At 61.4% G+C, this 115,343-nt stretch carries 105 protein-coding genes, 8 tRNA genes, 1 pseudogene and 1 riboswitch (1 of these 115 running past the window's edge); of the genes and pseudogenes, 38 read left to right on the top strand and 76 right to left on the bottom strand.

What is annotated here, in order from left to right; translation table 11 throughout:
- From AUR_RS20040 to AUR_RS20025, 4 genes are all read left to right on the top strand, one after another.
- Positions 1-1,261: the 3' portion of a sugar ABC transporter ATP-binding protein gene (locus AUR_RS20040; protein WP_062096384.1), read on the top strand. Its footprint begins 344 nt before the window's first position; only the last 1,261 of its 1,605 coding nucleotides appear in the window; its start codon lies off the left edge, out of view; the stop codon is at positions 1,259-1,261.
- Positions 1,258-2,250, top strand: coding sequence for an ABC transporter permease (locus AUR_RS20035; RefSeq protein WP_062096379.1), 993 nt, complete (start codon positions 1,258-1,260; stop codon positions 2,248-2,250). The genes AUR_RS20040 and AUR_RS20035 overlap by 4 nt, the downstream gene beginning before the upstream one ends.
- Complete coding sequence (locus AUR_RS20030) at positions 2,247-3,266, top strand: ABC transporter permease (protein ID WP_062096374.1); 1,020 nt, start codon at positions 2,247-2,249, stop codon at positions 3,264-3,266. Before AUR_RS20035 ends, AUR_RS20030 begins: the two co-directional genes overlap by 4 nt.
- Positions 3,267-3,356: 90 nt before the next feature.
- Entirely contained in the window at positions 3,357-3,809 is a 453-nt protein-coding gene (locus AUR_RS20025) for a carboxymuconolactone decarboxylase family protein (protein WP_062096372.1), read from the top strand.
- A gap of 316 nt (positions 3,810-4,125) precedes the next feature.
- On the opposite strand, the gene AUR_RS20020 is transcribed toward AUR_RS20025, so the two are convergent.
- From AUR_RS20020 to AUR_RS20010, 3 genes are all read right to left on the bottom strand, one after another.
- Positions 4,126-5,289, bottom strand: coding sequence for an iron-containing alcohol dehydrogenase (locus AUR_RS20020; RefSeq protein WP_062096370.1), 1,164 nt, complete (start codon positions 5,287-5,289; stop codon positions 4,126-4,128).
- 123 nt (positions 5,290-5,412) lie between these two features.
- Complete coding sequence (locus tag AUR_RS20015) at positions 5,413-6,972, bottom strand: FAD-binding protein (protein ID WP_062096367.1); 1,560 nt, start codon at positions 6,970-6,972, stop codon at positions 5,413-5,415.
- A gap of 123 nt (positions 6,973-7,095) precedes the next feature.
- Positions 7,096-8,349, bottom strand: a complete 1,254-nt coding sequence (locus AUR_RS20010) for an ABC transporter substrate-binding protein (RefSeq protein WP_062096365.1) — start codon at positions 8,347-8,349, stop codon at positions 7,096-7,098.
- Positions 8,350-8,589: 240 nt separating this feature from the next.
- On the opposite strand from AUR_RS20010, the gene ahlD reads away from it, so the two are divergent.
- Entirely contained in the window at positions 8,590-9,411 is an 822-nt protein-coding gene (ahlD, locus tag AUR_RS20005; RefSeq protein ID WP_062096362.1) for an N-acyl homoserine lactonase AhlD, read from the top strand.
- Positions 9,412-10,075: 664 nt separating this feature from the next.
- Here the strand turns inward: ahlD and AUR_RS20675 are convergent.
- The 7 genes and pseudogenes from AUR_RS20675 to AUR_RS19970 all read right to left on the bottom strand — a co-directional run.
- Positions 10,076-10,463, bottom strand: a pseudogene (locus AUR_RS20675) (IS30 family transposase); the annotation flags it as partial.
- A gap of 944 nt (positions 10,464-11,407) precedes the next feature.
- Complete coding sequence (locus AUR_RS19995) at positions 11,408-12,790, bottom strand: MFS transporter (protein ID WP_062096354.1); 1,383 nt, start codon at positions 12,788-12,790, stop codon at positions 11,408-11,410.
- Between the two features lie 160 nt (positions 12,791-12,950).
- Entirely contained in the window at positions 12,951-13,829 is an 879-nt protein-coding gene (locus AUR_RS19990; protein WP_062096352.1) for an alpha/beta fold hydrolase, read from the bottom strand.
- Positions 13,830-13,833: 4 nt separating this feature from the next.
- Positions 13,834-14,208 carry a hypothetical protein gene (locus AUR_RS19985; RefSeq protein ID WP_128397309.1) on the bottom strand — a complete coding sequence of 125 codons (375 nt, stop codon included), beginning with the start codon at positions 14,206-14,208 and terminating at the stop codon, positions 13,834-13,836.
- The gene (locus AUR_RS19980) at positions 14,201-15,106 is read right to left on the bottom strand and encodes an NAD(P)-dependent oxidoreductase (protein ID WP_062096348.1); all 906 of its coding nucleotides are present in this window, start codon (positions 15,104-15,106) and stop codon (positions 14,201-14,203) included. Before AUR_RS19980 ends, AUR_RS19985 begins: the two co-directional genes overlap by 8 nt.
- The gene (gene pcaC / locus AUR_RS19975; protein WP_062096346.1) at positions 15,094-15,501 is read right to left on the bottom strand and encodes a 4-carboxymuconolactone decarboxylase; all 408 of its coding nucleotides are present in this window, start codon (positions 15,499-15,501) and stop codon (positions 15,094-15,096) included. Before pcaC ends, AUR_RS19980 begins: the two co-directional genes overlap by 13 nt.
- Positions 15,498-16,910, bottom strand: coding sequence for an NAD-dependent succinate-semialdehyde dehydrogenase (locus AUR_RS19970; protein WP_062096344.1), 1,413 nt, complete (start codon positions 16,908-16,910; stop codon positions 15,498-15,500). The genes pcaC and AUR_RS19970 overlap by 4 nt, the downstream gene beginning before the upstream one ends.
- A gap of 237 nt (positions 16,911-17,147) precedes the next feature.
- Between AUR_RS19970 and AUR_RS19965 the strand changes: the two genes are divergently transcribed.
- Entirely contained in the window at positions 17,148-18,041 is an 894-nt protein-coding gene (locus AUR_RS19965; protein ID WP_062096342.1) for a LysR family transcriptional regulator, read from the top strand.
- Positions 18,042-18,072: 31 nt separating this feature from the next.
- On the opposite strand, the gene AUR_RS20380 is transcribed toward AUR_RS19965, so the two are convergent.
- Positions 18,073-18,210, bottom strand: a complete 138-nt coding sequence (locus AUR_RS20380; RefSeq protein ID WP_164888716.1) for a hypothetical protein — start codon at positions 18,208-18,210, stop codon at positions 18,073-18,075.
- Between the two features lie 398 nt (positions 18,211-18,608).
- Positions 18,609-19,382, bottom strand: a complete 774-nt coding sequence (locus tag AUR_RS19960; RefSeq protein WP_062096340.1) for an SDR family NAD(P)-dependent oxidoreductase — start codon at positions 19,380-19,382, stop codon at positions 18,609-18,611.
- A gap of 286 nt (positions 19,383-19,668) precedes the next feature.
- On the opposite strand from AUR_RS19960, the gene AUR_RS19955 reads away from it, so the two are divergent.
- The gene (locus AUR_RS19955) at positions 19,669-20,649 is read left to right on the top strand and encodes an alpha/beta fold hydrolase (protein WP_128397308.1); all 981 of its coding nucleotides are present in this window, start codon (positions 19,669-19,671) and stop codon (positions 20,647-20,649) included.
- Between the two features lie 125 nt (positions 20,650-20,774).
- Entirely contained in the window at positions 20,775-21,632 is an 858-nt protein-coding gene (locus AUR_RS19950; RefSeq protein ID WP_062096336.1) for a helix-turn-helix transcriptional regulator, read from the top strand.
- A gap of 247 nt (positions 21,633-21,879) precedes the next feature.
- Here AUR_RS19950 and AUR_RS19945 read toward each other — a convergent pair whose 3' ends face one another.
- Positions 21,880-22,560, bottom strand: a complete 681-nt coding sequence (locus AUR_RS19945; RefSeq protein ID WP_062096333.1) for a GntR family transcriptional regulator — start codon at positions 22,558-22,560, stop codon at positions 21,880-21,882.
- Positions 22,561-22,876: 316 nt separating this feature from the next.
- On the opposite strand from AUR_RS19945, the gene AUR_RS19940 reads away from it, so the two are divergent.
- From AUR_RS19940 to AUR_RS19925, 4 genes are all read left to right on the top strand, one after another.
- Positions 22,877-23,854, top strand: coding sequence for a YaaC family protein (locus AUR_RS19940; RefSeq protein WP_128397307.1), 978 nt, complete (start codon positions 22,877-22,879; stop codon positions 23,852-23,854).
- A gap of 540 nt (positions 23,855-24,394) precedes the next feature.
- Positions 24,395-24,736: a hypothetical protein gene (locus tag AUR_RS19935; RefSeq protein ID WP_241650988.1), complete on the top strand. Its 342-nt coding sequence runs from the start codon at positions 24,395-24,397 to the stop codon at positions 24,734-24,736.
- Positions 24,733-28,293 carry a MobF family relaxase gene (mobF, locus tag AUR_RS19930; protein ID WP_062096329.1) on the top strand — a complete coding sequence of 1,187 codons (3,561 nt, stop codon included), beginning with the start codon at positions 24,733-24,735 and terminating at the stop codon, positions 28,291-28,293. Before AUR_RS19935 ends, mobF begins: the two co-directional genes overlap by 4 nt.
- Before the next feature lie 278 nt (positions 28,294-28,571).
- Positions 28,572-28,820 (top strand): hypothetical protein, encoded by a 249-nt coding sequence (locus tag AUR_RS19925; RefSeq protein WP_128397306.1) that lies wholly within the window; start codon positions 28,572-28,574, stop codon positions 28,818-28,820.
- Positions 28,821-28,889: 69 nt separating this feature from the next.
- On the opposite strand, the gene AUR_RS19920 is transcribed toward AUR_RS19925, so the two are convergent.
- The 10 genes from AUR_RS19920 to AUR_RS19875 all read right to left on the bottom strand — a co-directional run bounded on the left by AUR_RS19920 (position 28,890) and on the right by AUR_RS19875 (position 39,076).
- Positions 28,890-29,171: a hypothetical protein gene (locus tag AUR_RS19920; RefSeq protein ID WP_062096324.1), complete on the bottom strand. Its 282-nt coding sequence runs from the start codon at positions 29,169-29,171 to the stop codon at positions 28,890-28,892.
- A 102-nt stretch (positions 29,172-29,273) separates the two neighbouring features.
- On the bottom strand, positions 29,274-29,780 hold the full coding sequence (locus AUR_RS19915; protein WP_062096322.1) for a single-stranded DNA-binding protein: 507 nt from the start codon (positions 29,778-29,780) through the stop codon (positions 29,274-29,276).
- 54 nt (positions 29,781-29,834) lie between these two features.
- Entirely contained in the window at positions 29,835-30,980 is a 1,146-nt protein-coding gene (locus AUR_RS19910) for an ArdC-like ssDNA-binding domain-containing protein (protein WP_062096320.1), read from the bottom strand.
- 85 nt (positions 30,981-31,065) lie between these two features.
- Positions 31,066-31,566, bottom strand: a complete 501-nt coding sequence (locus tag AUR_RS19905; protein ID WP_062096318.1) for a hypothetical protein — start codon at positions 31,564-31,566, stop codon at positions 31,066-31,068.
- On the bottom strand, positions 31,563-33,326 hold the full coding sequence (locus tag AUR_RS19900) for a type IV secretory system conjugative DNA transfer family protein (protein WP_062096313.1): 1,764 nt from the start codon (positions 33,324-33,326) through the stop codon (positions 31,563-31,565). The genes AUR_RS19905 and AUR_RS19900 overlap by 4 nt, the downstream gene beginning before the upstream one ends.
- Before the next feature lie 26 nt (positions 33,327-33,352).
- A complete protein-coding gene (locus AUR_RS19895; protein ID WP_062096311.1) occupies positions 33,353-34,813 on the bottom strand; it encodes a hypothetical protein in 1,461 nt (486 codons plus the stop codon).
- Positions 34,810-36,288 (bottom strand): SCO6880 family protein, encoded by a 1,479-nt coding sequence (locus tag AUR_RS19890; protein ID WP_062096309.1) that lies wholly within the window; start codon positions 36,286-36,288, stop codon positions 34,810-34,812. The genes AUR_RS19895 and AUR_RS19890 overlap by 4 nt, the downstream gene beginning before the upstream one ends.
- A complete protein-coding gene (locus AUR_RS19885) occupies positions 36,281-37,687 on the bottom strand; it encodes a type IV secretion system protein (RefSeq protein WP_062096307.1) in 1,407 nt (468 codons plus the stop codon). Before AUR_RS19885 ends, AUR_RS19890 begins: the two co-directional genes overlap by 8 nt.
- Positions 37,688-37,693: 6 nt before the next feature.
- Entirely contained in the window at positions 37,694-38,008 is a 315-nt protein-coding gene (locus AUR_RS19880; RefSeq protein ID WP_062096305.1) for a hypothetical protein, read from the bottom strand.
- 678 nt (positions 38,009-38,686) lie between these two features.
- Entirely contained in the window at positions 38,687-39,076 is a 390-nt protein-coding gene (locus AUR_RS19875) for a heavy metal-responsive transcriptional regulator (RefSeq protein ID WP_128397311.1), read from the bottom strand.
- 166 nt (positions 39,077-39,242) lie between these two features.
- Here AUR_RS19875 and merA point away from each other — a divergent pair, with 166 nt between their 5' ends.
- Positions 39,243-40,685 carry a mercury(II) reductase gene (gene merA, locus AUR_RS19870; RefSeq protein ID WP_062096303.1) on the top strand — a complete coding sequence of 481 codons (1,443 nt, stop codon included), beginning with the start codon at positions 39,243-39,245 and terminating at the stop codon, positions 40,683-40,685.
- 15 nt (positions 40,686-40,700) lie between these two features.
- Here merA and istB read toward each other — a convergent pair whose 3' ends face one another.
- Both istB and istA read right to left on the bottom strand, forming a co-directional pair.
- Complete coding sequence (gene istB, locus AUR_RS19865; RefSeq protein WP_062096301.1) at positions 40,701-41,552, bottom strand: IS21-like element helper ATPase IstB; 852 nt, start codon at positions 41,550-41,552, stop codon at positions 40,701-40,703.
- Complete coding sequence (istA, locus tag AUR_RS19860; protein ID WP_062096294.1) at positions 41,549-43,225, bottom strand: IS21 family transposase; 1,677 nt, start codon at positions 43,223-43,225, stop codon at positions 41,549-41,551. Before istA ends, istB begins: the two co-directional genes overlap by 4 nt.
- A 951-nt stretch (positions 43,226-44,176) precedes the next feature.
- On the opposite strand from istA, the gene AUR_RS20885 reads away from it, so the two are divergent.
- Positions 44,177-44,956 carry a nucleotidyltransferase family protein gene (locus AUR_RS20885; RefSeq protein WP_082694569.1) on the top strand — a complete coding sequence of 260 codons (780 nt, stop codon included), beginning with the start codon at positions 44,177-44,179 and terminating at the stop codon, positions 44,954-44,956.
- Here the strand turns inward: AUR_RS20885 and AUR_RS19850 are convergent.
- The 5 genes from AUR_RS19850 to AUR_RS19830 are packed head-to-tail and all read right to left on the bottom strand — an operon-like array spanning position 44,884 to position 51,825.
- Complete coding sequence (locus tag AUR_RS19850; protein WP_062096292.1) at positions 44,884-48,267, bottom strand: NB-ARC domain-containing protein; 3,384 nt, start codon at positions 48,265-48,267, stop codon at positions 44,884-44,886. The two genes, AUR_RS20885 and AUR_RS19850, sit on opposite strands and share 73 nt — an antisense overlap.
- A gap of 56 nt (positions 48,268-48,323) precedes the next feature.
- A complete protein-coding gene (locus AUR_RS19845; protein ID WP_164888714.1) occupies positions 48,324-48,776 on the bottom strand; it encodes a DUF1345 domain-containing protein in 453 nt (150 codons plus the stop codon).
- A gap of 9 nt (positions 48,777-48,785) precedes the next feature.
- Positions 48,786-49,898 carry a hypothetical protein gene (locus AUR_RS19840; protein WP_128397305.1) on the bottom strand — a complete coding sequence of 371 codons (1,113 nt, stop codon included), beginning with the start codon at positions 49,896-49,898 and terminating at the stop codon, positions 48,786-48,788.
- The gene (locus AUR_RS19835; RefSeq protein ID WP_062096286.1) at positions 49,895-50,815 is read right to left on the bottom strand and encodes an aldo/keto reductase; all 921 of its coding nucleotides are present in this window, start codon (positions 50,813-50,815) and stop codon (positions 49,895-49,897) included. The genes AUR_RS19840 and AUR_RS19835 overlap by 4 nt, the downstream gene beginning before the upstream one ends.
- Positions 50,812-51,825: a hypothetical protein gene (locus AUR_RS19830; protein WP_062096284.1), complete on the bottom strand. Its 1,014-nt coding sequence runs from the start codon at positions 51,823-51,825 to the stop codon at positions 50,812-50,814. Before AUR_RS19830 ends, AUR_RS19835 begins: the two co-directional genes overlap by 4 nt.
- 540 nt (positions 51,826-52,365) lie before the next feature.
- Between AUR_RS19830 and AUR_RS19825 the strand changes: the two genes are divergently transcribed.
- A complete protein-coding gene (locus AUR_RS19825; protein WP_128397304.1) occupies positions 52,366-52,779 on the top strand; it encodes a hypothetical protein in 414 nt (137 codons plus the stop codon).
- A 106-nt stretch (positions 52,780-52,885) separates the two neighbouring features.
- Positions 52,886-53,167: a hypothetical protein gene (locus AUR_RS19820; RefSeq protein WP_062096283.1), complete on the top strand. Its 282-nt coding sequence runs from the start codon at positions 52,886-52,888 to the stop codon at positions 53,165-53,167.
- A gap of 45 nt (positions 53,168-53,212) precedes the next feature.
- Here AUR_RS19820 and AUR_RS19815 read toward each other — a convergent pair whose 3' ends face one another.
- The 4 genes from AUR_RS19815 to AUR_RS19800 form a co-directional block, all read right to left on the bottom strand.
- Entirely contained in the window at positions 53,213-54,109 is an 897-nt protein-coding gene (locus AUR_RS19815) for a hypothetical protein (RefSeq protein ID WP_062096281.1), read from the bottom strand.
- Positions 54,081-56,006 carry a DUF4365 domain-containing protein gene (locus AUR_RS19810; RefSeq protein ID WP_062096279.1) on the bottom strand — a complete coding sequence of 642 codons (1,926 nt, stop codon included), beginning with the start codon at positions 56,004-56,006 and terminating at the stop codon, positions 54,081-54,083. Before AUR_RS19810 ends, AUR_RS19815 begins: the two co-directional genes overlap by 29 nt.
- A 212-nt stretch (positions 56,007-56,218) precedes the next feature.
- Complete coding sequence (locus AUR_RS19805) at positions 56,219-57,490, bottom strand: hypothetical protein (protein WP_062096277.1); 1,272 nt, start codon at positions 57,488-57,490, stop codon at positions 56,219-56,221.
- 6 nt (positions 57,491-57,496) lie between these two features.
- On the bottom strand, positions 57,497-58,432 hold the full coding sequence (locus AUR_RS19800; protein ID WP_062096275.1) for a TIGR02391 family protein: 936 nt from the start codon (positions 58,430-58,432) through the stop codon (positions 57,497-57,499).
- 328 nt (positions 58,433-58,760) lie between these two features.
- On the opposite strand from AUR_RS19800, the gene AUR_RS19795 reads away from it, so the two are divergent.
- The 5 genes from AUR_RS19795 to AUR_RS19775 all read left to right on the top strand — a co-directional run bounded on the left by AUR_RS19795 (position 58,761) and on the right by AUR_RS19775 (position 62,637).
- A complete protein-coding gene (locus AUR_RS19795; protein WP_062096273.1) occupies positions 58,761-59,771 on the top strand; it encodes a restriction endonuclease in 1,011 nt (336 codons plus the stop codon).
- A 235-nt stretch (positions 59,772-60,006) separates the two neighbouring features.
- Complete coding sequence (locus tag AUR_RS19790) at positions 60,007-60,567, top strand: hypothetical protein (protein WP_128397303.1); 561 nt, start codon at positions 60,007-60,009, stop codon at positions 60,565-60,567.
- A 102-nt stretch (positions 60,568-60,669) separates the two neighbouring features.
- Positions 60,670-61,692 (top strand): hypothetical protein, encoded by a 1,023-nt coding sequence (locus AUR_RS19785; RefSeq protein ID WP_128397302.1) that lies wholly within the window; start codon positions 60,670-60,672, stop codon positions 61,690-61,692.
- On the top strand, positions 61,685-62,014 hold the full coding sequence (locus AUR_RS19780; RefSeq protein WP_128397301.1) for a hypothetical protein: 330 nt from the start codon (positions 61,685-61,687) through the stop codon (positions 62,012-62,014). Before AUR_RS19785 ends, AUR_RS19780 begins: the two co-directional genes overlap by 8 nt.
- Positions 62,011-62,637, top strand: coding sequence for a hypothetical protein (locus tag AUR_RS19775; RefSeq protein ID WP_128397300.1), 627 nt, complete (start codon positions 62,011-62,013; stop codon positions 62,635-62,637). Before AUR_RS19780 ends, AUR_RS19775 begins: the two co-directional genes overlap by 4 nt.
- Here the strand turns inward: AUR_RS19775 and AUR_RS19770 are convergent.
- From AUR_RS19770 to AUR_RS19745, 7 genes are all read right to left on the bottom strand, one after another.
- A complete protein-coding gene (locus tag AUR_RS19770) occupies positions 62,576-64,396 on the bottom strand; it encodes an ATP-dependent nuclease (RefSeq protein WP_062096264.1) in 1,821 nt (606 codons plus the stop codon). The two genes, AUR_RS19775 and AUR_RS19770, sit on opposite strands and share 62 nt — an antisense overlap.
- A gap of 293 nt (positions 64,397-64,689) precedes the next feature.
- The gene (locus tag AUR_RS20430; RefSeq protein WP_206616295.1) at positions 64,690-65,361 is read right to left on the bottom strand and encodes a hypothetical protein; all 672 of its coding nucleotides are present in this window, start codon (positions 65,359-65,361) and stop codon (positions 64,690-64,692) included.
- A 500-nt stretch (positions 65,362-65,861) separates the two neighbouring features.
- Positions 65,862-66,032 carry a hypothetical protein gene (locus AUR_RS20375; RefSeq protein WP_164888713.1) on the bottom strand — a complete coding sequence of 57 codons (171 nt, stop codon included), beginning with the start codon at positions 66,030-66,032 and terminating at the stop codon, positions 65,862-65,864.
- A gap of 10 nt (positions 66,033-66,042) precedes the next feature.
- Positions 66,043-66,780 (bottom strand): hypothetical protein, encoded by a 738-nt coding sequence (locus AUR_RS19760; RefSeq protein ID WP_062096262.1) that lies wholly within the window; start codon positions 66,778-66,780, stop codon positions 66,043-66,045.
- Between the two features lie 520 nt (positions 66,781-67,300).
- Positions 67,301-68,374: a C40 family peptidase gene (locus tag AUR_RS20670; protein WP_164888712.1), complete on the bottom strand. Its 1,074-nt coding sequence runs from the start codon at positions 68,372-68,374 to the stop codon at positions 67,301-67,303.
- A 53-nt stretch (positions 68,375-68,427) separates the two neighbouring features.
- Complete coding sequence (locus AUR_RS19750; RefSeq protein ID WP_082694567.1) at positions 68,428-68,925, bottom strand: hypothetical protein; 498 nt, start codon at positions 68,923-68,925, stop codon at positions 68,428-68,430.
- 272 nt (positions 68,926-69,197) lie between these two features.
- Positions 69,198-70,091 carry an RNA polymerase sigma factor gene (locus tag AUR_RS19745; RefSeq protein ID WP_062096258.1) on the bottom strand — a complete coding sequence of 298 codons (894 nt, stop codon included), beginning with the start codon at positions 70,089-70,091 and terminating at the stop codon, positions 69,198-69,200.
- A 180-nt stretch (positions 70,092-70,271) separates the two neighbouring features.
- On the opposite strand from AUR_RS19745, the gene AUR_RS19740 reads away from it, so the two are divergent.
- Entirely contained in the window at positions 70,272-70,595 is a 324-nt protein-coding gene (locus AUR_RS19740) for an ArsR/SmtB family transcription factor (protein ID WP_128397298.1), read from the top strand.
- On the opposite strand, the gene AUR_RS19735 is transcribed toward AUR_RS19740, so the two are convergent.
- Positions 70,549-71,052, bottom strand: coding sequence for a hypothetical protein (locus AUR_RS19735; RefSeq protein WP_062096255.1), 504 nt, complete (start codon positions 71,050-71,052; stop codon positions 70,549-70,551). The two genes, AUR_RS19740 and AUR_RS19735, sit on opposite strands and share 47 nt — an antisense overlap.
- A 181-nt stretch (positions 71,053-71,233) precedes the next feature.
- Between AUR_RS19735 and AUR_RS20880 the strand changes: the two genes are divergently transcribed.
- A complete protein-coding gene (locus tag AUR_RS20880; protein WP_082694566.1) occupies positions 71,234-71,515 on the top strand; it encodes a helix-turn-helix domain-containing protein in 282 nt (93 codons plus the stop codon).
- Here AUR_RS20880 and AUR_RS19725 read toward each other — a convergent pair.
- The 4 genes from AUR_RS19725 to AUR_RS19710 all read right to left on the bottom strand — a co-directional run bounded on the left by AUR_RS19725 (position 71,448) and on the right by AUR_RS19710 (position 74,638).
- Positions 71,448-72,698, bottom strand: coding sequence for an alpha/beta hydrolase family protein (locus tag AUR_RS19725; protein ID WP_062096254.1), 1,251 nt, complete (start codon positions 72,696-72,698; stop codon positions 71,448-71,450). The two genes, AUR_RS20880 and AUR_RS19725, sit on opposite strands and share 68 nt — an antisense overlap.
- 4 nt (positions 72,699-72,702) lie before the next feature.
- Positions 72,703-73,137 carry a hypothetical protein gene (locus AUR_RS19720; protein WP_062096253.1) on the bottom strand — a complete coding sequence of 145 codons (435 nt, stop codon included), beginning with the start codon at positions 73,135-73,137 and terminating at the stop codon, positions 72,703-72,705.
- Positions 73,134-74,063, bottom strand: coding sequence for a hypothetical protein (locus tag AUR_RS19715; RefSeq protein WP_128397297.1), 930 nt, complete (start codon positions 74,061-74,063; stop codon positions 73,134-73,136). The genes AUR_RS19720 and AUR_RS19715 overlap by 4 nt, the downstream gene beginning before the upstream one ends.
- 83 nt (positions 74,064-74,146) lie before the next feature.
- A complete protein-coding gene (locus AUR_RS19710) occupies positions 74,147-74,638 on the bottom strand; it encodes a hypothetical protein (RefSeq protein ID WP_062096249.1) in 492 nt (163 codons plus the stop codon).
- A gap of 746 nt (positions 74,639-75,384) precedes the next feature.
- Between AUR_RS19710 and AUR_RS19705 the strand changes: the two genes are divergently transcribed.
- The 3 genes from AUR_RS19705 (at position 75,385) to AUR_RS19695 (ending at position 79,613) form a co-directional block, all read left to right on the top strand.
- Positions 75,385-75,999, top strand: coding sequence for a hypothetical protein (locus AUR_RS19705; RefSeq protein WP_206616294.1), 615 nt, complete (start codon positions 75,385-75,387; stop codon positions 75,997-75,999).
- A 300-nt stretch (positions 76,000-76,299) separates the two neighbouring features.
- Complete coding sequence (locus AUR_RS19700; protein ID WP_062096245.1) at positions 76,300-78,513, top strand: nSTAND3 domain-containing NTPase; 2,214 nt, start codon at positions 76,300-76,302, stop codon at positions 78,511-78,513.
- Between the two features lie 833 nt (positions 78,514-79,346).
- Complete coding sequence (locus tag AUR_RS19695; protein WP_062096243.1) at positions 79,347-79,613, top strand: hypothetical protein; 267 nt, start codon at positions 79,347-79,349, stop codon at positions 79,611-79,613.
- 15 nt (positions 79,614-79,628) lie between these two features.
- On the opposite strand, the gene AUR_RS19690 is transcribed toward AUR_RS19695, so the two are convergent.
- Together AUR_RS19690 and AUR_RS19685 are read right to left on the bottom strand one after the other, a co-directional pair.
- On the bottom strand, positions 79,629-80,759 hold the full coding sequence (locus tag AUR_RS19690) for a tyrosine-type recombinase/integrase (protein ID WP_062096241.1): 1,131 nt from the start codon (positions 80,757-80,759) through the stop codon (positions 79,629-79,631).
- 87 nt (positions 80,760-80,846) lie between these two features.
- Positions 80,847-80,928, bottom strand: a tRNA-Leu gene (locus tag AUR_RS19685).
- Positions 80,929-81,116: 188 nt separating this feature from the next.
- Here AUR_RS19685 and AUR_RS19680 point away from each other — a divergent pair.
- Positions 81,117-81,722, top strand: a complete 606-nt coding sequence (locus AUR_RS19680; protein WP_021473049.1) for an ANTAR domain-containing response regulator — start codon at positions 81,117-81,119, stop codon at positions 81,720-81,722.
- 168 nt (positions 81,723-81,890) lie between these two features.
- Here AUR_RS19680 and pyk read toward each other — a convergent pair whose 3' ends face one another.
- From pyk to hisI, 11 genes are all read right to left on the bottom strand, one after another.
- A complete protein-coding gene (gene pyk / locus AUR_RS19675) occupies positions 81,891-83,381 on the bottom strand; it encodes a pyruvate kinase (RefSeq protein WP_031216728.1) in 1,491 nt (496 codons plus the stop codon).
- Between the two features lie 55 nt (positions 83,382-83,436).
- The gene (locus AUR_RS19670) at positions 83,437-84,894 is read right to left on the bottom strand and encodes a glutamate synthase subunit beta (protein ID WP_062096239.1); all 1,458 of its coding nucleotides are present in this window, start codon (positions 84,892-84,894) and stop codon (positions 83,437-83,439) included.
- Positions 84,887-89,500 (bottom strand): glutamate synthase large subunit, encoded by a 4,614-nt coding sequence (gene gltB / locus AUR_RS19665; protein WP_062096237.1) that lies wholly within the window; start codon positions 89,498-89,500, stop codon positions 84,887-84,889. The genes AUR_RS19670 and gltB overlap by 8 nt, the downstream gene beginning before the upstream one ends.
- Before the next feature lie 265 nt (positions 89,501-89,765).
- The gene (gene lgt, locus AUR_RS19660) at positions 89,766-90,944 is read right to left on the bottom strand and encodes a prolipoprotein diacylglyceryl transferase (RefSeq protein WP_062096235.1); all 1,179 of its coding nucleotides are present in this window, start codon (positions 90,942-90,944) and stop codon (positions 89,766-89,768) included.
- Between the two features lie 20 nt (positions 90,945-90,964).
- The gene (trpA, locus tag AUR_RS19655) at positions 90,965-91,777 is read right to left on the bottom strand and encodes a tryptophan synthase subunit alpha (RefSeq protein WP_062096233.1); all 813 of its coding nucleotides are present in this window, start codon (positions 91,775-91,777) and stop codon (positions 90,965-90,967) included.
- Positions 91,777-93,153: a tryptophan synthase subunit beta gene (gene trpB / locus AUR_RS19650; protein WP_021473055.1), complete on the bottom strand. Its 1,377-nt coding sequence runs from the start codon at positions 93,151-93,153 to the stop codon at positions 91,777-91,779. Before trpB ends, trpA begins: the two co-directional genes overlap by 1 nt.
- Positions 93,154-93,263: 110 nt before the next feature.
- Positions 93,264-94,082, bottom strand: a complete 819-nt coding sequence (trpC, locus tag AUR_RS19645; protein WP_021473056.1) for an indole-3-glycerol phosphate synthase TrpC — start codon at positions 94,080-94,082, stop codon at positions 93,264-93,266.
- Between the two features lie 2 nt (positions 94,083-94,084).
- Positions 94,085-94,357: an HGxxPAAW family protein gene (locus AUR_RS19640; RefSeq protein WP_062096231.1), complete on the bottom strand. Its 273-nt coding sequence runs from the start codon at positions 94,355-94,357 to the stop codon at positions 94,085-94,087.
- 144 nt (positions 94,358-94,501) lie between these two features.
- Complete coding sequence (locus AUR_RS19635) at positions 94,502-95,107, bottom strand: Trp biosynthesis-associated membrane protein (protein ID WP_062096229.1); 606 nt, start codon at positions 95,105-95,107, stop codon at positions 94,502-94,504.
- Complete coding sequence (locus AUR_RS19630) at positions 95,104-96,687, bottom strand: anthranilate synthase component I (protein WP_062096227.1); 1,584 nt, start codon at positions 96,685-96,687, stop codon at positions 95,104-95,106. The genes AUR_RS19635 and AUR_RS19630 overlap by 4 nt, the downstream gene beginning before the upstream one ends.
- 57 nt (positions 96,688-96,744) lie before the next feature.
- On the bottom strand, positions 96,745-97,161 hold the full coding sequence (gene hisI / locus AUR_RS19625) for a phosphoribosyl-AMP cyclohydrolase (RefSeq protein WP_021473060.1): 417 nt from the start codon (positions 97,159-97,161) through the stop codon (positions 96,745-96,747).
- 89 nt (positions 97,162-97,250) lie between these two features.
- On the opposite strand from hisI, the gene AUR_RS19620 reads away from it, so the two are divergent.
- Positions 97,251-97,895 carry a TIGR03085 family metal-binding protein gene (locus AUR_RS19620; RefSeq protein ID WP_021473061.1) on the top strand — a complete coding sequence of 215 codons (645 nt, stop codon included), beginning with the start codon at positions 97,251-97,253 and terminating at the stop codon, positions 97,893-97,895.
- Positions 97,896-97,976: 81 nt separating this feature from the next.
- Here AUR_RS19620 and hisF read toward each other — a convergent pair whose 3' ends face one another.
- The 15 genes from hisF to AUR_RS19545 form a co-directional block, all read right to left on the bottom strand.
- A complete protein-coding gene (gene hisF, locus AUR_RS19615) occupies positions 97,977-98,753 on the bottom strand; it encodes an imidazole glycerol phosphate synthase subunit HisF (RefSeq protein ID WP_021473062.1) in 777 nt (258 codons plus the stop codon).
- Between the two features lie 43 nt (positions 98,754-98,796).
- Positions 98,797-99,657, bottom strand: coding sequence for an ATP phosphoribosyltransferase (gene hisG, locus AUR_RS19610; RefSeq protein ID WP_021473063.1), 861 nt, complete (start codon positions 99,655-99,657; stop codon positions 98,797-98,799).
- A gap of 96 nt (positions 99,658-99,753) precedes the next feature.
- Positions 99,754-100,017 (bottom strand): phosphoribosyl-ATP diphosphatase, encoded by a 264-nt coding sequence (locus tag AUR_RS19605; RefSeq protein ID WP_018778638.1) that lies wholly within the window; start codon positions 100,015-100,017, stop codon positions 99,754-99,756.
- A 128-nt stretch (positions 100,018-100,145) separates the two neighbouring features.
- Positions 100,146-100,631 carry a 6,7-dimethyl-8-ribityllumazine synthase gene (ribH, locus tag AUR_RS19600; protein WP_062096219.1) on the bottom strand — a complete coding sequence of 162 codons (486 nt, stop codon included), beginning with the start codon at positions 100,629-100,631 and terminating at the stop codon, positions 100,146-100,148.
- Positions 100,632-100,649: 18 nt separating this feature from the next.
- Entirely contained in the window at positions 100,650-101,354 is a 705-nt protein-coding gene (gene ribA / locus AUR_RS19595; RefSeq protein ID WP_021473065.1) for a GTP cyclohydrolase II, read from the bottom strand.
- Positions 101,351-102,061, bottom strand: coding sequence for a 3,4-dihydroxy-2-butanone-4-phosphate synthase (gene ribB, locus AUR_RS19590; RefSeq protein ID WP_069695706.1), 711 nt, complete (start codon positions 102,059-102,061; stop codon positions 101,351-101,353). The genes ribA and ribB overlap by 4 nt, the downstream gene beginning before the upstream one ends.
- Complete coding sequence (locus AUR_RS19585) at positions 102,058-102,753, bottom strand: riboflavin synthase (RefSeq protein ID WP_062096218.1); 696 nt, start codon at positions 102,751-102,753, stop codon at positions 102,058-102,060. Before AUR_RS19585 ends, ribB begins: the two co-directional genes overlap by 4 nt.
- A complete protein-coding gene (ribD, locus tag AUR_RS19580; RefSeq protein ID WP_062096216.1) occupies positions 102,753-103,871 on the bottom strand; it encodes a bifunctional diaminohydroxyphosphoribosylaminopyrimidine deaminase/5-amino-6-(5-phosphoribosylamino)uracil reductase RibD in 1,119 nt (372 codons plus the stop codon). Before ribD ends, AUR_RS19585 begins: the two co-directional genes overlap by 1 nt.
- Positions 103,868-104,560 carry a nicotinamide riboside transporter PnuC gene (pnuC, locus tag AUR_RS19575; RefSeq protein ID WP_062096210.1) on the bottom strand — a complete coding sequence of 231 codons (693 nt, stop codon included), beginning with the start codon at positions 104,558-104,560 and terminating at the stop codon, positions 103,868-103,870. The genes ribD and pnuC overlap by 4 nt, the downstream gene beginning before the upstream one ends.
- 91 nt (positions 104,561-104,651) lie before the next feature.
- A riboswitch (FMN riboswitch) is annotated at positions 104,652-104,805 on the bottom strand.
- A gap of 94 nt (positions 104,806-104,899) precedes the next feature.
- Entirely contained in the window at positions 104,900-105,574 is a 675-nt protein-coding gene (rpe, locus tag AUR_RS19570; RefSeq protein WP_062096208.1) for a ribulose-phosphate 3-epimerase, read from the bottom strand.
- A gap of 45 nt (positions 105,575-105,619) precedes the next feature.
- On the bottom strand, positions 105,620-107,188 hold the full coding sequence (locus AUR_RS19565) for an RsmB/NOP family class I SAM-dependent RNA methyltransferase (protein ID WP_062096206.1): 1,569 nt from the start codon (positions 107,186-107,188) through the stop codon (positions 105,620-105,622).
- The gene (gene fmt, locus AUR_RS19560; protein ID WP_031216732.1) at positions 107,185-108,105 is read right to left on the bottom strand and encodes a methionyl-tRNA formyltransferase; all 921 of its coding nucleotides are present in this window, start codon (positions 108,103-108,105) and stop codon (positions 107,185-107,187) included. Before fmt ends, AUR_RS19565 begins: the two co-directional genes overlap by 4 nt.
- Positions 108,102-108,674: a peptide deformylase gene (gene def, locus AUR_RS19555; protein WP_021473073.1), complete on the bottom strand. Its 573-nt coding sequence runs from the start codon at positions 108,672-108,674 to the stop codon at positions 108,102-108,104. Before def ends, fmt begins: the two co-directional genes overlap by 4 nt.
- A gap of 90 nt (positions 108,675-108,764) precedes the next feature.
- Positions 108,765-109,649, bottom strand: a complete 885-nt coding sequence (locus AUR_RS19550) for a cytochrome P450 (RefSeq protein WP_021473074.1) — start codon at positions 109,647-109,649, stop codon at positions 108,765-108,767.
- A gap of 37 nt (positions 109,650-109,686) precedes the next feature.
- On the bottom strand, positions 109,687-109,911 hold the full coding sequence (locus tag AUR_RS19545; RefSeq protein WP_128397295.1) for a hypothetical protein: 225 nt from the start codon (positions 109,909-109,911) through the stop codon (positions 109,687-109,689).
- Between the two features lie 164 nt (positions 109,912-110,075).
- Between AUR_RS19545 and AUR_RS19540 the strand changes: the two genes are divergently transcribed.
- Entirely contained in the window at positions 110,076-110,303 is a 228-nt protein-coding gene (locus tag AUR_RS19540) for an antitoxin (RefSeq protein WP_021473076.1), read from the top strand.
- 62 nt (positions 110,304-110,365) lie between these two features.
- On the opposite strand, the gene AUR_RS19535 is transcribed toward AUR_RS19540, so the two are convergent.
- Positions 110,366-110,440, bottom strand: a tRNA-Val gene (locus AUR_RS19535).
- 269 nt (positions 110,441-110,709) lie between these two features.
- Between AUR_RS19535 and AUR_RS19530 the strand changes: the two genes are divergently transcribed.
- The 9 genes from AUR_RS19530 (at position 110,710) to AUR_RS19490 (ending at position 114,706) form a co-directional block, all read left to right on the top strand.
- Positions 110,710-110,782, top strand: a tRNA-Gly gene (locus AUR_RS19530).
- Between the two features lie 45 nt (positions 110,783-110,827).
- Positions 110,828-110,898 (top strand) — tRNA-Cys (locus tag AUR_RS19525).
- Positions 110,899-110,934: 36 nt separating this feature from the next.
- A tRNA-Val gene (locus AUR_RS19520) sits at positions 110,935-111,009 on the top strand.
- 57 nt (positions 111,010-111,066) lie between these two features.
- A tRNA-Gly gene (locus AUR_RS19515) sits at positions 111,067-111,139 on the top strand.
- A gap of 24 nt (positions 111,140-111,163) precedes the next feature.
- Positions 111,164-111,238, top strand: a tRNA-Val gene (locus AUR_RS19510).
- Between the two features lie 56 nt (positions 111,239-111,294).
- Positions 111,295-111,370, top strand: a tRNA-Gly gene (locus tag AUR_RS19505).
- 171 nt (positions 111,371-111,541) lie between these two features.
- Complete coding sequence (locus AUR_RS19500; RefSeq protein ID WP_062096204.1) at positions 111,542-112,996, top strand: amino acid permease; 1,455 nt, start codon at positions 111,542-111,544, stop codon at positions 112,994-112,996.
- A gap of 84 nt (positions 112,997-113,080) precedes the next feature.
- On the top strand, positions 113,081-113,314 hold the full coding sequence (locus AUR_RS19495) for an antitoxin (protein WP_021473078.1): 234 nt from the start codon (positions 113,081-113,083) through the stop codon (positions 113,312-113,314).
- Between the two features lie 147 nt (positions 113,315-113,461).
- Positions 113,462-114,706 (top strand): benzoate/H(+) symporter BenE family transporter, encoded by a 1,245-nt coding sequence (locus AUR_RS19490; RefSeq protein WP_021473079.1) that lies wholly within the window; start codon positions 113,462-113,464, stop codon positions 114,704-114,706.
- On the opposite strand, the gene zapE is transcribed toward AUR_RS19490, so the two are convergent.
- Positions 114,663-115,343 (bottom strand): cell division protein ZapE (gene zapE, locus AUR_RS19485; RefSeq protein WP_128397294.1); only part of this gene is annotated, 681 nt, incomplete at its 5' end. The genes AUR_RS19490 and zapE overlap by 44 nt on opposite strands.

Here is a 115,343-nt window from a genome sequence, read left to right as displayed (position 1 = left end):
CAACGTATTCATCGGATCACAGGGCGTATGGCACTCCCGCACGTCCAGGAGCGAGCAGCACCGACGTGCAACCGATGTGCTGGAGCAGCTTATGGGCCATCCCGTCGACGCCTCTGCATTGGTGGAAACCCTGAGTCTGGCAGACCGGCAATGGGTCACCATTGCGCGCGCCCTTGTGCGTTCACCGAGAGTAGTGATCTTCGATGAGTCCACCGCGGCGCTCGACCTTTCGGGGGCTGCACGGCTTTACGCCCAAATGGAGCGCCTCCGCTCCGAAGGCGTCTGCGTTGTGATTGTTACTCACCGTATCGCTGAGCTCACGACTTTCGCCGACAGTGCAACGGTTCTGCGCGACGGAATTGACGTCGGGATCCTCAGAGGCAGCGAGATCACAGAATCCCGTCTTATTGAACTCATGACCGGCGTCAAGGAGCGGAACGGCCAGGCAGCTCCATCGCAAAGGCTCTCCAAGGGCGGAACAGCAGACATCGTCCTTCAAGCCGCCGGGCTCGTGGCAACGCAGGGAGCACGGCCTTCGGACTTTGTGCTGCATAGTGGCGAGATCGTCGGCTTTGCCGGGTTGGACGGTCAAGGTCAGGCCGAGTTCCTCCAAACCCTCACGGGCGTACGACAGGCCATCAACGGCGAAGTTACCGCCATTGCCAGGACCGGCGCAGAGCACCCCATTAGCAACCTGGCAGAAGCTGTAGCAGCGAAAGTCTCCTATATTTCAGGCGATCGACGCAAGGAGGGGATTTTCCCGAATCTCAGCATTTTCGAGAATTTCGGGATGCCGTTGTACCGTCATCACCGCCGTGCCGGCGTCATCGACAGGACAGCCATCTCGGCTCGCTTTAATGACATGTCCAAAACCCTGAAGCTACGGGCAGGCGCATCATCGGATCCCATCACCTCCCTCAGCGGCGGTAACCAACAAAAAGTCCTCATCGGTAGGGAACTGGCTCAAGATCCGCAAGTTGTTGCCCTCAACGATCCCGCACGTGGAGTCGACATCAGCACAAAGCGCGAACTGTATGCCCAGTTGGAACATCTAGCTCTCGAAGGAACCGGAATTATCTATCTCTCTACCGAGATCGATGAACTCATCGGGCTCTGTGACCGTGTGGCCGTTTTCCGCGACGGCGCCCTCCTGGGTTGGGTGACCGGCGACAACATCACCTCCGACCGCGTTCTTGCCGGAATGTTCGGTCACCTTGAAGCAGACTTCGACGTCGAGAAAGCACTGGTGGAGCAGCAATGAAACAACAAAGCCGATTTGGCAGATTCACCAGCAAATCTACCTACGCATTCGCCGCGTGGGGTTTGCTTGCCGTCCTTCTCATCGTGTGCGCAATACGCGCTCCTTACCTCTTCACTGCCAGCGGCATCGGGGGGCTGCTGGTCTCGGCCGTACCTCTGGTCCTGGTGGTGATGGGAATAACTGTCACGGCCCTGGTGGGCAGCGGTGTTGATCTGTCCGCGGGTCCGCTGATGATCTTCGTCAATGTCACCCTCGTCAAAGTCCTCTTCGACCAACAGATAGGGTCACCCGTTGCTGTCATCGCGTGGGCGCTTGGCATTGGTGTCTTGATACAAATCATCCAGGCCATCGTCATTACGGTCGCCCGCATCGAACCGGTGATCGTAACTCTGAGTGCATTCCTGGCATTGTCCGGGATCAACCTGGTTATCCTCGCACAGCCTGGCGGTCAGGCTCCGAGATGGCTCGCTGAGTGGGGATCCGGCAGGTCGATACTCGCCCCAATGACTATTGTTCTGATCTTGGCAATATTGGGTTGGTGGGCGTTCACCAGAACCCAACTGTTCACAAACCTAAGGCTCGTCGGGTCGAACCAGCGCACCGCGTTCGTCAGCGGAGTACCCGTTACTATGATCCGCGTAGTCGCTCACGGTATTTCCGGGTTGCTGATTGGTGCGGGCGGCCTGGCCTACACCGGTCAAATAGCATCGGGAAACCCCACCCAAGGAGGCACCTACACACTCGCAGCGATTACAGCCCTGGTGCTTGGAGGTATCAGCCTTGCGGGTGGGCGCGGCGGCGTATTGGGCTCCATTCCCGGGGCCGTCGCCGTCACGCTTATCTCATTCACTCTGACCACGTTCTCTCTGGGGTCATTGGCCTCATTCGTTGTGCAGCTCTCGTACGGCCTCATCCTGGTTGCAGCACTCCTGATCAGCGTGATCATCCCATCACTGTGGCGCAAGCGCCGGGAGGTAAAAGCATCATGACATCCATCAAAGCGCAACAACGAAACATCCGAGTACCGCTGCTGTCCAAGGCGTCGGGGCAAAAGAACGTCATACTCGGGCTCATTATGCTGGCGGCATTGCTTGCCGTCGGCGCCGCCACAGTACAAGGTTTCCTATCTGGCTCTAATGTTCGCTCCATGCTGCTTCTCGGCGCTTTCCTTGGCCTGGCATCGGTTGGGCAGACTCTCTGCGCGTTGCTCGGCGGGCTTGACCTCTCCATTCCCTACTTGATTGGTTCTGCCAACATCGGGACCCTCTACATGATCAGCTCGGGCGTACCGGCAGGCATGGCGATCGTGATTACTCTTGTTCTCGGCATCGTCGTCGGCACGATAAACGGCCTCATAAGTCTCCATCTTCAGAATCAAGCTCTCATCGTGTCCCTGGGTGTTGGATTCGCCACCGTGGGGGCGACGCAAGTTCTCACGAGCGCGGGCGCCTCGAATGCCGGTGGCACGAGCGGAGTGGTACCTGATTGGCTCGCCAACATTTCCTCGCTGAGTGGAGAAACGCTAGGCGTTCCTGTACCTCCAGTCATCCTCATTTGGCTTGTTCTCGCCGCTGCCCTGATCTTCATCATGCGTTCAACGTGGTTTGGTCGGAGCACGTATGCCTTGGGTGGAAACCGCTCAGCCGCCCGCCTCATGCTCATCTCCGAACCGCGCCGGTGGGTCACTGTCTACGCGCTCAGCGGCCTCTTTTCAGGTGCCACGGGAATACTCCTGCTCGGCTTCACAGGTGGAGCGTTCGTGCGTGTGGGCGATCCCTACCTCTTCCTCACCGTGGCCGCAGTTGCCGTAGGGGGAACCTCCCTGCTCGGCGGCAGGGGAGGATATGGCAGCACACTCGTCGGCGTGCTCGTCCTTATCGCCCTGACCTCGCTCTTGGTGGGCTACGGATTGAACAACAACGCACAACAATTTGTACTCGGCCTCCTGATCGTCCCGCTCGTCGGCTTCTACGCGCGCAATCCCCACATCAGACAGCAAATCTAAGCTCTCGACCTCCATATCAACCCTCTGCCCAGGGGAAACTCCGGCAGTGGCGCCGCAACGCGGGAACGACTGAATACGTGAAGGACCGAAATGACTAATCAGCATGAAGCAGACGAACAGAGCGAACTATGGAATGCCGGAATCAAGGTACGTAGGGAGGTACTCGGGGATGCATACGTCGCTGGTTCCCTCGAGCGCACAGCGGGAACAGAAAGTGAGGCCCTGCAGACCCACATCACTGAAACAGTATGGGGCGCTGTGTGGACCCGACCCGGCCTTGACCGTCGAAGCCGTAGCCTCCTCAATATCGGCATGCTGGTCGCGCTCAACCAGCACCACGAACTTTCCGTGCATGTTCGAGGCGGCCTGAGGAACGGTTTAGAACCAAGTGAGATCGTAGAATCAATCGTGCAGGCCACCGCCTATTGCGGCGCACCCGCGGGGCTCGCAGCGATGCGCGTCGTCCAGGAAACGCTCAATGAAGTTGCTGGCTCCACTGGCGCCGACCCCGACGAGACCAAGGCTATCCAGGCCCCGCGATGACGTGATTGCCGGCGTTCGAAAGTGCGCTTAAGCCCGGCTGGTATCCCCCGCCGGGCTTTTGCGTGCCCGTTGCGCGATGCCCAACGATGGAGTCCTCAATTCGCTCGGGCACTGCGGCGGCGGGTTGTGCCACGGCGGCGGCCACCCAACCGTGCTTCGGTTGTGCAAACCATCCTGTCGACGTTAAGCAGATCGGTCGTCGCGACACCTGCTATTTGGGTGTCGCGACGACCGATCAGGAACCGCTGGTTGCGAGCTGGCATCTGCCGCGTTGCAAGAATGAGAACGACGTATTCTCCGCTATATGTGCGGCTCGCTAGTAGGCTTTCTGTAAGAGCTCCCTTACATCATCGGCTGATACCGGTCGCGGTGCTTGACGAATGACGGCTTCCGCCTCGCCCATCGTCGCGCGAACAACGTTCTCCAACGCCTCCGGGCTCAGGCCGAATTCACGGATTTGCCGCGGTACTCCCAGCTTTTCGAAGAGCAGCTCCAGCTCCTCAGGAGCCGACATGGCGTTCGTTGTTCCTCTTGCCGCTGCCAGCACGGTGGCCATAATGGCCTGTTGGCTTGCGGTCGCTTGAGCGTAGAACCGCATAACGTGCGGCAGCGTGATGCAGGACGTTACGCCGTGGGGAACGCCGGCCGCACCCAACTGGTGGCCGATGGCATGGGATAACCCCACTGGTACGTTGTGCACTCCGACCAGTGACATCCAGGCCGCCTGCTGGCAGCGCAGAGCCGCTTCGTAGTCATGAGGGTCAGACGCCGTCAGGGGAAGATCCTCGGCCAGGGTGCGGAGAGCCGCAGTGCACAGCGCCGTGGTGAAAGGGTGCGCATTCGTTGCATAGGCGATTTCTACTGCATGATCGATCGCCCTGACACCGGTTGTGATCCACAACTTCCTGGGAGTTAAGGCACACAGCTCCGGATCGAGCACCACAATTCTGGGCGTAAGGGCGAGGTACCTGGTCAGTTCCTTGGTGTTTGTCGTGTCGTCAACAAAGGCGGCAACCCCATTCCACTCTGCCGCCGATAAGGTTGTCGGCACGGCCAGGACAGGAAGCGGGGTACCTTGCAGCTCCGGCAACCCATGGGAAATGCTGTAGCCCAGGAAGTCCTGCGCCGATTGAATACCCTCCCCCACTCCCAATGCCGTGAGCTTCGCCGCGTCAACAGCGGAGCCTCCGCCGACACCTATCACGACGTCGGCACGTGCGTTCTGAGCGATCTCCACTAGCTCAGCTAGTCGCTTGACTGGGTTATGGGCCTCGACCCTGCCGTACACCGCGACGGCCCTGGCTCCCAGCACACTGACGAGATCACCGAATTGTCGCGTGGCGCTGATGGACTTGCCTGCTACGAGAAGAGCACGGTTGAGTCCCCGCCGCTCCAGTTCGGCGGGAATTTGTTGGATAGCACCACCGCCCTCAATGACTCGTTCGATACGCGGCATGTCGAAGACACGTGGTTGACTCATACTTTCCTCCAATAGGGAATGGCACGCCCCGTTCCCGAGGCGTGCCAGCTCCTGTTATCTAGTTTTTGCTCCGTATGGGACTTGGCGAGGTAACCTCCGCGGTGAGCCTCTCACCTGCTCCAGCTACCGCCTGCTGCCAGCTGCCTCAGCAGCCTTCGACGCAGCTTCGGACTCCGGGACTGCGGGGATGGCCGAGCCTTGGCTGGCTGTCGCCTCAGCAGCACGGCTGGCGGGTGGAGTCGCCGGCGCCGAAACTGAGGCGTCGCCTGATTCCAGCTCGTTCAGGTAGCCCACAGCGTTAGCTCCTGCGACTCGGCCAAAGGTCATGGAACGAATTGACGACGTCGCCGGCGGGTACTCGTGGTAGAACAATCCCGTGATTTCGCCCGCTGCGTAGAGGCCTGGAATCGGCACTCCACCGCCGGAGATGACCCGCGCCTGGGTGTCTGTTTTGAGCCCACCAAAGGTAAAGGTGATCCTCGCCTCAAGCGGATATCCGTAGTATGGCCCGGATTCGATCCGATTCGCCCAGTTGGACTTTGGTGGGACGAGACCTTCGGTGCTCAACCCGTCAAGGATTTCAGGCTGGAATGGTCCGCCGACCGTGGCCGCGTTGAATTCCTGAACGGTGGCTTCGAGTGCTTCCGGGCTGAGACCCAGCTTGGTTGCCAGTTCAGCCAGCGTCGCGCCCTCCTCCGGCTCCAAATCGGTGGTCTCATAGACCCAGCCCGGGCGCATGCGTTCCATGACTGGCTTATCGGTGATGAAGTAGGCTTTCTGGTTCTGGTTTTTCCAGACTTCGTATGCCAGCAATTCGAAGTGGGCAAAGAGGTAGTCTTCGCCCTCGTCGAAGAACCGCTTTCCCTGTTCGTTGACACAGATTCCGTAGTTGTGGCCCCAAATTACAGAGTCAGGGCGGCTGGTCCGAGAGTCGACGACCTCGGAGTGGAACATGTCGAACTGTCCGGCGGTGTCGGCCCCGATGTCCATGGCCATGCGGATACCGGCGCCCTTGTTGCGGTGCAGCCCTGGAACGATTGGCTTTATGTCGACGGCGTTATTGCCGAGGTACTGCGTCAACATTTCCGGGTTACCTTCGAAACCGCCCGATGCAATGACGACGGCCTTGGAGCTGAGCGTTCGAAGGAGCCCGTCCTTACCGCGGACTACCACGCCGTTGACACGGCCTTCGTCCGAAATGCTCAGCTTTACGGCTTCGGTTTCGTAGAGGATCTCGGAATTATCAAACTTCCTGAAATGCGCGAGGAGGTTGTTGACGATTTGAAGACCACCTCCGACCGGCCATTTGATGCTCTTGTCGGTTTCGTATTCAAGAGCGACATCGTTTTCCCAGTGCTGGTAGAGCTCCACCCCATGGGCTTCCAGGTACTTGATGGTCCCGGGGACTTCACGCTCCAGTGCCAGGCAGTATTCCAAGTCAGCAAGTCCCTTGGACGTTTCCTGAACTCGGTCCTTCCAGGACTCGTCGAGCCTGCCGTCTTCGTAGACGCGAAGCCAGGCCATGGTCCAGCGTGACCCTCCGGAACGTTCGTCTTCTGCTCCAACTTCGACCACTGCTACCCGGCCGGACCGACCTTCGTCGGCTGCTTTCTCGCAGTAGCTCAGGGCGGCAGAGGCCCCAGCAAAACCGCTACCAATTACGACCAGATCGTACTCAGACATTTCTTGTGTTCTCCATCCATCATCTTTGATGTCTGTCAGTGCATCTGACAGCTTCGTGGGTTGATCTTCTGTTTACCGACCGCTTCCGGTGATCATCTATTTCGAGAGCGGGCGGCCCGCCTATTACGGCTTCCAGGCGAACGGATCACTGGGCTTCTCGAAGAAGGCATCAAGCTTGGTACCTGTCAGCCAGCCGTCCTTGGGCTCCAGCCAGCCATCGGCATTGGGGTCACAATTCGGCCCAAGGGCCGCTTTGGCGTCCTCGTAACTAATGGGCGATACGCTGAGGACGATGGACTGAATCTTCGGCCCCTGCTGCTGAAGGATGCGTACCGCAGTCTCGATGCCCAGTTCCATCTCACCCTTTGGCGGCCAGATGTTGTAGCCAGTGTCGGCGAATTCAGGATGATTCACCCAATAGCACGCAGCGCCCGTTTCTCCACCGATATTGATCGGCACAACAGGTCGACCAGACTGCTGAAGCGCCTGCAGAGCGCCCGTAGCCGAAGCAGGTTGCGCGACAATACCATCCAGTTGGCCCGGGTGGGTTGCGAGGAACTTCTGCACCTCAGTCTTAGTCACAGGCGCAGACCACATACCGTTGACAGACCCCACAAGTTTGATGTCGGGGTATTCCTTCAGCGCATCCTGAACCCCGGCCTCGAAATCGATGGCATTGGTGGCTCCCGGAACGCCTTGGACATCCAGAACGTTGCCTTTGCCACCGATCTTGTCGAAGACTGACTTGGCAAAGACGCTTCCAGCCTGACGATAGTTCGTTACTGCGCTGACGGCGTATGGCGAATCCACGTGCCCACTCCATGCAACAAAAGGCACACCTTTTTCATGGGCGTACTCAATTGACTGGTTTAGAGCTGTTTTTGCTGAGCAGCAGGCGATCAAAATGTCTGCGCCCTGGTCAACGAGTTGTCGGATCTGCTGGTTCTGCACCGTGTCGTCGCCACCCGACTGGGCAACGATCACCTCTTTGATCAAGCCAGCCTTCTGGTACCGCGGAACCACATCGTTCATCAGGTGATCCATAGCCGTTGTCTGCCAGGAATTTCCTGCGTACGGACTCGTATAGCCAATAGTCCATGGTGCCGGCCCCTTGGGTTGCCACCCCTCGCCGTACGGCGTCGTTCCGATTAACGCGTCAGCGTTCTCATAGGCGGTCTGTGCATCAGCCGGGAGAGATGACAGCACTGACTCGGAAGACGTCGCCGCCCCGGGTCCAGCCGCAGGACCGAAGTCGCTGCCGCCGCCACAGGCAGTGAGCGCCAAGACCGATGCGAGGGCAAAGGCCCATCCCGCACGCATGGCCAGTTTCTTCCCCCCGGAGGGGGGAGAAACACAATCGTGGTCTTCCTTGACCATTCTGAACTCCTTATAGGTTGACTGACAGTCACTACACGTCAGCCGGCGACGAATACGCGAAACTCGTTTGTATGAAGAAAGAATGTATGACAATCATAACGAGCGGTGATTTGAGTATAGGTGTGAGTCCAGTCACGCGCAAGAGCATTATTGCGGTCCCACCTTCTTGAGGATTGGCCGATCGTCTGACATTATGTCGATCAATCGCTATACGCCTCAGACGCTACGGAACGGATTGGCATGACAAGGGATCACCTGAAGGTCCACGTTCTTGAAACCGGGGTTATGGAAGCCGACATGGCTTGGCTCCTACTGAAACCGGGACGGATCATCGCGGACCGAAATAATAGGGAACGTCAACGGGAGTGGGGCGACATCCCAACTCATGCGGTCCTGATTGAGCACCCTGAGGGTCGGATTCTGTGGGACACCGGAGTCCCCCGGGATTGGAGTTCGCGCTGGCAAGAGAGCGGAATGGACAACTACTTCCCGGTTAAGACTGAGTCTTCGAGTGCATCCGGGTTCTTGGACGCCTCGCTTGCCCAAGTGGGTCTGGAACCTGCAGACATCGACCTACTCGTTCTTTCCCACCTCCACCTTGACCACGCGGGTAACGCGCGTCTGTTCGACAACGGCAGAACCAAAATCGTCGCCAACCGTAAGGAATTGGAGGGGGTGCAGGGAATAATGGGCTCGCACTTGGGTGGGCATCTGAAGGCAGACTTCGAAGGCCTGACGATCGATGCCATCGAGGGCGATACCGAAATCGTCCCTGGCGTTTCCGTCATAGACACCCCTGGGCACACGTGGGGAACAATGTCACTTCAGGTCGACCTCCCGGAGGACGGAACCAAGATCTTTACCTCGGACGCAGTCTACTTGCGCGACTCATTCGGCCCACCGGCTGTAGGTGCCGCTGTCGTCTGGAATAACCTCCTCTGGCTTGAGTCGGTTGAGAAGCTCCGGCGAATCCAAGAGCGGACGAACGCCGAGATGATTTTCGGGCACGAGTCCGAGCAAACGAGCCAGATTCGATGGGCGCATCAGGGGCACTACCAGTGATTCTCTACGATTTCCGTTGCGTCGAGGGGCACGTTTTCGAAGCAAGTCTCTCGTCGATGTTTGCCGACGACCCCGTTTGTCCCGTCTGTTCTTCTGCCGCCAAAAGGAAACCGCCGCGCATTGGCCTGAGCGGACGCGTCGATCCTGGGCCATCAAAAGAAGACCGCCCCCGCAGCTGGCAACAGGTAAACGGCGGTGACCCGGAGACGGTCCGAGCGTGGCAACGAAGCATCGAGAAAAGGGAAAAACTTGAAGAGCGCTACACGGAACTTGCTGGAGACAATCGCCCCGTATTGGCACACGAAGGTATCTTCAGCAGCAAACCTCTGAGGGTGGGCGACGAAATGGGCACCACGCACGGAACTCTCCGACCAGGCTCAGCGGCATTGCGCCCCTGAACGCCCCCGGAGGGCTGGCTGCCGCGTCGCACGGCACAGCATCCACCTCGTTTGGTCTGCCAGATGTCACGGCGTCGATCTGTTGCGAAGGCCGAAAATCAAGTGAAGGAGTCTCGGAAAAACTGATCCGGGCCCGCGATTTCCCCCACACTTCGGCGGACGCGGGCGAATGCCGTTCCGTCGACGCCTATATACGAATTCTGATGAGTTCGAGGATCGGGTTTCATAGGCGCTGTACCGCCAGCTCGGGGGCCATCGACGCCGCGCTACTGACATCGCAAGCTTAAAGTAGTGCGACTATCCGGTCGCCAGTGCTGGACCCAGATAGGGCCGTACCCTTGGCGGTTTCTAGGGGTCATTGTTTTGCGTGGGCGGCGCCCTTTGAGTTCCCGGGCGACGTGCTCGAGGTCTTCGGGTCCGTAGAGGGACAGGTCGGTGCCCTTGGGGAAGTACTGGCGCAGCAGCCCGTTGGTGTTCTCGTTGGAGCCGCGTTGCCAAGGACTGGTCGGGTCACAGAAGTAGACCTGCATGTCTGTGGCCATGGTTGTGATGAGGCCGTCGCGGACTGTTTCCGCGGTGTGGTCGTCCGGGAGGTGCACGAGCATCACATAGCGGGTTGTGGCGTTCGACCAGGGCCGCGATCGCCGATTGGTTGTGCGCGCCGGCGATGGGGTCGATGAACCTGGGCGTGCGTTGTTCGCCTATCGTGTTGGGTTTGCGACGCGTTCGGCCGGCACAGAGTGCTGCTTGGACCTCGCGTTTGAGTCCGCCTCTGGCTTGGATGTAGAGGGCTTGATAGATCGTCTCCGGGCTCACAGGCATCTCCGGGTTGTCTGGGAACTTTTCGATCAACTTGTGGCTGATCTGTTCCGGAGACCAGCGCAGGAGCAGTTTGTCCTTCACATAGTCACGCAGGTCCGACTCGACGGCGAGTTGGCCGTTTTGGGCCCGGCCCGCCGGGCAGCGGCTTTCCGGTGCGCTCCGCGGGGCAGGTAGCCCCCCGGGGATCGGTATTGCAGGCAAGTTCCCGGCTGACCGTAGAAGCCGGTCGTGCCAGGGTACGGCGATCGCCCTGATGAAGGACCCGGCTGCTTGCAGGTCCCGGATCAGCTCCCGCTCCTGGACGTTGAGGTATGGCGGGTCGATAGCCTTCTCCAGGGCCGATACCAGGATGAGTGCCCGCGCCCGGCTTCCCCCGGCTTTTTAGCCCGGCTTTACGAACCCACCCGGCGCATGTATCAGGGTTAAGTCCGAGTTCTCTTGCAGCCTGCCTCGTGCTCTTGACCCGGTCGAAGACTCTGAAGATCTCCGCCTTCTGGGCGGATGCGTATTTCCGCTGGGCCCAACCTTACGATTCCGGAGGACCCACTGAAAGCACGTCATCAGATTCAAGCCGAGCTCCGCGGCGGCCACGCTCACGCTCCCACAGCGGTCCAACGCGAGGAAGAACTTAGCCTTCTGCTCCGGCGTGTATTTCCTCCGCCCGGCAGATTCCTCCGTTAAAGACGACACGGTCGTTGCAACTCCCAAAAGTTCGGGGTGTTGCAACGACCGCTAGAACCTGCTCTTGGGCACGGCCCTATCCGAGGTTGGTGTGGTTAGCGGGACGCCTCACCAGCCGCGGCCTCCTCCGTGGGGGCTGGGACGTGTACAGGGTCGGGTACGTGCTGGTGTTTACGGGAGAAGAGCACGGCTATCCCGGAGAGCACGCACGGGATAGCGCCAAAGAGAAACGCTGCCAGAGCCCAGTTGCCTCCATTGGACAACAGGGTCGCGGCCAGTGCGCTGGAGATGATCGCGCCGATTGGGCCGACGGCGGCAACGAAGGTGGCTCCCCTGCCGCGGATGCGGGTGTCGTAGCTTTCGCCGACGAAGAACAGGACGCAGGAGTACGGGCCGATAAGGAAGAACGTGCCCAGGCTGTAGAGCAGGACCACGGTCCAGAAGTCGCTGGGACCGAAGATCATGGCCGTGAATACAATGCCACCGGTGATCCAGCCGAACGCGATGACGTTGCGGCGGCCGAATTTGTCTCCGAGGAAGCCGTGGGTCAGGTAGCCGAGGTACGCGATCAGGTTGGACAGCAGGAGGATGACCAGGGAGTTGGTGAATGAGACGTTGTGGACGCTGACGAGCACGGTGGTTCCCAGGACGCTGAAGACCTGGACGGGGAAATAGTTGAGGATGTGCCCGAGAGCCAGCGACAGGGTGGTGCGTAAACTGCGGCCACGGAATACGTCGGCGAGGGTGCTGCGGGTTTCGTGTTCCTCGATGCCCAGGTTGGCCGAGAGGGTTTCGGCGTCGCTATGGTGGCCATCTTTCTGGAGTTGGCGGATTTTCTGGATGGATTCGAACTGGGGTGATTCGCGGAGCTTCCGGGCCAGCGCTGCGACGATCAACGACGGTACGGCGGCGAAGACGAAGCATCCTGCCCAGCCGATCACGGGCAGCAGCACCGCGGTCAGCGCGGCGGCGAGGATGGCACCGATGGGCCAACCGCCTTGAACGAGGGAGTAGATGAAGCCTTGGCGTTTTTTGATGCGAGGGTCCTCGGAGGCGCCATACAGTTCGCTGAGGTAGGCGCCGTTGACGCCCTGCTCTGACAAGCCCAGCCCGCTCAGCGAACGGATGGCGACCAGGATGCCGACCGGCACGACGCCGCCCAGCGCGGTCAGCAGCGAGGCGATGCCAGCGCCGGCGGTGGTGAAGGCGAGACCGGCCTTACGGCCGAATTTATCGACGACGGGTCCGGCCAGCAGGCCCAGTGCCACGGCTCCGACGGACATCCAGGTCACCATGGTGGCCTGTTCCGCTTCGTTGAGGCCGAGGTCTTTACCGAGTTCCGGGAGCAGTGTGCCGAAGAGGATGAAGTCGTAGACGGCGAAGGCCCATGCGAGGAATGCGAGGACGGTCGCGAACTTGATTTGCCGGTTGGTGACAGGGGCCGGCCGCCAAGTGGCATTGATGTGGGTTGGGGACATGATCCACCTCCATTGGTGGTACAAAGGAATGTGACGGGGATTACATTTGTTTTTGGGCGTGGCTGCCTAAGGACCTCGCGCAACTGCGCCCTTCGTGGGTGACCGGGTTCCACGGTCGGAGCGGCGGGCCGGTTCGTTTCCGGCCCGCCCTTAGCGTGTCCTAGGTGGACTTGCTTTCGATTTCCTTCAGGATGGGAAGGAGGAATTTGCGGAATTCCGTGTAGTTTTCCGTGACCGGGAAGTGGCCGAGTTTGGGCATCTCCCAGAACTTGGATCCCTTGACCAGGTTCGCGGCTTCCTTGGTGTCAGCCGGGGAGGTGTTGGGGTCGTATTCACCGGTGAGGAAGTACAGCATGCATTTGTTCGTGTCGATGGCCGCAGCTTCTTCGGGTGAGACGTTGTGGTCGTAGTAGTAGTAAAAGAGGTCCCCGGCGAATACCCCGGGCCCACCGCACTGGTATTCCCACTGGATTTCCCGGACGTTCTCTTCCGGGGAGTACGGGGAGATATTCAGCATCATGGCCGCGCCGGTGGAGGTGCGGGAGACGTTGGGGTTGTCGAATTCGCGGCGGATGCCGTCCATGCCGACTTCGACGTACTCTGCCGCGGAGCGCAGGGCGCCTTCGACGGAGATTGTGGCGCGGTAGCGGTCGTTGAAGTTGGAGGCCAGGTCGATGGCGAGGTGGCCGCCCATGGAGCTGCCCATGTAGACGGGGCGGTCCAGTTCGAGGGCTTCGGAGAGGGCGTTGGGGAAAGCCATCATCCGGGACTTGGTCATGTTGTATTCACGGGTCCACCACTTGTCGCCGTGCGGGGGCAGGGATTTACCGTGGAAGGGCAGGTCGAAGGCGATAACCCGGTAGCGCGAGGTGACTTCTTCGTCGTTGAGGAGGTGGCGGTACTGGCGTCCGTCTGAACCGGCGGTGTGGCCAACGATGAGCGGGATGCCGTTGCCTGCTTCTTCGTAGTAGACCCGGTATTCGATGTCTTCGACGGTGAGGTAGACGTAGCCGCCCTTGATGGGTTCGAACTTTGCCATGGCTTTACGCTCCTTCGCGGTTGAGCTGGCGGAAGATTTGCATGAGCCGGTTCAACGCCGGCAGGTAGGCGTAGAGCTGGTTGGTGTTGCTCAGCAGCACGCCGTGTTTGGCCGAGGAGCTTTGCAGGGACTGGAAGAACGGCCGAGGGTACTCAGCTGTCATATCGTTCCACCGCTCTTCGGTTCCCTTGATCCAGATCGCAGCATCGCCGGGATCCGTAGTTGACGGTCCCACGGTGATAAGTTTGCCGTCGTCGTATTCGGCGAGCCAGGCCTTGTCGCCGATGGCGACGTGGAGTTTACCGCTGTAGTAGCGGATCTCACGGCTAAACTCGAAGTCCTCTGTCGCGGTGTTCAGCACCTTGGCGAAGTCATGCATGGATTTGCCTTTCATCATCGAAAGCCGGGGTGGGGGTAACGAGGAATTCGTACATCCTCGTATGGTCCTCGGCGCCGTGGCCGGCGTCGAGGGTTGATTGCCAGATGCTTTCGCAGTCGTGGCTGAAATTGGCCGCGACCCCGAGGGAATCGGCCAAGGCAGTGGCGATCTTGATGTCCTTGGTCATGAGACCGATAGGGAAACCAGAACCAAACGTGCCACTGAGCATGAACTGGCGGACCTTGTTTTCGGAGGTGTTGCTGCGCCCGGACGAGGCGTTCAGGACGTCTGTCAGGGTTGCTGGGTCGATGCCGAAGCGTTCACCGATCCGCAAGGCCTCGACGGTGGCGGCAACCGATGCGGCCGAGACGAGATTGTTCAGTGCCTTGGCAGCATGGCCTGCGCCTGCCTCACCGACGTGGATGACGGACTTGCCCACGACGTCGAAGAGCTCCGTTGCCTGGTCGAGGTCCTGCCAGCGTCCTCCAACCATGATGGCCAGTTGGCCACTCTCGGCTCCCCGGACACCGCCGGAAACCGGGGCGTCCAGGTAGCGCATGCCCTGGTCTTCGAGATGCTTTCCCAGCTGCCGCGACCGCAGAGGCTCGGAAGAGGACATGTCGATGAAGAGCGTATTCAGCGAGGCTGCGGCGGCCACTCCCCCACCCGTCAGGACAGCTTCGACGATAGCCGAGTTGGGCAGCATCGTGATGATGATGTCCGCGTCTTGCCAAGCAGAGACATCTGTGGCGGACGCGGATCCAGGGTTATCGTTCAGAAACCGCTCAACGACCCGCTCTGCCTGGTCGCTGACAATCAGCCGGTAACCGGCATCCGCCAACCGCGAAGCCATGGGGTAACCCATATTTCCCAGACCGATGAAACCTACGGCGCCCATGCTTCGGCTTCCATTTCCTTGAAGACTTCGCGTGCAAGACGGAAGCTTTCCAGCGCCGCGGGGACGCCGCAATAGATGGCCACTTGCAGGAAGACTTCCTTAATCTGATCTTTCGTGACGCCGTTGCGAATGGCTCCGCGGAGATGGACCTTCAGCTCATGCGGCCGGTTCAGGGCACTGATCATCGCGAGGTTAATCAGACTTCGTTCGGTCCGTTCCAGGCCCGGCCGGTTCCACACATCACCCCAGCAGACCTTGGTGACGAGTTCCTGCATGTCCATGGAAAAGTCATCGGCTCCATCCAGGCTCCGCTGGACGTAGTCGTCGCCAAGGACTTCCCGTCGCGTCGCAAGGCCCTTATCGAAGAGTTCCTGGTTGATGGTCGTTGTGCTCATTGTGCTGCCCCGTTTGCTGCCTTGAGGGGGGTCTGGTCCCAGACGGCCTGTATGTTGGTGAACTCATGGACGCCGAGGTAGGACAACTCGCGGCCAAAGCCGCTCTTTTTGACGCCTCCGATGGGAATCCGGGGATCCGATACGGAAAGGCCATTAATGAAGACGCCGCCGGCGTCAATCTGTCGGGCCATGGAGCGGGCTTTGGCGTTGTCGGCCGTCCAGATAGCTGCACTGAGTCCGAATTCGGAGTTGTTGGCCTTGGCCATCGCATCGTTGGTGTCTTCGGCCGGGATGACGGTAGCGACGGGTCCGAAGATTTCTTCCCTGAATGCGGTCATGGTTTCGGTGACGCCGGCAAGCACTGTCGGGGCGTAGAACGAACCGACGCCGGGCAGTCGGTAGCCACCTGTGCGCAGCACGGCACCTTCAGCGACGGACCGCTTCACTTGGTCATCGACATCGAGCAAGGCTTCTTCTTTGGCCATGGGACCGACGAATGTTTCCGGGTCCGTGGGGTCGCCTACCTTGAAGCTCTCCACACGCTGGGTGAGTTTGTCGGTGAATTCGGCGTAGACCGCCCTCTCCACGATGATGCGTTTGGCCGAGATGCAGACCTGACCCGCATTGACCATACGTCCGGTGGCGGCGGCCTCGACGGCCTTGTCCAAGTCCGCGTCGGCGAGAACGATAAACGGGTCGGAGCCGCCGAGTTCGAGGATGACCTTCTTCAGGGCCTTCCCGGCTTCTGCGGCCACACTCTGCCCCGCGACAGTGCCGCCCGTGACCGCTACGCCGCTGATCGCAGGGTGGTTGATGATCGCGGGGATCTGTTCGCGGTCGCAGTTGACGACGGCGAACGTTCCCTTGGGTAGCCCAGCCTCCTCCCACAGGGTCTCCAGCGCGAGAGCACAGCCGACGACGTTGGACGCGGGTTTTAGCAGGTAGCCGTTGCCACCGAGGATGATGGGAGCTGCTCCGCGGAATATCTGCCACACCGGGAAGTTCCAGGGCATGACGGCCAGGACAGTGCCTGTGGGCAAGTAGGAAACATAGGCTTCCGGACCGATCGTCGTGGGCGAGTCCTGCAACATGGCCGGCCCGTGCTCGGCGTACCAGTCCAGCATGTTGGCGCATTTGGTCACTTCAGCCTGTGCCTGCGTGACGGGCTTGCCCATTTCCGCTGTGATGACAGCAGCCAGCGTGACTGTGTCCCGCCGTAACAACCCGGCCAGCCGACGGAAGACATCGGCCCGCCCGGCGGGCGTGGTGCCACGCCATGCTGCGAACCCCTCGGCAGCAGCGCTGACGACAGCCAGAGAGCCCTGCTCATCCAGATAGGGATAGGCGGCAACGTCTTCGCCCGTAGCCGGGTTCGTCGACTTCGCGACGGCAACTTCGATGGTGCCCATAGTGTGTATGTCCTTATTGCTCGAGTGTTGGTGCTAACAACGACTCTAGGAGCCCTCCACTCTTTGATAAATAAGAAGTTTCGGAAGTTTCACTTCTCTGAAAGAGAATGGCCCGAGGGCGTTTCGCCGTAGGTCAGTCGGCCTGGCCCTGGAGCTTGAATTACGACGAAGCACCTGCCATTCTTCTTAATACGTGATGTTTTTGCCTAGGTTGCTTCACATGGAAAGAAGGGCGTCGTGGAGATATCGCAGTTGGAAATCTTTCTGGCCGTAGCGGAGACCGGCAGCATCACCAAGGCGGCAAACAAGCTGCTCCGTGTCCCGTCCAATGTTTCCACCCGGATCCAACAGCTGGAACGCGAACTAGGCGTGAAGCTGTTGGTAAGGGACAAGCGCCAGAGCTCACTTTCAGCCGACGGTGAGCTCTTCCTGGAGCACGCGCAGAAGATCATCGACATGGTCAACGATGCCAAGGCCTTCTCAGCCCAAGGCGCCCCACGCGGGCGGTTCCGCCTCGGAGCCCTGGAAAGCACGGCCGCCGTCCGGATCCCGCCGATTCTTGCTGCGTTCCATCTGCACTATCCGGCCGTGGAGCTGGAGCTCGACGCCAACTCCTCCGGGGTACTCTTTGACCGCCTGCTGGGGGGCCAACTCACGGCCGCGTTCACCGATGGGAAGCCTGCAGTCCCCGCATTGACAGGCATCAAGGCGTTCAGCGAGAACCTACGCATCATCACACCTCAATCAATTGCAACGCTTGATGACGATTTCAGGGCTTCCCACCCCACCGCATTTGTGTTCGGGAGGGTGTGTTCCTACCGTCAGCGGTTTGAAGACTGGATGGAATCCGAAGGCATTGTGCCTGGCCGGATTGTCGAAATCTCCTCGTATTACAGCATGCTCGCTTGCGTTGCGGCCGGCGGGGGCATCAGCATGATTCCTGAGTCCTTGCTGGAGACACTGCCTGGCGCCAGCCGAGTCCAGGCCCACGCCATGCCTGCCGGACTGGGTAAGGCGGAGACGTGGCTGACGTGGCGCCGGGACTGCAGGTCAGCGAACCTGAAGGCCTTCATTGCCGAACTAAAGGAGCATCTAAGTCCGTCGGAGTACAGCGCTGTGTCGGCGGCCTAAACACACGAATTTTGGCACGCCATGATCAGTTCTACGCCTTCCGGTGATCGAACGCGCGCCACTGACCGTCATGCGTCCCTTCTGTCAACGCGGCGGGCATCGACGTGTTGCGGCTGTCGCACAGGGCGGCCAGCTTCTTCAGGAGAAGCCGCAGCGATTCAGTCAACATCGTTGGTTAACCTTTACAGCGTAAGTTCGGTGGGTTGAATCGTGGCCAAATTCTCCCCGTAAACCAGCGAAAAAGACAAGGGGACTCCGCAGAGAGAATTGAATGTGCCCGATGATCGCTTCATCCGTCGTCAGAGTGCTTGCACTTGCCTGCGTCTCGGGTGTCCTGCACCCGCTGGCATGCCACTTTCAACAGGTCTTTCACAGGCAGCTCCGCCCTCGAAGGAGAAGCCAGTGAAGTCTGACAAAACCCCTTACCCTCCACGATACGGGAAGCGTCCCTGGGCGAAAGCGAAGATGCTGCGACCCTCGTTCAACGTTTCTACGCGATCAGCGGCAGTCGACCCACTTCTGGCAGCGAGCGCTGGTGCGCGCGGCGGCCTCTGTGGAATGAATCTTTCATCCCTTGGGACGTGACCAGTTTGCAAAGCGGTGAGCCTTGAATTCTTCTGGAAGGAACTTGTTGAGCAGTGCTGACCTTTTGGTTGAAGGGTCGCCGCCGACGACGTGGTCCTTGCCGGCGAACAGGCCGTCGAGTCCGATCTTGGCGACGAGGCGTGGGTCATTCTTTGTGGAATTGTCTCCGAAGGCAGTGTTTTGCATCCCAGCCCTGTCGTGAAATTCGGTTGCCGTGGCGCCTGGAAGCAGGGCGGTGACATTTACACCGTGTTCCTTGAGTTCTTCGCGGAGACCTTGGGCGAAGCTGTACATGAAAGCCCGGGTCGGTCCATAGATGGATTCGAAAGGCGTGGGCGTCGTGGCGGAAAGCGAACTCGTGACAAGGATGTTTCCGGACTTGTTCGCAACCATGTGTCGAGCCACATGTTTGGCTAAGAGCACTTGGGAGGTCACATTGAGTGAGAGCATACGCAATTCCTGATCGATATCCGTATCCAGGAAAGACCCTCCGAGGCTCATGCCCGCGTTCAGTGCGGCCACGTCCAGGGGGCGGCCTAACTCCATGATGGTTTCCCATACTTTTTGAACCCCTGCACGGGTCGAGAGGTCGGCCTGTACGGGGCGCACGGTGGCATGCGGCAATTGTTCAGGCAAGGAAGCGATTCGAACGCTGGATCCGACTCCGACAATGTCATAGCCACGGTCGGCGAGTCCTTTTGCCAGATGGAATCCAATACCTGCTGATGCGCCGGTGATGAGTGCGAGTGTGGCCACTTGGGTCAGCTCCTGTCAATTGTGCGGTGGGGTGAGGGCTTTGCGGTCAACCGTGCAACGGGCACACCGCAGGCCCACTGGTGCGACCAAGCCTTTGGCAGCTACGGCCCGTAGTTAGTCTTACGTCTTAGTTGGCATAGTTGGTGGATCGTCTGACTGTCTGCATGCGCCGATGTTAACGCGGTAAGCACCACCTGAAGCCAGGTTTCGGCGCCTAAGGGTAGGTCTCTTTGTCCTAGGGTGGAGCCTCCCTTCCTTGCGGTATCGATGCTTGGTCTGATGGACGGTGGGCCATCGGCACCCAGACAGACACAATGAACAGGACACAAGGAAAAGAATCTTGACCACACGAAGCACCGCTCCAGGCCGGGTGGCCGTTACTCACGGTCGGGCATGGATCCATCAGGAAGCTGGAGTGCGCCTTGGTTACACCGTCGCCACAGCATCCGACCAACCGGCCAAAACGGTCCTGCTTCTGCACGGAGCCCCACAGACACGCTACGCCTGGCGGCACGTACTCGAACCTCTTGCCTTGGCTGGCTACAGGGTAATCGCCCCGGACTACCGAGGAGCCGGCGACTCGAGCAGGCCCCGGGACGGGTACGACAAATGGACGATGGCCGCGGACATCCACCACCTTGTCCACGCAGTTCTCAAAGTAGAAGGCCCAGTCTCGGTCGTCGGCCATGACCTCGGCTCGATGCTGGCACTCGGCTACGCACTGCGCTACCGGCAGGACACGGCCAGCGTCACGTTTATGGAAGCGCCACTGCCAGGCACCGACTATTACGAGCAACGAAAGGTTGCAAAGAGCGCCTGGCACTTCGACTTCCACTCAAATCCCGACATTGCCGTCTACCTCACCCAAGGAAAGGAACGCTGGTACATCCAGCGTTTCTACGACGATCTGACGTACCAGCCGCAAGCCATATCGATGGCAGACGTTGAGGTTTACGCGCGCGCCTTCGAGGCGCCTGGGGCGATGCGCGCCCTGTGCGAGATATACCGGGAACTCGACCACGATGCAGAATTGCACCGCAGAGTCATTCAAGAACAAGGCAAACTTAGGATGCCCGTGCTGGCTTCAGGCGGCGGCGCTCAGTCTCTGGCCAAGAATTATCTGGCCATGTGCGAAGAAATCGCCGAAAACGTCACCGGCCACCTGATTCCCGAGTGCGGCCACTGGGTAGCGGAGGAACAACCAGAGAGGTTCGTGGACATGTTTATCGGATTTGACACGCAGGCCCGCGGCGAACTGCCTGCCTAGCATACGAATGATTGCTGACCGGGCCAATTCCTGGCTAACACCCGCATCCAATCAACGGCCCCCGGTGTCTGCTCAGCATGAGTCAACGCAGACAGCGGTGAACTGTGCAGGAGACAATAGAAGACATGGTGAAGAACGAAGCATTGCGCGAGTTTCTCATTGCCCGGCGGGCCGCCATAACCCCGGAGATGGCTGGCATCAAGGTCTCGGGGACTCGCCGCGTTCCCGGGCTGCGGCGTGAGGAAGTGGCAGTCCTGGCCTCAGTGAGCTCCGATTGGTATGCCCGGCTCGAACAGGGCCGTCAGGTCACTCCGTCTGAATCCGTGCTCAGCGCCATCGCTGATGTTCTGCAGCTTGATGACGCCGAACGGGATTACCTGTTCAACCTCGCGCGTCCTGGAAGCACCGGACGCTTCCACCGGGAACGTCCTACCGTCCGGCCAGGGATAACTCGGATGCTGCAAGCTTTCGACAAGCAGCCCGCATTCGTGCTGGGTCCACGTATGGATGTGCTGGCAGGGAACGCCCTAGCCTGGGCGCTTCTGGACAATTTTCCCGCCAAGTCACTCGATAACCGTAATCTTCTGCGATGGATCATCACGGAAGCCAAAACCAGGGAGCTCTATCTCGACTGGGACACCATAGCCTCCGAGCTCGTCGGCGTCCTGCAGCTGGAAGCATCAGCAAACCCGAAGGACGGCCGGACTAAAGACCTCGTGACGGAGCTGAGGGCGGCGAGCCCTGAATTCAGTCAATGGTGGCTCAGTCCCAATCCCCGCGGGCGCACGTCCGGTACGAAGCGGTTCAACCACCCCGTGGTAGGCCCGCTCCATATAGATTGGGAAGCTTTCGTCGTCCCCGACGACCCCACACAAACCATGTTCGTCTATACCGCCAGCAACAGCGCCTCCGAGGAGTCTCTTCGGCTGCTCGGATCCTGGTGGGCAACCGAAGCCGTCACGTCCGGAACTCCCGACCCATAAGCCAGGCGGTTGCGCCCGGATCGGGGTAGCCTCGTCACCACACAACACGACGAGTGCGGCTTCCCCACCAGGTTCTTGAACTCCGTGGCAACCTCAAACGCTCGATCCCAAGACTTTCATGGCGGTGCCTCATCTGGGTCCTCGGGCCAGCGGCCGGATACAGAGGCAGACGCCAACCCTTGGCGGCGTTTCATTCAGGAACATGTGCCACCAGTGGTTGCCCCTTGCAACCATAGGTGGTGGCGCTCTAGCTCGCTGCGGTCTGCAGCTCCGGCTCGACAAGGTCGCCAACGTAGCGGGAGCAGAAATCTGCCATGTGCTCGGTGAGTGCGGTGACGGCTTGGTCTTCGATGCCGGACTCGATCGCTTCGACTATTTGGATGTGCTCATCAAAGCGCATGCGGCCACTTGCCTTGTCCGGGCCAGCGGCGATGATCATCATTTCGATCTGGCCGATGAGATTCCTCCACGCAGCCAGAAGCTGCGGGTTGCCGGCGTGGAAACAGAGCTGCTCGTGGAATTTGAGGTCCAGTTCCAGCTGCTGCGCAAATTCAAGGTTCGGCTGTTTGAGAGCTTCCAGGTCCTGGCGGAGCTTGGTGGTGATCTCGTCGCGGTGCTCGCTGACCACAATTTTGCGGGCCGCTAGTGTCTCCAGCGTGGCACGGACTTCGAAGACGTCCAGTATCTCTTGAGACGTCAACTCCCGTACGCGCATGTGCCGCTTGCCATCGTCGACAATAAGACCTTCCAACTCAAGCGGGCGAAGGGCTTCCCGGAGCGTGCCACGGCTGACGCCCATCTCTTCGCTGAGGTGCATTTCCTTAAGGTGCTCCCCCGGTTTGATGGCCCCGGAGATGATCTGGTCGCGCACGTGCTGGGTGCAACGTTCCCGCAGAGTTCTCTTGTCGAAGGCCGACGCGACTGACATTAACGAGGGCGGCCAGCGCACCGATCGCGGCTATCCCGGAAACGCCCGCCCACACCAGCCAATGAGATCAATCTCAGGCCAGTTAAAGTCCCCTAGCCCGTCCGGAGTGCCTGGGGATGGGGAGACAGGCGGGGATGGGACAGGCTTCGACACAGGGTAATTCCAATCGGTGCAGGGCTTGAAGATCGTTTACGGGTGCCGGGCGGATGAGGCCTGATATGCAGACACTGGAAACGTCCGGGCCAGTTTCGTTCGTATAGGACGCTAGCCTATGCCGGGTGGGACTTAACACATCTCGCATGTAGATACTGGAGTCATGCCGAAACGCTACTTTGAGATGGAATCAGATTCAGCCGATGAATCCTGGCGCCGAATCCGGTCCTTACGCTCGAGTCCTCCGGTCTCGATGCCATTATCCAGGCGCAGGCTGTTTTCTAGTGCACTTGAGCAAGCCCAGCAGCAATTTGAGGCTGCCTCAAGCGTAGGATATGAGTCGCGTGCCCTGAATCTCTACTACGGCCTTTCTCAGGCCGGGCGCGCTATTGCTGCGGCTATGACACCTGAGGGTTCTGGCAAAACTCCGGAGGTCAGCGGACATGGATTGAAAGTGCTGCACTTTCAATCCATGCGGTCCGGTGATCTATGGGCCACCGGAATCAGATCTGAAGGCAACGAAGATACTTCTTTCGGCCGACTCGCATCTCTGCTCCGGTCGGAATCCCTTCGAGCACCGGTCACGCTAGGTGCCATCTGGCACATGCTTCCTGAAGTGTATTTTGACTATCCCGTTGGAAGTTTCGGCGAACCTAGGTGGGCCGACAAGCCCTTTATGGGCCAAGAGGCACAGGATCCGAATGCATTCACTTTCCAAGCAACGCAGCGCGAAATTGCGGATGATGCCAGTGAACTCAAGCTTCTCTATCCTGATCTGGCAGAGGCAAGACTGCTGAGGTTTGGTGGCTCGTCATACTCGGCGCTTGAAGATGGAACGCGCACAGATGAGGCAGTTTTCACCTACGACGGACCATCGAGACTTCGGCAGCTACGGAACAGTAAGGTTTTGATGCCAGCTGTTGCCCCAGGAGCAGGAGCACTCGACCCATTGCTCGCGTGGTGGGTACTGCTCTATTCCCTATCGATGATTACCCGTTACAAGCCAGTCCTATGGACACAGGTCATTGATGTCAACAGTTCATCGTTGGCTGTCCCCATGGAAGCCGCATTGGGCAAGGCCCTCGAAGCCATCCCAGCTCACATCTATGCCACTCTCACTGGTTCTGCCCTCCGTGAGTAGGGCACTACCCCAAAAGCAATGGAATTGAACGTAGGCTGTGATGTGGTTTGACGAGCTGAATGGCCACTGGGCCGGATTCACTTCGTACATCCCGCTTACTGGCACGACATATGGGTACCTATCGGCGCCATCAAGCACAGATGCTGGTTCTCGTGGGATTTCCCAAGGTGGCTTGTTCCTTGTCCGCCCTGACTGGACTCCCAAATCTCTATGTTCAGAGTCTTAGAGGGCAGCGCGACTGGCAGAGCTTTTGCCACATTTGCGCAAAAGCCCGTTGCGCAAATGGCCGGAGATTGGCGTCTTTCAAGCAGTCTCGCCAATCAGACCCTTGAACGACAGAGTTGTTTTGCCCTCGGCCGCCTCCCTTCTAGAATCCAGAAACGTCAAAGGGCGCTTCATTGCCACGAGAAAGAGACCACAGCAGCGATCGCCCCTCTCACAGGCCCCACCTTCACTCACACCTCTGGCATCCAAGGCCCGTCACTCCGAATTTGAGGCGAATCGTCATGCACGCGGTCGATGACTTTGCCATGAACGTTCGTGAGCCAGAAGAATTCGACAACATCCGAAAGTACGAGCAGGGTCGCCTGCCAAGACCACATCGATCGCCTCACCACCGAGTTAAGGTCCCAATCGACCGAACTTGAGCGCCTCCACGCCATCTACGACGAACTCGACACACGGAACGGTCTCCTCCACAACGAGGTCCTGCGCCTGAAACGGGCCCAGCGCACGAACATCCAGGACCTGGCCCACGTAGCTGCAGCACTAGTACACGTGTCCAAAGTGAAAGGAGTCGCCCTCGACCCAACCACCGTCGGCATCCTCCGCCGTCGAGGTTGGCTGCCCAGCAAGAGCAGAACGGGGGCGCTTCGTGCATGACCATGTCCATCGCGCGGCTGTCCGTGAAGTCCGGACTGAAGTACCTCTTCAAGTCGACAATGCTCGATGACGCCCACCCCGCCCCCGCGGACACGATCAGCTACTACCTAGCCGCCGGCACACCGCAGGGCCGCTGGATTGGTCGCGGGCTCGATGGCATCAACCGAACATCCGGACAGACTGTATCGGAATCCGACGCAAGGTCAATCTTCCAAGGCGCCCAGCACCCCGACACAGCAGCACCCCTCGGCCGCGCTTACGGCGAAGCCACCGTCACCCAAAAGAACCACGGACAAACCACCAACCACGCCGTCGCCGGCTTCGACCTCACCTTCAGCGTCCCCAAGTCCGTCTCGGCCCTCTGGGCCCTCAGCCCACGCCGACTACAAGAGCAGATCCTCCAAACCCACCACGACGCGATCGAAGCAACGATCCGCTGGCTGGAGGACCTCGTCATCAACACGCGTGCCGGACGAAACGGCATCGCCCACCTCGGCACACGAGGTGTCATCGCCGCGGGCTTCGATCACTGGGAATCACGGGCCGGTGACCCGCAACTCCACACCCACGTCGTGATCGCCAACCGCGTCCAGCGCATCACCGACGGCGCCTGGACCACACTCGACTCGCGAAGCCTCTACAAAGCGGTGGTCGCGGCCAGCGAACACTACAACGGCCTGCTCTTCGACGCCCTCAAACAGAACCTCGGTACGGACACGGACATCCGCGCACCAGCCCAAAACACCCACAACCCGAGCCAACAGCTGACCGGCATCGACGACGCCCTCATCCGCGAATTCTCCAATCGATCGAGACTCATCGATGTCGAGACCGATCGACTGGTCAGCGCATGGATCGCCGAACACGGCATCCGCCCATCGGCTACCACCACCATAAAGCTGCGGCAACAAGCAACGCTGTCCACACGAACTCCCAAAGACACCACCCCCACTCCCCTGCGTCAGCTTTCCGCCATCTGGAGCGATCGCTCACGGACCAAAGGCTTCGACCCTGAGCGAGTCGTCGCCTCCACTATCCGCCGATCGAACAACCGACCCTTCCGCATAGGCGACTTAGCCCCTGACTGGATTGCCGCCGTCGGGCATGTCTCTCGTCAGCGCGTCGCCGCTAAGCGGTCCACGTGGAATCGCTGGAACCTGATCGCGGAAGCCGAACGCGTGTGCGCCGAGATCCGATGCGCATCGCCGGACGACCGTAACGCGATGATCGACGCCGTCGCCACGGCTGCGGAGCTCCAGTCGGTGCCGCTCAACGAGTACCGATACACCCTTCCCGCCGATGCCGCCGATGATCTCCGCTTCGCCGGCCGCAGCGTCTTTGATTTCCATGGCTCACGCCTCTACACGGATGAGGCGACTCTCGCCTTCGAGGATCAGATTCTTGCGGCAAGGAACGACGACGGCGGCCCGGCTGTCAGCGCGAATGTCGCCATGGCGTCAGTCGCCTCGTACAGAAAGGATGGCACGTCGGAGTTGCACGAAGACCAAAGGGCCGCGGCCGCGGAAATCTTGCTGAGCTCCCATAGACTGGAGGCCATCGTTGGCCCGGCCGGCACGGGGAAGACCACAACCCTCGGCGCGATCAAGGCGGCTTGGGAATTGCAGTTCGGTGCAGGCAGCGTTGTCGGATTGGCTCCGGCGGCTGCGAGCGCCGAGGTTCTTGGCTCGGAGTTGGCCATGGTTGCTGAGAATGTCTCCAAGTGGCTTTACGAGTCCTTGGGTAGCGGAGCAGCGCAACGGTGTTCGGCCTTCTTTGATGCAGAGTCTCGGCTTACCTCACACGGGACTACGAACGCTACTAAGTCACTTCTCGAGCAACGGATCACACGATTGGCAGCCGAGCAGTCCCAGTGGACCTTCAATGCGAATCAGCTGGTGGTGATCGATGAGGCGTCAATGGTTTCCACCCAGCAACTCGCGGCCATCGTGGCACAAGCCCAACAGGCTGGGGCGAAGGTCCTGTTAGTTGGCGATCCGGCTCAGCTTGATTCCATCGACGCCGGCGGAGTTCTTGGCTGGCTCGACCGGCAAGGAAAAGCTGCCAGGTTGAGTTCCATTTGGCGCTTCCAGCACGCCTGGGAGGCGTCTGCTTCCGTAGGTCTTCGTGCAGGTGACATGTCCGTGCTCGCGAATTACGAGTATTACGGTCGGATCAGTCACGGCACCTATTTGGACATGATGGACCGCGCATATGCCGCTTGGCACTCCGACGTCCTTTCAGGGCACGCTTCGGTCCTGATCGCTCCTGACAACGAGACGGTCGGCATGCTCAACCAGCGAGCCCAAGCTGACAGGGTGATCCTGGGCGTCGCCGATGCAGAACAGACACTCGTGCTGAGGGATGGGCTGCGGGCGGGTCGCGGCGACATCGTCATTGCCCGTCAAAATGAACGGTCAATTGTGGACGACCGGGGCGCATTCATCCGGAACGGGACGCTCCTGGAAGTACTGGGTGTGAACGTACGTCACCGATCCCTACATGCTCGGCGGACGGATACCGGTGCGACGGTCGAACTCGGTGCCTCATACCTAGAGTCATCGGTAGAACTTGGCTACGCCACAACAGCCCACCGATCTCAGGGCATCACGGTGGACTCCGCCCACGTCGTCGTCACTCCTGGGCGACTGACCCGTGAACTCCTGTACGTCAGCATGACCCGCGGACGACTCTCCAACACGGCCTACGTCAGTGAGAACGACCCCGACGTAGACGAGATACTCGACCCGAGCGCTCGATCCAACTGGCGGACGATACTTGGCGAAGTCCTGGCCGCGGAAGGCGCCGAGCGAACGGCCCACGAGGTTCGCGACCGTGAACGCTCCCACGCGGACAGCCTTGAGCGACTCAACCGCGAATACGACTACCTGGCCCAAATAGCCGCGAGCGCCGATCTGGCAAGAAGTCTCGAGCTCCTTTCACCCGGCCTGGCTGTCACACTGCGGGTCTCCCCCGCATGGGGAGCAGCTGTAGCTGCATGGCGCCAGGCGACAAACACGAATCGCCCAGGGGCGCATCGCGTACTCTCCGAATCCATAGGGTCAGGCCCCACGGCCAATGACGTCACCGCAGTGATCCACTCACGCCTTCGCCGCTACTGCTCCGCGATGCCCCACGCACCCATCGATCCCATGACAGAACAGTTCGTCGTCGAACGTGACGACTTGAAAGAGACTCTGGACCAGGTGCGACGGCGGATTGGGAGCCGTACGGAGCTGGTCGCCAGGGCTGCACTACTAGAGGAACCTGACTGGGAGACAGCCCTTTTCGATGAACTCGGGGCACAAATGGATTCCTACGCGATTGCTGCGTTGGTGCGCGAAGTTGCCGTCTATAGAGACCATTGGGGTATCCATGACTCCCTGTTCCCACTCGGTACTGCTCCGGCCGCCTGGGAGTGGGAACAGCGATCGCAATGGGAACGCCTCCAAGTGGCAGTCCAAAAGGCATCCCAGCCACTTCTTGAGCCGACAGCTGTCGTCGGCTTCAACGAAATGCAAACTCAGCAAAGCCTTATCAGTACGGGTTGGCAGCTTTAAACTGGGAAGAGGAGCAAAACGTGCAAGAAAATCCTGTCCTCAAACCGAAAGTCGCGACACCCGCTCTGATAGTCACAAGTGCGGTGACGCTGGCACTTGCCATTACTCTTGCTGCGATGGCCGTCGCGTTTCCCGCCACTAGCTGGGCCCTAGTAGCAGTCGTGGCAGCAGGTCTCCCACTGTCCTTCTTTTGGCACAGGCGAATCCGTGACAACCGAGCCTGGAAGACGGCGAGCTCCGCTCAATGGCGGCTACTGGAATCCTTAAGACACTCCTCCGTGACCACAGCCGAAGTGACTGTACTAAGTGTTGATTCCCCCCAGCCGACGGGAGCCTGGATCACAATCCGCTGGAACCGCTTCGACTACATCCAGCCCGCTTGGATCGAAGCGCTGGCCGAGCCCATCTGGCCTGGCTCCGTGCTGCTAATCCGACCTGACCCTGAGCAGGTGCGACCCGGCACCCCCTGGCCCGCCACCTACTCCATAGCCGGTGACCACGTCCTTACGTGGGCGCCGCAGCTCTGATCGGTAGGAGCTACCCTCAACCGTGAAGGACGCGCATCTGTTAGGTCCAGCACGAAGGCAGTGTGTGCTTCAGAGCGGCCGCCCCCTCCACGACTCCTGGTCCACCCGCTTGATCTGCCCGGCCGGGAACCACTCCACGTGATAAACCCGCCGATCATCCACCCACTCCACCAGCCCAAACGACCTCGTGTACTTGATGGCCCGACCATAGATTTCGCCCACGCGGACCAACGGCTGCTTACCGAGGTCGAGCTCAGTGATCTTGCCGTCGTCCGGCTTGGGGTGATTGTCGTCGGCCTCGATCTGGGCCATCATGCGTGCGAAAGCGATGGAGTCTTGCTTCGGTCTCATAGAACAAGATTAGAACATATATTCGAATGCAGGATTCCATGCCAGACAGACGGCTGCCCACGTCGCCAACATGCGACGTGGGCAGCGAGCCGCAGGAGCGGATCAGGCAGACATCTCACTCCCCGGCGCTTTGCCAAAAGGGGACGCCACCACCGGGCTTTTCGTCGTCACGTTGTAAACCGGCCAGCCCGTCGCTGTCGTTGCCTCCGGACCGGTTGCCTCCACAGCGGTTTCCGGTTCCGTGACGGCGCGGGCAGAACGCTGGTAGGTGGCGGTCCCAAACCGAAGATCAGGGCCAATCGTGTCAGCGATGATGCGTCGGGCCTCGCGGCGCTCGCCGTCCTTGTCGTACGACCGGAATTCCAGTTCACCGGAGACGGTCACAGGATCCCCCTTCTTAAGAGATGTGGCCGCGTTCTCCGCAAGCATGCGAAAGGCCGACACGTTGTGGAAGACCGGCTCACCGTCCCGCCACGTGCCGTCCGGATTCTGGATGCGTTGATTCACAGCGACTCGAATCTTTGCGTGCGGCGTTCCGGACTCCCCTATCGTGAGCTCAGGGTCCGCGACAAGGTTTCCCGCGATGGTGATGGGAATTTTTGTGTTCATGGTCGGTTACCTTTCTTCGCCGACGGGCCTCTCCCATCGGACATCTGATGGGGTTCAGGGACCTGCCAACTCGGGGCCGTGCATCGAGGTGCCCGGGCCAGGCACGCCAGCGTAGGTAGAGGAAGCCGTGATAGCGGGCGAAGCGCTGACAGCAGCGAACTTCCCACCAAACCCAGGAGGATCCGAAATAGCGAGTATGCCTTTGGTTGCCGCCGTCACCCGTCCCAGCACGGACTTGGCGATGTCCACGCGCGACGTCGGAGCACGTCCCTCCTGCAGTTCCTTCTCGGTTCTGATGACCGCGTCAGCCCACCCAGCCAAGTACGTGGCCGACTGTGGCCCGCGATCGATGCCGTGAGCCCGAAGGACTGTATAGGCCACCGACTCGGCTTCTACTTCGGCCAAGCCGCGATGATTCGCGCTGCTGCCATAGAGCCGACCAACACTGTCTTCGGGACCATGCAACAGGACGTGCCCGAGTTCGTGGGCCAGGACGGCCACCCGCTCCTCGCTGCTCATCCACAAGCCAACTTGGATTCGACGAGCATCGAAATCGGTGTAGCCGCTCGTGTAGCCGTACTGGACACCGGAGATCTCCACCCGGAAGCTGCGTTCCTTGGCGACATCACACAGCGACCGCCACAGGTCGTCCAGGTTTTCGCCGGATTCAACGCCCCCGCGCGGCACCAGGATCGGCGTTCCCTCCGTCTGGGTAACGTCGAAAACTGCCTGTCCGCGCCAACCCGTGACGACGTTCCTCTTGCCAAGAGTGACCGCATCAACCGGCGCAGCCTGAGCCACGGGCAAAAGCTTCCGCTGACCATCCGCCATCTTCAACTCCTGCATGGATGCAGTCCGCGGCGCGATCACCCAGAGCGCGTGCTCGCCCCGCAGCACCGTCCGCCCATGACGCGCCCACTCTTTGTAGCCAGCCACCAGCGTCGGCTCCTCGGTACCACGCTGTGCCATCTGCGCCATCAGCAGGGCGACGTTGCCCCCTGAATAACGCCACAAAGTGGCTGAGGCATCGAGCAACACCTGCCATCGAGCCGGCGACTCAATGGCTTGCACAAGGGCAGCATGGAGCCCTTCGGTGAGACTCGCGATGCGCTCCTCAGGCGACATTCGAACGCTCGGCGGAAGGCCGACGTCGTCCGTCCCGCCAGGGAGGTGAGCGTTCGATTCAGGTGCAGCGGCCACGACAGCCATCCTTCGTACTTCTGAGTCAGCCCTGAGAAGGGATCACCTATCCATGTCCGGCCCGAGCCTGGACGCCATGACCTGATCAGGCCCCAAACTGATGAGCACTCAATTTCCAGTCGTCGAAAGCCAGTTCCGCTGGTACAACCCTGGTGACCGGCTCCTTGTGGCTCTGCAACCCGACGCACCCTGCGGTTCTCGTGTGGGTTCTGAGACGCTCGACGGCGTGTGGGAGCCTTTCGTGGAAGGCCAACGGACCGAAGCCGGAGTCATCAGGAGTGAAGGAAGCTATCTCCGCCCGCTGCAGGGCGTAGAGCTCGGCAACCACTTCCGAATGCCGCCACCAGCAATCGGGCACAACGGAGGTGGTCAGCTGGTAGGTGGCGACGAACCATCGAACCCAGTCAAAGAGGCTCTGCCACACAACCTCAGCCTGTTCCGCTGACATATCCCGCCACCGGCGAGTGACACCCACAGTGCGGGGCGAGGGCTGAAACGACGAGCGGAACAGCTCAGCCGTCAGCTCGTCGTCAAGGTCAGGGACTCGGCCAACTTCGAAGTCGGAATCATCGGCCTGGGTGCTCATGATTCAACCTCGGTGTTCGATTCCTGCCTGGTCAGGTGACCGGCAGCCAACTCACGCTCCGTCTCAACTTTCGAACGGCCCAGTTCAGCAGCGTCCTTGCGTTTGTGCCAGTCGCGCAGGTCAAGAAGTATAGGTCGGGTTCGTCGTCCGAGCATGAGGGCAGTACCAACCGGAAGGCGACGGATCTCGTCAAGGCGGATCACCGGAGTATCCCGGATCTGTTCGCCGTCCTGGCGCCCTTGAGCTGACCAGGATCGGGTGTTCATGATGAGGCTGCGCTCGCCCAGCAGACCCGCCAGCGAGCGCAGGTCACGTTCGTCAGACCCTCCGCCGAAGATGACCTTGATGATTGCGGAGTCCCAAATTGTCGCTGCCTCCTCGATCGACCAACCGCTGCGGGCTTGGGACAAAGACTGAAGTACCACCAGAGTGGAAATCCCAATACCTCCGCCGTCAGAGAGCACCACTGGAAGCCCAGGCCACGGGGACAGGTTGGCAATCTCGTCAAGGATCAGTGACAGCGGTGGATCCAGTCGCCCGCCGGCCGAGACGAACGCCATCTCGCGGGCCGCGTAGTCGATGTCGTCAATGAGAGCGGAAAGGTACGGCCCCGCCGCCGCGGCACCGGATCGCGTGCCAATCAGGTACAGAGTTCCTCGCTGTCTGATGAAGGCCTTCGGGTCGAACTCTTGGGCTTCGTCCTGCGGATTCAGCGCCGCCAATACTCGTGGCGAGGACAACGGTGCGACTGCGGCAGAGACTCCGATCCACGAGTTCGAGGTATTGCGAGGATCGTCCTCCAGTATCCCCATCAAGTCTGCCTGCCAACCGAGCGCAGCTCCCGTGCGGCCGAGGACGTCCAATGCCTCGCGTGCCAGGACCGGGCTGGAGGACCAACGGCGGAAGGCAGCAATGCCCTCGCCCGACAGAGCTGCCGCGTGCAGGAGACACTGCAAAACGATCAGCGAGCGCTTCTGCCACGCCGCGTTCTCACCCTTCATCTCAGTATCTGCAGTAATCACCAGGGCTCGACGCGTTGCGATATCAGGATCCCCACACCCACGGACAGGCGACCACCGAAGCGTGGACGGCAGCCCCGACATGCCCTGCGGATCAAACACCGTAACAGGCCGCCCATCACTCATCCGGGCCCGCATGGTCACCACCAAGTTGTCGGCACGCGTTGACGTCGTGACCACCGCCCCTGGAGCGTCGAGGATCGCGTTGATGACCACATACAGGCCTTTGCCTGACCGTGGTGCACCTTGAATAACCATCGACTCCTCCGTCGAGACATGGACGGTTACTCCCCGCGAGCGCCCGAGCGTCCACGAGACGTCTTGGATGCTCGGCCTACTCAGCCCGGGACGCGTGTACAGACCGCGGCGTCGGACGGCTCGGGAGCCAAAGTCGCGGACAATCTCCGCCCTTCCAGCCACGCCGTCCCTGCTCAGGATGTCTTGCCGGAGCCACGCACCGGATTGTTTCCACATCCTCCAGCCGAGGACTCCCCCAACCGCGAGCGCCGCGACCACGGCAAGCACGCCACCCACGATCCACCAGACTGCAACCATGTCCGGCGCACAATCCCGCGAGATCCAGTCAGAGCGGCCGACGAACAGCCCGATGCCGGCCACCGTATTGAAGAACGACGGCGGCCTGGCGGCACACTGCCGAGGCGTCGCCGCTGAGGCGGCGGCCTGGACGAGAAGGCAAAAGACAACGTAACCAGTAATCGCCCACAGACCTACCGACACCATCGGATTCATACTCGCTGATCGAGTCCTCACAGGTGCATCCGATCATCGGTACCGAAGACATCGAGCTCGTCGGTGGTCACCCGGTTGGCAACAATGAATGACCGATTCCCTACCTTCCAGAGCCCGACACCCTTCGGCAGGTTCTCCACGTGATCGCACTCGGCTTCCGTGAGGCCTAGTGCCTCCTTGGTCAGCCGCATGGCGTCGTGCTTCTGCCGGTAGATGATGCGAGTGTCCGCCTCGGTCAGCAGCCCAAGCGCTTTCTGCCGATGACCACTGGTGCTGTCGCCGATCTCGTTGAGATCGGCCACCTTGTGCATTATCAGCAGATTGGCGATCCCATAGGTACGGGCGAGCCTCCACTGCTCGCTCATCTTCGCCAACATGTAGGGATCGGCGAGCATCCGCCAACCTTCGTCGTACACCACAAGCCGCTTGCCGCCGTCGGGGTTTGTCACCGCCGCCTCAAGCCATGTCGCGCTACAGGCAGCAGCCAAAGACAGCGCCTGCTCGGACGCACCGATCAAAGCCGACGTGTCCATCACCATCATTGGCGCGTCTGCATCGAAGGCCACTGTGGAGGGAGCATCGAACATACCTTCCAAGTCACCCGAAACTGTCCTTCTCAGCGAGTGACTAACAGCGACGCCTCCATCCCTACCAACCAAAGCCAGGGTTTCCGGGGACGGGTTGAGCAAGTGGTCCAGCACCATGGGGAGCGTCGGCGTCGAGTTCTCGGCGGTCGTTTCCATCAGCGCCATGTCCAAAGCCGTGTGTTCAACCGGATGGAGTGGAGTACCCTGCCTCATGAGAGACACGAGAGCCACGAGCAGTTGACGGCGCCGCTGCCGCACGACGGCCTTCCATTGCGTATCTGTCAGCAAGCTCGGCCGCGGTCCCGCATCCAGTGGGTTCACACGCGCCGAACGACCCGGACCAACGGAAATGACCTTGCCGCCCACTGCATTGGCCACGGAAACCCACTCCCCCTTGGGATCGGAGGCAACCGCTGCTTTCTTTCCGAGGGTTATTGACCGCGCAACCAGCGACTTGCCGCACATCGACTTACCAGTCCCCACCGTGCCGATGACGACGATCGACGGGCCGCTGATGATGCCTTTGTCGTAGAGAATCCACGGATCGTACGAGAAGGCGCCAGAGCCAAAGACATCCGTTCCGATGTAGGTTCCTTCATGGCCCAGGCCAGACTCCGTGATGAATGGGTAGGCAGCCGCGAACGTCATGGTCGAAGCGCGGTGCGGCGCGGGCCGCAAACGATGTGGGGCCCACAAGGAGTTGGCTTCGTGGCTCCCCCAGTCACCACGAAGGCGCTCGCGGTCCGGCCGTTCCGCCATCTCGTCCTCATCGCTGTGGAACAGGCGCCTTCTCCTTGGAACCGCTTCCGCTGCCGCCGCCCGTTTGGCGTCCTTCCGCTCGGGGCGAGTGCCCGACGGCGTATAGGTCACCTCTTGGTTCTTGAGACTCATCGCAGTCCCCGCCCCAAGGGAAGTCCTCCAGCAATGAATGCGGCCCACTGTTGACCTGCAAGCAGACGCAGTTCAACAAATGCGCCCGCGGCCGCTGATTCGAGTTCATGTCGATGCCGGGCCAAGTTTTCCAACGACTCGGCGGTGATGGTGACGAAGGCAGTGGGCCGAACGTCACCATGTCCCGCCACGATCTCCTCTTCACGCTGGGAAACTTCTTCTTCCTCCGCACGCTGTTCTCGCGTCGTAGGTCGATCGAAGCGTGCGTTGATCCGCCGTCGAGTTTCGTGAGCCTCCTGGGCCGAGCGGATGTCGCGCAGGGCTTCGATGGTCGGCACGGTCCTGATCACCTGGGTTACCGTGTGCCTGAAGTCGCCAACATAGACGAGCGGATGCAGGAAGCCCGGGTACACCTTCTGTCGCGGCCATTCAGCGACCCAGAACGTTTGGTGGAATCCAGAATCACTTCGGAGATAGGTCCAGTGCTCGTCGACTGCCATGGGGCCGGAACTCTGACGCAGTGGCTGCATCTCATCTCTGGGATGTCGCTCCGACTTGGAGGACCCACGTGCAAGGGCCTCGGGATCGAAGGCTCCACGGAAAACGTCGAGGAGCCTCGACTCAGACAACCATTCATCAACCCTGACACCGTGGGTCGCCAGCGACGTCGTGATCGCACCGACCTCCAGACGCAGTACGCGTTCGAGCCCGTTCTTCCCTCCGCCGGATTCCTTGATCCGTCGTCGAGACTTCGATGTGTCCACCACGAGCGACAGCAGCACATCGTGGCTCATCGCCGACCCGGCCGCAGAGATCAGATCCTGGTACGCAATTTGCCCCCATGAGCTGCGCTCGCCGTCATCAATGGTGACGGTCCGATCGTAGAAATCCTGAAGCGCTGACGACGGGTACGGCACGGTGTAGTCCTGGACCGCAATGCGTGCGATGTCAGATCGTTGCGCCAGCCCCGCTTGCACCCTGGACCACGCCTGTGCAGCCCAGGCTTTGTCATCGTCGTCGAGCAGAGCAAACGATCGAGTGCTGCAACGGAGCACGACGATGGCTTCCTTGCCCGGGGCGTCGAGGACCACGCATTCCCCACGGGAAAGCGGCTGGACTTTGAGGTTACCCAGGCCCCCAGGCAGCGCAAGCTTTCCTGCTTTGACAGGGCGCTCTGGGCGAGCCAGGTAGCGAGTTTGCCCTAGAACACTCCGTACGAAGAACAGGACGATGAGGCTGCCCCAAATCGGATACGGAATCCGCGCGTACTGCAGCACTCCAACCAGCACCAATGAAATCCACATCGGGGCGGTCACTACGAGGCCGCCGGGACCGCCCGCCGCTGAGGAAATTATCGCTACGAGAACGCCGGTGGCCACCAGCGCGAGCTGGTACCACTTCAACCCCATGAAGATTCCACGACGTTCGTACCTGGGAAATTTGACGGGTTCCAGTGCCCGCGATTCGTCACTCATGGGTCTCGTCCGGAGGTAGTGGCCTGTAGGTGTCCTTGTGCTTGATCGGCGGCAATTCGGTCGATGGCAAGGCACTGTTTGGGGCTCTGACTTCAGGTGACCGCGTTGTTGGTCGGGTGCCCGTGGACGTTGCCCTGCCCGGACCGGCTCCAGCGGGGTTCTTGGTGGTACTGGTGCTGACGTCATGGTCAGTGACCACTTGCCCCCTGACGACTGAGCTGCTGGAGTTCGAACTGCCCGACGACGACCGGTCCGTCAAGGCGACGTCACCGCCCGTGCGGTGTACCGGCGTCGTACTTGTCAGGCTCCGAGGCAGCGGAACGGAAGGCGGCAGAGCTCGTGTGGGGATGTCTCGGCGGCTCGACGGAATAGGACGTGCAATTGAGGAACGGGCCATCATTGACGCGATCGTCAGGCGACCGCCAAGTTGCCGACTGAGTTGTCGCGTTGCAATGCTGTTGCTCCGCGACAGAACGTGGTCGCCGCCCGCAGTTTGAGCCGCTGCGGCCAACTCTCCACCCGCGAAGCTGACGAGTCGAAGCGCCATCAATGGTGCTCCACAGGCCAGGACCATCCCGACAGATCCGGCGGCCAGCCCCGCGAAGGACTTCGAATCGGCAAATAGCTTGATGGCGGTTGCCAGGACAGTCGCCGCCAGAGGTTTAGCAAGGAGAAGGGCGACGACGATTTCACACCAACGCCCGGCCCACACCTTGGATTTCTCCCACGGCAGCATCATGAGGGCGACGGGAGCCACTGCGGCGAGGACTGCCAGCGCGAACGTCCGGAAAATCATCGAACACATGAGGATGAACGCCAGTATCCACACCACGACGACAGCCATGGCAGTGACGATCGCGCCTCCAACTGCGCCGCCCTGGTTACCGGGCGCGAGGGAGACGACATTCCATTCCCGGTCTGAGCCCTGAGGAGCTCGTTCAAAGCCAAACAACCGCATGAACACGACGTAAGGGTCGGTACCGATCGATTCCAGGAGCGCGGCGGAAGCTTGGTCGCTGGCCCGGGTGAGCTGACGAACGATGTACACGGCGGCCGCCACGAGCGGCACCGCTGCCGCTCCCCCGATCAGCGCCCGCAAGAGTCGCCGAGGCTGTTGGCTGAGCAGCCCCGACAGAAGTTGGATGATCATCACCACCACGAGCGGTGTCATCATGACGACGACCCACCAATTGGTCAGTCCTCCGATGGCGGTCCATTGGGAGTCGTCGACGTCGGAGACGGTGAAGGCGCCCGTGATGAAGCCCCACATCCACGAGGCGATGTTCTGCAGGACGTTGGCGAAGATGGATGTGATGGAACCTTGGATGCCGTCGTTCGCTTGCGAAACGAGGCCGCATCCTGGCGGCCACCAGCCACTGAGGTCGCAGTCAACTGGCATGGCTGCTCAGAAGCCGAGCGGGAATGCTGTCTGTGACCAGAGGATGTAGCCGTTGATCCCGCCGAGGATGGCCGCGACAGGGCCAGTCCACAGCAGAATCACGCCTCCGCCGGATGCGAGCCGCGAGGATTGGCTCAACTTGCCAGCCAAGAGCATCGCGGCTCCGATTATTGCCACGATAGCGATGACGATGAAGGCGCCGACGAGGATGCCCCCGCCGATCTGCTTCAACGACTCAAGAAAGGGGAAATTCGCGTTTGGTGTGATCCCAGGATCCACTGCTGCCAGAAACATCTGGTGCTCCATCCAGTCGTCTTCCAATGGAATGAGCTCATTGGCTCACGACTTCATGGATGGGGAGGGAGGGAACGACATGACTCAAAAGAGCCAGCAGCCACAACGATTCGCAATGTCGACTCCACCACTCGTGTCAACAGATGTCCGGAAAGTGGCTCGTTACCGACACAACCACATTTCGGCATGGCACCGGCCCACCCCAGAGCTTTAGTCTCCGGTGAGGTTATAGCAGGGTGGGTGAGCTCGACCCCCGTTTCTCCGTTTAGGGCGCGGTTAGAGTCATCCAATCGCCCTGGCAGGGTGATCAATTCGACCGATCAGAGGTCGGCTGGAGGATGATGGCGTCCTTCGAAGAGACATTCCGATCAGGCTTCACTAACGGTCACCACGGCGCAGCGACGGCGTGAGGTTCGCTGCCGCGCCGATCGCGAATAGTCTTGCCTGCTCCCGGGGGTCCATGTCAGGTGCATGTGTTGCGCTCATAAAGGAGGAAGAAAGATCCCTGCAAAATCAGCATAAACAGGTCCATCCCTGATTGTGTCAACGTGATCGGAGCCCACTAGGACGGCCCGAACGGTACCCACCAGCCGGACAGTGCGGAGGCGCTTTGGTCTGCTTTTTGGCGCTGTGAAACCGCTGCCACGGGTCGGGACGAAGTCCAAGGTCTGGAGGCTGGGAGCTGGCGTCCGGTGGAGGCGGGCGTCAGAGGTAGCTGCACATGCGTCCGGGATCGCAGCTTGCGTCGGTCCCGGCAGCGGCGTTGGCGTGGAGGCCGGCGACGACGGATCGCAAGGCAATCAGTTCGGCAATCTGGTGGTCGAGGTCTGCCAGCTGGTTGGAGAGCAGGTCCTGGACGTGGGCGCAGGGGGCTTCTCCGGCGTCACGGAGGCCAAGAATTTCACGTATCTTCGTCAGGGCGAGGCCTGCGGCCCGTCCGCGGCGGATGAACTCGAGCCTGGCCACGGAGTCTTCGGTGTAGTCCCGGTAGCCGTTACAGGATCTCTTCGCTGCCGGGAGAAGCCCGCTGTCCTCGTAGAAACGCAGCGTCTTCGTCGTCATCCCTGCCGCTGCCACGGCCTCACCGATACGCATCATGAACCCATTTCTTAGCAGGCCACCAGGACGGCGATTCCTTGACATTCCAGTCTAGGGGAAGGTTGAGAATGAGATGCAGAGCAGGTCTTCGGCTGAAGGCCCGCAACGGCTGAGCAGCAGTTGTGCTGGCGGCTGCTCCCCCTCGCATCTTTAGGAGTCCCTCATGTCGGCAACACCTTTCGATTATGACCTGGCCATCATCGGTTCCGGCGGGGGTGCTTTCGCTGCTGCCATACGCGCAACTAATCGCGGCAAGCGGGTGTTGATGGTTGAGCGCAGCACTGTGGGCGGCACGTGCGTGAACACGGGCTGCATCCCGTCCAAGGCCCTGCTGGCCGCCGCGGAAGCCCGCCATGTCGCCGTGGACGCTTCCGGGCGGTTCCCCGGCATCAGCAACTCCTCGGCGCCGGTGGATATGCCCGAACTGGTCGCCGGGAAGCGCTCCCTAGTCGAGGCCATGCGGTCAGAGAAGTATGTGGACCTCGCCGCGGATTACGGATGGAAGCTGCAGCAGGGGACGGCGGCGTTCGCCGGAACCGCGGCCGTCCCGGTTTTGAACATCACTTTCCCGGGCGGGACCACTGAGACGGTGAGCGCCGAACATTACCTGGTGGCAACCGGCTCCACCCCCTGGATTCCTGAAGTGCCGGGAATGGACCAGGTGGACTATCTGACGTCCACGAGTGCGATGGAGCTGCAGGAAGTTCCCTCTTCGATGCTGGTCTTGGGCGGAGGGTATGTGGCCCTGGAGCAGGCGCAGCTGTTCGCCCGGCTCGGAACGAAGGTGACCATGCTGGTCCGCTCCAGGCTCGCCTCGGCCGAAGAGCCTGAAGCCGGGCATGCCCTCACGGGTGTTTTCGCCGACGAGGGTATCCGGGTCCTCCGCCGGGCGACAGTGTCCTCGGTCCGGACCGATCAGTCGTCTGGGGATGTGGTCGTGGACGCTTCCGTCTCAGGAGGACAGGAGGAGTTCAGGGCCGCGCGCTTGCTCCTGGCAACAGGCCGACGCCCGGTCACGGAGGATTTGAACCTTTGTATGGTCGGTGTCGAAACCGGGGACCGCGGGGAAGTCTTGGTCGACGGCAGCCTTCGCAGTACTAATCCGAGGATTTGGGCCGCGGGCGACGTGACAGGGCACCGGGAGTTCGTCTATGTCGCCGCCGCGCACGGGGCCCTGGTGGTGGATAACGCTTTCGAAGGTGCCGGGCGCGAGGTCGACTACCGGCACCTGCCCCGGGTTACGTTCACGAGCCCCGCCCTGGCGGCGGTAGGGATGACGGACAAGGAAGCGAACCAGGCAGGGATCCGGTGCATGTGCCGGGTTCTGCCGCTCAAATTTGTCCCCAGGGCGCTGGTGAACCGTGACACCCACGGCTTCATCAAGATCGTTGCCGACGCGGACACGGGCCGGATCGTCGGGATCACTGCCGTGGGAAAGGAAGCCGGGGACCTCGCAGCGGCCGGGGTCTACATTCTGGAGGCCGGGATGACCGTTGATCAGGTCGCGAACCTCTGGAGCCCGTATCTGACCATGGCCGAAGGCATCAAGATAGCAGCCCAGTCCTTCACTACTGACGTCTCAAAACTGTCCTGCTGCGCGGCATGACATGGCAACGACAACCTATGTGTTCGTGGGGCGGCCGGATGCTGCTACGTCAGAGTGCGCGTTCCTCGTCAGGCTGTGGGCGAGGCGGTAGGAGTCCGTGCCGGTTTCGATGATGGTGCCGTTGAAGGTCAACCGGTCAACGATCGCGGCGCAGAGACGCGGGTCTGTGAATGTCTTGGTCCAGCCGGAGAACGACTCGTTGCTGGCGATAGCGATGGAGTTCTTCTCTTCGCGTTCAGTCAGGACCTGGAAGAGGAGTTCGGCTCCTCTGCGGTCCAGCTCCATATAGCCGAGCTCGTCAATGCACAGCAGGTCGACCCGGCCGTATCTGGCGATGGTCTTGGCGAGAACTTTCTCGTCGGCGGCTTCGACGAGTTCGTTCACGAGCCGGGTGGCCAGCGTGTATTTGACCCGGTATCCCTTCTCAGCTGCAGCGGTGCCCAGCCCGATCAGCAGGTGGGATTTGCCTGTTCCGGAGTCCCCGATCAGGCATAGCGGTGCGCCTTTGCGGATCCAGTCGCCGGTAGCGAGGGTATGGATGGTAGCGGGGTTGATGTTCGGGTTCGCGTCGAAGTCGAAATCACCGAGCCATTTGTCCCGTGGAAAGTTCGCGGCTTTGACGCGTCGGATTGAGGAGCGACGGTCGCGGTCATCGCACTCGGCCAGCAACAGCTCGGCCAGGAAGCCTTGGTAGGAGAGTTGTTCTTTCCCCGCCACGCCCAGAGCTTCGTCCAGGACCGCCCGGATGGTGGGCAGGCGCAGCCGGCGGCATGCTTGGTCCACGGCCGCGACCGCGGCCTGCTCAGTCAGGCCGCGGCGCCGTCGCAGGGTTGGGGTGATGGTGGTGGCCGGTGCGGTGGGGCTCATGAGATGTTCTCCTTCGACGTGGTTCCTGCGGAGTGTTCGGTGCGTTTGGCCAGCAGCTCGTCGTAGGCGCTGATTGTCGGGAGCGGTCGCTTGTCTGGAGGGAGCCCGGCGATGACAGCGGCCGGGTCCATCAGCCGACGCTGGGTCAGGCTGACAACTCGTTGCACTTTCGCTTCAGCATGAGCACCGCGATGACGGTCAGGACGGGACCCACCAGCGGGGATGCTGGAGGCGTGTCTACGGGCTTCCACCGCTACGACGTCGGCGCTGACAGCACCTACTTCAAGGGCTGCGGTGATCCCTGCCTCGATGTCTTCGGCTTCCATCGAGCGGTGCAGCAGCAGGACGTCAATCAGTTCACGGGTCCCCTCGGCATCGCCGTTGACCCTGCGCGAGGCAGACCAGAAGGCTTCATGGGCGCTGGTGAAAGCACCTGACTCCCGCGCCCTGGCCAAAGCTGTGGAACCAGGCAAAGCGCCGGGCTTGGTCTTGAGGACCTCCAGATAATGGTCCAACTGGACCGACTGCCCGCCCTTGGCAATAATCCGCTGGTGCCGGGCCGCCACCGCGCGGCCGTCGAACACCACAACTTCGGACGCCCGCAAGGAGACCCGGACCCGCCGGCCAATGAACCGTGCCGGCACCGAGTACTTCACCATCCGCACGGTAATCATCGAGGACCGGTCCACCCTCGGGTTCAGCACCAGACCGGGATCGAACTCGTCCGCCGGCAACGGTGCCAGGAGCGGGGCCTCCGCGGCGAAGTCCTGGCCGATGGTGCGGATCCTGCCATCGATTCGCCGCTGATCGTCTTGGACCTCCCGGCTCCGGATCCGGTCGTTGAGGTCCTCAAGGGACCTCGTCACGGGCATCGGCGTAAGCCGGTTGCGGCGGAACCAGCCCACCTCGCCCTCTACCCCGCCTTTCTCGTGAGCGCCGGCAATACCTGGCTGGCAATAAAAGGCATCAAATCCATAGAACGAACGGAACAGCACCCACCGATCGTTCTCCAGGCGGTTCCGTCCCTGCCCGAACACCACGGACCTGACAGCACTGGTGAGGTTGTCATAACGGATGTGTTTGACCGGCACGCCGCCGATCTCGTTGAACGCCTCGATATGGCCTTCGAGAAATGCTTCTTGGGCCTGGGTGGGGTAAATCCGGTGGATGGCCTTGCCAGAGTGGGACAGCCGGAAGATGAACATGTGGCATTTCGTCTTTACCCCGTCCAGCACGATCCAGACTTCGCCGAAGTCCACTTCAGCTTCCGCGCCCGGGGCGTGTTCCTGGGGAACAAATACCTCAACCCGGCGGCCGGCCTCCACATCGATCTGCGCCCGGCGGACCCGAACGTAGTCACGCACCGTCGAATACGACAACTCCTCCGCGCCGTGCTCTTCGATGAGCCGGGCAAGAATCCTCCGGGCAGTGTGACGCTGCTTCCGCGGCGCCGTCGTGTCTTCGACGAGCATGGCATCGATCGCGGATCTAAAAGGATCAAGCCGCGGCGAGGATCGTTGAGGAGTTTTGCGCTCCGGCGGGACCGGGGAACTTAACGCCTTACGCACGGTTTTCCGCGCCACCTGGTGCCTGCGGGCAAGCTCCCGGATTGACGCCCCCTCCACCCGGGCATCCCTCCGAATCTGCGCGAACAACTCCACTCTTGACCCCATCCCGGCCCTCCCGTCGTTGATCCAACACTGGATGGATCAACGCTCACAGGTGGGTACCATTCAAGCCGTCATTAGGTTCGGCATGTCCAGCTGGTGGGTACCGTTCGGGCCGTCCTAGTGGGCTCCGATCAGACTGACATACTCACCATCCCCGTGCGATCATCACATACACACTAGTTTGGGAGCTCGTTCCGGCAAGTGGAAAAATGAGGAGATGTCAGGCGTCTCCGCACCTCCTATCGCACGCACGGGAGATCCGGCGTGTGTAGCCAGTTCTTTCGTCATACGACCCGACACGTCTGTGGGAAGTCCGACCACGTTCGACCGGGCAGCAAAGCCCGGTGGATCTGTTCCCGGGGCTGTAGCCGGCAGGAACTGCGCACAGCGCCGGCCTGCCGCGGGCCGCGAACAAGCTCAGGCCGTGAAAGCCAGCGCGCAGCAGATCGCGCACTCCCCCAGAGCACGCGACGGCACCCTCTAGGCCCACGAAAGCCCCCGCAAGCCCGGCCAACCATTCGGAGGGCCGCGCATCACCGACGACAAAATGCTGGCCCTAGCCCTGTACTTGCGCAACCAGAAGATGGGCCCCGTGTCATCGCATTCGGACTCGGTATCACCATAGGCGCAAAAGGAGGGACGACAACGATCGTCCGCGACCGTCATGAGCGTGCTGCGCGATCATGCCGGGCTAAGGGTTGCCGCCATGCACACTTAAGCCTATGCCGAAGCAACTTTGCGACTGGGTACCAGCCGAGTCCGGGCGGGGCGGCCTTTTTGGTCATGAACCGGACTAACAACTCCTCCAACCACGCTAATGTCCTATGGTGGCGTTATTAGCAATAACCCCCGGCTCAATTCAGTAGCCCTTGTGAGGTACTTGCCTTAAGTTTGGCCGCAAATGCCGCAGTCAGGAATCTGCTCATTGTCTTCGGCGCGCCGGCGCAGAACTCAATGACGGTGATGGTTAGGAGACCGATGCAAGATTTACCTTTTGTGATTGTCGCAGGAGGCAAGGGTACTCGAATGCGGCCGCTCACCGAGCGCGTCCCGAAGGCACTCCTAACGGTGGCCGGAGTGCCCCTCTTAGACCGCCAGCTTGACTGGTTACGTAAACAAGGAGTTCGTCGTGTGGTCGTGTGTCTAGGGCACCTGTCCGAGCCCATAGAGTCACACCTTGCAACCACCGCGGCCGCTCGTGGGCTCGATATCGCGATATCGCTGGAAGGCGATTCCTCCCTTGGAACCGCCGGCGCTGTTCGGCTTGCAATCGAGCGAGGCTTGCTCGTGGACCGGTTCCTGACACTTTACGGGGACACGATACCGTCGTTGGATTTGGCGGCCGCGATGGAGCATTGGAACAGCTCCGGCGCCCCCGCTCTGTTATGCGTCTTTCCTGCATCAGGACAGCGAGATGAAGCGCGAGCCTTAGTCCACAGCGGGCGTGTCACCCGTTTCTCGCGGCATCCTTTGCCTGGCGAAGTGGAATCGAACACCCACGGTGACTACGGTGTCGCCGGCTTCCATTCGTCCCAGTTCGCACACCTCCTCCCTTGGGTCCGCGGGGGCTTTGGCACCATTCACGCGGATCTTGCTAGGCGCGGAGACCTCGTGGCTTACGACGTGGGTGTAGGACCTCTTGAAGTCGGCACAATGGACGGTTATAAGCGAGCTGAGCTTATTTGGGCTTCAACAGCGTCATCCAATGACGGGATCAGCAGTTCGAACCTGTAGGTGCCGGCCGATCCTGCAGCGATGACAGCGGAGCCCGCTTCTCCAGGGACCCATGTCACGCGCCTGAGCGGGGCTGCTACCCGGGTACCAGTCACCAACGCACGTGACCGGAGGTCCCAAACCGCCAGCAGTCCATCCTCGCTGCAGGAAGCTACCCACGTGTTCGACGGATCGATAGCGCAGCTGCTGACCCGTCCCCCGCCTGCTTCGAAGGATGCTTCGTTCCCCGCGGAGAGGTCCCAAGTCGCCACAACGCCGTTGGGCTCTCCCGAGGCGACCAACATCAAGTCGTTTGGCGCGAAGTCCACGCTCCACAACGCGGCGTCCTGTTCAATCTTGAGCCGACTCAGCAGACTGAGGCTGACGGCATCCCACAGCCCGAGGCTGCCATCGTCCCCTGCGCTTGCGAACACTCTGCCGTCCGATGAAAACGTGCAGCCGAGAACATGTCCTTCATGTGCCCGCAGGACGCGGCTGACTTCCGGCGAGTCCGTGGAAAAGACGCCCACCTCGCGACCTTCCGTAACGAATCCGACTCGAGTTCCACTGGCTGCCACCTGCATCACCCGATGATCTGCGTCAGCGTGCACTTCGAGGATCATGCGACCCCCGCCGGTCCATGTCCGGATCCGACCGTCGGCGCCGCCGCTTACCAAGCCGTTCTGGCCGGCGGCGACTCCAAAAATCCTTCCTTGGTGGGCGTGCCAACGTGCCAACGGCTCGCCGTCGGAGGCTCTGAGGAGTTCCATATCCCCATCGGCCCGTCCGATTAGCACCTCGCCCTCGGGCAGCACCACACAGCTCTCGGTAGCGACGACCGGGCCAACGGTAAGGCTGAGGTTCGCTCCGTTGGATACGTCCCAGGTCCGAACCGACCCGTCCCCGCTGCATGTAAAGAGCACGGACCCCGAAGGGTCGAAGACGCAGCCCCCGACCCAGTCTGTATGCCCTGTCAGCAAGTGCTTTTCCTTGCCGGAAGCAACATCCCAGATCCGGACAGTGCGGTCTTCACCGGCCGATGCCAGGAGTGCACCGTCTGGCGAGAACGCACACCAACGGACCCGACGATCATGGCCGGACAGCACACGGCGCAGCACAGGCCGATCTCCGCGGAGGGCGCCCGCATCGACCAGCGCCACGAATCCATCGTTCCCTGCGACGGCCAGGGACTTCATGTCCTGCGATGCTGTCACGCAGCGCAGACGAGCAGCGTGCACCGTCAGGGCGCTTCGTAGCGTACCATCAGCAATGTCCCAACTCCGGAGCACTCCATCCTCGCCGCAGGCAACAACTTCCTTGTCCTCGGCTGCGAAGAGGCACGACCACATTGGCACCCCAGGGACTTCAACCTGTGTCATAGCTGTCCCACTGGCCGCATCCCAGACCGTCACCCTGCCGAGGGTGTCCACTGCGGCTACCTGACTGCCGTCAGCCGACCAGCCCACACCCAACATCCGGCCGCGCCGGTCACCCAAAACACGTTCCTGTCGGCCGGTTGCCACGTGCCACAGACGTAGGGTTCCGTCCATGCCTGTCGACGCGAGGTACTCGCCCGAGGGGGAAAACGAGCATGCCCGTGCACGATAGCGGTGGCCGCCCAGTGACTGTACGGGAAGCATCCTTCCTGCCTGCCAGATCAGCACCAGTCCGTCATCGGAGGCCGTCGCCAGCAACTGGCCGTCTGGAGATACTGCGCAGTCCCCGATGGCCCCATAGTGCTGCAAAGCATCGCGTAGTCGCAGGTCCGGTAACCGCCATGCCGGCAACGCGGCCGGCTCATCAAGGTTCTCTTGACGCCGGTTGGCAAGCTCCTCCAGTCCTTCGTGCTGGCCGACGCGGCCAAGCAGGGTCGACGCCAGAACGGGGCGGGCATCAGGGCGCAGCACGTGGAGGTTGGCCCTGAGGAAATCAGCGAGTGGAACGGCGAACGAGCCCGTGCACGCCTTCAGGGTCGCAATGCAGGGCACCGCGGAGCCGAGGCTGCGTACTTGAGTTTCGATCCAGCGCAGGTCTATGGCAAGAATCTCGAGCTCATCAGAACGGTCGGCGGAACGGAGGTGCCAAGGTAGATGCTCAATTACAAATGCCTGGGCCTCGTCAATGCTCCACCAAGCCGCAGTGTCGTCACCGAGCAGTTCATCCCTCCACGCATCGACCAGCTCTTGGTTGGCTTTGGTGAGTGCAGTGGACCCCAGGGTGTCGCGGAAGTAGCCGCGCATCAGATCGTGTAGCGACAAACACGTGACGCCCTCTATTGACACCGGCTCGACGAGCCGCAGGTCGATAAGGCGGAACATCAGAGCCAACGCAGCTTCGTCCTGAAGGCCGCCAGTCCGTGCCCAGAGCGACTTTACTGCCGCTGCCGGAACCGGGACGTCGTCCCGGAATATCCCTAGCTCAAGACAAAGGCGGCGGGCATCCTCGGGCAGCAGCCTAATGCTCGCCTCCACAGCCCGGGCAAAAGTCGAACTCGTTTCCCCGCCCACAGAGTACGCGCCTGGATGCTGCGCGATATGGAGTACCCAGGCTTCCACCTCCGCCCCTGCCATGCCCGAACGGATTACATTCCGCAACGCCGCGTTAAGGAGTCCGAGGACCAGCGGCCAACCATCAGCGATCTTGACAAGTGCCTCCGCCAAAGAATCATGACCAGGTGGTACATCGCGCATCAGCGTCTCGTGCGCCTCGCCGTGGGTCATGGCAGAAACACCAATTGGGGTCGCCCCCGGCACCAGACCGGTGCTTCTGGCCGTAAAGACCCGCACTGAGGAGGCGCCACCTCGCAGGAACGGCTCCGTCTGCTCTGAAGACCAGACGTCGTCAATGACCAACAGAACATTGCCTACGTCGTCGAGAACCTCACCAAGCGCGGCCCCGGCGAGGAGCGGATCGGACGTCGCGGGACGTGGTCGCCCCAATAGCTCGCAGACATCGCCGAGGTACTCGGCCAGGTCCGGACCCACGCGGGACTGACCCACCGTCAGCCAAATAATCCTGCTCTCAAAGTGCTCTACGATGCGGGGATCACGGCAAGCAAGCGCTGCCAGTGATGACTTGCCCGCGCCCGGGACGCCGTCGAGCGCCAAGAGCCCACCCGGCGATGCCATGAGAATCGCATTAACAAGGGCATCCTGAAGCATTGGGCGAACGGTCAGTCCCGTGACTACCGGCGACGGAAGGAACCGTGCCCGACCGGGATCGGTCGGCAGCTCAAGCACGAACGTGTCGATGTTGACGACATTGCTGTGGTTGCCTATGGCATTGCCCCGTACATCCCGACCGGCCGCAACCGAACGCTTGCCAGTGGCCATGACATGAGGCTCGGGTGGTTCGGGCCGGTCAGGGTCTCGGGCGCCCCCGCGTCGGCTCACGATGCGGTGCTCGAGTCCCCGGTCGCATTGTCCGTCGCGTCGCGGCCGGCCGCCACCGCGTCCTTGCCACTGGCTGTGACATCCAGCTGGGACGGAACAGTACCCGGCACCGCTTTCCCACCGGCGCGCTTGGTGGTGGTTGACGCTCCGGACCCGACGGCGTTGCCCACTGCATCCCTACCCGCAGCCACCGAACGCGTGCCGGATGCCACGATCGAGTGAGATTTCCTGTCGCGTACTGATCTTGTGCGGTGGTTTGCCAAGAAGATCACCGCCGAAAGAATGAGTGAAACCGCGGAAACGATCGCGGGAATGAGCCGCGCGGCGGCGTTGTCGGCGGGTATGTCTACGAGGATCAGTCCGACTGCTATGATGGCAGCCAGCACCCCCACCACGAGCGCCCCCCGAGCAATTAAGCGTGAAGTATCCGGAGCCGGGCGAGATTCCAAGAAAGCCTCCTAACGATGAACGTGACGCAATGCGCCGTGTCTGGAATAGGATTCTATTTGCGTCAATTCACTTACGATCTGACCCGGCGTGTGCCAGGATATCGCTTCAGCAAATGCCTGGTTACTCTCGAATACGCGGGGGCGGATGCCGAGTCCCTCGAACAGGCTAACGCCAGGTGCCGGGTCCAGACGGCAACCATTGACAAATAGAGCGTCGCGCTGGACCGTCACATCAAACGGATCGGCCGTCATCCCCCAACCGTGGGGGACCACGAGCGCATCCCGGCGATCCGCCCAGCTGGTAACGTTCGATCCGCCAGTGGCTGGTTCGAACCACATCAATGGGCGGCCCACTGTACTAAACACCAACACAGGTTCCCCAGGTTCGCATAGGAACGCGCCAATGGCCGCAGATGATTTAGTGGGCATAAAGTAGTGCTCTTTATGCCACTCACCCGTCACATCGCTGGCACCGTCTAGGAGAAGTCTGGCAATAAGGCGATGCCGGAGCCGATTGAAGGGCACCAACATTTCCGATAGCTCGGTGAAAGTGAGCGCGTCTTCCCCGACAAGGAAGCGCATCGGCCGTGGCCCCTCGGCCTCCCGGATGTTTTTGGCGTACCACGTCCCTGAGCGAGGAAACAGCCCGTTGTACTGATCCTTGAACTCCTTCTCGTTGCTGTGCAGGACCAGCGCCCACCCAGCGTCCGACCGCGTGAGCGAGATGAAGTGATTGCCGGAGTCGAAGTTCCAAAGATAGCTGGACTCTTCGACGATGGTGCGTCGCGCGGACTCCACCGCCGCAGCATTAAGAATCGGACCGGGATCACCGGCCAAATCAAAGACGCTGGTGGTATCGATATTCATCGTCACGTCGACCGGAACCACCGGAACAGAGCAGTCCCACTGCACCACGCAGCCAGTGGCGAAACCTCCCCAAAGCCGGAGCGCGTCATAGGGCGGTCCAACATCGGCAGCCGGCGTGATGACACAGTCGGCAGTCGGGTCAAGGGTTCGCAGGAACCGACGTAACGTTTCTTCCGTAGCCGCAAGATGAGTGAACAGTGACCGTTGGGCCGCGTCCCCCTCAACCGGTGTGCGGCGAAGCCCCACCGTATTCAATCCGAGAGCGCCTTGCTCAGCTTCTCGCGCTGCTCCTGGGTGAGTTCTATTCCAGCCGCCCCGACCCAGCCGTCCAACTGGTTCAACGTTCGGGCTCCGACGATGCAGGACGAAATCCGGTCATCCGCCAGCGCCCAGGCGATTGCCACCGCCGGGACCGTTGCGTCCACCTCGTCAGCGACCGACCGAAGCTCGTCGACGATCCTCTCGGCCTGAGCGAGGTATTCTCCCGCAAAGAATCGATTCCTGGCACGCCAGTCATCCGGCGCGAGCCGCTCCGGACTGAAATGTCCGCTCAACAATCCTGATCCCAGCGGGGAGAACGCCAGTGTCCGCGTCCGGAGTCCCGCGCACGCGTCCAGCAGTCGCTCGTCAGGCGGGCGCACAAGGCTGGCCGGAAGTTGGACATAGTCAACATGGCGGACCGCCGCACACCGCCGGTACTCGTCATCGGACACATTGCACAAACCCAAGGCGGAGGCGTAACCTTCCTCGGCTAACTGAGCGAGTTGTTCCCATGTCTGTTCAAGGGGCGTGGACGATTCGCGGTCCGGCCGGTGAACCTGAATGCAGGCAACGTTATCAACGCCCAGACGGCTGAGGCTTGCCTCGATCTGACCCCGCAAGTTAGCTGGTCGCAAGTCAGTGAATACTGAGCCGGGCGACTCGTCGGTCCAGACGCGGCCAACTTTAGTAAAGATCGCCGGTCGCTCATCCGGTGGCAGATCCCGAATGGCTCGCCCAACCACTCTTTCTGCATGCCCTGTCCCGTAAGCGGGTGCGGTATCCAGCCACGTCACTCCACGCGAGCGAGCGGACCGGATAAGGTCCATCGATCTGTTGTCATCGACCGGCCCCCAGCCAAACTCGTAGGGTCCGCCCAGCGCCCAGGTGCCTAGGCCCAATGTCCCGATCATGCGTCGACCAGCTCAAAGTCTTTGACCACTCCGCGGTGCCCATAACGTGGGCTGGGTGACCCCTCTAGAATCAACGGAGAGCCCTGGAGGGCCTGCAGATGGTTGTAGAATGCCGCTCCCGATCCGACGTCCACACCTTCGCGCGTAACAAGTCGGCGGCCACTTTCATACCTAAGTTCCGACGCCCCGGGATCAAAACCGATCCTGAGCATCGCAACGGTACGTTCTGAGTAAGCTCGACTCACGACGGCGTGGCGCCATGGAAGCAGTGGTGGTGACACGTCCATCAAAGCAGCAAGATGACGGCCGGGGAACAGGACCACGTGTCCAGCCTCGGGTTCAACTTGTTCCACGCGCCCCTCCTTCGTCTCGTACACCAGTCTGTCAGTCGCGGAAACTCCCTGTGGCTGCTTCGCGAAGTCTTGCAGGCACAGGAGGGTCCAGAGTGTCGCATCTGTATGCCAAATGTGACGCGTGTTAGTGGACGACGATTTCTTCGGCACGCCTTCCTCCTCGTTGCCTCGCGAAATATTGGTGCGGAGAATCACGCCGTCGTGGTCAGTGTCCTCGAGGAAGCGACGGGCGAAGTCGAGCTCCGGCTCAGACGCGAGGGCTCGTGACACCGTCCCAGCCAGATCGCCCAGGATTCGCGCGGCCTCATCGAGCGTTGCTACCGGCGCACCCACCTCCGGTCGCAAGGGGTTCGTTCCAGCGCGATGGTCCCATGTCTGAACGTGACGTAATCCCGAGACTTGACCATCATGGGTGGACGGCCGGCCGTTGGGGTCGTTCGTGGCGAAATAGTGGAAGCCTGATCCCAGTCCGCCAACATCGCCGGGGACGCATACCTCGGGGCGGAGCGCATTAGCATCCCGCAGTTCCGCCATTGCCCATTGGATCAGTTCGGTGAATCTTCGGTTCCGATCCGCGCCTAGTGCGAGGCGGACGAAACCGCGTTCAGCGAGCTGGGAGGCGATCCCGGCAGACTGTATCTGGTCAACGATCCACATCGTGTCCTGCTTTCCCTCGCAACGAATGAGGCCCCATCTCCTGCTGGTAACAAAACAATTGTGAGAATGCCCGGCGGTACCGCCCAAAACACATCTCAACAGAATCAACACGCCCGCGCCACTAAATTGCGCCGACGACATTGTGCGAGACAAAATATGACGCTGCCGACGGGAACGCATTGCAAGCCGGGGAACATCACGCTTTTGCGAAATATCTCGGCATTCCCATGGATGGGGTTTACAGGCATGCTGGCTGCCAGTACTGCGCGGTCCGCATGCTGCGTCGGCTCGCAGACAGTAAGCCACGCATAGGCTCAATTGGTTTTATCGATGGGACGCGCTTTGTTGTACCGAAGTCCACGGCCCGTATGCCTCCGTCCATTACAGTCGCCTCATGGATGCTGAGTTCTGGGTTGCGGTCGCCGCTGTCGTCATATCGGCAGCTGCTTTGATTCGCGGGGAGATTCAGCAGCGCCGTGGAGGGCCTGAGGCTGCCCGACGACGCGCCGTGGATAATGTAGTAAAGCCTTAGGTCCCGTCGTGGCTGTCATTGAGCATGCTGACACCAAGATGCCGCCGAGCACTGAAATCAGCACTGTCATGCAGAACTTCGAACGTGAATGCCTACGCTGGGGACCAATACTCCCCACCGGAGCAAGGCACCTCCGAGTCAGTGGGCGGCAGGCGATGGCCCATTGTTTCGGTCCTCCCGCATCCGGAGCCATCGACCCCAAAGCTGCAGAAAAGCCTGCGCATCCTTTCGACAGATACTGGTGGGACATCAGCACGACCTATCTGGAACACGCAAGGAATTGCCTGGGTGCCTGGCTGATAGACGACCGCCGCAGCCGCCAGATGCGACTTGCTCCGTACTATCTCTGGCGGCGCGACGAAGACGACGCTGCCAGAGTTGGCTATTCTCAAAAGCCTGCAGTCGTACCCATTGACGACTGAGTCGTTCATTGGTTCTGGACGCTACTATTGCGCCATGCACCGATCCGGATGGGATATTCCTTTGCCACAGCACCCTAAGCCACTGAGCGTTTTACAGTCCAATGTCTTGAAATGGGTCGATGACGGCTGTCCGGATGGCATCTTCGACGGCTATTCACATCGGATATCGGCCCGAGCCTTGGCGGACGATCGACACATCACCATTACCGGCAAGGGTCCGACCTGGACCGCCAAGATCACACAGCTGGGTGTGGAGCTGCTCAAGGGTATCGATTACTCCGATGCCAACAACCAAACCCTCCAATCGGAAGCCGACCTGACACGGGAGGGGCCGGCCCTGGACAGAAGTCCCGGCAGCGGTCAGAGCCGTAGCGGCCGCACTGCGTGAATTCCCGAGTACGGACATAAGGGCCGACGGTACTCGCGCCAGGCCCTAGCTCACTTCCGGTTCGGCCCGCTCCTGAATACTGCGAATCGCATTTCGCACCGTCGCCGAGAGGTGGTCCTTATAGCGATCGATGATCTGCGTCATGCCGTCATCCTTCGGAGCCCCTTGAGCGTGCGCGACCACGGCCCGGGGCAACTCGGTCCCACCGCTGTCCAGCATTGTATTCAACAAAGCAGAAGCCCTGGCCCCTGCGATGCCACGAGAAACCCAGCCGGCAAGTCTGTTTGCCACAATAGCCCTGGTACTTGTGTCATCCGATGCGGATAGCGCTACGAGCAGTCCAAATTCTTCGGCCTTTTCCCGCCGAGCGATGATGCGTGCGGCGGAGTGCTGCTGCCCGGAGCTGCCGCGCATGAGCGTCCATATGTCTTCTTCAGTCACAGAATCTGGATCAACCGCAAACAGGGCTTCAGCGGCCAGACCACGAACATCCGCCCACTCGCCAAAGAGCCATTCACCCTCCCCGCCTTTTTCCGTCATGAGGCGGCGAAGGGGCGCGGCGAGCCGTTCGCTGTCTGCCGTGATCTTGAGTGATGCACGCCCTAGCACGGACAAACAGCCCACGAGATCGTCCTTGGACACACGGGACTCTTCGAGGAACTCCAAGAATGGTTCCCACAGGGCAAGCTTGGGGTGCCAGAGGTTGAGTAGAACGAGCGTGCGGACGGAGTTCCCGCCATCGTCGTACGCCAGCCCGCCGGCCATAGCAGTAACATGCCTGACCTCGCTGGCCAACGTTTCGAGCATTCCTCGGACAGCGGGTTCGGTTAGCGACTCCACGTCGCCAAACCTGCTTAGTGCGGTGTGATCACCCTTCTCGATGTCCTTCAGTAGGCTTAGGCGGTAGTCAGTGTCATCTCGTGCACGAAGCTTGTCGATCACCTGAGTGAGGGCTGCGTGGTCGCCGGCCGGCCGTGCAACGAGCTTTTCGATGTCTGCTGTACCCGCGACTCTGTCGGCAACAGCGAAAAACTGAGCCGTAAGTCTGGGCAATCAAATGGTCGGGCTGCTCCGGTAATGCAGCAAGCCACTCCAGGAGCTCATTTCGCCCGGTTTCACTTAGGGCGGGGACCACTGGAGCTAAAAGTCCGAGAAGCTCGATGGGGACGTGGTATCCCGGCGAATACAACTCGCCAAAAGCAGGCAAGTCCGAAAGGAACTTCATACACCATTTAGCGGTCGAGTCTGCAATATCAGGCGTCAGGACGTCTGCGGCTGACTTCAGCAGTGCCATGTTGGAACGTATGGTCGTCTTTGTTGATTCTGCGAGTTTCACGGCCTCACTGGCTGACCGGGCGGCTTCCGCGGGACCTTCAAGGACGACTCGACGAACTGCATCCCTGAGGGCTTTGTGATCGCCGGCCCAGCGCAGCATCGTCAGTGATTGGGCCACCTCAGATACCTCTGATTCGTTGCCCGTGCGCATTAACTGAAGCTTCGCAAGTCTGGCGTATGAATGGTTCCAGCTTGATTGGTCGCCGATCAGACCCGCGATGAGAGAGCTGGCGCGCAAGTGATTCCAGGCTGCGTCTTCGAAGCCGACTCTACGGGTTGAGTCTCGGGACCATGTGCTGAACTGCTCCTCAAAGTTCGAGGACAGCCCCCAAGCCGTAACCTGTGTCCTCCACCAAGATGCGATATTATCGCTTCCTGTTATGACGTCTGAGAAGCTCCTAGCGCCAAATGGCGAAGACGAGAAGACGATCCAGGAAGCTGCCCCACACAGCGCAGTCAAGGTTGGGTCATCGGGCGCGGAATTCCTGCCCTGGAGTGCTTCCAGTGCGACCTTTTTGGCTTCGTCGCGCCGGCCCAGTTCGTTCAAGCACCTTGCACGTTGGACTAACAGCCAAACATGGTCCTGCGGTGAGGCGTCGTCGTCGGCGAGGACCTTGTTCAGCAAGGCAAGGGCAGTAGACGCTTCTGCACGTTCCAGAAGAGCTGTGGCCCATGTGCAGACTGCAGCCACCTTGTCCGAAGCCTTTTCGGCCGAGTCCAACGCATCTTTAAACGCTGCCGGCTCCTCGGTCCTCAGGTACGATTCGAGAGCCGTGACGAACGCCCAACCCCACAACTTCGACTTAGTACGCGCGCTGGCATCGGGCATTTTGTTCTCAAGATCTGTCTGTCTGAGTAGCACAAGGGCAGCAACCGCCTGCTCGGGCTGGAAGGCCTTCGGGAGGTCATTTCGGTGCGGTGCCACCAGCCTGGGCACTATCAGTGCGTGCCTGAGAAGATCGCCGGCAGCGAGCGTTTGCGCACCGCCCCAGGCGCTCCCCTCCCATGGAATGTGCGGCCTTCCGCTCGTTGCGACCTCGATCAGTTCCCTGTTATGCGCTTCGTCAACAAGCTGATGCACAGGGATAAAGATCTTCTTGCCTGATCCTGCCGCTACCAATCTTTCACTCGTTACATGCACCCAGTACGATTCCGCTGTTTCCAGGTCATGAAGAATCAGGAAATGGGGAGCGGTGTGCCGAGTCCAGTAGTCGAAGTGGTCTTTCTTGGCCGATTCGTAGTACCACCACCCAAGGATTTTCCCGTCGGCGTCGCTCTCCGGGCTGCCGAAATAAGTGTTTGGACCCTTGGTTTCGCTGGTCGTGACCCGTGCTCCTGCGACCGTGTTGAGTTCAAACCTTCGCTCGTCTCGCGGCTGCAGCCAAAGGTCCGTACCCAGATCGTGATCGGGATTAGGGTTGGCACCCCAGCGAAGCTTTTCGAACTGACCCTTGACGGCGGACTGGCCCGGCGTCCCGATTACTTCAGTCTTACCTGCGCGCATTTCTCCCCTAGGTCCTTGGCCATTTGGCTCCTGTTAAGGCTACATAACGGGGAACAGCAGGTGCCCATGACGCGCACGCAAAACCGGGCGGCCCGGTGGGGCACGCTTATGTCGAAGACTACCTAACGGAGGCCGCGATCCGAGAAATCATCTTGGATGCAGCGGAGCGTTTGAATTCAGCTCGCCGACACCGGGGAGCGAAGTTGTCACCATCAGAGCGGGTAGTCCTTGGCGTCGGGCCAGGGCTCTTTCCAGTCTCGGTTCTCCGGGTGGCTGGATAGCCATTGGCGGATGTTGATCAGTACTTCGTTGACGTCGTGTAGAAGGTCCCGTTGCTTGCGGATGAAGGTGCGGTCTGTCACGTTGGTGCGCAGCGCGTGGGCGGGTTTCTGCCGCGCCATGCGAACCTCCCGTAGAGGCTTCAGCGCCCATTTCGCAGCATGGGCGTTCACATGGTTCATCGTCATGAACAGCTCAAGCCGGCTTAGGGTTCCGAGACGCTCCTTTTTCTCGTTGACCCGTGGAACCCTGGCCTTGTCGAGTGCCGCGCCGTCAATGTTGTCTGACAGGAGCTTGTCGAACGAGTGAATGAAGTGGTCCCATTCCCGCTGGTCGGCCCGGAGGATCCACCCGAAGTCGTCGGGCAGATCGTGGGACCGGAATAGACGTGTGGCCCACACGTTCTCGAAGAGGTCGCTGATGGCCTTGATCTCCTGGGCGAGGCGGGCGAACGGTCCGATGCCGTCCGGCCAGTGGCCCATCTGCGAGGCGTACCAAACCGGGTGAGGGGTGTTTCCCTCTTCGTGGACCTGGAAGCTCGCCCAGCGCTGCTGGTGCTCGGGCGTCAGGTCGTCCAAGTCGCCGTAGAAGGCGGCGACGCGTCGGACTATCGGGGAGTCCGGGACTTCCGGGTCGTACTGGCGCATGTCGTAAGCGAAGCCGAGGTGTATAAGCCCGACTCTGTCCTTCTTCGGTTGGTCCTCGTCGTCGTACGCCTCGTCGGACAGCCCGAAGTTGATTCCGAAGTCGCCCATGCCGAACCGGTATCGGGCATCGTTGCGGTAGCCCTCGAGCACGTCCGAGCTGAAGAACGCGAGCTCCAAGGTGGACCTGCCGCGCGCCATGGCCCTGGCGAAGGGTGCGTCCTCGAACTTTTCGGGCAGCTTCATTCGCTTCAACGCTTTCATCTTGGGGTAGAGACAGACCCCGTAATCGTCATCGCAGAGTTCGCGAAGCTCTTCGATCTGCTCGGCTATGGTCCTCCGCGAAGGCCAGGGACGGATGTGGATGTTCATGTAGTCGCTTGGGCCAACGACTTCGATCAGACCGGCATTTGCCAGTTCGACCGCTGCCTCGATCTCGTCGCGTGAGTTTCGGGTGGTAGTTACATGCAGCCCATTGAAGTCCCGCGACTCCATGTAGCGTCGCTTCACCTTCTTCAGCATCCCTCGCGCGGAAGCGGAGAGGTCTTTTTTTACAGCCATGTCGATCTAGCCGTTTTCCCCGGCAAAAAACTTGGCTTCGCCGGGTTGCTCCGGAAACACGTGCTCGGCCGGAGAGGTGGTCGCCCCGTCGACGGACACAACTACACACCGGTCCAAGAACTTGGCGAGGACGCTCAGTGTCGCGAGCTGCTCGAGTCCATCCTGCTCGGTGAAGTCTTCTGCGACGTGTGTCGCCGGGTTCCGGATCACCATGTTGACACCGGGCGCGAAGCTCAGCAGGCCGGCCTGCATAGTTTTGACATCTTGGTCGTCCGGGTCGCCGGGCCAGCGCAGCCGGGGCTTGCCCTCCTGTGGCTCGGCGGCGGCGAACGCCTGCTGCCACAGAGAAGTGTCACTTGCGTTGTTCCGACCCGTGAGCTGCTTCATTTGGCCGCTGAGGGCTTCCGCGGCAGCTGCAACTCCTTGCCGGAGGTGGCCATCGTTCCAGAGACGTTGGGCTGCGGCCCACACCAGAGGATGCAAGAGCGAAGGCTCGATCGTCGGCGATGAGAGCGCCTCGGCCTTCGCCTTGAGACCCTCCAGCCGACCTGCGGCTTGGAGGCAGCAGCCCCGAACGACAGGGGCGTCGAGCAGCGGCTTTGGTTCGAGCATCCTCTGCCAATTCACGAAGGGGTCGAGTACCCCGGCTCCCTGGACTGCGAGTCGGACGCCGGTGACGCCGCTGAGATCCATAAGCGCCCCGGCGAGGCGGTTCAGCTCATCAGTGAGCACCCGGACGCGTGCCTTGTCAGGGCTGTCCTTCGGTAAGACAGCAGGAGCCATCCCAACGGCCATACCCCCGAACCCGGAGTTCTCTACGTGGTGCGTCATGAACTCCTCGAACGTCCTCGAGAACTCGTCGAGGCGTTTCGCAAGAAAGTCCAAGTACTCGCCGTTCGTCCGGACGTCCATCTCTCCCCCAGATTTCGTTGTGGCGGTCATGCCTCAAGTCGTCTCTCGCGGCTCATAAGTCACCTGCCACAAGTCTGCCGGACTTGCGCCGACTTTTACGAACTGGTGGCCGCCGGGCTCCAAGCGCATTGAACGTCTATTACGGTTCCACGCCGGGCAATGACGGAAGTGAACGTATCCCGAGGTATGACTGTCTTTCGACGGGGTTCGATTGCCGATTGGGTTGTACGGCAACGATTATGACCCATCGACGCCACCTCTGAACCCCTCACCATCGTTTACGCGGAATATTCCCGCCGCGACTCTCTGCTGATGTCATCGAAATAGTTTGGGGCGCCATTGCTGTAAGAAGAGAGGTATGAATGCCACTTCAAAACGACTTCCGGCTGACTACAACTGGCGCGCCGCCTTCAAGAAAGCTGACGAGCTTCTTCCGACAGCATCAGGGCCCGCGAAAGCTGCGCGTGGTCGCGAGTTTGAACGGATCCTCCATGGCATGTTCGACGAGTCAGGATTGGAACCGCGGCTAGGCTACCGCCCAAAGGGCGAAGAAATTGACGGGTCCTTCTGGTTACACGGCCGTACGATGCTCCTTGAAGCGAAATGGACTGCGGACGCACACCCTGCCTCCAGCCTCTACCAGTTTCGGGGCAAGGTGGACGGGAAACTCGTCGGCACCCTCGGCTTGTTTGCGAGCATGGGTGGCTTCAGTACTGACGCCGTTGATGCCTTGATTGCTGGAAAAGAACTGAGTCTCATCCTGATGGACGGGGACGACATCAGGATGGTTGTCGATGGCCACATGACAATTGCCGAAGCGATCAACCTCAAACTAAGAGCGGCTGGAGAGTTCGGGACTCCGTTCTTTCCTCTTAGTAAGTTTCCCGCTCATCCAGGGCAACCCGGACAGGAGGTTGTTTTGGTCGAGGGACGCTTCGACGCTCGGGTGCTCGAGATGATTCGGAAAGAGTATGGCGACACCAGACCCGTAACGATTCTGCCTGCCGGTGGCCCGGGAAACATGGTCCCACTGGCGAAGGCATTAGCAACTGAATTCGACGGTGTTGGCGGAATAACTATGGTTGTCGACGGCGATGGGCTTAAGCCTCGCATCGAGAGCGACCTGCGCGAAGCTGTTGCAGGGGCTGTCGACGGTATCGCGGCTTCGATAGTAGTCGCACACCCCGATCTGGAAGCAGTGCTTGGTCTGGTCCGTTCCGATGCGCCTTGGAGCGATCGCCGCTACCTCCGGCAGATTAACGATGATCTCTTGTTGAACACGATCCAACAAGCAGACGTTCTGACCCGAGCAAAGAACAACCCCACCGTCTCTACCATCCTCCGTTCCATTGGTCTCCATGCCGTGTAACCAGCTTGAAAACGAGTTTTCTGTGGGGAATGACCTGGGTTTGGGTGAAGGGGGTCTTGACCCTTGAACTCGATGCTCCTCGGCTCCGTGCCGACTTCGATGAGCGCGGCAGGTTCGTCATCATTCAGCATGGGCTCATGCTCCCATCCGGCCCCTCCCGACAGTTTTATCGATGGGAAGCGAGTTCTTGACCGGGGTCTACGGCCCCCAAGCCTCTGTAGATTACAGTCGCCTCATGGATGCTGGGTTTTGGGTTGCGGTGGCCGCTGTCGTCATGTCGGTAGTTGCGTTGATCCGCGGGGAGATTCTCCAGCGTCGTGGAGGGCCTGAGGCTGCCCGGCGACGTGCCGTGGAGAACGTGGCGGAAGCCCTGGGTGCCGTCGTGGCTCTCGTGGAGCATGCTGACACCAAGATGCCGCCGAGCTCCGAGATTAGCCCTGTCATGCAGAACTTCGAGCGTGAATGCCTACGTTGGGAACCCATGCTCCCCACCGGGGCAAGGCACGTCCGAGTCAGTGTGCGGCAAGCGATGGCCCATTTTTTCGGTCCTCCTGCATGCGGAGCCATCGACCCGACAGCTGGAGAAAAGCCTGCGCATCCTTTCGACAGATACTGGTGGGACATCGGCACTACGTATCTTGGCCATGCAAGGAATTGCCTGGGTGCATGGCTGGTAGACGACCGCCGCAAGCGCCAGATGCGACTTCTTCCCTACTATCTTTGGCGGCGCGACGAAGATAACGCTGCAAGAATTGGCTATTCTCAGAAGCCGCAGGTCAAATCCTCTGACGACTGAGTCGATCCTTGGTTCTGGACGCGGCTATGCGCCCGGACCTACTGATTGGACATTCCTTTGCCACAGCACCCTAAGCCACTCAGCGTTTTACACTCCAAAGTCTTGAAATGGGTCAATGACGGCTGCCCGGGCAGCACCTTCGAAGGCTACTCGCATCGGATAGCCGCCCGAGCCTTGGCGGACGATCGATACATCACCATTACAGGCAAGGGTCCGACCTGGACCGCCAAGATCACCCAGCAAGGTGTGGAGCTGCTCAAGAGTATCAATGACTCCGATGCCAACAACCACACCCGCCAATCTGAAGCCGAACTCTTCATAGAGAGGCTCATTGCCGCCGGCGGCGTCCTGGAGGTCGACGGCGGCTACCAGCATGCGGCAGCAAACGATGCCCTGATCCGTGACGTCATGAAGTCAGCTCTGCGCCCGAAAGGCTACAAGCTCGAGATAACCAGCGTCGGGTCGTGGCAGCGACCAAAGTACGAGGCGCGTTGGGCGCGTCATTTCCCTGATGATGTCGACGAGCGACCGGTCCCGATTCCGGACTCGGTGGGCAAGCACCACCCGGTCGCCAAAGTATTCCGGGACTGCACATCCGGGGTGTCGAAAGAGCACGTCGCCCGTGCAGCCAGGCTGTTGCACGCACTGGCCACGGAAAGCACAGGCCGTGGCTATGAGGTCACACTGCCGTCGAGCCACAAACGCACCGACACTCGGAGACCCACAACTCTCGATGGCGACATCGCCATCACGATCGGCACAACCACTGTTCCATTGTCAATGCGGGAGCTCCCCCCGAACGGCGGCGCCGCACGGCCATACATCCCCAAATACAACCCCCGCAACCAGTCCTGGACGCTTGTCAACAACACCGATTTCGTATCAACGGGTCGGCTCCAGCTGGACTTGACACAAAAATACTCAACCAACGGGCGTCAGGAGCGGTTTCGCGACGGCAAGCGCCAGCAACTCGACGCCGCCCTGCCGGGCATCCTTCGTGAGATCGAAATTCAGCATTTGGAAAACGAGTGGAAGCGCGAGCAAGCCCGCCTCAAGGAGGAGGAAACGCAGCGACGGTGGGAAGCAGCCATGAAGCGCGCCCGCATACAAATCCTCGTTGGATGACGTGAGGGCCGGTGCCGATGTATTCAAGGTAACGCCGAGCGCAATGGCTGTGCGGGCGATGCGGCTCGGGATGATCACCCCCGAAGTGGCTGCTTCCCATCTGCAGGAGCTGAGACGCGAATACGCGCAGCGCGCGAAGACGCAGGCGCGGCAACCGAAGGCCGTCAATGCCGTGCGCAAGTACAACGGGCGCGAGCTCTCGCGGCGGATGCTCGAAGTGCTGGACGCGGGGCAGATCTCCAAGAGGGAATTCTGTCGGGTCGTATGCCTGCGCCACATCAAGCCCCACCAGATCAACGACTTCCGCGAGGCTCTCCGATGAACGGCTACGGGTACGTGTACGTGATCGACAACAACGCCCTGTCGGTGGTCAACCGCGAGCACCGAGGCAGCGACTTCTTCAAACAGCACTGCCGCATTCCAAGCGAGGTACTCCACGAGGCCGAGGGGTTCCCTGACATCGAGGAGCTGAAGCACCTCGAATGTCCAACCACCGCGAGCGTCCTCGCACTGCTCACCGAGGTAATGGCGTCGGTGCCCGTCGGCGACACGAAGCTCGTGGATCTATACGCCAACCTCGGCAACGCAGACCCCTTGGTCGTCGCCAGCACACTGGACGGCCAACGCAGAGACGCCGCGACGCTGTTCGGCCCAACGTGGACCGTGGTCTCAGGTGACAAGGCCGTGCAGGCCAAGGCGAGAGAGTTCGGACTCGCGGTAAAACTAATCAGGAGTTCCTCATGGTCCTGGAGGGCGCTGGGGCCGACGCCGGTGGTTAATGTGAAAAACGCGGCCGGTATAAGCGACACATCCATCGGGCTTATCCTCGTTGTGGCGATCAAAAACTCGACTCTGATGCGTGCAGCCGGCACCACAAAAATGTTCAGAGTGGTGACCGCTCGTGATCCTTCACAATTGTGCGAAGCCAGTCATCGAGCGGCTTAACCGCCTGAGGGACGTTCTTGCGTGTGGCAAGGTGCTCTCTAAGGAGAGCCGACGGCAGGTGCGGCTTGGCTTTCCCCGACTTCTTGCCGGTGGAGTTCCACCCCTTCGAGCCAAGCCAGGCCGCCAGGTCCTCTTTGCCTGTGACCCCTGACCCATATTTATCAGACGCAGCCTGGTCAACCTCGTTCTCGCCCGCTGGTCCGAGCATCTCAGCGAGCTTCTTCTGACCGATGGTGTCGAGCAGCAGGCCTTCAAGATCGGATGCCAGAACGAACGCATCCCACATTGCAAGGCTGCGGTTCAGACTCGCCTGCTGCTCAAGTGCATCCTTCAAGTTCGATACTGTTGTATCCGCCAAACCGTGCAAAGCCTGAATCTCACTTTGGGACGGAGCAGGATCTCTGGCTTTCAGGATCTCCAGCAACTTTCGCTTGCCTTGGCCGCCTGGCTTGTGCACTCCGTCTTTGTCAGTGATGACGTAGGCGCGCACGCCGAAGTACTGCGCGAGACCCACGAGATGCTTGATCGTGTCAATGCCCGACGCTTCGATGACAGCGATACCCATGGCGTAATGGCCGCCCGCCCCGCCGGTGATGCGAGCCAGAAGATGGTCAATCAGGAGCTTGTCACCATGACCTTCTACAAGGACAACTGAGTTGGCGAAGACGAGCTCACTATTTGTTGCGTCGCAGTACCTGGTCAGCCGGCCCTCTTCCGCCTCTGACAGCTCCTGACGACGCGCAGTGTACGTGGTGCCACCTGAACTGAGCGGAAGCCGCACGATGCGGCGAACCGAGAATGAATCCACCAAGACGGGGCTGTGGGTAGTCACAAGCAGCTGCGCACCTGCTGAGATGTCCCGTAGGATCTTTGCCATCGCCCGCTGCGTCTGCGGATGGAGGAAGGCTTCAGGCTCCTCTATCGCGAACACCACGTTACCACCCGCCTGCTGGCTCCGAGAGGCCACGTACCGAAGGATCCCGAGCACCATCGCGGACTGGAAGCCCGTACCCCGTTCGGAGATCGAGACCTCCACCTCGTCCCGGCTGGTGATCACTGCCTCTTGAAGCATCCCTCGAAGAGCATGCCTAGAATCAGGCAAGGCGATCCCAAGCTCACGCTCCCGAAACGGAAGCTCCGTCGCCACGGCGGCCATGGACTCGCTCAGAACCTTATGCACAAGGTCCTCAACTGGTTTGATCGCGTCCTCGAACTCCTTCTGCAACTGACTCCTGCGCGAGCCACCCGATCTTACGAGCACGCCCTCGAGCGTCTCGTACAGCCTGACCAACGATTGGTCGTTCTCGCCCTGCCCGGATTCGCTTACGCGGACGGACGGGATCTTCACGAAGCTGAACGATTGCAGTACCGCCTTATAGAGCTCACTCGCGCGGGTAGACTTGCGACTCGCTTCGTAGGTGATCTTCCCGCCCCTTGAGCATGAGATCTTTATCCAGAAGGTGCCGTTCTTCAGAACCGCGTCGGCGAACAGCTGCTGCTCGGCCTCGGCAAGTCCCCCGAAGTGCACCACGACGCTCGACATCATCCGGGGGCCTCCCTGCACGTAGTACTCGTGCAGCGGCTTCAATCGCAGCAGATCCGACCCTGTCGGGTTGGCGAAGAAGGTCTCCAGCACCCGCAGCAGCGACGACTTCCCGGCGTTGTTCGGCCCGGCAATCAGCTGCAGCTCCGGATCCAGCTCAATGCTCAGTTTCTCGAACCCAAGCAGCCGCTCTACGTCAACGCGATCTATGTGCACGCGGTTCAGTCTACGGTCATAGCTGCCGAGGAACGGGAGCGACGACCGCCTGCAAGCCAAAAAAGCTCGTGCTCAAATTCAGCCGCTGGCCAGCAACGACGAGGATGGACTCGGATAGCAACTCCCAGAAGCCACCCACGGCCTTCTCTGACTGGCAGTTTCCACGCAAACGCTGACCTCGCACCACTTACCCACTTACGGACGTAGACCCGGGGGAGTGCACACTTAAGCGTGCATGCGGGCTGAACTGCGGTTATGTCCCAAAACGGGCATCTCGACTAGGGGACCCTGGCTTACTTCTCGTGGGGCCCGTCGCTGTCCCCGAACCTGAGCGCCGCATCTCGACAACCCTTCAGGACTTCGAAATTGTGCCGCTCGACCTCGGGGTCGTAGTCGAATGCCATCCGCAGCGGCGACATCCGTTCGAGCACCTCCTCATGGTTCAGCTGAGCCAGCCACCTGGCGATCTGCGGTTCGCTCGGGGAGCCATCTATCATGCTGATCATCTCGGCCAGATCGCCACGCGCCGATGCTGCAGCCAAGGCCTTTTTGTGGCGTTCCCCGGCCGATGTCGTCGAGCCCGCCGACATCGCCTGGCGCTCGTCCTCATGTCCGACGGAGATCTCGTAGCGCATCGGAAGCCCAGGCTCGGGTGGCTCGGTTCCTGTGATCAGGCGCGGAACGGCCTGCGTGCGTACCCAGTGGGCGATCTCCTCCAGCCCCTGGATCAGCACCGGCCACCGGTCAGTACCCGGCCGATTGATCCCGACTGTCGGGAACAGGGTGACGGGGACCTTCGTGCCGATGGGTGTCTGGGCGATGACCTCGCCGACACTCAGCGGTTCCTCGGGCCGAGGAGCAAGATCACGGATTGAACGGAGCATCCGGTCGTCCTCGTACATGGCAGCCAGGCGGACCGCGGTGACCACCGGCATCCTGTGCTTCGCATGGTTGGTGTGCAGCACAAGCCGGGCAAGAGGATGGGGCTGTGGCTCCATCCGAAGGTGGAACGGCTGCAGGGCCTCCAGCCGTCGGGCGAGCTCTCCCCGCCCTCGCAGCGACGGAGGACCATTGCGGGCCGCTTTTTCTTCCAGTCCTCAAATTTCTCCCAAGTGTCCGTGGCAGGCACTTCGACCAGTTTGGCCGCCTTCGCGTCGAGGGGCGCATCGTCCAGGAACTCGGCCTCTGCGAAAAGGGTGTGTTCGAGCGCAGCCCGCAGCGTCACGAGCGCGTCGGCTACAAGGAGCGGCACTTTCCGTGGGATCGGAGCCACGCGCCCAACGACTGTGCAGCTGAACGCTGCGGTCGTGGGCACTTCGACCAGCCCAAAGATGCCGTCGGGCTGCGTCTGGTAGGCGAACCGCATTGCGGAAACCTGTCCGACAAGCTCCTCTGCATGTGCCAGCATGGCGGCAACGCCGAGGTGGCGGTCCGGGAGCCAGTCATGCCTCACGTCGGTCTGCGCTCAGCTCTCGTCGACCGGCAGGTGGATGACCTCATCGCCCGGGTCTTCCGGACCTGCTGGCGGAGCCGCGCTCGGGTGGTCCTGGTACAGCGCGTCGGAGGCGCTTTGGTCGTAGGTGTCGGAGAGGCCTGCACCCTTGGTCCCGAGGACCTGCTCCCAGTTGAATCCCATACACACGACTTTATCGGCCGGTATCGAACTCGCGAAGGATCGCCTCGACGCGCGCGATCAGTTCATCGGCGCGCTTGAGAATCTGCTCTTCCTCCTCGCGCGACATCTGCCGCCTGGGGCTGGCCGGCATCGCAGGTGCAGCAGGCACCGGCGCAGGTGCGGGCTCCGGACCGTCGAGCAGCAGGGCCGCGGCACTGATGACCGCCGACAGCGAGGATGGGTGAATGGAGCGGTAGGCATCGATCCATCCCCAGCGGTCTACGGCTGGCAGCATGCCGACGCAGAGGTGCCAGTCTGGATTGGGGTCCGGCCGCCGGTGCCGGTGCGCGGGGCCGTCTTCGTCGCGGCAGTTCCCCAGGGCCCGGACGGAGCCGTGCGACCACCCGCTGTTGGTGCCGATCACATCGAGCCACGACCAGGTGGCGCATGCCGGACAGGCATCCCCTTCCGGGGCGACGCCGATCTGTCCGCGCACCCGGTGCATTCCGTCCGGCCGTAGTCCCAGCGCCCCCGCCCTGTCCAGCCCGAGGCCTCCGTGCGAGGCAGGCGCGAGCAGCACCGCCGCGAACAGCATCCGCCGCAGCCGCAGCCGCAGCCGGAAGACCCGGTGGGTGCCCGGGTGCTGGATGATCGCCGTTGCGCGCCGGATCAACCGCTGCAGGGAATCGGGGTCGTCCCGGTGCCCGCGCGGCCAGGCTGGGGCGACGGGATCTTTGGGGGCCAGCCGCCGGCGCAGCGCCGCGAGCACAGCCTGGGACGGCTGCGCCTGCTGCGAGAAACGCGAGAGCGATACCTCGTCGAGCCTTCAGGCAGGCACGCCCGTGACGGAGCACCAGTCGGTCCAGAGGTCAGGAAGCGCCGTCGTCATCCTCCTGATTCTCCCACCGTCGACCGTCGGAGGGGCCCGTCAGAACAGTCAGCGCGTCACGCGACGGGTACCTCCCTCCATGGCCCGATAAGCGCACTTATCATAAACGCGATGACCAGCGATGCTCCTCCGCCTTCCTCAAAGCAAGTCTCGAGAATGCGATTCCCGCTCTCGGTCGGAGGGTCCACGCTTAATCCGCCCGGCGCGAGCTGGTCATCGCCATCAGCATTAAGGGGCCAAGTAGCAGACAAAGGTCTGCGGGACGCAGATTCTGTGTTCTCGTGCGCCGTTCGACTTCCAGGCAGGCGGAAGCCATCAGACTCGTCGTGAGAGAGTGCCTCCGCATCTCCCAGAACCGTCCCGGACGACGAGAGCCCAACCCGCGACGGTGTGGCGTCAGCTACATTGACCCACTTGTCGGGTCCTGCAAAAGGTCGAAGTACGCTGTGCCAGGGTTCCAGTCGATGGGATGCATCAACGTTCCCGCAGACGGGTTGAGCGCGCTGTACATCATTCCGTTTCCGGCGTAGATGCCTACGTGGCCCCAGTTGTATGGTCCTTGCGGATTCTGCACCACCAAATCGCCGATCTGCGGGTTGTCGATCATCGTTCCAACTCGCCATTGCTCCGCACGCGGAAGCTCAATCCCGACCTGTCGATAGACCCACTGAACGAATCCGGAACAGTCCCATTCTCTGAATGCAGTCCCGCCCCAGACATAAGAACCCCCGACGCCCATCTTGGTGAAGCGAAGAATGTCCTGGCGGATCCGGCTCAGACCGTCAGCCGAGACACTGTCAGAGATCACGGCGGGACCGACCTTGCATGAAGGAGCGGGCGCGGTCCCGCTAAGGGCATCCACAATCGCGGACGCTTGCCGTTCCCATCGGTCGTACAGCTCCGGAAATGCCGAGACCTGAACCGCCTGTGCAGCCTGTCCTTTACTCAAGGAACCCCAACCGGGGATATCCAACAACCCCCGAGGGCTTCCGTGATTGGGCCCCGACGTCCCTCCATAGAAGGCTCTGGCGTTGTAGGTAATATCCATCAATTCCTGAACACTCCCCCACCCGGCGGCAGGACGCTGCTGAGCCGATCCGACGGAGTCGTGATCGCTGCCGACTCCATCGTGCGGGTAGTTGAAGGAGTCGGGGACGTTGGTATTGGCAAGCATCCGGAGACTGGACTCTTGCAGAGACATCATGATGGCGATGACCAGTGCCTCTCGAGGCAAGCCGAGTCCTTTGCCGACCGAGACGTACCCTTTAGCGACATTCACCTGGGCCGCCGACAGCCCGGCGACTCCAACGCCGCTTGGCAGGTCGAGCACATCGGGATCGCCACCAGCACCAGCCTTCGCGCCAGGGACACAAGCAGCGGCCGCCGTCGGACGGTCCGCCACCAAAACAACCGCCACCGCACTGGCAACGACAGCAAATGCGAGCGCGACCACCGCAACGAGAGCTGAGACCAACCTAAAGAGAGTGCGTCGTCGGACGACAACGACAGCAAGTCCGGGATGAGGCATCAGTAAACGATTCGGTCGGATGACGCGTAGAACGCGACGATCACGCAACGATCGACAGGTGCTGTCGGAGCTGGAGGACAGTTAACCATGACGCTGACCGGTGCGGAGTACGTGTTGGTACTTGCCGAGGTGTGATCCTCGACAGAGAGTCGCACAGTGCAGACATGAAGCCCCGGCCACGGGGAGGGCCGTTCGCGCACCTTGACCAGCTGCTCGTCACACGTCAGCGACTCCGACTTCGCTTCCCGAAAGGCCCCTTGGCCCGCCAGAGTCACGAAGGATCCAGCGTCTACCCCAGTGGCCTCAAACTCTTGAACCAGAACGGTCCATGGATTGGAACCATCCGGAAGCAAGACCCAGAGATCGCGCATCCTGCCGTAGACCTCTGAATAGGACGAGGTCCTCGTATCCCACGTGTAGATAGCCTCGGCAGCGGCAGAGGCAACTGCGCGGAAATCCGTCGGCTTGGGCGCAGGCGAACCAGCTGAAGGTTTCATTGTTCCGGAAGGTTTTACCGACGGCCGCGGCAAAGCAGCGGATGTGCTCGGCGCGGCGTCCGGAGCAACGGGAGGAGCCTCCGGCTGCGCCCCAGTGGCTGGCCCCTTGGACGGCAGTGCGATTAGCAGAGCCAATGAGCCAACGAGAAGAATCATCGCCAGTCCAAAGACCCACCGACCTAAACGAGCCCGAACCCCGTTGGCCTTGCGAATGCTCATGATCACCACCTCGAAGGCATTGCTTGTCAGCTACGGAGCAAGGGCACCGCCGACTAGAAGGAGGCCGCCCTGCGGACTACGCGCCAAGCGGTTTGGTAGAGGCGACGTGCGGTGCCGATCTGCACAGCAACATAGCGATCGGTGACGCCCAGCTTCCCGGCCAGTCGAGCAATCGCTGCTTGCCGTTCCGATCCGTGAATGTCTGGAAGAACTATCGCGTTGGCGACCTCCCGCAGGAGGATACTTGGAAGGCACTCAACAGCACGCTGACAGAGTTGGCCGATATCGCCAATGCTGCCCGGGGCGACATCGAGCGCCAAGCTGACTGTCTTCGCCGTCTGGCGGACGGCAGTCACCGCGTTCCAGCGACGACGGTCGTGCGGCGTGGGGAGCGCATATTGGCGAGGTGCGGTGAGGCTTTCAATGGCCGTCCGCCACGTCGGTGCCGGCACAGCTTCTCGAGTCAGCTGCAGGACCATAACCGCCCACTCATGGTCGATGATCTCTTGGTTTTCGGGATTGTCCTGCGCTATGAGGATCGCTGAGAGGCGTCCCCATAAACCCGAAACCTCGTCGCCCGTGGGGTCGAGCAACAGAGGCAGCGTCTTGTGGTTCAGCTCGCGGCGGGTGTGGGCGGCGCAGATGTTTGACGTCACCCCCTGGACCCACGCTTCAAAGGGGACCCCAGGCAATGCGCGGTAGCTCCCTCGGGCTACCCCATTCCAGACAGCCACACGGATGTCCTGCAGGACGTCGTCAACATCGCACGACCGTCCGATATGAGCCAAGTGAGAAACGACGTAGCGCCGCACCCCTTCAACCGCTCCCATCATTTGGTCAACAGACACGGACAACATCGGCTCCGGCGGACCAGTAAGCGAGATGTCCACCTTTCCGGGACGTGACTGCAGTTGTTCAGCCTGCTCAATGTTGTCGTTTAGGCTCATCGCCCTCACCGCTTCGAATAGCTACTGTTCACTAACGTTCGCCGCACTGCAGCAACGTTGTCGCGGCCAAGCCTACTCAACCGCAAATCAAAGCATCTAAAATTTATTGTCAAAGATACTTTAAGTATCGTCAAGAGTGCGGTTCTTACTTTTTTCATGTTGTTCGGCAAGAATTGAGCCATGCCACGGATTACGCAGCCTCACGACGACGCCTGGTCACCCGACGTCGAGGCAGCCGTGGCCACCTTTGGAAACAGGGCACGGAACGAGATACTGAGGTTCCTCACGACTTTCGGCCCTGCGACGCGCGGCGACATCGTGGATTCCGTCAGCGCAGGCGAGCCAAGTGTCGCAAAGCATCTCGTCGCCCTGGAGCAAGTAGGGGCGATCGTCGTCGACGTTCCAGCCGGGCGCCGCCACGGCCGTTCTCCGCGGTACTCAGCGAATCCCGCTCGCATCAAGGAGCTGCTGGACGCTCACCTTCGCTATGTCCTGGAGGAATAGCTGCCGCCCTTTCTCCATGTGGGTGGAGATCGATGTCTTTGTTCAGATACTCGGAGATAGCGCGCAACGTCTCCGGGGAGACATCCCCCAGCGCCCTGACGGCAAATGACTTCACTCGGGCCGCCCTCAACGACTTCACAAACTCCAACTGTGAATCGATGCGTTCGGGAATGTCGCCTTCCACGCCGTTCAGCAGATAGGAAGGATCGACGTCGAACATCTCGCAGATAGCGGTGAGCAGCTGAGGATCGCTGACCAGACGTCCAGTTCCATCCTTCATATAAAACCACCTGGCCCGGGAGATCTTGACGCCCCGGGATTGTAGGCCGGCCTCAACTTCCCTGAAGGTGACCGGCGACCCCCTCTCAGCAACAACGACGTCCAACAGGAGATTCAATCGCCGCGCGAGCATTGCCTGTGGTAGCTCGCCGTTGCGGCTAGCGTCTTTCGCCGGCATGCTCCACCTTCCGATCGACTACCTCCCAGGAACATGGCTCCTTCGCCATCAGTATTCCGCGCGCGCCGTACCGACACAATCAATTGCAGTTTGAATCTGTTGTACGGATGACTGCAGGCGTATCCTAGTGCTGTAGACCCGTCTACAGCAATCAACCTTTTCACTCCGAGCCGCGGTTTGCATGTCGACATCCATCCTGATGAACCGAACACGCACCCAGATACTCCGCTTCTTGATAAGGAGCGGGCCGGCCACCCGTACCGTCTTGGCTTCAGAGCTCCAGACTTCGAAGGCCACCATTCGACGTCATCTCAAGCTCCTCGAAATAGCCGGCCTCGTTCATGACTTGGACGGTGAGCGCTTCGCTGCTCGGCCCGCGCTTATTGAGAGCCTGCTCATCGAGTTGGCCGACCAATACTCCGTGCAAATGCCTCCTGCGACGCCACCGCTTGTTCAGGACTAGTGCCAGCCAACGCGAGGCCGTGGAACCAGTTCTCAACGGAGTGCTCCCACTTATCAGGGTCGAAATTCCACTCGAGGGAGTGGCCGACGGACTCAAACTCCACCAAGCTGACGAGGTCGGGCCGCACCGTCGCAGCCCTTTCGGATGCTTCGAACGGGGTGGTGTCATCCTTCCTGCCATGGAGGATCAGGATCGGCTTCTTCAGCTCCGACGCCCGCGCCAGCCAGTCCAAGGTATCTAGGCATATCGGTTCAGCAAGACCGGTCACCCAACGAAGAGCTTTGGACTGAAGGATGGCGAACCCCAACTGCACGATCGGGCGAGGCAGCCCGGCGGCCTTGGCGTTGGCGCGCAGGGTTGTCCGCCAATCGAAGACAGGGGCGTCGAGAACCATCCCCACTATTCGAGGAGCGTGCGCTGAAAGGGCTGCCGCTCGTAGGGCTAAGGCCGCGCCCAATGACCACCCGAAGATCACGATGCGCTCAGCGCCTTCGGCAACGGCATAATTGATAGCCGCTTCGACGTCGCGCCACTCGGTTTCGCCGAGTCGGTACCGCTTATCGCACGACGGCGGTGCGTCGCCGTCATTTCGGAACGAGACAACCAGCGAGGTCAGTCCCAGACGTCTGGCGACTGGTATGCCTCGAAGACAACCAGCTCTCCTGCCCCCCATTCCGTGGATATGGATCGCCCACGTCCCAGCCCTGTCAGAAGGAGGTGAGTCGAACCTCCAGGCCGGAGCCACGCCGTCGTCGACGGTAATCTCAACGTCTCGGTACGGCAGGCCTAGTTGTTCGGGTTCGGAGTAGACGTAACCACTCCAGATCCCTGCCGCCGCTTGTGCGAGGTTTCCGGAGTCCACGCGCTCCACCACGCGGGTGAGTGAGCCTCTGTCCTCGCTGGTTTCAACCACTGGACCCAAGCACGCATGGCCGGCCCCCTGCGCAAACCATAAGCTGTGTCGTCCAGCAGCCTTGGTGTGGTTGGTTGCCGGCAGTTCAATGAAAAGTTGCCCATCGCTGCCGGGGTACACCGACCGAATGGAAAGGTCCTCGCGACGGCCGTATTTGGGTACGACTACTCTGCGTGCAAAGTACGCAGATCCACACAGACCCGCCAGGAGCGTGACCCATCCCATCGTCAGTCCAGCATCGACGGCTAGCTGCCTATTTGTCACCGACACCGTTCTACCCCTTCTGCTTCCTTCGGTCGTCGATCACCTGGCGGAGCTTCTCCAACGTTTCGGGAGAAATCCCTTGCAGCTGTCGGGCGGCGAAATTGCGCACTCGCGACTCCCGCAAGGCCCGAAGAAGCTCCAACTGCGCGTCCACTAGCCGCGGAATCTCCCCTGCATCGTCGAGGAGGTAGTCGCGGTCCACCCCGAAGAACTCAGCCAGATTTCTTAGCAGTGCCGCATCGGTAGCCAGTGAACTTTCTCCACTGCGCATGTAAGCCCAACGAGATCGCGATAGCGGGGTTCCCCGCTGACTCATGTGCCTATTGATCTTTGGGTAGGTCAGAGTCTCTGCGCTATCTGCTTCATAGAGATCGAGGAGCAAGTTGAGCTTCCGGGCCAACTTGGACTGCGGCGTCTCGGAGACGTTGGCGCCATCATCCGTCATAGCGCCCGCTCCCCTCTTGCCTTCCGCATCTTTGTTCCATGGTCAATCGGTCCAGCCAGATAATTCTCGACAGCACTCAATACTCTAAGCTCGCGGATATCCAAGGAGCTGGCTAATCCTGGCTCAACGAGAAGGGCGTCCTGCACCTCCACGAGCATCCTGTGCAGTTTGCGTGCTGGGTCCTGCTGCCTTAGTGTTTCGACGCCGAGCTGCAGGCGCACGTCTTGCCTAATCCCAGCTGTCTTTTCCCAGACTCCGCTGAGCCCGCGAACCAACTCATCCTGGGTCTCGGACTCTTTGAGGCGGATTATCCGCCGTGCAACAGGCGGGATTGCCAGGCCCAGGCAAAGGAACGCCATGGCAGCAATCACCGTCGCATCGTATGCAGGCGATACTGCGCGCATGGCAGCCAGCTGCCCTTGCAAGTGAAGTAGGTCCATGGCCAGCACAAGCGCTACAAGCAGCACGGCGAGAGCACAGCCAATTCCAATAAGCGTGAAGGACAGGCGGTAGTAGGGCCTCGACATGTCGTTGTGGAACCGGAAGCACGTAGCTCCGGTGACACTGACCACGTAACCGATATAGACGAACTGGATCGCCGAGTACGACGCAGCTGGGAACTGATCGCCATAGTCCAGCATGAAACGCGTCGAGCTTCCATGCGTAGAGATGAAGCTGAAGCTGAGCGAGAGCCCCAGAATCACGATGCCAAGGAGAATAACGCCTGGCGTGTCTCGCCTCTCTCCCACATCGTCCGGAGTCGCTGCCCGGATAATTGCCCTGGAGAGAAAGTAGATGCCAACGACCATGGAAATATTTGCCAGAAGGTCTGCGTAGTTGCGGCCGCCGAACGCTGCGTCAAGACTCGAATAGACCTGGTCGATATTCAGCGTGAGTGCCACAGCAATCGTGATGGCCGCAGTCAACACGCTATGGTCCCGCCGTCGACGAGTTCCTGGCAGCAGACAGGCTACAAGCAGCCAAATTAACACCGTCGCCGCAACCTGAATCATCCGAACACTCTCTCGAAGGACCGTGGTTCCCGTGCACTATTTCTTATCGCTGCGGCGAAGAGGTCGGCGAGCGATTCTGCGGCCGCCTCCAACTCATCACTGAAGCTGGTACGGGCCAAGACGCGACGGACCAAACTAGCGGGGAGGTTTGGGAATAGAACGCCGACGTAGTCCAAGGGCACGACGAGCTCGTCGTGCCGCAGTACCATATGCCCCAGCTCGTGAAGCACGAACTGCTGTCGGTGCAAGCCAGACGGGCTGGCTGCATGCAGGATGATTTCGACCTCATCCGTCGAAAGCCAGAGCCCGCACACCGATCCTCCGTTCAAGAATCCCGCGGTCTCGATCTCTATAGTTCGATGCCGGACTCCTTCGACCACACCGACCAGGCGTTCCAGATTCAAGTGCGTAGGAAGGCTTAGCGCATCAAAGGCATTCGCAGCGCGTTCCGCCGGCGATTTTCCTGAGAGATATGACTCGTTGCTCATGGCATCCCCAGTGATGCGTTTTCCGTCGGTTCGGTGGTGCCCGACGCTAACGGCGCCCACTGAGCCACTCCGAACCCTCATGTCCATTGAACTCCCCGGCTCTGGACATGTCCAGAGGAAGCCTGAGCTGCCAAGAATTGGCTCTACTTCTTTCAGTAACGAGAGGCAAGCAGGAATGATTCTCGTACATTGCTCTCGAGGCGAAGCTAAGCAACCCCGGAGCAATACGCGACATGGAACAGCCGAGACCAACGAAATCGATGCGAACCGGGGTTATCCCAGAACGTAGGCCGGGTCGCGCGTGGTGCCCGCATTCGTGGTCGTTGAAGTTTTCCACCTACGCACTCCCTGGATGCACAGCGAGCACCGTACGGCTTGAAGCGAGTATGCCCCGGGCGCGCCGTACCTTCCGCTCTAAGGGTGCGGACAACACGAGTGAGATGAGGGGCGGCAACGCATGAAGTAGACCGGCTTTAGTTTAGTCTCTTTTCATGAGAGCTTGTGTCTTCTGTGGCGGGGTGCCATTAACTCGGGAGCATGTGTTCCCGTAGTGGCTCCGGCAGTTCTCCGGTCCGGATTCCTTTATAAGCCGAGCAGGTTCCTATCAGTCCAGCGCTCCGGAGCTAGTGGTCAGGAAGAATGCCCAGGGCAAGTTTGTCGAGGTGCTGGAACAACGGGGAAAGAAGGCACCCAACTTACACGAGGTAACCGTCAAAGCGGTCTGCGCCGCCTGCAATAATGGTTGGATGTCGGACCTTGAGGGGAAAGTGCGGCCGATAGTAAAGCAGCTTGCCAGCCGCCAAAACTCTGTTCTCGGCCGTGAGGACAAAGCATGTCTAGCAGCATGGGCCCACAAGTGTTTTCTGATGTACGACTTATACCAAGACTCAAGGGACCGAGCTTTTATCGACGAGGATTACACCTCCTTTAAACGGACGCAGAAGCCGCCTGTGTCGGCGCGGCTCTACTTAGGAATTACTGATTCACGCTTCGCCGCCATCTCCCTCTGGCATCAACCCAGACTGTTCATTCCAGCAGGTTCGGTGGCGGATCCTCAAACTGTTCTTGGAACAAGCAACATGTCCAGCTCGTCCTTCGCCGTTCAAGGCGTTTACTTCATCCAACAGTTCTTCCGGCCGAACATCAACTGGAACGCTTTACAGCGGAGGGCCATCGGCCTCAGCTCTCAAGCAGCTGTCGAGTCCACACCAGCTCGGCCGATATGGCCTCTTGACAACAAACCCATACGCTTGCCGCCAAAAATGACTTCTGCGAGTGAATTTGGCAGTGCACGGTTGGCATTACATAGCGCCCTAGCCACTTTGCCGGTCGCCGTCGAGCGGGTCAAGTCCCTCGAATAGATCTCCGCACTTTATCGAGCGGCATGCTTGCACAGCAAGCACGGAGATGATCATCTCCGGACCTTCAACGTGGTCCCCGCGACCCAGCTCGAAGGATGTCACCCGGAGACCCCTACGACGGACGCCTTCTGATGGTCGACCCATAATGCAGCTACGTCTAAGAGTCAACTAGATCCCGCTCTTGCTATATCGATCTCAACACTGGCATCGTCCTGAGGGTGACCACACAACTGTGGTGAGTTGCTGAAAAACACCCAGCTAGTCCTCTGCCAAACTTGATCTATGCGCAATTGGCGGTCAATGACCGATATCGACTTCGAAGAGATTGCTGCCGATCTTCTGGCTGCCGAGTTGGAAAGACCGATTGAAAGATTCGGCCGCGGGGCCGATGGGGGTGTGGACCTGCGCTGGAAAGAAGTAAGCGGCAGCCTCGGCATAGCTCAGTGTAAGCACTACATGGATTCCACGTTTGCTCAGCTGAGGGCGTCCGCAAAGAAGGAACGCCCCAAATTGGCAGCGCTGAAGCCGGCTCGATACCTATTTGCCACGTCCCAAATGCTAACGCTGAATCAGAAAGACCTTATATACAGCGACCTATCTGATTGGATCCAGTCTGCGCAAGACATTTTATCCGGTTCCGACCTCGATCAGCTGCTTGATCGACATAGTCTGGTTGAGCGCAAGCATGTAAAACTCTGGCTCTCCACCGGAACTGAACTCTTTTGGGCAACTCACGCCGATCTACTGAACCGTTCCGAGGCGCTTCGCCGGCGCATCGATCGAACAATCGGCCAATACGTAGGGGCTAAATCATTTGAGGAGGCAAGTGATATCCTTGAGCGCGAGAAAGTGTGCCTGATAGCGGGCCAACCAGGTATCGGCAAAACCGTCCTATCCCACATGCTCCTGGCAGATCACATGACCCGGGGATTTGAAATTGTGGAAATCTCGGCCGACATAGATGAAGCGTGGTCTGCTTTAGAATCTAGCCGTGCGCAAATATTCTTTTACGACGATTTTCTGGGACAGCTATCATTCTCAGAGCGCATGGGAAAAAATGAGGATGCACGTTTGGCTGACTTCATTGATCGCGTTCGAGAGTTAAAGTCGAAGCGTATAGTCCTGACAACTCGAGAGTATATTCTCCGCGATGCTGAGCGAGCTTACGCAAAAGTGAGGTCGGTCAACAAACGCGGAAAGTATATTCTTCAGCTTAGCGACTACGGTAGAAATGATAAAGCAAGAATACTATATAACCATCCCTGGAATTCTGGTATTGACCGTTCATCGCTACTCGCGCTGTCGAATGGAGGATGGCGACGAATTGTAGACCACCCAAATTACAGTCCTCGATTGATCGAGTATGGCGCCAAGATCAATGCCGCAATCGAACCAGGGGTTTCGTGGATTGATCAGTTCATCGCCGCCTTGGATGATCCATCGAGCTTATGGACCCAGAGTTTTGAAGTACATCTGACGGAGATGGAACGGGCCCTCCTGTATGTACTCGCCTCCTTCGGGGCCTCGGTTGAACTAACAGCGCTGCAGAAAGCGCATCGACGCCTGTGCCACTTGCTCGCAGTTCCGTACTCACCAACAGAGTTTCGCCGTGCCATGGACACGATGGAAGGCACTTTCCTCCGTTTCGACAAGGATCATCGTGGCATCGTGGTGTCTTACGACAATCCCTCCATCGTTGACTTTGTACTCAACGAGCTTCGTCGCGAGCCTGAGCTGCAAGCCAACCTATTGCATTCGGCCACCCACTTCGAACAGGTTGAAAATCTCTGGTCAAGAACGGCGGCGTCGATTACTGTCCTCGACCGGGCGTCTTCAAGCCGCACACGAGACAGGGTTTTACACGAATCAGTCAGCAAGGATTTCGTAAAGGCGATAAAGAGGTGCTTTACATCCACACCTCTGCAACCTCGAAAAGACTACTATGATTCAAGCACTCAAAGCCGTGAAGTGCGACTTGCGTTCATAACTAAACTTCCCGCCAAATGGCGGCCAAAGAATTCTTGGATCAAGTCCGTTGCCAAAAGATTGGTAGAACGATGGGTGCGCGGCAAGGGCGATAAATCTGCGGCTTACGAACTAATTTTCGGAAGTCATTCTATCCGCACATTCTTTCCCGAGCGTGCTGAGAGCCAGCTGGAAACATGGATCAAGACGAATCCTTCGGAAACAGACGATTGGCTACTCCTTGGACGGCTACTACATCAGGATGGGTCATACCCATACGATCAGGCCTTTGCGGACAAATTTCGGAAGCATGTGCACGCCGAACTGGCAAGGTGGCATCCAACACCACCCTACCTCGAAGAGCTCGTGTCACTCAGCGGAGATTTCGGTACTTCAGATCTTGATGAATACCTTGAAGAAGCCATGCAACTAGATAGGGAACGAGATGAGATTGCCTCGACTGAGGCGCAAGAACATCGACAAGAGAGATTTACAGAACGTTTGGACGAAAGTGATGAGGTAATCGAGAGATACTTTGATCACTTCTAACGAATGGCCCACCTGATCAGCGTCCGAGGAGAACTGCTAGCAGACCTGACTGCGAACTTACCGCTGCACGGGCAGCAAGAATGCTTGCTGCCTCAACAGCTGTTCGGGCCGGCACGTGGACGGCATATCAATGCCCTGTCCTCCACAGGCGGGAGCTAGGCGGACTTGTGGTGTTCGCGTGGATTAGACTCCCAAACGCCCTTAGCGTGGCTGTGAGCGACTTTCCAGAGTGCTCCAAATTGCTGGAGATTCACAAATGAAATGTCTTGGCTCGACAAAGCTCCATGTCGAAGCACTAAGTCCGAGAGTCCGCCGGCTGCCGCTCGAGTTAACTTCGACTAAGGGCGGCTCGTCGATGCCGTGGAAGACGCCGTCACGGAAAGTTGGCGATCCTGAGCCCCGCTTGTCAATGCAGGCGGTGTCTAGTGGCGAAGCGCCGCCTATCTCTATGACTGACGAGAAGGCTAGCGTCGAGGCGGAAGGCCGAGGATCGGCGGAGCTCGACTCTACAAGACAAGAGTTAGGGAATCACTACAGCTATTGTCCCGGCAATTTCTGGGTGTTTGAGGAGTATTCCGGGCCTGGCCTTAGCTCCTTTAGTCTTGCAGGTCGCGCTTATGGGCCAGTCCAGCCCCTGGAAGGCGTTCACGGCCCACTGCCCCTCCCATCTGTTTTCCCTCGCAATGTGTGAGTGATGGACACGTGCAACCGTTCGCTCAGGTCGCATCTATGCCTCCGTTGGTGAGACGACACTCGCTACCTTCCGTTTCGTCATGTTTCCTTAGGCCGTCAAGAGAATGAACAGCCAAGGTGAACCAACGACGAGGTTTGAGATGAATTTGGAATTTTTCGACCCCGCAGAAGCTGCGACCCTCATGCGCTGCAGCGAGGGCTGGCTTCGTGCCGGCGCTGCTTCCGGACGCTTCCCGCACGCTTGCTGGGGCAAAGGCAAGATCGTGTTTACGTCGGAGCACATCGCGGAGATAGCCAGGCTCAGCGAGATCCTGCCAACGTCACAACCATCATCGGCAGCGCAAGGCCCCACTCAGGCCAACACGAGGCTCATCGGCACACGGGCACGCAGCCGTCTCGTGTCCTGAGAGACCAGAACAGCATCATCGCATAAACGCCGCGACCTGCCGCTCCGTCGCATCTGCACCAACCTGCAGCGCCTCCGGCATGAGGTGTCCATAGACCTGCTCAGTTGTTTTCATCGAAGCGTGCCCCAGCCTCCGGGAGATCGTGAAGATCGGCACCCCGTCCTGAATCAACCACGACGCATGCGTATGCCGCAGATCGTGAATCCGAGGATCCTTCCGCAGCCCACGAAGCTGGGCAGCCTTCACCGCCGGCACCCAGTAATGGTGCCAGTAGAGCTTGTGAATGATCCGTTCCCCCTTGGGCGTCGCAAACAGCAGGTCGCTACTCGGCCGGCCAGCAACCAACGGAACCAACAGGTCCACCAGGGCAGGGTTCAGCCCGATGGTCCGCTTCCCTGCCCCCGTTTTGGTCGGCCCGATGTAGAACTGGTTCTGCCCATCCCGCTTCCAAGCCTTGTTGATGCGGGCGGTCGCCGGTTTTCCTAGCAGATCAATGTCCGCCACGGTCAACGCCGTGGCTTCACCAAACCGCGTACCGGTCATCACCAGGAAGTTCGTAAAGTCTCGGTACCGCTCCCCCATGCTCTCCATGATCAGGCCGAATTCCGCATGGGTGAGGAACATCATCTCGTCCTCGGCCTTCTCCACGCTCGGCAGCTGCACACCGCGGCAAGGATTTCGTGTGATGTAGCCGAGCATTTCTGCAGTGTTCATGGAAGCCGAGATCAGGCCATGCACGTTCTTGATCGTCTTTGGCGAACGGCCTTTGGCCATCATGGACTTCACCCAGAACGCAATCGCTCGGTAGTCGAGTTTGTCGACGGGCAACCCGCCGATGACCTTCTTCACATGCAGATCCAGCATGGTCTGATACGTCTTCACGGTGCCGCTGGAGGGGCGAACGAGAAGGTCGATGTGTTCCTGGATCACCTCGGCAACGGTCGGCACTCGCTTGGAGTTTTCGAGGATCGCGTGTTGGGCTACTTCGAAGTTCTGGCCGTTGGCATCGAGCAATCGCTTGAGCGTTTCGGCTTCAGAATGAGAGACGAAAGTGAGCCCTTGGGCCTTGCCTGTTTTGGGGTCCCGCCAGCGGACCATAAAGGACTGGGAACCGTCCTTTTTGGGTCGTGTAGAGATGCTGGCCATAGATAAAACGCTACGCCGCTGTACACACATTTAGGGGTTTTGTACACAGTCAGGGGCCCAATAGGCCCCTGACCTGCGACAACATCGTGCCCGAGGTGGGACTCGAACCCACACACCTTTCGATACCGCATTTTGAGTGCGGCGCGTCTGCCAATTCCGCCACTCGGGCGCGGAGATACCGGGTCGAAAGCGGCTCCATTTCTGTGAGCAACGTGATCCGTTCCCAGCACGCGAAACTACTCTACATGCAGATAGGCTGTTTCAAAGAACCGGACGCGCCGCGTGCAACAAAACCTGCCCTGGATGCGCCCGCACTAAGATGGACATGAACCCGCCGAACCTTTGCAAGGAGATCCCGTGACAGAACAGACGGAGTCCGCACCCGCAGCCCAGCCGGCCCGACGCGTCGTCGTTGCCGAGGATGAGACCCTCATCCGACTGGACATTATCGAGATTTTGAAGGGCGAGGGTTACGACGTCGTCGGCGAGGCGGACAACGGTGAGAAGGCCGTGCAACTGGCCGAGGAACTGAAGCCGGATCTCGTCCTCATGGACGTCAAGATGCCGGTGATGGATGGCATCTCCGCGGCTGAAAAGATCGTCAAAGCCCGCATCGCACCCGTGGTCCTCCTGACGGCTTTCAGCCAGAAGGAACTGGTGGAGCGCGCCCGCGATGCCGGCGCCATGGCGTACGTCGTGAAGCCCTTCACCCCGGCGGACCTGGTCCCTGCGATCGAGATCGCCCTTTCCCGCCATGAGGAAATCAAGGCGCTCGAGAACGAGGTCTCGGACCTGCAGGAACAGTTCGCCACCCGCAAGCTTGTGGAGCGCGCCAAGAGTCTCCTGACCACCAAGATGGGCCTTACCGAGCCCGAGGCTTTCCGCTGGATCCAGAAGACCTCAATGGACCGCCGCCTCAGCATGCGCGAGGTTGCCGAGACCATCATCAACCAGGTCAACTAACGCCAGGAAAGGCGGCCTCCCATTCGGGTGGCCGCCTTTTGCGTGCCCAAAAACACGCACGACGGCGGCCGCCGCCAAAGCGGCAACGTCACCACCCGGCGTCGTACTTAAACAAAAAACAGGACCCCGCCTCCAAAAAGGCGGGGTCCTGCCAAGCCACTACGAAGACTAGGCCTTGTTCTTGGTCTCGTCTTCAGGCCACGGTCCAACAGGTTCCTTGCGCGAACCGGAGACCTTGGAGGTGTCTGCGAGGTCGCCCACCTTGTGGACCTTGAGCGAGTTGGTGGAGCCGGCCTGTCCGGGAGGCGAACCGGCAGCGATGACCACCAGGTCCCCTTCGTCCACGAGCTTCATGTCCAGCAGGCTCTTGTCCACCTGGGCGGTCATCTCGTCGGTGTGGCCAACCATGGAGACCAGCACGGGGCGGATACCCCAGGTGAGGGCCAACTGGTTCCATACGTGCTCCACGGGCGTGAAGGCGAAGACGGGCTTCACCGGGCGCAGGCGGGAAAGGCGACGCGCGGAGTCACCGGACTGCGTGAACGTACAGATGTACTTGGCGTCCAGCTGGTCGGCGATTTCGACGGCTGCACGGGTGATGGCGCCGCCGCGGGTGCGGGGCTTGGTGCCCAGAGGGGGGACGCGTTCCAGGCCGTGTTCTTCGGTGGATTCGATGATCCGGGCCATGGTCTTGACGGTTTCGATCGGGTACTGACCCACTGACGTCTCGCCGGAGAGCATCACTGCGTCGGCGCCGTCGAGCACTGCGTTGGCGCAGTCGGAAGCCTCGGCACGCGTCGGACGCGGGTTATCGATCATGGACTCGAGGACCTGTGTGGCCACGATGACCGGCTTGGCCCAACGGCGGGCCAGTTCGATGGCGCGCTTCTGGACGATCGGCACCTCTTCGAGCGGAAGCTCAACGCCAAGGTCGCCACGGGCAACCATGATCGCGTCGAACGCATCGATGATCTCGTGGAGCTGGTCCACGGCCTGCGGCTTTTCGATCTTGGCGATGACCGGCACGCGGCGGCCTTCTTCGTCCATGATCTCGTGGACGCGCTTGATGTCGGCAGCGTCACGCACGAAGGAGAGGGCAACCAGGTCGACGCCGCGCTTGAGCGCCCAGCGGAGGTCGTCCTCATCCTTCTCGCTCAAGGCGGGAACGTTCACGGCAACGCCGGGGAGGTTGATGCCCTTGTTGTTGGACACTTTGCCGCCCACGGTCACGGTGGCAACAACCTTGACGTCGTCAACCTCGATCGCGCGGAGCGCGACCTTGCCGTCGTCGATCAGCAGGGCGTCGCCCACGTTGACGTCCTCGGTGAGGCTCTTCAGCGTGGTGGAGCAGATGTCCTTGGTTCCCGGAACGTCCTCGGTGGTGATGGTGAAGGTGTCACCAACAGCCAACTCATGCGGACCGTCCACGAAGCGGCCCAAGCGGATCTTGGGGCCCTGGAGGTCAGCCATGATCGCCACCGGCTTGCGCAGCTGCGAGGAAGCCTTGCGGACGTTCTCATAGGTGTTGTCGTGCACGGAGTAGTCGCCGTGGCTCATGTTCATACGCGCAACATCAACGCCGGCTTCCAGCACCGCGAGGGTGTTGTCGAAGCTGGAAATAGCCGGGCCGAATGTTGCCACAATTTTCGCGCGTCTCATATACCTACCCTAAGTAGTGTGCTGCTGATTGAGTAAAAGAAAGTTCCTTCCGGCGCTATAAGACCGCGATTGCCCGGTCTGTGGGGGCGACCGGCGCCGGCAGGATGGTGCTTCCCATGAGGAACTTATCCACGGCGGCCGCGCAAGCACGGCCTTCCGCGATGGCCCACACAATCAGAGACTGGCCACGCCCGGCATCGCCGGCAACAAACACGCCCTCGGTGTTCGTCATGTAGTAGCCATCGCGGGCAACGTTGCCACGACCGTCAAACTCTGCACTTACTTGTTCGGTGATACCGGCCGGTTCAGGGCCGGTGAAACCAAGGCTGAGGAACACGAGGTCCGCGGGGATGACCCGCTCGGTTCCGGCCTTGGGGAGACGCTTGCCGTCAACGAATTCTGTCTCGGCAACCTTCACGCCCGTGAGCTTGCCGTTTTCGCCAACGAACTCAACGGTGGACGCCAGGTACGTGCGTTCGCCGCCTTCTTCGTGGGCGCTGGCCACCTCGAAAAGCGTGGGGAACGTCGGCCACGGTTGGTGTGCGGCACGCTCCGACGGCGGCTGCTTGCCGATTGCGAGCGTCGTCACGGATGCTGCCTGCTGGCGGTGCGCGGTACCGATGCAGTCGGCGCCGGTGTCGCCGCCACCAAGGATCACCACGTGCTTGCCGCGGGCATCGATGTGGTTCGCGGGGTTCTCCCCCGCCACCACACGGTTGGCCGGGACGAGGTAATCCATGGCGAAGTGGACGCCGTCAAGGTCGCGGCCCGGGATGGGCAGGTCGCGGGGAACGGTGGCACCGGTAGCAACAACCACGGCGTCATAACGACGGCGGAGCTGCTCCCAGGTGACGTCGGTACCAACGGCCACTCCGGTACGGAAACGGGTGCCTTCGGCCTTCATCTGCTCCAGGCGGCGGTCAACTTGTTCCTTCTCCATTTTGAAGTCGGGGATGCCGTAGCGGAGGAGGCCGCCGATCTTGTCGTCACGCTCGTAGACGGCAACGGTGTGGCCAACGCGGGTCAGCTGCTGGGCAGCTGCCAGGCCCGCCGGGCCGGAACCAACGACGGCGACCGTCTTGCCGGTGAGGCGGGTGGGCGGAAGCGGGTGTACCCAGTCGTTGTCGAAAGCCTCATCAATGATGGAGACCTCAACCTGCTTGATGGTGACAGCCGGCTGGTTGATGCCGAGCACGCACGAAGCTTCGCACGGCGCCGGGCACAGGCGGCCCGTGAACTCGGGGAAGTTGTTCGTGGCGTGGAGTCGCTCGATCGCTTCTTCACCCTTGTCCCGCCACATGAGGTCGTTCCACTCGGGGATGAGGTTCCCCAGCGGGCAGCCTTGGTGGCAGAAGGGAATGCCGCAGTCCATGCAACGGCCGGCCTGGCTCTTCAGGACGCCCTTTTCCTGGGCTTCGTACACTTCCTTCCAGTCCATGATGCGGACGGGAACGGGACGGCGTGGCTGCGTTTCGCGCTGCCGGACTTTCAGAAATCCGCGTGGATCAGCCACCGGTTACCTCCAGGATTCGAGACCATACTTCTTCGCCGTCGGGGTCGAGGCCTTCTTCGATGGCGTTGAGTCGGGTTTGCAGGACTGCAGCGTAATCGCGCGGCAGTACCTTGGTGATGCGGGCGGCGGTGTCGTCGAAGTTTTCGAGCAGACGGCCGGCCAGGACGGATTCGGTCTCCTCAAGGTGCTTGGTGAGGAGGCCGTGCACGATGTCGCGGTCTTCGGCATCGAGCTCCAGGAGTTGGAGCTCGCCGGAGTCCAGGGCGTCCTTGTTGACACGCTCGGGCTGCAGGTCCAGCACGTAGGCGGTGCCTCCGGACATTCCGGCACCGAAGTTACGCCCGGTGCGTCCGATGATCAGCGTCTGGCCACCGGTCATGTACTCGCAACCATGGTCGCCAATACCTTCGACGACGGCTGTCGCACCGGAGTTGCGGACCAGGAAGCGTTCGCCCACCTGACCGCGGAGGAACATCTCGCCGCTGGTCGCACCGTATCCGATGACGTTGCCGGCAATGACGTTCCGCTCCGCCTGGAACACGTTGGTGCGGTCGGGGCGGACGATGATGCGTCCACCGGACAGGCCCTTGCCAACGTAGTCATTGGAATCGCCGAACATGCGCAGGGTGATACCGGCCGGAAGGAACGCGCCAAGCGACTGCCCGGCGGTGCCGTTGAGGGTGACGTCGATCGTGTCGGTTGCCAAGAGGTCCGTACCGAACGTCTTGGTCACCACGTGGCCCAGCATCGTGCCCACGGAACGGTCCGTGTTGATGACGTCCAGGGTGATTTTCACGGGCATGCGGTCGCTCAGGGCTTCCTGTGCCATGGTGATCAGCCGCTGGTCGAAGTGCTTGTCCAGCTCGTGGTTCTGGCCCACCATGTTGCGCAGCGGCACGTCGTCGTCGAACTCGAGGCCGTGCAGGATCGGATCGAGATCCAGTCCGTCTGCCTTCCAGTGGTCGATCGCGTCGCGGGTATCCAGGACCTCGGAGTGGCCGATCGCCTCTTCGAGGCTGCGGAAGCCGAGCTCAGCCAGGATTTCGCGGACTTCTTCTGCGAGGAACTCGAAGAAGTTGACCACGAACTCGGGCTTGCCGTTGAAGCGCGCACGGAGTTCGGGGTTCTGCGTGGCAACGCCCACGGGACAGGTGTCCAGGTGGCAGACGCGCATCATGATGCAGCCTTCAACCACCAGCGGAGCGGTGGCAAAGCCGAACTCCTCACCGCCCAGCAGTGCAGCGATCACGACGTCGCGGCCGGTCTTAAGCTGTCCGTCAACCTGGACCACAACACGGTCGCGGAGGCCGTTGAGCATCAGGGTCTGCTGGGTCTCGGCCAGGCCGAGTTCCCACGGCACACCCGCATGCTTGAGCGAGTTCAGCGGCGAGGCGCCGGTACCGCCGTCGTGCCCTGAAACCAGCACGACGTCGGCCTTCGCCTTGGTGACGCCGGACGCCACAGTGCCGATCCCGACTTCCGAAACAAGCTTCACATGCACCCGGGCCGAAGGGTTGGCGCGCTTGGCATCGTAGATGAGCTGCGCGAGGTCTTCGATCGAGTAGATGTCGTGGTGCGGGGGCGGGGAGATAAGTCCGACGCCGGGCGTGGAGTGGCGGGTCCGGGCCACCCACGGGTAGACCTTTTGTGCCATCAGCTGGCCGCCTTCACCGGGCTTCGCACCCTGCGCCATCTTGATCTGGATGTCGTCGGCGTTGGTCAGGTAGAGGCTGGTCACGCCAAAGCGGCCGGACGCAATCTGCTTGATGGCAGAGCGGCGCTCCGGGTCAAGCAGGCGTTCGACGTCCTCGCCGCCTTCGCCCGTGTTGGACTTGGCGCCCAGGCGGTTCATGGCGATCGCCAGTGTCTCGTGCGCTTCCTTGGAGATGGAGCCGTAGCTCATGGCACCCGTGGAGAAACGCTTGACGATGCTGGAGACGGGCTCCACTTCCTCGAGCGGAACCGAAGGACGGACGCCGGCCTTGAATTTCAGCAGGCCACGCAAGGTCATCAGGTTCTCGGACTGGTCGTCAACGCCCTTGGTGTAGGACTTGAAGATGTCGTACCGGCGTTCGCGGGTGGCGTGCTGCAGGCGGAACACCGTCTCCGGGTTGAAGAGGTGCGGTTCGCCGTCGCGGCGCCACTGGTACTCGCCGCCACCCAGGAGCGGACGGTGCGGCTGTTCGATGCCGCCGTCGGGGTAGGCCATCTGGTGCCGTGCGGAAACTTCCGCGGCGATGACATCCAAGCCGACGCCTCCCAGTTGGGAGTGGGTGCCGGAGAAGAATTCGTCCACGAGTTCCTGGGACAGGCCCAGTGCCTCGAAGGTCTGGGCGCCGGTGTAGGAAGCCACCGTGGAAATGCCCATCTTGGACATGATCTTCAGGACACCCTTGCCGAGGCCCTTGATGAGGTTGTAGACGCCATCTTCGGGCGTCACTCCAACAACGTCGCCGTTGGCAATCAGCTGTTCCACCGACTCCATGGCAAGGTACGGGTTCACGGCGGAGGCGCCGTAACCGATCAGCACTGCCACGTGGTGGGTCTCGCGGACGTCGCCGGCTTCCACCACGAGCGCCGTCTTGGTGCGGTTCGCGCTGCGGAGCAGGTGGTGGTGCACGGCGCTGACCAGCAGGAGCGACGGAATGGGGGCCCACTGGGCGTTCGAGTCGCGGTCGGAGAGCACGATGTACTGGACGCCGCGGTTGATGGCACCGGAAACCTGTTCGCAGATCTCGGTCAGCCGGGCACGCAGCGCAGCTTCTCCACCTTCGGGGCGGTAGAGGCCGCGTACCTTCATGGCGATGCGGTCGCCGTCGGGGTTTTCGATGTTCGCGATCTTGGCCAGCTGATCGTTGTTGATCACCGGGAACGGCAGGGAGATCTGCGGCTGGCGGACCTGCTTGCCGTCCAGGAGGTTGCCGTTCGGGCCGATGGCACACTTCAGCGAGGTCACGAGTTCCTCGCGGATGGCATCCAGCGGCGGGTTGGTCACCTGGGCGAACGACTGCACAAAGTAGTCGAACAGCAGGCGGGGGCGCTTGGACAGCACAGCAACCGGGGTATCGGATCCCATGGCGCCGAGGGGTTCGGCGCCGGTGCGGGCCATGGGCCCGAGCAGGATCTTGAGCTCTTCGGTGGTGTAGCCGAAGGTGCGCTGGCGGATGTTGACCGACGCTGCGGTGTGCAGGACGTGTTCGCGCTCGGGGAGCTCGTTGATGTCGATCAGGTTGTCCTTGAGCCACTCGGCCCACGGGTTCGCAGCTGCTACCTCTGCCTTGACCTCGGAGTCATCGATGATGCGGCCGGCTTCGGTGTCCACAAGGAACATCTTGCCGGGCGCAACGCGGCCCTTCTTCACAACGTTGGAGGGCTCGACTTCAATAACGCCCACCTCGGATGCGAAGACAACAAGGCCGTCTTCGGTGATCCAGTAGCGGCCAGGACGCAGGCCGTTGCGGTCCAGGGTGGCGCCGACGAGGTTGCCGTCGGTGAAGGACACTGCGGCAGGACCGTCCCAGGGTTCCATCAGCAGGGAGTGGTATTCGTAGAACGCACGGCGTGCCGGATCCATGGTGGCGTGGTTCTCCCACGCCTCCGGGATCATCATCATGATCGAGTGCGTAATGGGGCGGCCGGAGAGCCAGAGCAGTTCGGCCACCTCGTCGAAGGATGCCGAGTCCGAGGCGCCGGGGGTGCAGATCGGGTACAGCTCTTCAGGGGTGTCGCCCAACAGCGGGCTGGCCAGCTGCGACTGGCGGGCACGCATCCAGTTGCGGTTGCCCTTGACCGTGTTGATCTCTCCGTTGTGGGCAATGGTGCGGAACGGCTGCGCCAAGGGCCATGACGGGAACGTATTGGTGGAGAAGCGCGAGTGGACGATCGCAAGCTTCGTCTTGAAGCGCTTGTCCGAAAGATCGGGGTAGAACGGCTCGAGCTGCGCCGTGGTCAGCATGCCCTTGTAGACGATGGTCCGCGAGGAGAGCGACGGGAAGTAGACGCCGAACTTGTTCTGCGCGCGCTTGCGGATCCGCCAGGCACGGGAGTCCAGCTCATTGCGCTCCAGCTGCTCGCCGGTAGCAGAGGCCAGGAAGGGCTGGGAGAAGTACGGCATGCATGCCCGTGCCATGGCACCGACCAGGTCGGCGACCACAGGCACTTCGCGCCAGCCGAGGACCTTGAGGCCCTCATCGGCGGCCAATGCTTCGATGCCGGCTTTCGCCGTCGCAGCTTCACGTGACTCGGCAGGAAGGAATGCGGTACCGACGACGTACTGGCCGGGCGCCGGGAGTTCGAATTCAGCCACTGCGCGGAAGAACTCGTCGGGGATCTGCATGAGCAGGCCCGCGCCGTCACCGGTTCCCTCGTCGGCGCCGACAGCGCCGCGGTGTTCGAGATTGCGGAGGGCGGTCAGGGCCGCTTCCACGATGTCGTATCCCGGTTCCCCGCGGAGCGTGGCAATAATGGCCAGGCCGCAGGCGTCCTTCTCCGCATCAGGGTTGTAGAGACCCTGCGCCTCCGGCAGCGCAGCGAAGCGCTTGAACGGAGACATGGCACCCTGGGGTTCGATTTTTTCGGACCATCCGGGGTTATGAAGATGGGTCATGGGAGACGTCCTTCCTCGAGATCGTGCGTATGGAAGGGACAACGTTGGCCCCACCTTGCAGGCCCTTGTGATGGGCACAACAAAGCGCTAGTTAATGGAAATTGTAGGCCAGCCAGTCAACTCAGCTGAACAGCTGGGCAGACCACTGGCCCCGGCAAGACCGGTGAACATCGGTGTGTTTTGCGATCCGGATTCCGGGGTGCCACGACGCTGTGGACTGGGCCCTACGAGCGGTGACTCTGTTGCCCCTTTTTGCCGGACGCGACTACTTGGTGACGTCACCTTCCGGCGAAGATCCGGGGGCCTTCCTCGCGGCAGTACCAGCAGATTCCGATTCCGTCGTGGCCTGGGTGCCTCGGCCGGAATCCCCTGCTGCTTCCTGCGGCTGGTCAACGTGGCCCGGATCGCTTTGGTTATCTGGGAGATTATCACGGGAACCACTATCTGAGACAGATCGGTCCGCATCATGACTCGTGACGCTCGTCACCGTCGAGGCATCCCCGGCGGACCGGGAGGACGCCTCGGAAGTAGCCTCCGGGGACGGCTCCTTGCCCGGCAGATAGGGGCTGTCAGGCACCGGGCGCCCTCCCCTGCCCAGCAGGAGGAAGATCACCAGTGCCGCTAGGAACACGAAAATACTGGTCCATACGTTAAGCCGGGTGGTGATACCGAAGAGGCTGATCTGCTCGGCATCGTCTATCCTCAGCGCCTCGATCCATACGCGGCCCACGGTGTAGTACATCGCGTAGAGCCAGAACAGGCGTCCCTTCCGGAAATTGAACCTGCGGTCAAGGAGCAACAGGATGCCGACGCCTGCGAGGTTCCACAGGAACTCATAGAGGAAGGTGGGGTGGAAGAGGGTATCGGCAGCCATGCCGGCCGGGAAGTTCGCGTTGGCCGGATCAATCTGCAGCCCCCAGGGAAGCGTCGTCGGGGCGCCGAACAGTTCCTGGTTGAACCAGTTGCCCCAGCGGCCGATCGCCTGCGCCAGCAGGAGTCCCGGAGCTGCCGCATCCAGGAAGGCGGTCAGCTTGACCCCGGCCCGCCGGCAGCCAATCCAGGCACCGACGGCGCCCAAGAGCACCGCGCCCCAGATTCCCAGGCCGCCCCGCTGTATTTGCGGAATCAGGGACAAGTCACCTGTGCCGTCAAAGCCCGGGCCGAAGTAGGCGTCCGGTGACGAGAACACGTGGTAGAGCCGGCCGCCGATGATTCCCAGGGGAATCGCCCAGATGGCAATATCCCACAAGCTGCCCTCCGGAGTGCCGCGACGCTTCCAGCGGACCGAGGTGAGCCACAGGCCAACGATGATCCCGGCAAGGATGCACAAGGCGTAGGCGTGGATGCGCAACGTCCCCCACGGGAGCGGAATGTCGAATCCGGACCACGATGGGCTCGGGATGCTCATCGGGACCATGGCCGCTGCGTGGAGGACGTTGTGCATGTGCGTCGCTGTTCCTTTTCCTAGGCGTCTGCAGCTGCGCGGCCCAAGCCGGCGCTGAGGTTCTTGGTGAGTTGCCCGACGGCGTCCACGCCGCCATCGCGCAGGGCCGCCACCAGGGCAGTGCCGACGATCACGCCATCGGCATACGCGGCTATCTCGCGGACGTGGTCAGGGTTGGAAACACCCAGGCCCACGCAGACACGCTCGGCTCCCGCCGCGTGCGCCCGTGCCACCACGTCCTCCGCGCTGCTGCTGACCGACTGGCGGGCACCCGTGACACCCATGATGGAAACGCCGTAGACGAATCCACGGCTCGCCTTGACTGTCATGTCCAAGCGCTCGGGAGTGGAGGACGGGGCCACCAGGAACACGCGGTCCAGGCCGTACTTGTCCGAGGCTTCAAACCATTCAGCGGCTTCGTCGGGAATGAGGTCCGGGGTAATGAGGCCTGCTCCCCCGGCTTCTGCCAGACGGCGGGAGAACTCGTCAACACCCATGCGCATCACAGGGTTCCAGTAGGTCATCACCAGGACTGCGGCATCCGTTGCCGCCGTAATGCCGGCAACGACGTCAAACACGTGGGAAACCCGGAAACCGTTGTTGATGGCTTCGGTAGTAGCTGCCTGGATGACGGGGCCGTCCATGACGGGATCGGAGTAAGGGATGCCGATCTCGATCAGGTCAGCGCCGTTGCGGGCCAACGCAATACCGGCGTCGATGCTGTCCTGGACCGTGGGGTAGCCGGCCGGCAAGTACCCGATGAGGGCGGCACGCCCCTCGGACTTGGCACGGTCGATCGCCGCAGCGGACTTGCTCTGGAATTGCTCGGTCATCAGTTCTGGTCCTCGTTGACATCCACGGCAGCTTCGGAGGTGTGCTCCGTGGGCCCCTTGGGCTTGCGGGTGGACAGTGTGGTGCCCTTGACGTGGCCTTCTTCGTCGAGCATGTTGAACCATGCCGCAGCGGTCTCCACGTCCTTGTCGCCGCGTCCGGAGAGGTTGACGATGATGGTCACCTCGGCCGGGTTCTCCTTGCCCGCCGTGAGTCGTTGGCCCACCTTGATGGCCCCGGCGAGGGCGTGCGAGGACTCGATCGCGGGAATAATGCCTTCGGTCCGGCAGAGGAGGCTGAACGCATCCATTGCTTCCGTGTCCGTGATGGGCTCGTAGGTCACCCGGCCGATGTCGGCAAGGTAGGAGTGTTCGGGTCCGACACTCGGGTAGTCCAGGCCGGCGGAGATCGAGTGCGACTCGACCGTCTGGCCGTCCTCGTCCTGCATGAGGTAGGAACGGGCACCGTGCAGCACACCCGGACGTCCCAAGGAAATCGCTGCAGCGTGTCGTCCCGTTTCCAGGCCTTCGCCTCCGGCCTCGAAGCCGTAGATTTTCACGGAAGCGTCGTCCAGGAAACTGTGGAACAGGCCGATCGCGTTGGAGCCGCCGCCGATGCAGGCGCAGATGGCGTCCGGGAGTTTGCCGGTCTGTTCGAGGATCTGGGCGCGGGCTTCCTCGCCGATCACTTCATGGAAGAAGCGGACCATCGCGGGGAACGGGTGGGCCCCTGCCGCAGTACCCAGCAGGTAGTGGGTGTTGTCCACGTTGGCGACCCAGTCACGCAGGGCGTCGTTGATGGCGTCCTTCAGCGTCTGGGAACCGTTGGTTACCGGCACTACGGTGGCTCCAAGGAGCTGCATGCGGGCCACGTTGAGGGCCTGGCGGCGGCAGTCCTCGGCGCCCATGTACACCACGCACTCCAACCCCAGCAGGGCTGCGGCAGTCGCGCTGGCAACGCCGTGCTGGCCGGCGCCGGTCTCGGCGATGACGCGGGTCTTGCCCATGCGCTTGGCAAGGAGGGCCTGGCCCAGGACGTTGTTGATCTTGTGCGATCCGGTGTGGTTGAGGTCCTCGCGCTTGAGGAAGATCCGAGCGCCACCGGCATGCTGGGAGAAACGCTTGGCTTCGGTCAACAGCGACGGACGGCCGGAGTAGTTCTTGTTGAGGTCCTTCAGTTCGGCAAGGAAATCAGGATCGGCCTTGGCTTTCTCGAACGTGTCCTGGACCTCGTCCAAGGCAGCGATGAGCGATTCAGGCATCCAGCGGCCGCCGTACTTGCCGAAGTACGGGCCGGCAGCGTTGCGCAGCGAAATGCCACCTTGCAGGAATGCGTCGGCCGCATTCTCTTCCGAGTTGGCTGTTGGCGCGTCCACCATCAGTCTCACCGTCCTGTTCCAGTTAGTTCAATGGGTATTCACGTGCCACAAGGCAGCCTCGGACCACAGTCCGGGCTGCCTCGTAGCTAACGCCTTGCTTCAGGTGCGTCTCAGTTCCTGACAGCGATGGCAGCAGCACCAGCTGCTTTGAATTCGTTGATGCGTTCCCGCGGTGTGGCGTCGCTGACCAACGCTTCACCGACGAGGATGGCGTTGGCGCCACTCGCGGCGTAGTGCGAAACGTCATCGGCACTGCGCACGCCCGACTCCGCGACAATGACCGCCTCAGCCGGAATAAGACCGGCGAGCGAGGCGAAAAGGGAGCGGTCGACGTCGAGCGTTTTCAAGTTGCGGACGTTGACGCCAATGATGCGGGCATTGGCCGCGACGGCGCGTTCAATTTCCTGCTCGGTGTGGGTTTCCACCAGGACGTTCATGCCAAGTTCCCGGCTGAGTGCGCTGTAGTCCGCCAGTTGGGCATCGGACAGCGCGGCGACGATCAGCAGGATAAGGTCGGCGCCGTGGGCACGGGCTTCCCAGATCTGGTATTCGTCAACCGTGAAGTCCTTGCGGAGCAGGGGGATGTTCACGGTGGCGCGAACGGCATCCAGGTCGGCCAGCGATCCGCCGAATCGGCGTTGCTCCGTCAGCACGCTGATGACGGACGCACCGCCGTCTTCGTACTGCGCGGCGAGGGACGCCGGATCCTCGATCGGTGCAAGGTCACCCTTGGAGGGGCTGCGCCGCTTGATCTCCGCGATGACCTTCAGGTCTTCGCGCGTGGCGGAGGGTCCGCCGAGCGCTGCCCAGGCATCACGTGCCGGGGCGGCTGCCGCTACGCGGTCCTTCAGCTCAAGGGGAGAAACAAGCCGCCGACGGGCCTCCATGTCCTCCTTGACGCCGACGATGATGTCGTCAAGAACGGTCACGATTAGTGGCCGTTGTTCTGCAGCTTGCTGCCACCCACTCCGTAGCCGGCCTTACGCATGGCCCAACCAACAATCAGGCCGATGACCATGACTGCGATGCCGCCGATGAAGATGGGCGTGCTGGCAATCACGAAAGCGATGGAGGCAACGAGGGCGCCGACCAGCATCACAATCACGCAGGTCCAGGCAGCCGGGCTGTTTCCGTGGCCGATGGCATCAGCGTGGCTGGCCATGGCGGACTCGGCTTGGTTGGCGGACGCTGTGGTTTTGCTCATGTGGAATCTCCTCGGGATGAATACTGCTTACATTCTGCCATTTATTGGCCATGGCCGGGACATCGACCGACGTCAGGGCGAGTGCCGGGCCCTTTTGTTGCGGAAGTTGATGTTCGACGGCGGCCCCCGCGCCGGACACGCCGCTTACGTAGGGTCTTCCCCGCGGGAAAGGCTGTCCCAACTGTCGATCTCATCGACCGGACCGGTGCCGCGCTCCCCTGCGAGGGCGGCGGCGTCGTACTTGGTCCTGGTCTTCCAATGGCGCCCGGCCAACGGGAGCCACACGGCGCAGCCTGCCAGGAGTGCGGCCGCAGCAACGGCAAGCACAGGAAACACCGTGGTGCTCACTGCGGCCTGCCCGCCGGAGACGCCGGTTGCTGCAGCGATGGAACCTTGTGCGGCACCCAACGGATCACCGAGGACCGTCCCGGCAGCCAGGATGGTACCGACAGCCGACAACCCGATGATCACCGCAATGATCCACCGGGCAATCCTTCCGGCGATGGACGCCGCAAGGGCACCGGCCAAGGCTACGAGCGCCAGGGCTGTTACTGCGGTGGCGGCCTTGTTGCCGGGTACTTGGAGGTTGCTGTTGGACACGGCAGCCGGGTCCAAGCGGACCTCGATCCACGTCTGCGTAGTAGTGCCGAAGACCGCGAAGGCCAGAATCACGGTGGCCAGGACCACGGTCGATTTCCGGGTCCACCGCCGCTCAACGCCGGTGGTCTTGTCTTGCGCCTTTGCCGTCACGGTGCAGGACTTCCGTCCTCGTCGGCTCCGGCCTCGCCCACGCCGTCAGCAGCGATGTTGTGCAGCGAGCCGGCGGTGTGGACCGCGCGCAGGGGTGCTGCCGCCTTGTTGACGGTTTCCAAGGCCTCGGACGGCTTGTGCGAATCGGCGACGATGCCTCCGCCGGCCTGCACGTAGGCCCGTCCTTCGCGCAGCAGGGCAGAGCGAATGGCAATGGCCATATCCATGTCGCCGGCGAAGTCGAGGTATCCCACCACCCCGCCGTAGATTCCGCGACGGTGTGGTTCAAGCTCGTCCAGGAGGCGCAAAGCACGGGGCTTGGGGGCACCGGACAGGGTCCCCGCAGGGAAGGTCGCCTTGAGGACGTCATACGCCTTGGCGTCGGGAGCCAGCTCTCCCACCACGGTGGAGACCAAATGCATGATGTGGCTGAAGCGCTCCACCTCCATGAACTGGGTGACATCCACGGTTCCAGCCACGCACACCTTGGAGAGGTCGTTCCTGGACAGGTCCACCAGCATCAGGTGCTCCGCGCGTTCCTTTTGGTCAGCCAGCAGCTCCGTGGCAAGGGCCTTGTCGGCTTCCACGGTCTTGCCCCGGGGACGCGAACCTGCAATCGGATGGGTGATGACTTCACCGCCGGTCACGGTGACCAGCGCCTCCGGGGACGAACCCACAATTGAGTACTCCCGGCCGTCGGCATCGGCGAGGCTGAAAATGTACATGTACGGGCTCGGGTTGGTATTGCGCAGGACCCTGTAGACATCCAGGGGATCAGCGGCGCATTCCATTTCGAACCGGCGCGAGATGACCACCTGGAAGACTTCACCATCAACAATGGCTTCCTTGCCGCGGTCAATGGCTTCCAGGTACTGGTTCTCGTCCCAACGCTCCTGCACGCTGGAAGCGAAGTCCAAGGCGGCGCTTTCCAGCACGGAGACCGGCTGGGCGACGGGCGTGCTGATCTGCTCCAGCAACGCCTTGACCCGTGCCACGGCGTCGTGCCATGCCTCGTCCACGCGCTCGGAGCTGTTGTCGAAGTTGATCGCATTGGCAATGAGCAGGACCGTTCCGTCCACATTGTCATGCACGGCCATGTCCGTCACGAGGTTCAGGGCCATCTCCGGCAACTGCAGATCGTCCTCGGGCGGGGAGGTCAAGCGCTCCCAGTGGCGCACTGTCTCCCAGCCGAGGAAGCCCACCAGGCCGGACGTGAAGGGAGGCAGGCCTTCAAAACGGTCGGTTTGCAGTGCCGCGATGGTGTCGCGGACGGCTTCCACGGGGTTGCCGGACGTCGGGACACCCACCGGCGGCTGGCCAATCCAGTGCGCGTTTCCGTCTTTGGTGGTCAGGGTGGCGCGGGACTTGGCACCAATGAAGGAGTAACGGGACCATGAGCCGCCGACGGCAGCGGACTCCATCAGGAAGGTGCCGGGTTGGCCCTGCGCCAGCTTCCGGTAGAGGCCGATGGGTGTCTCGGCGTCGGCCAGTACTTTGAGTCGAACGGGGATGACACGGCTGTGGGCGGCGAGTTTCCGGAACTCTTCCAGACCCGGGCTGATGATTCCAAGGTCCTGCATGGCTATATCTTTCCGCCTTTGTGTGAGGTGGTGAGTCAGTGGTTAAGGATGGGGGCCCTAGTCACGGTTGCCGGCGACGACGGTCAGCTCGCGTCCGTCGAAGCAGGTCCGGGTTCCCGTATGGCAGGCAGCGCCCACTTGGTCCACCCGGACCAGAAGGGCATCGCCGTCGCAGTCAAGGGCGACAGACTTCACGAACTGGACATGCCCGGAAGTGTCGCCCTTGCGCCAGTATTCCTGGCGCGAACGGGAGTAGAAAGTGACACGACCGGTGGTCATCGTGCGCCGAAGAGCTTCGTCATCCATCCAGCCCAGCATGAGGACCTCGTTGGTGTCATGCTGCTGGACGATGGCGGCTACAAGGCCTGCAGGATCGCGCTTGAGCGCGCTGGAAATCTCCTGCGGCAGGGTTGCGGCGGGGTCGCTCGCTGCCTCCGCGGCGGGAGTTGGGCTGGGGGTGGACTGCTCAGACATCAGATCAAGTCTAGTGCCTTTGCCGGGGCCCGGTTCCTGCGGCGGTTCCTCTGCGCAACAGCGGCTCGATCGTGCTAGTTTCACAAGTGATGCATTTCGTCGATCCTTCCCGAGAAGTACTGGCCGAAACCTTGCTGGCGGCCGGACCTGACTCCCCCACGCTCTGTGAAGGGTGGCTGACGCGCGATCTTGCCGCCCACTTATACCTGCGTGAACGCAAAGCATCCGTGGGCATCGGGCTGTTGATCCCAAGCCTCGGGAAAGCGTCGGACAAGGCGACGGCCAAGCTGGCTTCCAAGCTGAAGACTGCCGAGGACTACGCCAAGCTGGTCAAGGCGTTCCGGGCAGGCCCGCCGGCCCTTTCGCCGCTGAGGATCAAAGCCCTCGACGAAACGTCCAACCTCATTGAATACTTCGTGCACACCGAGGACATCCGCAGGGCCGGTGACCGCTGGGCGCCCCGCGCCTTGGACGAAGCCTATTCGGACGCCCTCTGGGACGATCTCATCAAGCGGGCAGCTTTCCTTTACCGCGGAGTCGATCTTGGCATCGTGCTCGTGCGGCCCACGGGACCCCGCCACGTGGCCAAGCGGGCACCCGTATCGGTGGCAATCGTCGGAGAGCCGGGCGAGCTGATCATGCACGCCCACGGCCGGACCAACCAGGCGTTGGTCACGTTCGAAGGTCAGCCGGACGCCGTCGCGCTTTTGCAATCGGCCGACATCGGACTTTAGGCAAACGCACAACCACAACGAAAAGGGCCACCTGAAGGTGGCCCTTTCGTTGTTGTGAACGCTATGTGGTTATCGTACGGGTTAACGTACTTCGAATCCGGCCTGCGCGATCGCTGCCTTGACTTGGGCAATCATGTCGTCCGGTCCGAAGTGGAACACGGAGGCAGCCAGCACGGCGTCGGCTCCTGCTTCCACAGCGGGCGGGAAGTGCTGCGGCTCCCCCGCACCGCCGGAGGCGATGATCGGAATGTTCACGGCTGCCCGGACCAGGCGGATGAGTTCAAGGTCGAATCCGTCTTTGGTTCCGTCAGCGTCGATCGAGTTCAGCAGGATTTCGCCGACGCCACGGTCCGCGGCTTCCTTCGCCCAGGCAATGGCGTCGATCCCGGTGCCCTTGCGGCCGCCGTGGGTAGTGACTTCAAAGCCCGACGACGTCGGGGCGTCGCCTTCGCGGGTGCGGCGCGCATCCACGGACAGCACCAGGACCTGGGAGCCGAAGTGGCGGGTGATTTCGTCGATGACCTCCGGCCGGGCGACGGCTGCGGTGTTGATCGAGGCCTTGTCGGCACCAAAGCGGAGCAACTTGTCCACCTCGGCAACGCCACGGACGCCGCCTCCGACGGTAAGCGGAATAAAGACTTCCTCGGCCGTCCGGCGGACGACGTCGAAGGTAGTCTCGCGGTTGCCGGACGACGCAGTGACGTCCAGGAACGTCAGCTCGTCGGCGCCTCCGTTGTCGTAGCGGTGCGCCAGTTCCACCGGATCCCCCGCGTCCCGGAGGCCCTCGAAGTTGACGCCCTTGACTACCCGGCCTGCATCAACGTCCAGGCAGGGAATAACGCGTACGGCTACAGCCATGTGCTGATCCTCAATTCTGCGGTTCTGCTGATCGGAGCGCGGGTCAGATACGGCAGGCGTGGATGCTGCTGACCAGGATCGCCCGGGCGCCCAGGTCGTAGAGCTCATCCATGATCCGGTTGGTTTCCTTCTTGGGAACCATGGAACGCACGGCAACCCATTCCGAGTCGCGCAGCGGCGACACGGTGGGCGATTCCAGGCCCGGAGTGAGGGCTGCGGCGTCTTCCACGAGGTCCTTGCGGATGTCGTAGTCCATGAGCACGTACTGCCGTGCCACCAGTACGCCCTGGAGGCGGCGGATCAGGACGTCGATTTCCTTGGCAGTACCGTTGGCGGCACCGCCGTTGCCTGCGCGCCGGATGAGCACCGCTTCGGAGCGGAGGATCGGGTCGCCGAAGATTTCCATCCCGGCGGCCTTGAGGGTGTTTCCGGTTTCGACGACGTCGGCAATGGCATCGGCGACGCCGAGGCGCACCGACGATTCCACGGCACCATCCAGGCGGACCACCTTCGCGTTGACCCCGCGCTCTGCGAGATAGTCGCGCAAAAGACCGTCGTAGCTGGTGGCCAGGCGCTTGCCTTCAAGCTCTTCGACGGCGGAGAAGTCACCGACGGGCCCCGCGAAGCGGAAGGTGGACGCCGCGAAGCCAAGCGGGAGGAGCTCTTCGGCTTCAACCTGGGCATCGAGCAGGAGATCGCGGCCGGTGATTCCGACATCCAGCGTTCCCTGTCCAACGTAGACCGCGATGTCCCGGGGGCGGAGGAAGAAAAACTCAATGTCGTTGTCGGGATCGACCATCACCAGTTCACGGTTGTCGCGGCGCTGGCGGTAGCCGGCCTCGGACAACATGGCTGAGGCGGCTTCGGAGAGGGATCCCTTGTTGGGGACTGCTACACGGAGCATTGGGAGACTTTCTGTTGTTGTTGGAGGTTTTCAGGCACATCGGCCACGCTGCGGGCCCGGTTGTTTCCACTGCAGGACACAGCCCGGGAGGCGTGGCTAAAGATGCTTGTAAACGTCCTCCAGGCTGAGGCCCTTGGCGAGCATGAGGACCTGCAGGTGGTACAGCAACTGGGAAATTTCCTCGGCAGCGGCTTCGTCGGATTCGTATTCCGCAGCCATCCACACTTCGGCGGCTTCTTCGACTACCTTCTTGCCGATGCCGTGGATTCCGGAGTCCAGTTCGGCTACCGTGCGCGAACCTGCCGGGCGGGTCGCTGCTTTCTCACTCAGTTCTGCGAACAGCGTCTCGAAATTCTTCACGCCCTACAGACTACTTCCTTCACGGCAACCACCGCTTGTTGGGGCCTTGGATGACGAAGGGGATGTGAGTGAACACACACCCACATCCCCTTGCCGGGCCTTATTCCGGGGGCGGCAGCCACCGCCCTTTACTGGAACTGCTTGAGCGTTACTGCCGTGGCCAAGGCTGCGGTAACAGCCTCATGGCCCTTGTCCTCGCTGGAGCCGGGAAGTCCCGCGCGGTCCAGGCCCTGCTGCTCGGTATCGCAGGTGAGGACGCCAAAGCCGACGGGCACACCGGTGCGGACTGACACGTCGGTAAGTCCCGACGTCGCGGCCTGGCAGACGTAATCGAAGTGCGGGGTGCCGCCGCGGATGACGACGCCCAGGGCAACAACGGCGTCGAAGTGCGGAGCAAGGCGGGCAGCCGCTACCGGGAGTTCGAAGCTGCCCGGAACCCGCAGCAGGACGGGCTCGGCAATGCCGGCTTCCTTGGCGGCGCGGAGGGCTCCGTCAACCAGGCCGTCCATGATCTGGGTGTGCCAGCTGGCGGCAACAATGGCCAGTTTCAGCTGTGAGGTTTCCTCGGGGTTGAGGGTGGTGAGGTCAATGGTGGGGGCGCCGTGTCCGCTCATTGTGTGCAGTAGATCCGTTCAGTCGTTGATGCTGTCAAAGGGGTGGGCCAGCGGGGTCTTCCCGTTGCCTGCGTGCTCTGCCTGGAGCGTCAGACGGTGGTCCATCCGGTCTTTCTTGGTCTGCAGGTAGCGCAGGTTCTGCTCGCGGGAGGGAACCTCGGTGGCTACCATCTCCACCACGGTGACGCCCGCCTGTGCCAAGCGGTTCTGCTTGTCCGGGTTGTTGCTCAACAAACGGACTTCCTGCAGGCCCATTTCCGCCAGGATCTGCGCGGCAGCGTTGTAAGAACGCGCATCGACCGGCAGGCCCAGCTGCTCGTTGGCCTCAACGGTATCGAAGCCGGCTTCCTGCAGCGCGTAGGCCTTGATTTTGTTGGCAAGGCCGATGCCCCGGCCTTCCTGCCCGCGCAGGTACAACAACGTGCCGCCCTCGGCGTTGATGAGTTCGAGCGCAAAAGCCAGCTGCTCTCCGCAGTCGCAGCGGTAGGACCCGAAGACGTCCCCGGTGAGGCACTCGGAGTGCAGCCGGACCAGCGGAGCCTTCCCGCTCCTGGACGGATTCGGCGAGCTGACAGCCAGGTGTTCAACTCCGGTCTCGTGGTCCGTCCAGGCCTGTGCCACAAAGTCTCCGAAAGCGGTGGGCAATTGGACGATCGGCCCTCCGCTCACGGGGTGGGGCGTGCGTTCGGTCTCGTCGCTGCTGCGCGTGATGGATGCCGTCATCGCTTCTCCTCGTCTGCCACTGAAAGGTGTGCCGTTGGAATCTCTTCCTGCTGGGACTCTACCGCCTCAACGTATGCCACCAGGTCCTCAATGGAAATGAGGGGACATCCGTGCCCGGCGGCAAACTCGCGCAGGCTGTCCAGGCGCATCATTTCACCGTCGTCGTGTACCAACTCCGCGATCACACCCACCGGGGCAAGCCCGGCGAGCCGGCACAAGTCCACAGCAGCTTCCGTGTGTCCGGGGCGTTCACGCACTCCTCCCTTAACTGCTCGGAGGGGGAAAATATGCCCGGGGCGCGTGATGTGGGCCGGGGTGCTCGCCGGATCCGCCAGGATCCGGGCTGTCAGTGCGCGGTCCGTCGCTGAAATCCCGGTGCTCACTCCGTGGGCAGCATCGCAGGAGATCGTGTAGGCGGTTCCCTTGGCATCCTCGTTGACGGCCACCATTTGCGGCAGTGCCAAGGCGTCCGCCCGCTCTCCTTCCAGCGGCACGCAAATGACGCCGGACGAGTAGCGGATGGTCCATCCCATAAGGGCCGGGGTGGCGTGCTGGGCGGCGAAGATAATGTCGCCTTCGTTCTCGCGGTCTTCGTTATCAACCACGATCACCGGTTTCCCGGCTGCCATTGCGGCAATGGCCGCTTCAACGGGGTCCAGGCCCTGCCTGCGTACCCGGGCGGGATCGGTCTTGGTGGGGGCGCTCATCGCACAGCCTCCTGGGCTTCCGTGGTCTGTTCGGGGCTTGCGGACCGGCTCTCATCGTCGGCACGGTGGGCAGGCTTGCCCTGGGGTGCAAAGGACAGCAGCCGTTCGGTGTACTTGGCCAGGACATCGACTTCGAGGTTGACCTTGGCACCCACGGGCTTTGCACCCAGGCCGGTCTCTTCGAGGGTGGTGGGGATCAGGCCGACTTCGAACCATGGCTCCGGGTCGGCAGCGGGACTGACGGCGGTCACGGTCAGCGACACGCCGTCAACGGCAATGGACCCCTTCTCGGCAATGTAGCGGGCCAACGTGGCAGGTACACCGAACCGCAAGCGGTCCCAGTTGCCAAGGGCCTCACGCTCAAGCAACTCGCCGACGCCATCGACGTGTCCCTGGACCACGTGCCCGTCCAAGCGTCCGCCGGCAGGAACGCACCGTTCCAGGTTGACGCTGTCCCCCGCCGCCAACTGACCGATAGTGGTCCTGAGCAGGGTCTCCCCCATGACATCGACGCTGAACTCCTGCCCGTTGATCTGCGTCGCCGTCAGGCACACACCGTTGACGGCGATCGAACCGCCCAAGGCGAGGCCCTCCGTGGTGGTAGGGGCTTTAAGCCGCAACGTGGCGCTGGCTTCGCCGTCGTGGTCGATGCCAAGTACGGTGCCCTGTTCGGCAACGATTCCGGTAAACATCAGTGTCCTCCTGAGACGTACTCCGCGGCTTCGCTGCCGTGAAGGGAATTTTCTTGTGTGGTAGCCGGCCGGGTGGGCCTGAGATGAAGTCGAAGGTCATTGCCGAGGGTCCGCACGGAACCGCCGCCGGCCTCGTCCCAGATCCAGTGCTGGGCCTGGGACAGGGTAGTGATGCCGAGGTCGTTCAGGGCAGGGGTTCCGGAGCCCAGCAGGGTGGGAGCCAGGTAGACAATCAATTCATCCACCAGGCCCGCCGCCAGGAAGGTGCTGAGGATGCTCGAACCACCCTCCACCATGACGTGCCGGACGCCCTCCTCGAACAGCATGGACAACGCTTCGTGCGGATCCCGGGTGGCCAGGTGGAGGAAGCGCCCGTCCGTCCCGCGCACCGCCGCGTCCTGGGGCACCTCCCGCCGGCCCATGACCGCGCGTAGCGGTTGACGCCCGGAAAGTCCACCCTCCGGATCCCTTGCAGTCAACCGGGGGTTGTCGATCAGGACCGTCCCGGTGCCCACGAGGATCGCGTCAATAAGTCCGCGCAGGCTGTGGTTGTCCGCCAGCGACTCCGGACTGGAGATCCATTGGCTGGTGCCGTCCACTGCCGCGATGCGGCTGTCCAGCGTCTGGGCGATATGCAAGGTGACGAAAGGCCGCTTGGAGGCAACGGCGTCGAACCATTCCCGGTTCAGGTCCAAAGCGTCTGCTGCCGCGAGGCCCGACTCCACTGTGATACCCGCGGAACGGAGCGTACGGGCGCCTCCTGCCGCGGGATCATGGGGATCGTCGACGGCGTAAATCACTCTGGTGATACCGGCGGCGATGATCGCCTGGGCACAAGGACCGGTACGTCCCACGTGGTTGCAGGGCTCCAGCGTCACCACCATGGTGGTGCCGCGCAGCTCGATCCCTGCCTTCCGCGCTTCGAGGATGGCGTCCGCTTCGGCATGTGCCGTACCGGCGCCACGGTGATAGCCGACGGCGACCTGCTCACCGTCGGCGTTCAGGATGACGGCACCTACCAAGGGGTTGGCGCCACGGGGGCCCTGCAAGGCCGCACGCAGAGCCGTGTCCATGGCCGCCGACTCAAGCGCGCTGAAGGTGGTGGCAACCGCGTTCATCGGGCGGCCCCCACTGTGACGGGAACCGGACCGGCCACTGCAGCTGCGCGTTTGGATGCCCGCCGCCAGACGAAGAATCCGGCGAGGGTGAAGAATCCATAAAACAGGTACATGAAGGCGCTGGCGTAATAGCCGGCGGTGAACAGCAACGGGACGCCCACAACGTCCACGGCCACCCAGATCAGCCAGAATTCGGTCCAGCCGCGGGCCATGCCATAGGTGGCCAGCAGTGAACCCATGAAAGTCCAGGCGTCCGCCCACACCGGTGGGTAGGAGCCGAGGGCGTCGAAGAGCGGTGTCAGTGCAGCCGTTCCCGCCACCATGGCGCCGATCAAAGCGATGCGGACCTTGTTGCTGGCCCAGGACGGCACGATTGCGTGGCCTTCGCCTGCAAGGTGTCGTCCCTGCTGCCACCGGTACCAGCCGTATACTGCGACGGCCATGAACATGATTTGGCGGCCCGCCTGGCCCCACAAAGTGGCCGGCGCCGCCGCGCCAAAGACGTTCCCGAGGAACACGGTCAGCAACAGGAGGTTGCCGAGGATGCCAACAGGCCATGCCCAGACTTTGCGGCGCATTCCGCCGAGGGCGCTGGCGAGCCCAAAGATGTTGCCAAGCACTTCGCGTAGAACAAGCGCAGACCCTCCAACGGGAATCTGTGCTTCGAAGAGCCATCGCAGAAAATCCATGCCGTTCCTTCCCAGTGACCGCGATGGCTCCGGGGGTGTACGACAGCGCATGCCCGCCCGGCCATCCTCAAAGGACGCCGACGGCATACCTGTACGTGCTTCTCCCATCCAGACTTTAACTGTCGGTACCGGAATTCCACCGGTTCAACCGTCTGCTTCCGACTCCACAAGAGTGGTAACCGTAAGCGCGCGGGTCGCGGACTATAACCGCCGGTTCGGACTTACACCGACCCCGGAGCACGTATATGTGTGGTGCTATTGTGCCACAACCTCGAAGATGGCCGGGCTATTCCCGGCCATCTTCGTGACACATTGTTGCTGCTTGGGCTGCCTTGCCGCCTAGGCAGCGGGCTGCGTGGCCTTGGTACCGGCGAGCCGGAGCCTGTCGATCGCTGCTGCGGGATCCGCGTGCCCGTACACAGCAGAGCCTGCCACGAAGACATTGGCCCCGGCTTCGGCGGCACGGACGATGGTTTCCTCGGTGATCCCGCCGTCCACCTGGATGGCGACGTCGACTCCCGAACCCTCAACGGCCTCACGTGCACGACGGATCTTGGGCAGCGTGATGTCCAGGAATGCCTGTCCCCCGAAGCCCGGCTCGACCGTCATGATGAGCAACATGTCCACTTCGCTCAGCATGTCCAGATAAGGCTCCACGGGCGTTGCCGGCCGCAACGCCATACCGGCCTTGGCGCCGCGCGCCCGCAACTCGCGGGCGAGCTTGACCGGGGCCATCGCAGCTTCTGCATGGAACGTCACGGAAGCGACCCCTGCGTCCGCGTAGGCGGGCGCCCAGCGGTCGGCGTCGGAGATCATCAGGTGTGCATCCAGCGGAACCGGGCTGACAGCCTGAATCCTCTGGACGACCGGCAGTCCGAGGGTGAGGTTGGGGACGAAGTGGTTGTCCATCACGTCCACGTGCACGGCGTCGGCATTGCTGATGCGCTGCAGTTCGGCCTCAAGGTTGACGAAATCCGCGGACAGGATGCTCGGGTTGATACAGCACTGAGTCAAGGAAAATCCTTCGGGTGGTTGGCGGGGCGAACAACAACAGCAGAACTAGGCCTTCTTGCGGATCAGCGCCAGGAACATGGCATCCGTTTGGTGGACATGCGGCCAGAGCTGGGCCGTCAGCTCATGACCGGCGCCGAGTTCCCTGCCCAGGCTGACCCGGTCCAAGGCATCTCCGGCATCCAGCAGTTCCAAGTCCGTCCGTTTGGCAAGGACATCGGAGACGACCGCGGTGGTTTCGGCCGGATGGGGTGAACAGGTGACGTAGCCGACTACTCCTCCGGGCTTGACGGCATCGATGGCGGATGCCAGGAGTTCACGCTGCAACGGACCCAGGTCTGCGATATCTTTCGGTGACCGGCGCCAACGGGACTCCGGCCGGCGTCGCAACGCTCCGAGGCCGCTGCAGGGAACATCCACCAGCACGCGATCGAAAGACTCCGGCTCTTCGCTGCCTACTTCCCTGCCGTCCCCCGTGCGGACGGACCAGGTTGCGGACGGCACGGCGGACAGCGCCTGCTGTACCAGCTTTGCCCGGTGGGGTGCAGGTTCATTGGCCAGGAGGGTGGCACCGTCGCGGTGGGCCAAAGCCGCAAGCAGCGCGGCTTTCCCGCCGGGACCGGCACACAGATCAAGCCACCGTTCATTGCCGTCGGCAGAAGTTTCGACGTCAGCGCCCGCAACGGCGCGCGCCACAAGCTGCGAACCGACGTCCTGGACACGCGTGGTGCCCTGACGCACGGATTCAAGCCTGCCGAGGTCACCGCCCGCGGACATCGCCGAGCCCTCAACGAGTTCCCCTGCCGTGGCGCCTTGTTCGAGGGCTTCGTCCAGGTCTCCGAGTCCCGGCAGTGCCACCAGATTAACCACCGGAGCGGCGTTGTCCGCTTCCAGCAGTGCCTCGATGTCCGAGGCAGGCCTGCCGTGGTTCACCAAGGATTGCCGCAAAGCACGGACGATCCATTCCGGATGGGAGTGGCGCAAGGCGGCAATCCTGGTGGCATCCGTTTCCTGGTCCAGGAGAAGGTCCAGCCATTCCTCCATCGAGTGCGCCGCCACCTTGCGCAGGACCGCGTTGATGAGCGCTGAGGGCCCTGCGCCGATGACTGCCCTCGCCAGGCCAACGGTCTGGTCCAAGGCAGCGTGGGCGGGCACCCGCATGGACAGGAGCTGGTGCGCTCCGATCCGCAGGGCATCAAGGATGGCGGGGTCCAGCTGGTCAAGCGGCCTGTCCACACACCGGGCAAGAATGGCATCGTACGTTCCCTGCCCGCGAAGCGCTCCGTAGCTGAGCTCCGTGGCAAAGCCGGCATCCCGGCGGTCCAGTCGGTGTTCGCGGATGCGGGCGGGGAGGACGAGGTTTGCATAGGCGTCTTCGGAAGCAACTGCGCGCAGCACCTCGAAAGCCACCAGACGGGCAGGATCAGCACGCCGGGTCCGCTGCGAAGGGGCATTGGTGGAGAAGCCCCGCTGCGGACCCCGGTTGCGTTCGCGGCCCTGGGCGTTGCGCTTGCTTCCTGAACGATCGCCCCGGGTGCCCCGGTTGTCCCGGTTGTCCCGGCCACCCCCGTCGCGGCCACCGCTGCTGTTGGGGCCTCGCCGGCCGGACTCACTCATTCGAAGACCACTTTCTCGGGTGTTGCCAAGCCGCGGGCCCAATCGGCCGGCAGCATCATTTTTTTGCCTGCGGGTTGGACACGCCCCAGCTGTACGGCATGGGAGCCTGTCCCTACCAGCACGGCTTTACCTTCTGGCCGGACATGACCCGGCGCAAGACCGTTCACATCCGGCCGTAAGGCCACGGGCTCAAGCTTGATCCGCTGGCCCTCCAGCATTGTCCAGGCTCCGGGCTCGGGGGTAACGCCCCTGGACCTGCGGTGGAGCGCCAGGGCCGGCTGCTGCCAATCCAACCGTCCGTCTTCCAAGGTGAGTTTGGGCGCCAGGCTCACCTCACCGGACTGCGGCTGCGGAGCCGCCTGGCCGGCGTCAATAGCGGAGAGCGTTTGGCACAAGAGAACCGCACCGCTGACCGAGAGCCGCTCCAGGAGGTCACCGGCGGTGTCCTCATCCCGGACCGATTCCGTCAGGGCTCCAAAGACGGGGCCGGTGTCCAGGCCTTCCTCCAATTGGAAGGTCACCGCGCCTGTCACATCGTCACCTGCGATCAACGCCCGTTGCACGGGAGCCGCCCCGCGCCATGCCGGAAGCAGGGAGAAATGCAGGTTGACCCAGCCGTGTGCGGGAACAGCGAGGGCGTCCCGGGGAACGATTCCTCCGTAGGCGACGATTGCGGCGACGTCGGGCGAAGTGTCAGCGATGTGCGCCGTGGTCTCAGCGTCTACTTTGGCCGCCTTGATCACCTGGATTCCCAGCTCTTCGGCGCGGGCAGCCACGGGAGATGGAGTGAGGACGCGCTTTCGTCCCAGCGGAGCGTCCGGCCGGGTCAGCACCGCGACGACGTCGAACCCTGCTTTGACCAGCGCGTCCAATGACGGAACGGCTACCGCCGGAGTTCCGGCAAACAATACCCTCACTCGGGAATCCCGAAGCTGCCGCCGCCAAAGCTCGAGCCGACGGAGGAAGCACGCTTGGACGTGGTCTCTTCCGTGACGGCATGGTAATTGGCGTTGCGGATGGCGCGCAGGGCAGCCTTCCGGTCTTCGCCTTCGAGCCTGTCGGTGTAGAGGATGCCGTCCAAATGGTCGGTTTCATGCTGGAAGCAACGGGCCAGCATGCCTTCGCCCTCTACGGACACCGGCTTGCCGTGAAGGTCCACACCGGTGACCCGGGTGGCACGGTGGCGCCGGACGGGAAAGCCCAGTCCGGGGATCGAAAGGCAGCCCTCCACCTCATCGGGCTGGAAATCCTCGCTGTTTTCCAGCACCGGATTGATGATGTGGCCGGCAACGCCACCGACGCGGTAGGTGAAGACGCGTTTGCTCACGCCGACTTGGGGCGCGGCGAGGCCTGCACCCTCCACGTCCTCCATGGTCTCCATCATGTCCGCGACCAGTTTGGCGAGCTCCGGACCAAAATCGGTTACAGGATCCGCTACGGTTCGCAGCACCGGATCACCGATGATTCGGATACTCAAAATTGCCATCTGTTGCCAGTCCTCACTTTTGTCTGTCTTTGGTCCGCGTTGCGGAGCCAAAGCCAGTTTAGTTGAGACGGCCAAGGAGGCGCCGGGCGTTCAGCCCAGCGCTCCGGCCCCAACGCTTACCCTGGCAGGAGCCGCCAGCGGAGGCGGGGCAATCGGCAGGAGGGCCTGACCGGCCGCGGAAACGTCGGCGGACATCTCCCACACGCGGCGGAGGGCGCAGAACTTCCACCAATGGTGCTTGAGGACGTCCGGATTGGCGCGCTGCGGGCGAACTTCCGTCTCACCGATGGCTACGGCCAGTAGCATGGGGTTCTCACCGAACTTCCAGGGCTCCCACTGCCCGGCCACGGGATCCACCAGGCTTTCCTCGGCTTTCATTCCCGCCACCAGTTGCATGACCACCTTGTCATCCAGGGCTTTCACCGTGCCGTCACGGGTTGTTCCTTTGGTCTTGTAGTCGATCAGGCAGATCCGTCCATTAATACGGGCCACCAAGTCCAAGGTGCCGGCGTAACCTACCGATTGGTTCCAGACGGTGATCTCGGGCGCGATCGGTTCCACGCGGTACAGCTCCCACCACTCGTCGAAGCGCGCTGCAAACGCCTGCTCCCCATGCGAAGCGAGTTCGTCCCGGCATTCCTGCATGCGGTGCGGACGGCCCAGCGCCCGAAGCGCCACTTGCTCGCAGTAGGTATGGACCCGGTCACCGCGGGCCGCTGCTTCATCCCGGTATGTTTCAGCGGCTTTGGCGGCCTTGTTGACTGCCTGGCGGATCCTTGCCGGGCTGCCGATCATTGCCGGGAGTTCCGGATCTGCGGCAAGGCTGCTTGCTCCCATGTAGCTGAACCAACCATCCAGGGCGTGCGCCTGCTGTGCAATCACTGTTGTGATGGAAGGAACAGCGAATTGCTCAGTAGTGGAGCGGGCGTACATGCGTCCGTAGTCAGTAGCGTGGGCAAGCAGTGGTGCGGTCATATAAAGACTCTGACACAGACCACCGACAGAATTCCCCTCAGGCCTGCGGTTCGGGGCTTCCCGGCTGATCGGATCCGGAATCCGCAGCCCCGCCGGACGTCCCCACGGCCGGGGAACCCAGCAGGGTGGTGAGGTGCCGGGGATCCAGCCTGGCGAGCTTCGCGGCCAGGATTGGCGCTTTCCCGGCAAGTTCCTCAACGCGCAGAACCAAGGAAACATCAGTAGTGGTTACGCCTGCTTCGGGGCAATGGTGATTGTGCACGCTTCCCTTGTGCCGTCCCGACCATGATCGTGACGAAAGACCATGATCGTGACGAAACCCATCCGAATAATGGCCCCGCCGCGACACAAACGCGTTCCCTGCCAGACAGATCCACTGGAGCGAACCCGCTCTGCGATGACAACGACTCATGGAAGAGGAAACCCATGGAACTCTTTAACGATCTGCAGAAGAAGGCGCGAGACCTCATAGCCGGCAACGAAGAAGCCATCAAGGAAGGCATCGAAAAGGTGGGCGACTTCGTCGACGAACAAACCGACGGCAAGTTCGCTGAACAAGTGGATCTGGTCCAAGGCGCAGCCTCGGACTACGTAGCGAAGATCGACGGCGACACAGACGCAGCTTCAGCCGGCGACGTCGCTCCGCAGCAGTAGCCGACCCGCAACGCAGCAGCGAACCAAAAGCAAAAGCCCCCGAGTAACTCGGGGGCTTTTCCTGGTGGGCGATACTGGGTTCGAACCAGTGACCTCTTCGGTGTGAACGAAGCGCGCTACCACTGCGCCAATCGCCCCGAACCTTGCCGCGCTTTCGCAACTGCGGGCCGGTGCATATAGAAGATTAGCCCACCATCGCAGGAATGCAAAACGAACCAGGAGCCGGAACTACACAGCTGAAATTACAGCCGTGAAAGACACGGAATTCCGCGTCAAATCAGGCATCCGGGCAGTCTCCGAGTGGAAAGTGGCTGCGCGATTTGGAGATTGCTGGAACCTCCTATAGAGTTTTTACTCGTCGGAAAGCCACGGAATGCCTGCAAGGCGGCCCACGCTAACCAACAATGCGGACGTAGCTCAGCTGGTAGAGCACCACCTTGCCAAGGTGGATGTCGCGAGTTCGAATCTCGTCGTCCGCTCGCAAGGCACTGTCAGGCAAGAATTCTTCGGAATCCTGCTTACACGGTGGGTTGGCCGAGAGGCGAGGCAGCGGCCTGCAAAGCCGTATACACGGGTTCGAATCCCGTACCCACCTCGGTGAAAACCATGCTTTCAGCAGTGCTGGATGCTTGGGCGATTGGCGCAGCGGTAGCGCGCTTCCCTGACACGGAAGAGGTCACTGGTTCGATCCCAGTATCGCCCACCAAAACAAGGCAACTTGTTTGTTGTTCCTAGCCGGGTTCCAACCCGGCTAGGAGCATGTGCGGACGTAGCTCAGCTGGTAGAGCACCACCTTGCCAAGGTGGATGTCGCGAGTTCGAATCTCGTCGTCCGCTCTCCTTTCACAAGGACCCGGTAACGGGCGATTGGCGCAGCGGTAGCGCGCTTCCCTGACACGGAAGAGGTCACTGGTTCGATCCCAGTATCGCCCACCAAAACAAGGCAACTTGTTTGAGTGGTATAGCCAGGCAATGCCGGGCTTGCACCACATGCGGACGTAGCTCAGCTGGTAGAGCACCACCTTGCCAAGGTGGATGTCGCGAGTTCGAATCTCGTCGTCCGCTCCAAGAAAAAGCAGCTCCCCGGAGCTGCTTTTTTTGTGCCCGAAACCAGTTTCTGCAATTCATCAGTGGCCGTAACCGATATCGCTAAGAAAAAGTCGCTTTATCTAATGTGATTGGGCTCGCATAATGTACTGCGAGTTCATCACCAATCCACGCCACTGGCAGGAGTACCCCATGAATCAACAGACGGCTTCCCAATCCGTCATGCGGCGCAAGCCGATCGACGACATCGAGGAAGAAAGCAAGCACAGCGGGCTGTTCAAAAGCCTTGGCCTCTGGCAACTGACGGCCATCGGCGTCGGCGGAATCATCGGCGTCGGAATCTTCTCCCTTGCCGGGCTGGTGGCGCACGGATCGGAGGGCAATCCCGGGGTGGGCCCCGCGGTGCTGATCTCGTTCCTCATCGCAGGCCTGGCATCCGGAGCGGCAGCCCTCTCCTACGCCGAATTCGCCGGCATGATTCCGCGCGCCGGCTCCGCATACACCTACGGCTATGTTGCCCTCGGCGAGATCATTGGATGGTTCATAGGGTGGGACCTGCTGCTGGAATACATCGCCATCGTGGCTGTGGTGGCGATCGGCATCTCCGGATACTTTGACGCTTTCCTTTCAGGCATCGGAATCCACATGCCCACCTGGATGACCTCCACAGCCGATGAGGGCAAGGGCGGCATCATCAACCTTCCCGCAATCCTGGTCTGCCTCCTGGTGACCTGGATCCTCAGCCGTGGAACCAAGACCTTCGGCCGGTTCGAACTCGTGGCGGTCGCCATCAAGGTGATCCTGATTCTGTTCATCATCGGTTTGGGCGTTTTCTACATCAATACCGAGAACTTCAACCCGTTCATGCCCAGCGGCTTCGGTCCGGTCCTGGCAGGTGCCGCCACGGTCTTCTTCGCCGTCTTCGGCTACGACGCCATGAGTACAGCCGCAGAGGAGGCCAAGGACGGCAAGAAGCACATGCCCAAGGCCATCATCCTGTCGCTTGTCATCGCGATGCTGCTCTACGTTGCCGCGACGTTGGTCCTGACCGGCATGCAGAACTACAAGGACATCGATCCCGCCGCCGGCTTCGCCTCGGCATTCACGGGCGTCGGACTGCCGATAATCGCCACCATCATCTCGGTTTTCGCCGTGTTGTCCATCCTCACTGTGATGCTCACCTTCCTTCTGGGTGTCACCCGCGTGTGGTTCTCCATGAGCCGTGACGGCCTCCTCCCCGGTTGGTTCGCCGAAACGGACCGCCACGGTACGCCCCAACGTGTCACCTGGATCGCCGGCGTCGCCTCCGCCTTCCTGGCAGGCATCTTCCCCATCAAGGAAGTTGCCGACCTGACGAACATCGGCATCCTCGCGGCGTTCGTCGTGGTGTGCGTATCCGTCATCATGTTCCGCTACACCAAGCCCGACGCGCCCCGCACGTTCCGGCTCCCCCTCATGCCGGTTGTCCCCGCATTCGGCGTCCTGGCCTCGGCCTTCCTGATGGTTCAGTTGCACTGGGAGACCTGGGTGCGCTTCGGCGTGTGGCTGGTCATAGGCCTGGCGATCTACTACTTCTACGGCCGGAAGCACTCACTCATGAACCCGGACAGCCCGCGTCACCCGGAGACAAGTAAGCCCTTGGCGTAGCGAACCGCCTGGTCCTTGGCACCCCCAGCATCTGGTGTTAGGGTCGGACGCGGAGGAGCGAACTGGCTCCGCGAAGGAAGGGAGGTGCCCGTGGGATTAATTGACGACCTGAAGGGCAAGGCTCAGGGTCTCATTCAGGGCAACGAAGAAGCCATCAAGAATGGCATCGAAAAGGCCGGAGACTTCGTCGACCAGAAGACCGGCGGCAAGTTCGCCGGACAGGTTGATGCAGTCCAGAATGCCGCTTCCAACTTCGTGGCCAAGAACGACGGTGAAGCCGATCCGGCTCCCGCAACGGATGAGCCAAAGCAGCCCTAGCTGCCTGAGCCGCCGCAACAGATACGTCAAGGGGGCACCGGTCCCGCCGAGAGGCGACGCCGGTGCCCTTGGCGTTTAATCAGCCACTAGATCCGCTTGGCTATCCCGGGGCGGGCAGGCTGGCGGCCTTCCGGTACCTTGGTCACTATGCCTTCCGCCCCCACCGTCATTCAGCACCCTCCCCGGCGCGAGGGCCTCGGGCCGCCCATCGCAGCGGGAGTGGTCACCGCACTCGTGGGTTTCACGTCATCGTTCGCCGTAGTCCTGGCAGGATTGCAGTCCGTGGGAGCCACTCAATCCCAGGCAGCCAGTGGACTCCTGGCGTTGACTTTGACGTTCGGCGCGGCAATTCTCTGGCTGTCCTGGCGTTCCAAGATGCCGGTGACCTTGGCGTGGTCCACGCCTGGCGCCGCCTTGCTCGCCTCTGCCGGGATGGTCGACGGCGGGTGGCCGGCAGCCGTAGGAGCCTTCCTGCTGGTGGGGGTGCTGATCCTGCTGACCGGGTTGCTCCCCGTTCTGGGCAGGCTCATGGGAAGGATCCCCACCGCCTTGGCCCAAGCCATGCTGGCGGGCGTCCTGCTCCCCCTGTGCCTGGCACCGTTCAAGTCCTTGGGAACGGCGCCGCTGCTGGTTGGTCCTGTTGCCTTGTGCTGGTTGCTCCTGCTGAAGCTCGCTCCCCGGTGGGCAGTACCCGGAGCATTGGTGGTGGCACTGGCGGTGATTGGAATCCATCTTGGCGTGAACGGGACCTATCTTCCCGCTGACGCGCTGGTGCCCAGGCTTGAATGGACAACGCCGGCTTTCAGTGTGGAGGCTGCGGTCGGGCTGGCCCTGCCGCTGTTCATCGTCACCATGGCGTCGCAGAACATCCCCGGCGTAGCCGTCCTCAAGTCGTTCGGCTTCACCACCCCATGGCGGTCTTCCATGGTGATGACCGGAGCAGGCACCATGGCGGGGGCGGTGTTCGGCGGTCATGCGATCAACTTGGCGGCCCTCAGCGCTGCATTGGCTGCCGGGGAGGAAGCGGGCAGGAACCCCGGCCAAAGGTGGCGCGCCGCCTTCGTGTCAGGACTCGCCTATCTGGTTCTTGCCGTGTTTTCCGCCGCCTTGGTCACCGTTGTTGCGGCGGCTCCGCCGGGATTGCTGGAAGCTGTTGCCGGCCTCGCGCTGTTGGGGACCTTGGCCGCCGCCATCTCCTCGGCGCTGGCCGAAGCAGAAGAACGCGTTCCGGCTTGCATTACGTTTCTGCTGGCAGCCTCGGGCCTCAGCTTCGGCGGCATCGGGGCCGCGTTCTGGGCTCTGACGTGCGGCATTCTGGTCCGGTGGCTGCTGAAGCCCGGCCCGCTGGTCAGGAAGGCTCGTGGTTCTGGGCCTCGCGCGCCAAGGCAGTGAGCCTGGAAACGGCGCGGAAGTACTTCTTCATGTAGCCGCCGGCCATCATCTCTTCGGTGAACAGTTTGTCGAACGGAACACCGCTGGCCAGGATCGGCACGTCCTTGTCGTACAGGCGGTCGGCCAGCACCACGAAGCGCAGGGCTACAGCCTGCTCCGTGATGGTGTCCACGTCACGCCACACCACGGCGTCGATCCCGGAAATCAGCTGCCGGTAGCGGCTCGGGTGGACGCCTGCGAGGTGGTCCACCAGCGTGCGGAAGTCATCAACGGCAACAGTCTGGCCTTTGAACTCGCTGCGCATCCGATGCTTGAGCTCTTCGGTCTTCAGGGGTGCAGGAGCTGCCGGCAATCCGCGGTGCCGGAAATCTTCGCCGTCGATCCGCACAACATCGAACTGGTCCGCCAGGACCTGGATTTCGCGCTGGAAGTCCACGGCTGCGAAGCGGCCTTCGCCCAAAGAACCGGGCAGGGTGTTTGACGTTGCTGCCAGCTTGACCCCCGCGTCGGCCAATTCGCGCATGAGGCGCGACATCAGGACGGTGTCGCCGGGATCATCAAGTTCGAATTCGTCGATGCAGACCAGTTTGTAATTGCTGAGGGCGTCAACGGTCTTGCGGAAAGACAGCGCGCCCCC

The sequence above is a fragment of the Paenarthrobacter ureafaciens genome (genome assembly GCF_004028095.1).
Lineage (GTDB): Bacteria > Actinomycetota > Actinomycetes > Actinomycetales > Micrococcaceae > Arthrobacter > Arthrobacter ureafaciens.
Note: the sequence above shows the minus strand (reverse complement) of the source record. Positions and strands in the feature narration are given on the sequence as shown.

What these genes read in the sequence shown, in the direction of transcription:
- AUR_RS19915 (WP_062096322.1), bottom strand. Translation starts at nt 29,780, where the DNA reads ATGAACACAAAAATTCCCATCACCATCGCGGGAAACCTTGTCGCGGAC.
- gltB (WP_062096237.1), bottom strand. Translation starts at nt 89,500, where the DNA reads ATGACCCATCTTCATAACCCCGGATGGTCCGAAAAAATCGAACCCCAG.
- AUR_RS20030 (WP_062096374.1), top strand. Translation starts at nt 2,247, where the DNA reads ATGACATCCATCAAAGCGCAACAACGAAACATCCGAGTACCGCTGCTG.
- AUR_RS19890 (WP_062096309.1), bottom strand. Translation starts at nt 36,288, where the DNA reads ATGAGTGACGAATCGCGGGCACTGGAACCCGTCAAATTTCCCAGGTAC.
- AUR_RS20015 (WP_062096367.1), bottom strand. Translation starts at nt 6,972, where the DNA reads ATGTCTGAGTACGATCTGGTCGTAATTGGTAGCGGTTTTGCTGGGGCC.
- AUR_RS19745 (WP_062096258.1), bottom strand. Translation starts at nt 70,091, where the DNA reads ATGAGCCTAAACGACAACATTGAGCAGGCTGAACAACTGCAGTCACGT.
- AUR_RS19920 (WP_062096324.1), bottom strand. Translation starts at nt 29,171, where the DNA reads ATGAGACCGAAGCAAGACTCCATCGCTTTCGCACGCATGATGGCCCAG.
- AUR_RS20885 (WP_082694569.1), top strand. Translation starts at nt 44,177, where the DNA reads ATGACGGTGATGGTTAGGAGACCGATGCAAGATTTACCTTTTGTGATT.
- AUR_RS19800 (WP_062096275.1), bottom strand. Translation starts at nt 58,432, where the DNA reads ATGACCGCCACAACGAAATCTGGGGGAGAGATGGACGTCCGGACGAAC.
- AUR_RS19540 (WP_021473076.1), top strand. Translation starts at nt 110,076, where the DNA reads ATGGAACTCTTTAACGATCTGCAGAAGAAGGCGCGAGACCTCATAGCC.
- AUR_RS19705 (WP_206616294.1), top strand. Translation starts at nt 75,385, where the DNA reads ATGTCGGACCTTGAGGGGAAAGTGCGGCCGATAGTAAAGCAGCTTGCC.
- istB (WP_062096301.1), bottom strand. Translation starts at nt 41,552, where the DNA reads ATGAGCCCCACCGCACCGGCCACCACCATCACCCCAACCCTGCGACGG.
- AUR_RS19790 (WP_128397303.1), top strand. Translation starts at nt 60,007, where the DNA reads ATGGATGCTGGGTTTTGGGTTGCGGTGGCCGCTGTCGTCATGTCGGTA.
- AUR_RS19805 (WP_062096277.1), bottom strand. Translation starts at nt 57,490, where the DNA reads ATGGCTGTAAAAAAAGACCTCTCCGCTTCCGCGCGAGGGATGCTGAAG.
- AUR_RS19630 (WP_062096227.1), bottom strand. Translation starts at nt 96,687, where the DNA reads ATGCAGGACCTTGGAATCATCAGCCCGGGTCTGGAAGAGTTCCGGAAA.
- AUR_RS19690 (WP_062096241.1), bottom strand. Translation starts at nt 80,759, where the DNA reads ATGGCCAGCATCTCTACACGACCCAAAAAGGACGGTTCCCAGTCCTTT.
- AUR_RS19550 (WP_021473074.1), bottom strand. Translation starts at nt 109,649, where the DNA reads ATGACCGCACCACTGCTTGCCCACGCTACTGACTACGGACGCATGTAC.
- AUR_RS19490 (WP_021473079.1), top strand. Translation starts at nt 113,462, where the DNA reads ATGCCTTCCGCCCCCACCGTCATTCAGCACCCTCCCCGGCGCGAGGGC.
- AUR_RS19985 (WP_128397309.1), bottom strand. Translation starts at nt 14,208, where the DNA reads ATGCATGACTTCGCCAAGGTGCTGAACACCGCGACAGAGGACTTCGAG.
- AUR_RS20880 (WP_082694566.1), top strand. Translation starts at nt 71,234, where the DNA reads ATGTCGACATCCATCCTGATGAACCGAACACGCACCCAGATACTCCGC.
- AUR_RS19700 (WP_062096245.1), top strand. Translation starts at nt 76,300, where the DNA reads ATGACCGATATCGACTTCGAAGAGATTGCTGCCGATCTTCTGGCTGCC.
- AUR_RS19900 (WP_062096313.1), bottom strand. Translation starts at nt 33,326, where the DNA reads ATGGTGTCGGTAGGTCTGTGGGCGATTACTGGTTACGTTGTCTTTTGC.
- AUR_RS19565 (WP_062096206.1), bottom strand. Translation starts at nt 107,188, where the DNA reads ATGAGTGAGTCCGGCCGGCGAGGCCCCAACAGCAGCGGTGGCCGCGAC.
- AUR_RS20010 (WP_062096365.1), bottom strand. Translation starts at nt 8,349, where the DNA reads ATGGTCAAGGAAGACCACGATTGTGTTTCTCCCCCCTCCGGGGGGAAG.
- AUR_RS19895 (WP_062096311.1), bottom strand. Translation starts at nt 34,813, where the DNA reads ATGAGTCTCAAGAACCAAGAGGTGACCTATACGCCGTCGGGCACTCGC.
- AUR_RS19585 (WP_062096218.1), bottom strand. Translation starts at nt 102,753, where the DNA reads ATGTTTACCGGAATCGTTGCCGAACAGGGCACCGTACTTGGCATCGAC.
- AUR_RS19885 (WP_062096307.1), bottom strand. Translation starts at nt 37,687, where the DNA reads ATGCCAGTTGACTGCGACCTCAGTGGCTGGTGGCCGCCAGGATGCGGC.
- ribH (WP_062096219.1), bottom strand. Translation starts at nt 100,631, where the DNA reads ATGAGCGGACACGGCGCCCCCACCATTGACCTCACCACCCTCAACCCC.
- hisI (WP_021473060.1), bottom strand. Translation starts at nt 97,161, where the DNA reads ATGTCTGAGCAGTCCACCCCCAGCCCAACTCCCGCCGCGGAGGCAGCG.
- istA (WP_062096294.1), bottom strand. Translation starts at nt 43,225, where the DNA reads ATGGGGTCAAGAGTGGAGTTGTTCGCGCAGATTCGGAGGGATGCCCGG.
- ribA (WP_021473065.1), bottom strand. Translation starts at nt 101,354, where the DNA reads ATGACGGCATCCATCACGCGCAGCAGCGACGAGACCGAACGCACGCCC.
- mobF (WP_062096329.1), top strand. Translation starts at nt 24,733, where the DNA reads ATGACCATGTCCATCGCGCGGCTGTCCGTGAAGTCCGGACTGAAGTAC.
- AUR_RS20025 (WP_062096372.1), top strand. Translation starts at nt 3,357, where the DNA reads ATGACTAATCAGCATGAAGCAGACGAACAGAGCGAACTATGGAATGCC.
- pyk (WP_031216728.1), bottom strand. Translation starts at nt 83,381, where the DNA reads ATGAGACGCGCGAAAATTGTGGCAACATTCGGCCCGGCTATTTCCAGC.
- AUR_RS19875 (WP_128397311.1), bottom strand. Translation starts at nt 39,076, where the DNA reads ATGCGTATCGGTGAGGCCGTGGCAGCGGCAGGGATGACGACGAAGACG.
- ribB (WP_069695706.1), bottom strand. Translation starts at nt 102,061, where the DNA reads ATGAGCGCCCCCACCAAGACCGATCCCGCCCGGGTACGCAGGCAGGGC.
- trpB (WP_021473055.1), bottom strand. Translation starts at nt 93,153, where the DNA reads ATGGTGGACGCGCCAACAGCCAACTCGGAAGAGAATGCGGCCGACGCA.
- AUR_RS19830 (WP_062096284.1), bottom strand. Translation starts at nt 51,825, where the DNA reads ATGTGGATCGTTGACCAGATACAGTCTGCCGGGATCGCCTCCCAGCTC.
- AUR_RS19740 (WP_128397298.1), top strand. Translation starts at nt 70,272, where the DNA reads ATGCCACGGATTACGCAGCCTCACGACGACGCCTGGTCACCCGACGTC.
- AUR_RS19810 (WP_062096279.1), bottom strand. Translation starts at nt 56,006, where the DNA reads ATGCGCGCAGGTAAGACTGAAGTAATCGGGACGCCGGGCCAGTCCGCC.
- AUR_RS19835 (WP_062096286.1), bottom strand. Translation starts at nt 50,815, where the DNA reads ATGATCGGGACATTGGGCCTAGGCACCTGGGCGCTGGGCGGACCCTAC.
- def (WP_021473073.1), bottom strand. Translation starts at nt 108,674, where the DNA reads ATGGCAATTTTGAGTATCCGAATCATCGGTGATCCGGTGCTGCGAACC.
- AUR_RS19750 (WP_082694567.1), bottom strand. Translation starts at nt 68,925, where the DNA reads ATGAAACCTTCAGCTGGTTCGCCTGCGCCCAAGCCGACGGATTTCCGC.
- AUR_RS19995 (WP_062096354.1), bottom strand. Translation starts at nt 12,790, where the DNA reads ATGTCCCCAACCCACATCAATGCCACTTGGCGGCCGGCCCCTGTCACC.
- AUR_RS19735 (WP_062096255.1), bottom strand. Translation starts at nt 71,052, where the DNA reads ATGCCGGCGAAAGACGCTAGCCGCAACGGCGAGCTACCACAGGCAATG.
- AUR_RS19990 (WP_062096352.1), bottom strand. Translation starts at nt 13,829, where the DNA reads ATGGCAAAGTTCGAACCCATCAAGGGCGGCTACGTCTACCTCACCGTC.
- pcaC (WP_062096346.1), bottom strand. Translation starts at nt 15,501, where the DNA reads ATGAGCACAACGACCATCAACCAGGAACTCTTCGATAAGGGCCTTGCG.
- AUR_RS19905 (WP_062096318.1), bottom strand. Translation starts at nt 31,566, where the DNA reads ATGAGCACCCAGGCCGATGATTCCGACTTCGAAGTTGGCCGAGTCCCT.
- AUR_RS19980 (WP_062096348.1), bottom strand. Translation starts at nt 15,106, where the DNA reads ATGGGCGCCGTAGGTTTCATCGGTCTGGGAAATATGGGTTACCCCATG.
- AUR_RS19775 (WP_128397300.1), top strand. Translation starts at nt 62,011, where the DNA reads ATGAACGGCTACGGGTACGTGTACGTGATCGACAACAACGCCCTGTCG.
- hisF (WP_021473062.1), bottom strand. Translation starts at nt 98,753, where the DNA reads ATGGCTGTAGCCGTACGCGTTATTCCCTGCCTGGACGTTGATGCAGGC.
- hisG (WP_021473063.1), bottom strand. Translation starts at nt 99,657, where the DNA reads ATGCTCCGTGTAGCAGTCCCCAACAAGGGATCCCTCTCCGAAGCCGCC.
- AUR_RS20380 (WP_164888716.1), bottom strand. Translation starts at nt 18,210, where the DNA reads ATGTTGACTGAATCGCTGCGGCTTCTCCTGAAGAAGCTGGCCGCCCTG.
- AUR_RS19695 (WP_062096243.1), top strand. Translation starts at nt 79,347, where the DNA reads ATGAATTTGGAATTTTTCGACCCCGCAGAAGCTGCGACCCTCATGCGC.
- pnuC (WP_062096210.1), bottom strand. Translation starts at nt 104,560, where the DNA reads ATGGATTTTCTGCGATGGCTCTTCGAAGCACAGATTCCCGTTGGAGGG.
- trpA (WP_062096233.1), bottom strand. Translation starts at nt 91,777, where the DNA reads ATGACCGAGCAATTCCAGAGCAAGTCCGCTGCGGCGATCGACCGTGCC.
- AUR_RS19500 (WP_062096204.1), top strand. Translation starts at nt 111,542, where the DNA reads ATGAATCAACAGACGGCTTCCCAATCCGTCATGCGGCGCAAGCCGATC.
- AUR_RS20375 (WP_164888713.1), bottom strand. Translation starts at nt 66,032, where the DNA reads ATGGGATTCAACTGGGAGCAGGTCCTCGGGACCAAGGGTGCAGGCCTC.
- AUR_RS19940 (WP_128397307.1), top strand. Translation starts at nt 22,877, where the DNA reads ATGCCGAAACGCTACTTTGAGATGGAATCAGATTCAGCCGATGAATCC.
- lgt (WP_062096235.1), bottom strand. Translation starts at nt 90,944, where the DNA reads ATGCACAACGTCCTCCACGCAGCGGCCATGGTCCCGATGAGCATCCCG.
- AUR_RS19850 (WP_062096292.1), bottom strand. Translation starts at nt 48,267, where the DNA reads ATGGCCACTGGCAAGCGTTCGGTTGCGGCCGGTCGGGATGTACGGGGC.
- ahlD (WP_062096362.1), top strand. Translation starts at nt 8,590, where the DNA reads ATGACAAGGGATCACCTGAAGGTCCACGTTCTTGAAACCGGGGTTATG.
- AUR_RS19620 (WP_021473061.1), top strand. Translation starts at nt 97,251, where the DNA reads ATGCATTTCGTCGATCCTTCCCGAGAAGTACTGGCCGAAACCTTGCTG.
- AUR_RS19795 (WP_062096273.1), top strand. Translation starts at nt 58,761, where the DNA reads ATGAATGCCACTTCAAAACGACTTCCGGCTGACTACAACTGGCGCGCC.
- AUR_RS20020 (WP_062096370.1), bottom strand. Translation starts at nt 5,289, where the DNA reads ATGAGTCAACCACGTGTCTTCGACATGCCGCGTATCGAACGAGTCATT.
- AUR_RS19950 (WP_062096336.1), top strand. Translation starts at nt 20,775, where the DNA reads ATGGTGAAGAACGAAGCATTGCGCGAGTTTCTCATTGCCCGGCGGGCC.
- AUR_RS19945 (WP_062096333.1), bottom strand. Translation starts at nt 22,560, where the DNA reads ATGTCAGTCGCGTCGGCCTTCGACAAGAGAACTCTGCGGGAACGTTGC.
- ribD (WP_062096216.1), bottom strand. Translation starts at nt 103,871, where the DNA reads ATGAACGCGGTTGCCACCACCTTCAGCGCGCTTGAGTCGGCGGCCATG.
- AUR_RS19720 (WP_062096253.1), bottom strand. Translation starts at nt 73,137, where the DNA reads ATGACGGATGATGGCGCCAACGTCTCCGAGACGCCGCAGTCCAAGTTG.
- AUR_RS19970 (WP_062096344.1), bottom strand. Translation starts at nt 16,910, where the DNA reads ATGGGCACCATCGAAGTTGCCGTCGCGAAGTCGACGAACCCGGCTACG.
- merA (WP_062096303.1), top strand. Translation starts at nt 39,243, where the DNA reads ATGTCGGCAACACCTTTCGATTATGACCTGGCCATCATCGGTTCCGGC.
- AUR_RS19640 (WP_062096231.1), bottom strand. Translation starts at nt 94,357, where the DNA reads ATGAGCAAAACCACAGCGTCCGCCAACCAAGCCGAGTCCGCCATGGCC.
- AUR_RS20035 (WP_062096379.1), top strand. Translation starts at nt 1,258, where the DNA reads ATGAAACAACAAAGCCGATTTGGCAGATTCACCAGCAAATCTACCTAC.
- AUR_RS19710 (WP_062096249.1), bottom strand. Translation starts at nt 74,638, where the DNA reads ATGAGCAACGAGTCATATCTCTCAGGAAAATCGCCGGCGGAACGCGCT.